A 98,313-nucleotide genomic window follows, 5' to 3' on the forward strand; every position below is an offset into this window, starting at 1 on the left:
CCATGATTTTCGCGCATGCCCCCATCATCATTACCTCCGTCATCCGCCGCCACTTGCCCTACCACCCGGTGCTTTTCCTTCCCGTGGCGGTCTTGCACGGCGGGCTGGCGCTGCGCATGCTTGCCGATGTCGCCCGCCACACCGTCGCCTACCAGGTAGGTGGGCTGACGACCCTCGCCGCCGTCTTGGTTTTCCTCGCCTGCGGCATTACTTTGACGGTGAAGGAGGCCCGCCGTGCACATTAATGACATCTCCCTGGCCGCCCGCAGCCGCTGGCACATCGTGACCGCCGCGCTTATCGGCGCGTGGGTGCTCATCGGCATCGGCATCAACGTGGCGGGCTACTTGGGCGCGCCCGTGGTGTGGTGGGATCTCATCCACCCGCTGACCATCGGCGCGCTGACCACCGCCATCATCGTATTTTCCACCCATTTCACCGAGGCGCTTACCCGCACCGCCAATAACGGTTACCGGGGCGTGGGCGCGCGCGTGGCGCTCATCCAGGTGGGCCTTATCCTGCTCATTATCGATCGCGCGGGGTATGACTGGGGCCTGCTTGCCGATGCCGCCTCCCTCCTCATCATCGCCGCCCTTGTCTGGCAGCTCGTCTTTATCTACACGCGTTTGCGCGGATCGCTTTCTGGATCGTTTGCGGTGACGGTGCCGTTTTATGCGGCCGCATCCATCTTCATGATTTCCTCTGTAATCCTCGTGATTTTAAGCGGCAATGGCGTGGGCGACTATTCCTTCCTCGTGGCCGCCCACTCGCGCGGCATGGTCTGGGGGTTCGCGTGGCTGACCATTGTGGGCACCATTGTGACGCTGCTTCCCACTTTGTCTAATACCGCTATTTCGCCTATCGCGCGGGCGCGGTGCACGCGCGGGCTCATTGTCTACTGCGCCGGGCTGGCACTGACCATGGTTTGCGGCGCGGTGGGGTGGACGCGCGCGGCGGGCATCGCCCAGCTGCTCGTCGTTCTAGCCGCCATCATGATCATCCAACCGGTACTGGCCACCGTGCTGGGGTGCAACCCCCGGCTCACCACAGCATCGGTATCCGTTATCGCAGGACTGCTGTGGATGGTGGCCCTGTGCGCCGGCGATGCCGTCGCCGCAGCGCTCGGCGCTTACCCGCGCGTCATCACGCTGTTTGTGGTTCCGGCCTTCATCGGCGGCGGCATTTTGCAGCTGGTCACCGGCGTCTTGCACCATCTCTTGCCCACGCTGGTGGGAGGCGGTCCTGCCAAGGTGCACCACGGCCGGGATACCGCGGACCGCGCCGGTTTTGCCCGACTCGTCCTCATCAACCTCGGCGCCCTGCTGAGCCTTGTCAACGCCCTTTCTGCTGGGCTTATCCTCATGGGGATAGGCTTAGCATTAAACGTGCTTGCCGTGGGACGCGCCGTCTACCAACAACAGAATCTGGAGAATTAAATGCTTAGTGTTTCTTCCCCACAGCCACAGGATAAGCCGCCGGAGTCCGGTAACTCCCAATGGGCCTCGTGGTTACTTATCGGTATCGCGCTGGCCGCGGTGATCGCGCTCGCCCTAGTCAATACCACCTCTAAGGACTCTCAACCGGCGGGCTCTGTTGCCGAAGGTGAAACCCACACCATTGACGTAGAAGTCGATGGTATGGCCTTCGTCCCCAACCACGTTGATATCGATCCCGGCACCCACTTGGTGGTTAACTTCACCAATACCGGGGACCAAGTCCACGATCTAAAGATTGGTGATGCCGAAACCGGCCGCGTCGATCCCGGCGATACCGTGCAGCTCGATGCCGGTGTCATCGAATCCAGCATCGAAGGCTACTGCACCATTGCCGGTCACCGCCTGCAAGGTATGACCTTTGACGTCAACGTGGACGATTCCGCGCCAAGCACCGGCGGGCACGATCACCACCACGCCGTGGCAGGGGCATCCAACCCGCACGTTGATGTTCCGAGCGCCGCCGAACTCGGTGCCTCCCGCGAAGGTTTTAGCGCCTATGACGCCTCCCTGGCGCCGGCGGCTAATACCACCACGCACGAAGAAACCTGGTCGATGACCGAGGAAATCGTTGAGGTAGCCCCAGGAGTTAAGCAGATGCAATGGCTTTTTAATGGCCAGGCGCCAGGGCCGACGCTGCGCGGCAAGGTGGGCGATAAGTTCAAGATCACCATCAAGAACGAGGGCAGCATGGCCCATTCCATCGACTTCCATGCCGGTGAAGTCAACCCGGATGAAAACATGAAGTCCATCCAGCCTGGGGAAGAACTGACCTACGAATTCACCGCGAATCGCTCCGGCATTTGGATGTATCACTGCTCAACCGCCCCGATGTCCCTGCACATCGCGAACGGCATGGCCGGCAATGTCATCATCGATCCACCAGATCTCAAGGACGTGGATGCCGAATATAACTTCATTGCCAACGATGTATTCCTCGGTGAGGAAAAGACCGGCGCCGATGCCCAGCGCGTGGCCGATGGCGACTTCGACCTCATGGCCTTCAATTACTACCCCAGCCAATACGATGTCGACCCCATTAAGGCCAAGGTGGGCGATACCGTGCGGTTGTGGATCATGAACGTAGGCCCCGATCAACCGCTTAGCTTCCACGTGGTGGGCGAACAATTCGATACCGCCTACAAGGAAGGTGCTTATCTCATCAAGGACGAGGATAAGACCGGCTCGCAGGCCCTCGATCTGCTCCCCGCACAAGGCGGGTTCGTGGAGCTGACCTTCAACGAGCCCGGAACGTATTCCTTTGTCAACCACATCATGACTAACGCGGAAAAGGGACAGCACGGCAAGTTCGTCGTTACCGAATAAAGCGTTACCAACCCAACCCCGCCGTTCGTTCCCGCGCACTTCGTTCCCCCGCCCTTCGCGCTCACCAGGGCACTGTAGAGAGGTGAATCCACCTCTCCTCGTGAGCGCAAAGGGCGGGGGTCCTTTGATCGCAGCCTCCCCCTTGGCGCTCACTGGGCGGAAGTATCTACGGCCGCGCCGCTTTGCCGGTGAGCGCGAAGGGCGAGTGGGGGCGCGGGGTGGGCGCATGGGTAGCGTCGGAGTAGATGCAGCCAGAAGGAAACCGCCGCGGGCCATCCATCTACTGGACGACGCGCGGCGGTGGAAAGGGCCTAGGAAACTACCTAGGCACCGTGGCCCGGGGTTTCTCCCTCCAATTGCTTCCGGTTGGAGCGGATAGGCTCCCACGCGGTATTGGAGCGCATCGGGGTGGTGCGTTCATCGCGGGAGCGGTACACCACGTAGGGGCGGGTGACGTAGCCAACCGGTGCCGAGAATGCGTGGACGAGGCGGGTAAAGGGCCACACGGCGATGATGGTGAAACCGCAGAGGACGTGGACCTTAAATTGCCATGGGGCACTGGCCATGAGGTCGGGCTGGATGTTGAAGATCAACAGCTGGCGCAGCCACGGGGAGATGGTTTCGCGGTAGTCGTACCCACCGGTGCCGGCGAGGTCAAAAAGCTGCAGGGTAAAGGTGGCAAAGGAACCCGATACCAGCGCGAGGCCGAGCAGCGCGTACATGACCTTGTCCGAGGTGGATGTGGACAAGAACACGGAGCGGTTCTTTAGCCTGCGGTACAGCAAACCGGCAAAGCCCAGCAGAACCGCCAGCGCGGCAATGGAGCCTGGAATGGTGGCCAGGAGGTGGTAGGCGTGATCGCTGATGCCAACGGCCTGGGTCCAAGACTTGGGGAATGCCAAGCCCATCAGGTGGCCGATGACGACGAAGACCATGCCCCAGTGGAAGAGCGGCGAGGATAAACGCAGCAGCTTGGATTCATAGATTTGGGAGGAGTGGGTGGTCCAACCGAATTGGTCGGAACGCCACCGCCAGAAGATGCCCACGAAGAACGCCGCGATGGCTAACCACGGGAAGGCACCCCAGAGGAAGTTATCAAACATAATGTGGCTCCTAGACGAGGTCTGGTTGGGTAGTGGGGAAGGGAAGGTCTGCAATGCCGACCATCTCGGCGGGTGGGCCGGTGCGGATGAGATCGACGTACTTTTGCGCGGTATCAGAATCGACTTCTGGAAGGGCCTTGCACAGCGCGACGATCAAGCTGACATACGGCGAACGCTCGCGAGCGAGGGCCGCGCGCAGCACCTCGATTCCTTCGCGGTAGCTGGCCACCAATTCAACGGCGCGCTCGTGGGTTTCCCCCTCGCTCATGGCGAGGGCTTCGAGGACCACGCAGAGGTGATCGGGTAGTTCTTCATCCGAAATCTCGAAGCCGAGCGACTCCAATTGCTGGCGGAAGGACAAAATGGCCATTCCGCGCTGGCGGGTATCGCCGACGGCGAAGTAGGACAGGTACAGCGCGCAGCGTCGGCGCTGGTCAAAGGTCTCGACGTAGTGTTCTTCCAAGCCGCGGGGGCCGATGCTGCGGGCCCATTCGGCGAAGTTGATGAAGTCGGTGGCGATGGCCAGCGGTAGGTCATCTACTTGGTCTTCGACCGCGGAGAGGCGGTCAAAGATATCTTCGCCGGGGTAATTCAGCAGCACGGACACGGCCATGGCGACGATTCGCCGCTGGTCTTCGGTGACTTCGACCGGCGTGACAAATTCATTGGGGACTTGACCTGTGTGGGTGCGCAGCGTCTTTTCGACGTCCTTGGCACCGCCCATGGAACCGATGCCAGCGGGTGTTCCGAATCCAGCCACGGGGGCATCGCCACCCTGCGGGGCCGATTGCCGCTGCAGGGATTCCTGGCGCTTGCGGAGTTTATCGAAGATATTCACGGCTTAACCTACTTCCGCGGCGGGAACATGGCATCGGGCCGGTCACCGCTCCAGGAGAGTAGCGAGACCTTGCCCTGTGGTTCGGCGCCGTGGGTGCAGGCTTCGGGTGCGCCCATGCCCAGGTCGTGGAAGACGTCTTCGGAGGCCTTGGCCGGGTCCACATCGCCGAACGGGTCCAAGTCGGTAATGCCGCGCGGGGATTCGGGCGAGGCGGTGGGGATGACGTAGCGGTCATCGTATTTAGCGATGGACAACAGGCGGTACATGCCTTCCATCTCCCTGCCTGTCATGCCTACTGCCTGGGCGATTTCCTCCTGCGGCTCATTGCCCAGGTTGATATCGCGCATATACGAGCGCATGGCGACGAGCCTGCGCAACGACTTTTCCACTGGGACGGTATCGCCGGCGGTAAACAGGCCAGCCAGGTATTCCAGCGGAATGCGCATATTCGATAGCGCCGAGAAGAGGATCTTGTGGTCCTCGCCGTCGTTGCCGGTCGCGGTCACCTTGTCAACGATGGGGGACAGCGGCGGGATGTACCAGACCATCGGCAGCGTGCGGTACTCCGGGTGCAGCGGCAATGCGACGCCGTACTTGAAGATGAGGTCGTAGATCGGGGACTGCTGTGCTGCATCGATCCAGGAGTGCGGGATGCCCTCGGCCTGGGCCGCGCGGACTACCTCCGGATCGCGGGGGTCGAGCATGATCGACTTTTGGGCCTCGAAAAGGTCCTGTTCATTTTCGGTAGAGGCGGCCTCGGCGACGCGGTCGGCATCGTAGAGGATGACGCCCAAGTAGCGCAGGCGGCCTACACAGGTCTCGGAGCACACAGTGGGTTGGCCAACCTCGAGGCGCGGGTAGCACAGCGTGCACTTTTCGGCCTTGCCGGTCTTGTGGTTGAAGTAGACCTTCTTATACGGGCAGCCGGATACGCACATGCGCCAGCCGCGGCAGCGGTCCTGGTCCACTAGGACGATGCCGTCTTCGGTGCGCTTGTACATCGCGCCAGAGGGGCAGGAGGAAACGCAGGTCGGGTTCATGCAGTGCTCGCAAATACGCGGCAGGTAGAACATGAACGAGTCCTCGATTTCCTTCTTGACCTCGAGGTTCATGTTGTGGAGCACGGGGTCATCGTCAAGCGTGGCAGTAGAGCCACCCAGGTTATCGTCCCAGTTGGAGGACCATTCGATCTTGCCGATGTCCCGGCCGTCGATCTGAGAGACCGGTTTGGCGGTGGGCTGGGTCTTCTGTCCCGCCTCGGCGCCCATGAGGTCCTCGTACTGGTAGGTCCAGGGCTCGTAGTAATCCTGGATGGTGGGCAGGTTGGGGTTGTGGAAGAGGGTGGCTAGCTTTTTGAGGCGCCCGCCGGCCTTGGGCTTGATCTTGCCAGACGCCGTGCGCTCCCAGCCGCCCTTCCACTTTTCCTGGTCCTCCCAGGTGCGCGGGTAGCCGAGGCCGGGGCGGGTTTCGACGTTATTGAACCAGATGTACTCGGTGCCTTCGCGGTTGGTCCATGCCTGCTTACAGGTAACTGAACAGGTGTGGCAGCCAATGCACTTGTCCAAGTTCATGATCATGGAGATTTGGGCCATGACTTTCATTAGTAGGATACCTCCTGGGAACGGCGGCGAACGCGGGTGACTTCATCGCGGTTATTGCCGGTAGGGCCGATGTAGTTGAAGTGGTAGGTTAGCTGGCCATAGCCGCCAGCGATGTGCACCGGTTTGATGGAAATGCGGGTCAGCGAGTTGTGCGTGCCGCCGCGGCGGCCGGTGTGCTCGTTGATCGGCGTGCCCACGGTGCGCTCCTGTGCGTGGTTGCACAGCATGGTTCCCTCTGGGATGCGGTGGGAAACGATGGCGCGGGCGGAAACAACGCCGTTGCGGTTATATACCTCAACCCAGTCATTGTCCGTGACGCCGATTTTCTCGGCGTCCTTATTGGACATCCAGACCACCTGGCCACCGCGCGAGATGGAAAGCACGTGCAGGTTGTCAAAGTACTGCGAGTGGATGGACCACTTATTGTGCGTGGTGAGGTAACGCAGGGTGACCTCGGCCTCGCCCCGGTCATTGGTCAATTCCGTGCCCGGCGCGAATTCACCGTGCATGTGGACGTGATCTAGCGGTGGGCGGAAGATCGGCAGCGATTCGCCGTAGTCCATAAACCAGTCGTGGTCGATGTAGTATTGCATGCGGCCGGTCAGCGTGTGCCAGGGCTTTTCAAACTCGACGTTGATGGAAAAGGCGGTGTAGCGGCGCTTATTGCGCTTATCGGCGGTCCACTCGGGGGAGGTGATGACCTCCTTCGGGCGTTCTTTGATGTCGTCCCACGTGATGCGTACGTCTTCATCGGGAGTGCCCAGTGGGGTGAGATCCTTGCCGGTGCGCGAGGACAGGAATTCAAAGCCCTGCTTGGCTAGCTCACCGTTGGAGACACCAGACAGGTGCAAGATGGCGTCGATGACCTTGGTGTCCTTGGATAGATCCACCAGCTCGCCCATCGAGGTCTCCGTGGTGCCACAGATGAGCTCGAGCTCTTTGACCTGCTTTTCCACATTGAACTTGGTGCCGTGCACGCCGGTGCCGGCCTTGGCGGGAAGCGGGCCCAAGTGTGCCCACTTTTCGTAGACCTTGGTGTAATCGCGCTCGACCACATGCAGCTTCGGCATCGTGACCCCAGGGATAAGGCCCTGTTCTTCGGGGTCGGGGACGATGCCATTGGGCATGCCGAGCTCGTCCGGGCTGTCGTGGTGGCTCGGCTGGGTAATGACATCGCGTTGCACGCCAAGCCACTTGGTGGCTTTATCGGAGAGTGCCGCGGCCAGGTCCCGGAAGACCTCATAGTCCGAGCGCGCCTCCCACGGCGGGTTAATCGCCGCGTTAAATGAGTGCAGGTACGGGTGCATGTCGGTAGAGGACATGTCGTGCTTTTCGTACCAGGTTGCGGCCGGGAAGATGAGATCCGAGACCAGCGTGGTGGAGGTATTGCGGAAGTCCGTGGTCATCATCAGATCCAACTTGCCCTCCGGTGCCTCATCCACCCACTTGATGCTGCGCGGGCGGTCTTCGGGGGCGAGTTCTTCCGCGGTAGCATCCGAGTCGATGCCCAAGAGGTGGCGCAGGAAGAACTCGGTGCCCTTGGCGGACGAGCCGAGCAGGTTGGTGCGCCAGTTGAGCAGGATGCGCGGCCAGTTCTCCTCGGCAGACGGGTTGTCATAGGAGAATTCCAGGCGGCCGCTTTCTAGCTCTTGGACCACGTAGTCGTTGATGTCCATGCCGGCCTCATCGGCTTCATCGGCGAGGAAGAGCGAGTTGCGGTTGAACTGCGGGTAGGCCGGCATCCAGCCGCGGCGCATGGATTCTGCCATGGTATCGGAGACCATCTTGTCCCCAATGGAACCGTGGCTAGCAAGCGGCGAGCCCAAGTGGGAGGCGCGCGAATTATCGTAGCGATACTGCTCGGTGGCGAAGTAATAGAAGCCGGTGGAAATCATGTGGCGCGGCGGGCGCTGCCAGTCGGCGGCCATGGCCCATTGGGTCCAGCCGTTGATGGGGCGCAGCTTTTCCTGGCCCACGTAGTGCGCCCAACCTCCGCCATTGACGCCCTGGGTACCGCACATGGAGGTCAGCGCCAAGAAGGTGCGGTAGATATTATCGGCGTGGAAGTAGTGGTTAACGCCAGCGCCCATGATGATCTGCGAACGGCCCTTAGAATCCGCGGCGTTTTGCGCGAATTCGCGGCCGATGCGGATGGCGGTATCGGCGGCCACGCCCGTGAGCTCTTCCTGCCAAGCGGGGGTGCCGACTTCGCTGGAATCGTGGAAGTCCTTCGGCCAGCTACCCGGCAGGTGGAGATCCTCGCGGTTGACGCCGTAGTGGGCGAGCATGATGTCGAAGACGGTGGTAACCAGCTTGCCGTCGACCTCGCGGACGGGCACGCCGCGGTGGACGATGCCCGCGCCAATGGGCTTATCGGTTCCCACGTCCTCTGGGTTGGTATCGAGGTCAAAGCGGGGGAAGAGCACCTCGGCGGTGTCAAAGCTATCGGTTTCTGCGATGGACATGACCGGATCGGCGTTATCTAGCGCCAGGTTCCACTTGGCGCTTTCGTTATCCCAGCGGTCTGCCACGGTGCCGCCTGGGTCAACGATGCGCCCGTCTTCTTCCATCACCAGGCCACGGTGGGTGGCGTTGGGGGAGGAATTCAAGGTGGCATCGGCAAGCTGCGAGGCGGTGAGGAACTTGCCTGGGGTATAGGTGCCGTCGCCGCGGTCTTCCAGGGACACAAGGAAGGGCGAGTCGGTGTATTTGCGCATGTAGTTCAGGAAGTACGGTTCCTGGCGGTCCACGTGGAAGGTCTTCAAGATGACGTGGCCCATGGCAAAGGCGAGCGCGGCGTCCGTGCCCGGCTCGATGCGGGCCCATTCATCGGCGAACTTGGTGTTATCGGCAAAGTCGGGCGAGACCACGACGACCTTGGTGCCCTTATAGCGCGATTCCACCATGAAGTGGGCGTCCGGGGTACGGGTGACCGGGATATTTGAGCCCCACATCATGAGGTAGGAAGAGTTATACCAGTCGCCGGATTCGGGGACGTCGGTCTGGTCGCCGAAGGTCTGCGGCGATGCCGGGGGCAGGTCGGCGTACCAGTCGTAGAAGGAGAGCGCGACGCCGCCGATGGTCTGCAGGAAGCGCATGCCCGCGCCATAGGAGATCTGGGACATGGCCGGGATCACGGTAAAGCCGTTGATGCGGTCCGGCCCGTACTTGCGGATGGTGTAGACGTGCGCGGCCGAGGCGATATCGATGGCCTCTTCATAGGAGATGCGGATAAGCCCGCCCTTGCCGCGCTGGGAGATATACGCCTTGCGCTTTTCTGGGTCCTCCTGGATGGCGCGCCATGCCAGGACGGAATCGCCGTGCTTTGCCTTTTCCTCGCGGAACATATCCACCAGCACGCCGCGGGCATACGGGTAGCGCACGCGGGTAGGAGAGTAGGTGTACCAGGAAAAGGAGGCACCGCGCGGGCAGCCGCGGGGCTCGTACTCCGGCATGTCATTGCCGGTGGTGGGGTAATCCACCGCCTGGGACTCCCAGGTGATGACGCCGTCTTTGACGTAAACCTTCCACGAGCATGAACCGGTGCAGTTCACGCCGTGGGTGGAGCGCACCATCTTGTCGAAGGCCCAGCGGTTGCGGTAAAAGACGTCTGCCTGGCGGCCGCCCTTTAAGAAAAGCTGCTGGCCGGAATCGGTAGCTTCGCCTTTGCGCAGGTAGGCGCCGAGCTTAAAGAGTGGATTTGAGTTGCCTTGTTCGGGCGCGAAGTATGCAGTCATGGGGAATGAAAGCTCCTAATTATCCGGGGAATGGGGCGTTGGGGCGGGCGTAGTAGATCCACACCAACACCGTGGTGATGGCAAAGTACACGGCGCAGCCCCAGAAGAACGTCGGTGCAGACATCATGGAGAGCAAGACACCTGCGACAAACGGGCCGAAGGCGCCGATGGCACCGGTCCAACCGATAACGCCGCCTGCTTGGCGCTTGGGCAAAATCATGGGCATCTGCTTAAACGTGCCGGCATTGCCCAGGCCAGTGAAGAAGAAGAAAATGAGCATGGTGCCCAGGAACCACCAGACCTCATCCGGCTCGTCCGGGGTGAGGAAGAAGGTGGCCACGACGGTAAAGATGGTCATGCCCAGGCAGCCAATGAAGGTCCAGATGGCGCCGCCGAACTTGTCGCACAGCGGGCCCCACAGCGCGCGGACGAGCGCGCCGATGAGTGGTCCCAGGAAGGCGTAGCTCGCGCCGGCAGGTAGGTTGTCGTAGGTGCCGGCAAATTCGGAACCTTCGCCGAAGATCTGGTTAATAAGCAGCGCGGTTTGCGCCGCGAAGCCGGAAAATGCGCCAAAGGTCATGAAGTAGACGACGGTAAGAATCCAGGTGTTCTTATTGCCAAAGATGTCCATCTGCTGGCGGAAATTCGCCTTCACGGGAACGTCCTTGAGCAGGGTCCACGCGAGGAATGCGCCGACGATGGCCCACGGCACCAGGAAGATGGCGGGGTTGTGGACAAAGATTTCGCCGTCATCGGTGCGCTGCGGGGCGACAAAGCCCACGCCCAGCAGGGTAAAGCCCATGAGCCATGGGGCGACCAGCTGGATAAAGGAGATGCCGAAGTTACCGATGCCAGCCTGGATGCCCAGCGCGGTACCGGACAGGCGCTTGGGGAAGAAGTAGCCGGTCGAGGGCATGAATCCGGAGAACACGCCGCCACCGATGCCGGAGAGGAAGGCGAGGGTCAGCAGCCACCAGTATGGGGTGGAGGAGTCTTGCACCGCGAAGAACCAACCCAGCATGGGGATGATAAATAGCAGCGACGAGCTGAAGACGAGCTTGCGCGTGCCCAGGATAGGCGGCAGGAACATGAAGATGAGGCGGAAGATACCGCAGGCCAATCCGGGGATGGCGGTCAGCCAGTAGAGCTGGCTGCGGGTTAAGTCGAAACCAATCTGGTTCAACTGCGGGGCAATTGCCGATACGAGGTACCAAGTGGCAAAGCCAATGATAAGGACAAATGCGGAGATCCACAGTGTGCGCCAGGCAATTTTGGAATCCCAGTGGTCGGAATCTTCTGGATCCCAACCTTGGATGACTTTGCCTGAGGTATCAAGAGCAGTCATGATTTCCTCACAGGTAGTAGGTCGTTCAACTCCTCAATTTACCGGCGACTATGCTCGAACAGGTAAATAAAAACGGTAAAATCCGTATCTAATTACGGCATACAAATGTTGCGTAATTCTTGATCGATTCCGATACCGCAGGTTAGCCCCATGTCCCAAGTGTGTTGGTATCGAAAACTGAATAATGTGATATTAACCACACTCCACAATGGGAAAGGAATGAGACTTATGCCCCAAAGGAAGGCACAGATAATCGTCAGCTCGGACCGCATTTTGTCCGGGGAAAAACCGAACCGCGCCGGGGAGAAAGCGGTAGAAATCCTGCGCACCCACGACATCGATGTCGCGCCACCGAGCATCGTGCCGGAGGGCTATACGCCAGTCGACGACGCGCTGCGCACCGCCGTGGATACCGGCACCGATATCGTCGTGGTCATCGGCGGCACCGGCATCGGGGCGGCGAACCTGACCCCAGAGGTCACCGAGCGCTATATCAAGGCCCGCCTCTACGGCCTGGAGACCCAGGTGCTCCTGCGCGGGCTCGAGTCCTCGCCCAAGGCGGGCCTCTCCCGCGGGATCATTGGCATGACCGACCACGGCGGCGGCAGCCTCATCATCAATTGCGCCTCGTCTACCGGCGCCGTCGCAGATGCCCTTGGGGTTATTGCGCCGCTGCTTGCCGATGTCTTCCGCTCCCGCGGCGAATAATCTCTCTCACCCCTCCCCGTAACCCGCCCTTCGCGCTCACGGGGTGGGTGGAGTGTGGTTAGATTAGCCGCGCCGGTGAGCGCGAAGGGCGGGGTGTGGCGGAATGGCCTGCAATTCGGCAGGGGTATCGTAATCGCGCTCGGCGCCGGTGCCAGCCACCTCGACGAAATCGGCGCCGCGGATAAGCCTTTTTACGGAGACATTGCGGGTCGACTCCAGCGCGCCCAAGCGTTCAAAGATCGCATCGGTATGCCACAGCGAACACAGGGGCTGTAAGTACCCATCCGCGGCGCGGGTAATCGCGGCATCGGCGCTGGGCGCGGCCTGCAACGCGTGGTTAAGGTGCGGGAGGAGCTGCGGGGAATCGGGAGCATCCACAGCGAAGAGCGCCAGGCGGTTGCAATGCGACAAAGCGCAGGCACCTGCCTCGATGCCGGCGACGGGGCCGCCGAAAAGCGGTGACTCGCAGACCTGCGGCAGGCCGAGGTAGTGCGGGGAAATAACGATAGACGGCATGCCATAGGGAAGCTGGCGCAGCAGGCGGTCCACCAAGCGCAGGCCATAGGCGCGGACCTGGGCCTTATCCGCCCCGCCCATGCGGCGCGATTGCCCGCCGGCCAGAATGATCGCGCCGTCCATTAAGCCTCCGGGAGGGTCCTGGACCAATCGCCGGAGCGCCCGCCCGATTTCGCCACGATGCCACAGCGGCGAATAAAAGCAGAGCGGTCGACGCCCTTGACCATGTCAATGAGCGCCAAGGCGGCAACGTTGACCGCGGTCAGAGCCTCCATCTCCACGCCGGTGCGGTCGGCGGTGCGAACGGTGGCGGTGATCTTCACGTGGGCATCGGCAAGCTCGAGATCCACCGCGCAGCCATGCACGCCGATGGTGTGCGCGAGCGGCAGGAGCTCTGGGACCTTCTTCGCCGCGGAAATGCCGGCAATGCGCGCGACCGCCAGCACGTCACCCTTGGGCACGGTGCCCTCGCGCAGCGCGGTCATGACCTCCGGGGAACAGGCGACCTCGCCCTCGGCGGTGGCGGTGCGCACGGTCGGCTGCTTCTCGGTCACATCGACCATGTAGGCGGTGCCGGCGGAATTGAGGTGGGTAAACTCCATGAAAAATTCTCCTCGTTAGTACAGATAGACGGTGGTCTCTTCGCCCGCGGCGGGGGCAGGTCCATCAATGATGCAATACCCATTCGTACCGGCCAGCGAGACCACCCGGTGGCTGCCACGGCTTAACGCGCCAGTAATCCTGGGCTTTCCCGCAAAGCTGACGGTCACAGGAACGATGACGGGGCGTGCGCTTGCCGATGGCAGCGAAACCTCCACCTTCGCACTCAGCTGCACGGTCTCCCGCGGGTGCGGCTGGCCCGATAAGGCGGCGATAAGCGGGCGTGCATAGAGCTGGAAACCGACGAAAGCCGCCACCGGATTGCCCGGCAGCGCAAGCACCGGAACACCCCGCCACCTGCCGATGCCCTGCGGCGCACCGGGCCGCTGGTGAACGTGCCCGAACCACGAATCGTCGCCCGTGCCCAGCACCCCGTGCACCACGTCGAAGGCGCCGGCCGATACCCCGCCGGAGGTAATAATGAGGTCGTGGGATTCGCTGAGCTCATCGAGCAGCCGGGATAACTCCGCGGGGTCGTCGCCCACGTGGGAGTAGGACTCCGTGTGGGCGAGGGAGGCGAGCATCGGCCCATTGGAATCCGGCAGGCGCCCTGGGGAAAGCTCGTCCGGATAGGGAGATAGCTCATTGCCGGAAGAAATCACCGCGATGCGCGGGCGCTGGTAAGCCTGCACCGAATAGATACCGGTGGAGATAAGCGCTGCGATAACGGCCGCATTCGCGGTGGTCCCAGCCGTAGCAACGACGGTGCCGGGCTGGATGTCTTCGCCGGCGGGGCGGATATGCGATTTCGCCGGCGCGGCGGTGATGGTGACCTCGCGCGGCAACTCCGTGGGCCCAGGCGGGACAGAGGTGTTTTCTACTGGGACGACTAGAAGGCCAGTGGCATTGCCTACGGGCGCGCCGGTCATGATGCGCACCGCATGACCGACGGGAACTGCCTGGGCGGTAGCCCCGGCAGGAACATCGCCTGCTACCGGCAGCGTCCACGGGCCCGCGCCCGAAATATCTGCGGCGCGGACGAGGAAGCCATCCATCGCGGAATTGGCAAATGGCGGGACGGGAAAGCGCGCGGTCGCATCCTCCGCTAATATCCGTCCGCGCAGCGCTGGGCCAACGGGAACGGACTCTGCGCGCGGCGCCGGCGCCAGTGCCAGAACCGCGGAAAGGTGCTCAGAAATGGAACGCGATGCGGACATAAATATTTAGACTAGCCGCCAATGGCAGACATGGGGCGATCCGGCTGCAAGAAGCCCTCATCATCAATGCCGTGGCCCGGTTTCTTCGTCCACATTTCCCCGGCCCATGCCTCCATTAATTCCTCGTCGCTGGCTCCGGAGCGAATGAGATCCCGCAACTGGGTTTCGGAATTACCAAAGAGGCAGTTGCGCACGGCACCATCGGTAGTAAGCCGCGTGCGGTCGCAGTCGCCACAAAAGGGATGGGTCACCGAGGCGATGATGCCAAGCTTGCCGGCGGTGCCATCGGGGGCGATAGCATCCCACAACGCGGCCGGGGCCGATCCGCGCGGCTCGCGCGCCGGGCGCATGGAAAAGTGGCTTTGTAGCCGGTGCAAGATGTCATCGGCGGTGACCATGTCCTCGCGGCGCCATTTTTCCCGCGGGCCGAGCGGCATTTGCTCAATAAAGCGCAGCTGGGCGCCCTGGTGCAGGGCATAGTCCGCCAGCGGGACGATATCTTCCTCATTGACGCCGGGCATGACCACGGCATTGATCTTGACGGGATTTAATCCGGCATCTGCCGCGGCGGCGATGGCCTCGAGCACGTGGGATAGGCGGTCGCGGCGGGTGAGTGCGGCATAGCGTTGAGGATCGATGGTATCCAGCGAGATATTGATGCGGTCGAGCCCCGCGGTAGCGAGTTGTGCCGCGCGCTTTTCCAAGCCCAATCCGTTGGTAGTTAGCGCCGTGGACGGCGCGATGCCTTCATCCGTGGTGAGTTCCTTGGTGGCGGCGATGATTTTTCCCAAGGATTTGCGCAGCAGCGGTTCGCCGCCGGTAAAGCGCACCTGGCGGATGCCGAGCTTTTCTACGCCGAGGCGGATAAGCCGGATGGTTTCTTCATCGGACAGCGTTTGCTGCTTGGGCATCCACTCTAAGCCTTCGGCCGGCATGCAGTACGTGCAGCGCAGGTTGCAGCGATCCGTAAGCGACACGCGTAAGTCGCGGGCCCTGCGGCCATAGCGGTCAACCAAGGCGCGCGTGCCGTCGCTTGCCGCAGCAGGTAAATCCTCCGGCGGCTGCGACCGGCCCACGGTGGGCAGGGGCAGGGAGACCGCTGAAGAAGACGTTGGTGAAGTCATTGCTGCCAGTCTAAGAGTGGGGAACAAGGTACACCAAGCTACAACGCAACCTGGCCGGGGATTATTCCTCGTTTTCCCGGTTAAAATCGCTTTCGTCGATATCGTCAAGGCGCTGCGCTTCACCCGGGCCCTTGAGGCGGATGATGTTGTATTCGCCTTCGGCCAAGTGGGTACGCAAATCCTTTTTATCGAACTTGCCCACTGAGGTCTTATCGATCGACTTTACAAAGGTCCAGTACTCCGGCAGCATCCAGCTGGGCAATTCCTTGTGCAGGCTCTGGCGCAATTTTTCGGCCGTTTCGATGGTGGGAGAGGCTTTCTCATCTAAGACGGTCACGGCGAGGGGGCGTTCCACCCACTGCTTGTCCGGGTAGCCAATCACCGCGGCTTCCACCACATCGGAATTGGCCATGATGAGGTTTTCCAACTGCACCGAATAGATCCACTCGCCGCCCGAGCGGATGACATCGCGGGCGCGGTCCTCAACGGTGAGGAAGCCGTCCTTCGTCACAGATCCGACATCGCCGGTGCGCAACCAGCCATCCGCGGTGAACTTGGACTCCGCGGCCTCGACCGGCTTGCCGCGGAACTCGGAGGCCACCTCGCCCGGCTCGGCGGTGGGGGAATGATAATAAGAACCGGTCACGAGGTTGCCACGCACCTGGAGCTCACCGGCATTGCGGTCGGTCTTGGATACCACTTGGCCGTCATTTACCACGCGGTACTGCAGCGAAGCTGCAATCTTGCCCTGGGAGATGCGATAAGCCCAGCGGGTATCGCCGGAGGCACCCTGCGGCGGGCGGGCGACGCTGCCAACCGTCGAGGTTTCCACCATGCCCCAGACGTGGACCACGTCGACACCGTAATGCTCCTCCCACATCTTAATAAGCTGCGGCGGCACAGGTGAGCCGCCGGCGAAGATCTCCGTCAGAGTCATGCGCTCTGGCGGATTGTGCATGTAGTGCACGAAGAGCTGGATCCAGATGGTAGGCACGCCGTGGGCCACGCGCGGCGACGTGGCCGCGATGACCTTGGCGAGTGTGGGGGCGGAGACGTCGGCATCGGGAAGCACGAGTGGGGTGCCCGTCATGAAACACGTAAAGGGAACGCCCCAGCTCAGCACGTGATAGATGGGAATGCAGCACAGGAAGGTTTCGCCGTGGGTAATGCACAGCGAATCCGAGGAACGCAGCTGCATGGCCTCGAGGTAGAGCGAGCGGTGGGAATATAACACGCCCTTCGGTGCGCCAGTGGTGCCGGTGGAATAGCACAGTGCGGCGGCGGTGCGCTCATCGAGCTCGGGCCAATCGTAGATGGTAGAGCGGCCATCCAACAGGGCCTCATAGGAATAAAACTCGATGCCGCGCGGAAAGTGGTGGGCAAAGCGCTGCGGCGATTGGGAACCGGTAAAAATCACCGAATGCACGGAAGGCGCGCCGTTTAAAACCGTGCCCAACTGCGGGGCAAGCCGGGGATCGCAGACGATGACGGAGACCTCGGCATGGCTGATGATGTGCCGAATCTGGTCATTCATCAGCTGCTTATTCAGCGGGGTAAAAACTGCGCCCTTGCAGGCGGAACCAAACATGACCTCGAGGTGTTCGGCGCAATTCCACATGAAGCTACCCACGCGCTGATCACCGGTAATGCCGAGGTCATCGTGTAAAACATGGGCAAAGGCTGCCGCGCGGGCAGCGATATCGCGGAAGGTAACCTTTTCTGCGGGGCCAAACTCGGACCCGGTTCCCTCGCCGTGCCAGGTGGTCACAGTGGTATTGCCGTGCACTGACGCGCCGTATTCCAAAATACGGGTTAAAGACAGGGGAATATCCATCATCGTGGAAAGCATGCTTCCACTGTAGCGGTGTCCAAGTACTCACCGCGAAGCGAATGCGCTATAATTGCCTTCGACTGATAGGAAAGCGGGAAAATCTTCCCAATCCTATGCAATCGGGCCCAGTGACAGGTCCCATCGTTATACATTGCCCACAGTCGTTTCTTGAATTCTTCCGCCCCCGCGTACTGGCTACAAGGGGGATTTCCCTTAAGGTAACCGGAAGAGGCCTCATACTTATTGCCCGGCAGGGTGCGCTAGCGCCTTGGCACGAGGGCGAAAAGATAAGAAAAATACACATCGGCTTCCAGTGCACCCGCCCAAGCTTCCCTGAAGTGGGGGAGGGCGGATCCCAACTATGGACCTGGTCAAGCAACGAAAGGATATCCGTGAGCGATACGGACAACACCGCGGCACAGGATCTCGCATCCCTGAAGCTGCCGGAATTGCGCAAAATGGCCGCTGAGCGCGGCCTTCGCGGCGTCTCTGCCCTGCGCAAAGGGGATCTCATCACCGCCATTAAAACCGGTCAGGTTCCCGCAAAGGCGAAGGCAAAAATAGAGCAGGCAGAAAAGGCCGAAAAGGCCGAGAAACCCGCTGAGGATGCGGCACCTGCCAAGCAGAAAGATAAACCGTCCAAGAAGGATGACCGCGGCGAGAGCGATAACGGCAAATCCGGCGAACAGCAGGACAACCGCGGCAAAGACCGCAAGGACAACGGCGACGACCAGCGCTATGAGTCGCGGTCGCAGGCCCGCCGTGCCCGCCGCAACCGCGCCCGCCGCCAGGAGCGCCAAGAGCAAGGCGATAATAACCGCGGCGAGAATAACCGGGGTGACAACAATCGGGGCGAGGGGCAGAACCAGAATCGCCACCAGGATCGCCGCGATGACTCCCAGGATGGCTCCGATAACCAGGGAGACAAGCAGGGCGAGAAGAACGGCGATAATAATCACCGCAATAATCGCAATGACGATAATAATTTTGACCGCGGCAACCGACGCGGCCGTCGCAACCGCCGGAATCGGCGGGGTGGCAGGGGCAATAATGATAACCACGGCGGCGGCAATGACCTGCAGGTACGCGAGGGCGATGAGCTGCAGGCAGTTGGCGGCATCTTGGATGTCGTAGACAATAACGTCTCCTTCCTGCGCACCACCGGGTACCGCGCGGGCGATGCGGACGTCTTTGTTAATAAAAACATCGTGCGCCGGCTGGGCCTGCGCTCTGGCGATGCCATTACCGGTCAGGTGAAGGTGGCTGGTCCTACCCACACCCACGGCAATGGCCGCAACCGCCGCAAGTACAACCAGTTGGTGCAGGTCGATACCGTCAATGGAATCGATCCGGAAGAGGCCAAGCAGCGCCCGCACTTTAATAAGCTCACGCCGCTGTATCCCAACCAGCGCCTGCGCTTGGAAACGGATCCAAAGATCCTGACCACCCGCGTTATCGACCTGATCATGCCGATTGGTAAGGGCCAGCGCGCGCTCATCGTCTCGCCGCCGAAGGCCGGTAAGACCACCATCTTGCAAAATATCGCGAATGCGATTGCTACCAATAACCCCGAGTGCTACCTCATGGTGGTGCTGGTGGACGAGCGCCCTGAAGAGGTCACGGACATGCAGCGCTCCGTGAAGGGTGAGGTCATTTCTTCGACCTTTGACCGCCCGCCATCAGAGCACACCTCCGTCTCCGAGCTGGCCATCGAGCGCGCAAAGCGCCTGGTGGAGCAGGGCAAGGATGTCGTGGTGTTGCTGGATTCCATCACCCGCTTGGGCCGCGCCTACAACAACTCCTCCCCGGCATCGGGCCGCATCCTGTCCGGTGGTGTGGATTCCAATGCGCTCTACCCACCAAAGCGCTTCTTGGGCGCTGCCCGCAATATTGAAGAGGGCGGTTCGCTGACCATCATCGCCACCGCGATGGTGGAGACCGGTTCTACCGGCGATACCGTCATCTTCGAGGAATTCAAGGGCACGGGCAACGCAGAGCTGAAGCTGGACCGCGGGATCTCGGAACGCCGCGTATTCCCAGCTGTGGATGTCAACCCCTCCGGTACCCGCAAGGACGAGCTCCTGCTGGTGCCTGAAGAGGCGCGCATCATGACGAAACTGCGCCGCATCCTGTCGGCTCTGGACTCCCACCAGGCAATTGACCTGTTGATCAAGCAGCTTAAGAAGACCCGCTCGAATGGCGAGTTCCTCATGCAGGTGGCTTCTTCGGCACCGATGGCTGCGGATAAGGACGAGGAAGACTATGTCTAATCAAGTTTCCATGGTTGATGACATTGTGTCGGAATACCAGGGCATTGAAATGCAGATGGGCGATCCAGAAATCGCCGGCGATCAGCAGGCTTTTCGCAAGCTGTCCAAGCGGTACGCGGAGTTGCGCCCCATCATCATGGTTAACGATGAACTGACCCAGGCGCGCGAGGATCTCGCGGACGCCAAGGAGATGGCTTACGAAGACCACGACTTCCAGGAAGAAGCAGACCGCCTAGCAGAGTCTGTGGAAGAGCTGGAAGAAAAGCTGGCTGACCTGCTCGCGCCGCGCGATGAGCAGGACTCGGAAGACATCATCATGGAGATCAAGGCCGGTGCCGGCGGCGAAGAGGCCGCGCTCTTTGCCGGCGACTTGGCCCGCATGTACGAGCGTTTTGCCGATAAGATTGACTTTAAGTGGGAGGTCTTGGGCCTTAACGAATCCGACTTGGGCGGCGTAAAGGATATGACTATCTCCTTCCGCGCTAAATCCCCGACGCGCGATGGCGCATGGTCCGTCTTCAAATTCGAAGGCGGCGTGCACCGCGTGCAGCGCGTGCCGGTTACGGAATCGCAGGGACGCATCCAGACTTCTGCTGCTGGCGTTCTGGTGTACCCAGAGCCCGAAGAAGTGGAATCGGTCAATATCGATGACAAGGATATTCGCGTCGATGTGTACCGCTCCTCCGGTAAGGGTGGTCAGGGTGTGAACACCACCGACTCCGCGGTGCGCATTACCCACCTGCCCACGGGCTTGATTGTTACCTGCCAGAAGGAACGTTCGCAGATCCAGAACAAGGCCCGCGCCCTGCAGGTGCTGCAGGCCCGCCTGGATCAGATGGAACGCGAGGCCCGCGAGGCCGAGGCTGGCGAGCAGCGCGCCTCCCAGGTGCGCACCATGGACCGCTCCGAGCGCGTGCGCACCTATAACTGGCCCGAAAACCGCATTACGGATCACCGCATTGGTTATAAGGCCAATAACCTGGATTCCGTGTTGAACGGCGATATGCAGGATCTCATCAAGGCCCTGCAGGACCAGGAACGCGCCGAGCGCCTTGAGGCCGAGGGATAATAGCGGTCGATGGAATCGTACGGTGAGGCGCTGCGCTATGGGGTGCAGCGCCTTCGCGTTGCTGGGGTAGGAAGCCCCGAGTGGGATACGCGCATCCTCATCTCCCACCTCATTCACTGCGGGCATTTGGATATTCCGCTGCATGAGCTACCTATGCCCGGCTTTGACGTGGCCTTTGAGGCGCTTTTGCGCAGACGGGAACAGCGCGAGCCACTGCAATACGTGCTGGGTACGGCGTGGTTTGGCCCCCTGGATTTGAAGGTGGGTCCGGGCGTGTTCATTCCGCGCCCGGAAACGGAGGTGATGGCGGATTGGGCGGTCCACCACGCACCAGGCTCGCGCATGGTGGATTTGTGCTCGGGTTCGGGCGCGCTGGCGCTCTACCTGCAGCATTACGTACCGCAGGCGGAGGTTAAGGCAGTAGAGCTTTCCGATGCCGCCCTCGAGTTCACCCGCGCCAATACCCACCGCACCGGGGTAGAGGTGGTGCAGGCGGATGCGACCGACATCCAGACTCTGGCGGACTGGAATGGCACGGTCGATCTCGTAGTGAGCAACCCGCCTTATGTACCGGAAGATCCGAATTTGCAGCCGGAGGTGTATCACGATCCGCACGTGGCCGTCTTCGGCGGCGATGACGGCATGGGAGTAATCCGCGGGTTGATTCCCACGATCGCCAGGCTTCTGCGGCCTGGTGGGATCATGGCGATTGAACACGACGATACGACTGGCGATGCAGTGCGTGATGCGGTGCGTGACCACGGTGGCTTTTCCCATATCGCTCCGCTTAAGGACTTAACTGGCACGCCGCGCTTTATTACCGCGCAGCGCGCGGTAAACTAAGGCATCACCGTCGGGCAAGAAGGGGACTATTGATGCAAGGAAAAATTTATAATTGCGCCGATGACACTGAGCGTGAGGAAGGCGTGAGCATCGCCACCAAGGCCGCCAAGTCTGGGCGGCTTGTGGTCATGCCCACCGATACGCTTTATGGCTTGGGCTGCGATGCCTTCGATAATGACGCGGTAGCCAATCTGCTTGCCACCAAGCAGCGTGGGCCGGATATGCCGGTTCCCGTGCTCGTCGGATCCTGGAACACCGTGCGCGGCCTCGTCGCCTCGTATCCCGATTCCACCCGTGACCTCGTTGAAGCCTTTTGGCCAGGCGGACTATCCATCGTCGTGCCACAGGCCCCGTCCCTGCCGTGGAACTTAGGTGATACCCGCGGTACCGTCATGCTGCGGATGCCCCTTCACCCGATTGCCATCGAGCTTTTGCGCGAGGTAGGGCCGATGGCGGTTTCTTCTGCCAATATTTCTGGACACCAACCGCCGACGACCGCGCAAATGGCCAAGGCTCAATTGGGCAAGGCCGTCACCGTGTATTTGGATGGGGGAGAAACGGACATTGGCAAGCCCTCGACCATCATTGACCTCTCTGGTGACCATCCATTCCTACTGCGCGAGGGTGCATTATCCGCGGAAGAGATTGGTGAGGTCCTCGGCGTCTCGGCTGACTCGTTGCGCACACGGCCCCAAGGATAGAAGGAGCATTTCGCGTGAGCGGCACTGGCGTACCGCTGCGCGAGTTGGCCTTGGTCATCCTCGTTGCAGCGACATTTACCTACCTGACCACCGGCGTAGTGCGATCCTTTTTGGTCCGCACGGGCCGGGTGGCAGAAATTCGCCTGCGCGATTCCCACTCCCAGCCCACACCCCGCATGGGCGGGCTCGCCATGTTTACCGGCTTTGGCGCGGCGATATTCCTCGCAGCCCAGCTTCCAGCCTTGACTCGCGGGTTTATGCCCGTCACCCCCGAGATGAGTGCGGTGTTGTGGGCGGCGCTGGCCATCGTGCTTTTGGGGATTGCCGATGACTACCTGGAACTCGGGGCCCTCATCAAGCTTTTTGGGCAGCTCTTTGCCGCCGCCCTTATGAGTGGCTTGGGACTCACGTGGACGCTGCTCTTTATCCCCTTCGGTGGCGGCACCACGGTAGTGCTCGACCAGATTCAAAGCACCCTCCTTACCGCTTTCTTCACGGTCCTTCTCATCAACGCCATCAACTTCGTTGACGGCCTCGATGGCCTAGCCGCAGGCCTTGGGCTCATCGCGGGCGGCGCTATTCTAATATTCTCGCTGACCGTCCTGCATGACCAAGGCGGAGCGGTATCGGCGTATCCACCTGCTATTATCAGCGCCGCTTTGGTGGGAATGTGTGCAGGCTTTTTGCCCCATAACTTTGAACCCTCCCGAATTTTCATGGGCGATTCCGGCTCTATGCTTATTGGACTCTTGCTCGCTGCGGCCTCCACCTCCGCGTCCGGCAAGATCAACATGTCCCTCTACGGCACCGTGGACATGGTGGCGCTTATGTCACCTATCCTCGTGGTGATCGCTGCGGTGTTTATTCCAGTCTTAGACCTTGTCTGGGCGGTAATTCGCCGTCTATCCCAGGGGCGCTCGCCGTTTTCAGCGGATAAGGCGCATATTCACCACCGCCTTTTGTCTCTGGGGCATACGCACCGGCGCACCGTGCTGGTGTTGTACCTCTGGGTTTCCGCGGTGGCCTTTGGAGCGGTGTCGTTTTCCATCGTGCCAGCCCCGGTGGCGATCGGCCTGTCCATCATGGCGTTATTAGTTGCCTTTGGCGCGACGCTGATTCCACTGCGGCAGGGCAAGATTGGTCTCAGGTCGTCGGATGATTGCGTAGTGCGTGACTCACCGAGCGCGTGAGGTAGGGTGAATGTCCGTGAGTGACACAACGGAAAATGCTAATTTCGATGACCCACGCCTGCCGTTGCAGCGTGCCGTAAAGAAAGGGTCTACCGCCCTCGGCATCTTTACCATCATTTCTCTCGCCGTCTGGGGTGGGGCACAGGGTGTCGCCGGGCTCTGGGGCGTTATCGTCGGCGCTGCCCTCGGCGGTGGCTTTGTCTTGTTTACCGCGCTCTCAGTGCTTTTTACCGCCCACTCGACGCCCTCAACCACCATCGCGGTGGTATTGGGTGGTTGGCTTATTAAGTTGATCGTGCTTATCGGAGTTCTGGCCATTATCCGGGACATGGATTTCTATGACACGTGGGCGCTATTTCTTACCGTCGTCGTAGCGCTCATCGTTACCTTAGGCTCTGAGGTCTGGGCCGTGGTCACCTCCAGGATTACCTACGTGTCCTGAGTAGGGCAAAAAGAGTTAAGCCGTCGCGCATTGGGATTGCTCGGCGGCCTTTTTATGCCTGCATGCTGGTATTAATGGAAGTTGGTCACCCCCGAGGAGGTGTGTTGGCCTGAGTGTGTGATCAAATGCACGTTTGTGAATTAAGCAGGAATAGCGCGGTTTTGTATGGCAAAAGGTGGAAATGGCGCTATCGGGTGTGGCCTATGGGGCCCCCACGTGCAAAAACTGTTGATCCAGCTGATACGATTTGCAACGGGTTACCGCGGGGTTAAGTGTTGCGCTTGAATCCTGCACGGTAAATCCCTGTCTTGTTCACGCTGATGTGCGACGGAGTCCGTGTTCAAGGCAGAGAGTTTGAGACGTCCATCGCACCACAGAGGCCAGCTATTGGCTGTGTGGCCCGAACACGGGAGAGAACGCTGAGCGTTACAACATTGGCTATGAAAGGGCACTTCCATACGCCCGATCTAGGTGAAGAATTCTTCCCGGGGCAAATTGATGCCGACCATCTGTTTTTCGGTGACTTCGCCGACGGATGGTTCGCGCTTGATCGCCTGATGCTGATTCGCATTTTGATGACGCTAATTGTGGTGATCCTTTTCTGGGCTGCCTTTAAGAACCCTAAGTTGGTTCCTTCTGGCATTCAGAATGTGGGCGAGAACGCGGTCGACTTCGTCCGCGTCCATATCGCCGAGGACATTTTGGGTAAGAAGGAGGGAAAGCGATTCCTGCCAATTATCGCTAGCATCTTCTTCGCGGTTCTGTTTATGAACGTCGCGACCGTTATCCCGGGACTTAATGTCTCGCCCAACGGTCGTATTGGTATGCCAATTGTGTTGGCAGCCGTTTCGTACATCGTCATGATTTACGCCGGCGCCAAGCGCTACGGCTTGGGCAAGTTCATTCGCTCCTCCGTAGTGATTCCGAACTTGCCACCGGCATTGCACCTTTTGGTGGTACCGATTGAGTTCTTCTCTACGTTCATTCTGCGACCGGTTACCCTTGCAATTCGTCTCATGGCGAACTTCCTTGCTGGACACATCATCCTGGTTCTTCTCTTCTCTGCTACGAACTTCTTCTTCTGGCAGCTAAATGGTTGGACCGTCCTGTCTGGGCTGACCGTGGTCTTGGGCTTGGCTATGAGCTTGTTCGAGATTCTGGTTATCTTCTTGCAGGCGTACATCTTCGCTTTGTTGACGGCGGTGTACATCGAGTTGTCCTTGCACGCTGATTCGCACTAAGGACGAGGTCGACGAGCGCGACCGAGTAATCCACCTAATTACACAACACTGACATTCGGTCCGGTTCGGACTGAAGATTTTTACGAAAGGGAACGACTTTCACCATGAACGAAATCATTCTGGCACAGGATGCTGCTACGACGTTCGAAGGCTTCGGCACCATCGGCTACGGCCTGGCTGCTATCGGCCCTGGTATCGGTATCGGCATCGTTGCCGGCAAGACCGTTGAGGCTATGGCTCGCCAGCCGGAGATGGCCGGCCAGCTGCGTACCACCATGTTCCTGGGTATCGCCTTCACCGAGGCCCTGGCCCTTATCGGCCTGGTTGCCGGCTTCCTGTTCTAAAAGTACGAGTTTTCCAAACCGAAACTTTTAAGACGGGAGACCTATGAATAACGTCGTTTATTTGCTTGCAGCAGAGGGCGAGGAGAACCCAGGTTCGGGTAGCTTCTCCGTTCTTCTGCCCAAGAACTATGACATTTTCTGGTCTTTGCTGTGCTTCATCGTAATTCTCTGGTTGTTCTGGAAGTTCGTGCTTCCTCGTTACACCAAGTTGCTCGAAGAGCGTGAAGACCGGATTGAGGGCGGCATGAAGCGCGCTGAGGCCCAGCAGGCCGAGGCCAAAGCTGCTCTAGAAAAGTACAATGCTCAGCTGGCTGATGCCCGCGCAGAGGCAGCCGAGATCCGCGAGCAGGCGCGCGAGCGCGGCAAGCAGATCGAGGCTGATGCGAAGAGCCAAGCGGAAGAGGAATCCCGCCGCATCGTCGCCAATGGCGAAAAGCAGTTGGAAGCTTCTCGTGCGCAGGTTGTTACTGAGCTGCGTTCCGAAATGGGGCAGAACTCCATCAACTTGGCAGAGAAGATTCTGGGCGGCGAGCTTTCTGACGCCTCCAAGAAGTCCTCTACCATCGATGGCTTTTTGTCCGAGCTCGACTCTGTGGCACCGGCCGGAAAGTAGGCAACTATGAAGGCAGCTAGCCGCGAAGCACTCGCGAACTCACAATCCCGTGTGGATGAAATCCTCGCTGGCGATAAGAACGTCGCTAGTGCAGTCCAAGCGGGCCTGGACATTTTTGAGGTCGTCGACGTTCTCGATGGGGACCGCGAATTGCGTGTGTCCTTCATTGACGTTGCGGCCCCGGCCGAAGCACGCAAGTCCTTGGCCGAGAATCTCTTTGGCTCCAAGGTTTCTGCCGGTGCTTTGAGCATCTTGCAGGAAGCTGCGGCGAACCAGTGGTCTTCGCCAAAGGACTTCGTCAACGGGCTTGTATCCTTGGGTCGCCGCGCATTGCTGCGCGCCGCCGAGGCGCAGGGCCAATTGGGCCAGGTCGAAGACGAGCTTTTCCGCTTGGCGCAGATTCTGGACCGCGAGGGCGAGCTTACCCAGCTGCTTTCCGATCGAACTGCTGAATCCGCACGCAAGCGCGGATTGCTGGCAAACGTGCTCTACGGCAAGGTGACGATGTTTACTGAAGCGCTCGCGCTGCAGGCCATTAGCCGCCCAGAGCAGAACCCCATTGATGACGTAGCGGGATTGGCCGATACTGCAGCAGCCCTGCAGGATCGCACCATCGCGCGCGTGGTCGCTGCGGGTGAATTGAATGAAGGCCAGCAGGCAGTACTCGCTGAGAAGCTGGGCAAAATTTATGGTCGTGCGATGTCCATTCACTCTGAGGTTGACACCAGCCTCCTCGGTGGCATGCGCATCCGCGTCGGCGATGAAATCATCGACGGTTCGACGGCAGGCAAGATTGCCCGCTTCCGCGCCCAGATGGTGTAGCCGAAACGACAGAAACGAATTAAGTAAGTGCTGGAAGATACTACCGAGAGCAGGAAGAACATGGCGGAGCTGACGATCTCCTCCGACGAGATCCGTAGTGCGATTGCGAACTACACCTCGAGCTACTCCGCGGAGGCCTCCCGTGAGGAGGTCGGCGTGGTCATTTCGGCAGCTGACGGTATTGCGCAGGTTTCTGGCCTGCCGTCCGTTATGGCGAATGAGCTGCTCGAGTTCCCCGGCGGCGTAATTGGCGTCGCACAGAACCTTGACACCAATTCCATTGGTGTCGTGGTGCTGGGTAACTACGAGTCCCTCAAGGAGGGCGACGAGGTTAAGAGGACCGGCGAGGTCCTTTCCATCCCTGTGGGCGAGGACTTCCTCGGCCGCGTTATTAACCCACTGGGCCAGCCCATCGACGGCTTGGGCCCAATCGAAAGCGAAGAGGAGCGCGTCCTCGAGTTGCAGGCACCTTCCGTGCTGCAGCGTCAGCCGGTTGAAGAGCCAATGCAGACCGGCATCAAGGCTATCGATGCGATGACCCCGATCGGCCGTGGTCAGCGTCAGCTGATCATTGGTGACCGTAAGACCGGAAAGACCGCGGTGACCATCGATACCATTTTGAACCAGAAGGCTAACTGGGAGTCTGGCGACAAGGACAAGCAGGTCCGTTGTATTTACGTCGCCATCGGTCAGAAGGGCTCGACCATCGCCAGCGTGCGCCGTACCCTTGAGGAGCACGGCGCGCTGGATTACACCACCATCGTGGCGGCCCCAGCTTCTGATTCCGCCGGCTACAAGTGGCTGGCACCGTTCTCCGGTGCTGCATTGGGCCAGCAGTGGATGTACCAGGGCAACCACGTCCTGGTTATCTACGATGACCTGACCAAGCAGGCTGAGGCGTACCGCGCAATTTCGCTGTTGCTGCGCCGCCCGCCGGGACGCGAGGCCTACCCAGGCGACGTCTTCTACCTGCACTCCCGCTTGCTGGAGCGCGCTGCCAAGCTTTCCGATGACATGGGTGCCGGTTCTATGACCGCACTGCCCATCATCGAAACCAAGGCTAATGACGTCAGTGCCTTTATTCCGACCAACGTCATTTCCATTACTGACGGTCAGGTCTTCTTGGAGTCCGACCTCTTCAACCAGGGTGTTCGCCCGGCTATTAACGTCGGTGTGTCCGTCTCCCGTGTTGGTGGTGCGGCCCAGACCAAGGGTATGAAGAAGGTTGCGGGTAACCTCCGTCTCGACCTGGCTGCATACCGTGACCTGCAGGCATTCGCAGCTTTCGCCTCCGACCTTGACTCTGCGTCCAAGGCGCAGCTGGAGCGCGGCTCCCGCCTGGTCGAGCTGCTGAAGCAGTCCGAATCCTCGCCGCAGCCGGTGGAATACCAGATGGTATCCATTTACCTCGCCGAGGCAGGCATCTTCGACGTCGTTCCCGTCGAAGACGTTCGCCGCTTCGAGGCCGAGGTGCACGAGTACCTCAACGCCAATACTCCAGAGGTCTTTGAGCAGATTGCCGGCGGCAAGGCGCTGAGCGATGAGTCCAAGGAAGCACTCGAGGCTGCGGCCAAGGAGTTCGCTCCTACGTTCCGTACCTCTGAGGGCCACAACTTGGGCACCGAAGCGCCTGTGGATCCTTTGGATGAAAATGACGTGAAAAGCACCGAGCTCAACGTCTCCCGGAAGACGGCTAAGTAGAGTTCAGCTCTCGTAATTAACCGTCTATATGAAAGAAGGGAGGAGAAACGATGGCTAATCTTCGCGAATTACGCGACCGCATTCGGTCCGTGAACTCGACTAAGAAGATCACTAAAGCCCAGGAGCTCATTGCTACCTCGCGCATTACCAAAGCGCAGGCTCGGGTGGAAGCCTCTCAGCCGTATGCGACTGAGCTGACCAATGTCATGAACAGGTTGGCTGCAGCGTCGACGCTAGAGCACCCTATGCTGCGCGAGCGTGAAGACGGCAACGTCGCCGCGATTCTCGTAATCACCTCTGACCGAGGCATGTGCGGTGGCTACAACAACAACGTCTTCAAAAAGGCAGCCCAGCTCAAGGCCCTCCTCGAAAGCAAGGGCTACGAGGTAGTTCGCTACGTCACCGGCAGCAAGGGCATCGGCCACTACAACTTCCGCGAGGAAGCGGTAGCGGGCAGCTGGGATGGTTTCTCTCAGGATCCAACCTGGGAGGGCACCCACGATGTGCGTCGCCACATGATCGATGGCTTCGTTGCTGGTTCTAAGGGCACTACCAAGGGCCGCGAGGGCCTGCATGCGGAAGGTGAAGGCGCAGGTGTTACCGGCTTTGACCAGGTGCATGTGGTCTACACCGAGTTTGAGTCCATGCTGACTCAAACCGCGCGTGCGCAGCAGCTATTGCCTGTTGAGCCGGTAGTGCAGGGCGAGGAGTACGAGATGGGTGACTCCGCACTGGAGGATCCGGAGCCGACGGAAAACATTTCCGCGGACTTCGAATTCGAGCCGGACGCGGATACCCTGATGGAAGCGCTGCTTCCGCAGTACGTCTCGCGTATCCTGTTTGCTATGTTCTTGGAGGCTTCGGCTTCCGAGTCCGCTGCACGCCGTACAGCTATGAAATCTGCTACTGACAACGCAACCGAGATTGCCAATGACCTATCTCGTGTGGCCAACCAGGCCCGTCAGGCACAGATTACCCAGGAAATTTCAGAGATCGTCGGTGGCGCTGGCGCGCTATCTGACAGCGCAGAAAGTGACTAGATTATGACTACAGCTCTGCAAGAGCAGAATGCACAGTCTTCGGCAGTCGCCGGTCGTGTCGTGCGCGTCATCGGTCCGGTGGTGGACGTAGAATTCCCACGCGAGGCACTTCCGGCCCTGTACAACGCACTCCACGTCGAGATTAAGCTCGAAGCTGTGGCAAAGACCGTCACCCTTGAGGTCGCTCAGCACCTCGGTGACAACCTCGTTCGTACCGTGTCCATGGCACCTACCGATGGCCTTGTCCGTGGCGCCGAGGTAGTCGACTCCGGAGAGCCTATCTCCGTTCCCGTCGGCGACGTCGTCAAGGGCCACGTCTTTAACGCCCTCGGTGACTGCCTCGACGAGCCGGGCCTCGGCCGCGATGGTGAGCAGTGGGGCATCCACCGCGAGCCACCAGCGTTCGACCAGCTCGAGGGCAAGACCGAGATCCTCGAAACCGGTATTAAGGTCATTGACCTGCTGACCCCTTACGTTAAGGGCGGCAAGATTGGCCTCTTCGGTGGTGCAGGTGTGGGTAAGACCGTCCTGATTCAGGAAATGATTACCCGTATTGCCCGCGAGTTCTCCGGTACGTCGGTTTTCGCCGGCGTCGGCGAGCGCACCCGTGAGGGCACCGACCTCTTCCTGGAAATGGAAGAGATGGGCGTTCTGCAAGATACCGCACTTGTCTTCGGCCAGATGGACGAGCCACCAGGAGTTCGTATGCGCGTGGCGCTGTCCGGCCTGACCATGGCGGAGTACTTCCGCGATGTGCAGAACCAGGACGTGCTGCTGTTCATTGACAACATCTTCCGTTTCACCCAGGCCGGCTCCGAGGTTTCGACCCTGTTGGGTCGTATGCCTTCCGCAGTGGGTTACCAGCCAACCTTGGCTGATGAGATGGGTGTGTTGCAGGAGCGCATTACCTCCACCAAGGGTCGTTCCATTACCTCTCTGCAGGCCGTTTACGTGCCTGCCGATGACTACACCGACCCGGCCCCAGCCACGACCTTCGCCCACTTGGATGCGACGACCGAGCTGGACCGTGCCATTGCTTCCAAGGGTATTTACCCAGCAGTGAACCCGCTGACCTCTACCTCTCGTATCCTCGAGCCAGGCATCGTGGGCGAGAAGCACTACGAGGTAGCGCAGCGCGTCATCGGTATTCTGCAGAAGAACAAGGAACTGCAGGACATCATCGCCATCCTTGGTATGGACGAGCTGTCTGAAGAAGACAAGGTGACCGTGCAGCGTGCCCGCCGTATCGAGCGCTTCTTGGGTCAGAACTTCTTCGTCGCGCAGAAGTTCACCGGTCTGGAGGGCTCCTACGTGCCGCTGCAGGATACCATCGATGCCTTCGAGCGCATCTGCAACGGTGAGTTTGACCACTACCCAGAGCAGGCCTTCAACGGCTTGGGTGGCTTGGACGACGTCGAAGCTGCATACAAGAAGTTGAACGAGAAGTAGGGAGAGGCACATGGCTGACATCACCGCCGAATTGGTTTCCGTCGAGCGCTCATTGTGGTCTGGTCAGGCCTCCATAGTGACGGCTGAGACCACCGAGGGTGAGATCGGCGTGCTTCCCGGTCACGAGCCTGTGATCGGTCAATTGATCGACAATGGCGTAGTGACCATCCACCCAGTCGATGGCGCGCGGCGCGTTGCCGCCGTCCAGGGTGGCTTCCTCTCCGTTACCCAGGACAAGATTACCGTCCTCGCTGATTGGGCCATCTGGTCCGATGAGGTGGATGAGGCCAAGGCGGAAGAGGATTCCTCTTCGGCTCATGAGCTCACCAAGTCCCGCGGTGAGGCTGCATTGCGTGCACTTCGCCGCGCAGCAAAGGCTGAATAAACCTTGGATTGGTAGGAGAGGGCAGCAATAGCCGCCCTTCCTGCTCTCAGAAAAGCGCACTGGATTTATCCGGTGCGCTTTTTCACGTTTTCTTTGCCTTTTCTTATTGGCGCAGAGGAGGAATCAGGCGCTACAATCCAAATAGTTGTTCTTTCACTAACCAAGGATGGCGTGTGGAGCCCATGAATTCGACGGTTATCTCGGTGGTCCTGTGGGCCTTAGCGTTGGTGGTATTGCTAGTTGTTCTGCTGGCGGCCCTGCGATTTTTTACTCTGCGCTCGCGCGGAACCGCAGTGTTGTTGCGCTCAATGCCGGCGAAGGATAGCTTTTCCTGGCGCCATGGCGTGCTGCGTTATACCGGCGAAGTCGTGGAATACTTCAAACTGCGCTCTGTATTTCCGCGCTATAACCTGTGGTTTAATCGCCTCGACATCACCATTTTGAACTCCCGTTCTTTGGATGATGACGAGGCTTCTTTCATGTCTGATGCCACCGAGGTGGTGCACTTTAGCACCGGGGATGCGGAATACGAGCTGGCTTCCGATTCCCGCGGGATCATGGCTTTCGAAGCTTGGGTCGAGGCTGCGCCGTCCAAGCGGCAACAGCGCTTTGATTACAAGCAGTTGCGGGAGCGAGCCACCCGGCAGTCCAAGCGCCAATAGCAACAGGCTAGGGTAGTAGCCATGCGCTTAGTAATCGCCCGTTGTTCAGTTGATTACGTGGGACGGCTCGACGCCCACCTTCCCTTGGCGGACCGCCTGCTCATCGTCAAGGCAGACGGCTCGGTATCGGTGCATGCCGATGACCGCGCGTATAAGCCCCTGAATTGGATGACCCCGCCGTGCACGGTGCAGGAATCCGTCATCGAGGACGTCGATGGCAATGACACCGGTGAAGTTTTATGGCTTGTGGAAAACCCGAAGGGCGAGCAATTGCGCATCACCATTGCGGAAATCCACGAGGACATCTCCTATGACATGGGCGAAGATCCAGGCCTAGTAAAAGACGGTGTGGAGGCGCACCTACAGGAACTTTTGGCCGAAAAGATCGACACATTGGGCTCCGATTTCACCCTCGTGCGACGCGAGTATCCCACGGCCATTGGCCCGGTAGACATCATGGCAAAAGATGCCGATAACCGGAATGTTGCTGTGGAGGTCAAGCGCCGCGGTGGTATCGACGGGGTCGAGCAGCTAACCCGCTACCTGGAACTGCTCAATCGTGACGAGTTAATTGCCCCAGTATCTGGCATCTTTGCGGCGCAAGAAATCAAGCCACAGGCCCGGACGCTGGCCGAAGACCGCGGGATCCGGTGCGTGGTCTTGGATTACCAAGAGTTGCGCGGACTCGAATCTAAAGAATTGCGGTTGTTTTAATGCCACGGCGAAATAGGCGAAAACCACAGGAATTTCGGCCGTTGCCCAGGGACGGCTCTACCTTCTTCGGATCGCAGACGGTCGAGGGCCCGAGCTGGACGCACGGAGAGCCCTATATCATGCGGCATATTGGCTCCGCGCGGGCGCAGAAATTCTATATCTGCCCGGGGTGTAACCAAAATATTCCGCCTGGGGTAGCCCACATCGTCGCCTGGCCGCGCGATACCGGCAGGCAGGGCGATGACCGCCGCCATTGGCACCGGCACTGCTGGGAGCGAAGGTAGACTTGCGGGCATGATTGTTGCATTTTCAGTAGCACCCGCAGTGGTGGATAATGACTCCGGCGAGATGGCCGATGCCGTGGCGGAGGCGGTCCGCGTGGTGCGAGAATCTGGCCTACCTAATGAAACCAACGCCATGTTCACCCTTTTAGAAGGCGAGTGGGACGAGGTTTTTGGCACTATCAAGAAGGCCACCGATGCGGTGCGTGCGGTATCGCCGCGCACCTCGTTAGTTATTAAGGCCGACATCCGCGAAGGCGTGACGAATCAACTGACAGATAAAGTAGACGCCGTGAATCGGCGTTTAGCTAAGGAGGATTAATGACTTCTGCGAATAATGCTTATGTAGGCGGTGCCCTGGATCTCAGCCAGGTCAAGGCGCGTGCCGAAGCCCGCCAGCAGGCGCAAGAGCAGCCAGCGGCTGGGCAGGCTAGCGGAGTCCAGCCGTTTTTTACGGTCACCGAGGCGAATTTTGAGACCGAGGTGGTGCGCCGCTCCACTGAGGTGCCGGTCGTCGTCCTTATCGGCACCCCGCGCTCTACCCAGTCTGACCAGTTGAAGAAGGACCTGCAGGAATTAGCAACTGCAGGCAACCTTAGCTTCCTCGTCGGCTACGTGGACGCGGATGCCACTCCACAGGTCGCGCAGGCCTTCGGCGTGAAGAACCTGCCCACCGTGGTAGCCATTGGCGCCGGTCAACCCTTGACTAATTTCGAGGGAGCCCAGCCAAAGGAGGCCCTTAAGCAGTGGTTGGATAGCTTGGTAGAAAACGTCGGACCGCAGCTTAAGGGTCTGGAGTCTGCACCGGCCGCAGCGGAGGAGGAAGAAGAGGATGATCCTCGCTTGCAGGAGGCAGAATCCTTCTTGAATTCCGGCGATTTCGATGGCGCGATTAAGGTCTATGAGTCCATCTTGGAAGCGGAACCGGATAATACGCAGATTAAGCAGGCGCGAGACACAACCAAGCTTCTCAAGCGCCTGGATCCGGCACACCAAACCGAGGACCCGATTGCTGCTGCGGATGGGGATAAGGGGGACATCGACAAGCAGATGCGTGCCGCTGACGCCGAAGTCGTGGCAGGTGCCCCAGAAAAGGCCTTCGACCGCCTCATCGAGACCATGAAGGTTTCGGCCGGCGATGAGAAGGCCCAGCTACGGGAACGCCTGCTCGAGCTCTTCGGCCTGTTTGCTGGCAATGATCCGCGTGTCCTTGAGGCGCGCACGAAGCTGGCGAGCGCGCTGTATTAAAGTCGGCGGAGCTGTGTCAATTACTGCGGGCGGTGAATAGATCAGTCACAATGGAAGGCGTGAACGACGTAACCCCAACTGATCAAGACTGGCTCATCGACTTCCGTGGCGTGGAGCTTCGCCGCGACGGCAAGAACTTGGTAGGCCCCGTGGACTGGCAGGTCGAGCTCGATGAACGCTGGGTCATCATCGGGCCGAACGGTGCCGGAAAGACCTCCTTGGTGCGCATGGCGGCAGCGGAGGAATTTCCCTCCAAGGGCACGGCCTTTTTGATGGGCGAGCAAATTGGCAAGACCGATATGCGTGACCTGCGAGCATTGATAGGTCTGTCCTCTGCCGCCGTGCAATCGCGCATCCCCGCGGATGAGCGGGTTTATGACCTTGTTATTTCCGCCGGTTATGCGGTTTTGGGTCGGTGGCGCGAAGAGTACCAGGACATGGACTTTTCCCGTGCCGATGACATCTTGGCCCAGGTCGGTGCCACCCACTTAAAGGATCGGACGTGGACCACGCTTTCAGAAGGCGAGAAGAAGCGCGTTGTCCTCGCCCGCGCTTTGATGTCCAACCCGGAGCTGCTCATCCTTGATGAGCCTTCTGCCGGCATGGACCTCGGCGGGCGCGAGGACCTCGTGGGGTACTTGGGCGATCTCGCGATGGATCCGGATGCCCCTGCCATCGTGATGATAACCCACCACGTGGAAGAAATCCCGTACGGTTTTACCCACGCAATGCTCTTGGATGAAGGGAAAGTGGTAGCGAAGGGGCTCATAAACTCCGTGCTGACCTCGGAGAACCTGTCCCAGGCCTTCCACCAGCCCATCCAAGTAGATCGCATTGGACAGCGGTACTTTGCCCGCCGGATATCTTAATGACCAATCAGATTCATGACCGGCTCGATGCGATCGACGCCAGCGATACCACCGGGTTTAACGGTGGGCGCATGGCGGCGACTGTGCTCCTGCTTCGCGATGGCCCCGAAGGGCTCGAGGTCTGGGTGCAAGAACGCGTGAGCACGATGCGAAACTACCCGGGCCATGCCGTATTTCCTGGCGGTGGGGTAGACCCGCGCGATTTCCCACCGCGTTCGTGGGACTCCGGCGATTTGTGGGCCGGAAAGTCCGTCGTGTCTATGGCTCGGCGGATGGGCGTGACCAAGTACAAGGCGCACGCCTTGGTCTTTGCCGCGGCACGCGAGCTCTTTGAGGAATCCGGTACCTTATTCGCGATTCGGGATGACGGCACGATTTCTAATGCGCGCCGGTATCACCGCGAGCGACGGCTCTTGGAAGACCACACCATCTCGTTTACCGAGTTCCTTAGCAATAACGGTATGCGCGTCGATGCCGATATGCTCCTTCCATGGGCCCGGTGGGTGGGGCAAAGCAAAAACCATTGGTTTGATACTTTTTTCTTCGTCGGCCTGCTACCTAGCGGGCAAGAACCGGACGGGGACACGCATGAGGCCGATGACGCTGGGTGGTTTTCGCCGCAGCTCATCCTGGAAGGCTGGCGTGCCGGACTCGTTCGCCTCGTAGTTCCCACCTGGGCGCAGATGCAACGGTTATGCAAGTACTCCACCGTCCAGGAGGTGCTTGATGATGCCTCCTCGTCCGACCTTCGCCCCGTCATTGGCGACCTCCGCGACGACCCGCAATACGCGGAATATTTCGCCACCACCCCTACAGAGCGCATATGAGTTTCAACCTCGATGAAGTCCGTTTCTTAAGCGAGCACAATGCCGAACTTGCCAGCTGGGACCTAGAGTTGAGCAAGGCTTCGCAGCTGAAGGATTTAGAAAAGCTGAAAGCAGCCTACGGCGACTATGCGCGCTGCGCCATGGAGCTACTTACTGCCCGGCGGGGCGGAAAGCTCCCCGAGACCTGGCTTATGGATGCCGATTCCGCCCAGCAAGCCACCCCGCTGCCTGTCGCACACTATCGCTCAGAATTCCTGCAGCAGCGAGGGATGCGCACCGTCCACGATGTCACGTGTTCTATCGGCACCGAAGGCTATGCATCGCCACTCGACTACTTCGGCTCCGATATTGATGCCTCGCGCCTCGCCATGGCCCGGCATAATTTGGCATCTGACTCGTTCTTTCAAGCAGATGCACTCACTACGACCACCACGGCGGACGTCATTATCGCCGATCCTGCTCGCAGAAAGGCGGGGCGGCGGATTTCCCGCCCGGAGGATTTGCTGCCGCCGCTGCCGGATTTAATCTCCGCGCACAGGAACGCACACCTAGCCATCAAGTGTGCACCCGGTCTTGATTTCAGTGACTGGGACGGATTGGTCACCGTAAGCAGCGTCAATGGAGCGGTTAAGGAGGCGTGCCTTTACACACCTGGCCTCGGAACGGGCAGGCACGCGGTGATGATTCAGGGCAAGTCAATTGATGTTCTCACGGATGAAGAGCACAACCTGCCAGAGGCTGGCGAGATCGGCACGTATCTCATTGACCCCGACGGGGCAGTAGTGCGCGCGGGCCTCGTGCAGCATTATGCGGCGCGCGAGGGATTGTGGCAGATCGATCCGCGGATTGCGTACCTGACGGGGGAGCGCATTCCGCAGGGGATGTCTGGATTTCCATTCATAGAAAAGATCCCCCTAAAGCGCCTAAAATCGGTACTAAAATCTTATGATGCAGGCAGCTTAGAAATCCTTGTGCGCGGCGTAGATGTGGACCCTGACCAGCTAAGAAAGAAGATGAAATTGAAGGGAACGCGGCCTTTCGCGGTCATCATTACGCGAATTGGCTCACAGGGTATCGCGTTGCTTTGCCAACCCCGAGTATTATCGTCCGAAGAGAATTACGCAACATAAATCTATCGGAAAGGTGAGTGCCCCCAATGCCAACGATTGTGGCTCTGGTCAAGCATGTACCGGATACGTGGTCCACCAAATCTCTGGAGGATGACCACACCCTGGATCGCACCTCCGTGGACAACATCATTGATGAGATTAATGAATACTCCGTGGAACAGGCGCTACGCCTGCGCGATGATAATCCGGATGAAAATTACCGTGTTGTCGCTTTAACGATGGGCCCCGCTCAAGCAGATGAAGCCCTCCGCAAGGCCCTTGCGATGGGTGCAGATGATGCGGTCCTCGTATCCGACGACGCACTGGCCGGCGCCGATGCACTGTCTACCGCGTGGACCCTGAACGCAGCGATTAACACGCTAGAGGATGTCCAACTGATCACATTGGGCAATGAGGCTTCCGATGCCTCGACCGGAACGATTGCCGGACTGCTCGCTGAATACCGCCAATTGCCCGCATTGACTGAGCTGCACAAGGTGGAGCTTCAGGGCAGCGCGGTAAAAGGCAGCCGCGAAGACGCCCGCGGAACCTGGGAGCTCGAGGCGGCCCTTCCTGCGATTATTTCCGTCACCGATAAGGCTGATAAACCGCGCTTCCCTAACTTTAAGGGGCTTATGGCCGCAAAGAAGGCAGAGATTACCACTCTGAGCGTGGCGGACTTGGGTATTGATGCCATTGCGCCGACCACGACGGTCACTTCTTCTTCCAAGCGCCCGCCGCGCACGGCAGGCGAGGTTATCTCGGAGCCGCAGCCACAGGATGCTGCGAAGAAGATTGCTGACTTCCTAGCTGCAAAGAACTTGATTTAGGAGTAGAAATGTCTCACGTTTACGTACTTGTTGAACACGATGCAGACAGCATTCTCCCCGTTACCGGTGAGCTCATTACCGCCGCACGCGAATTGGGTACGGTGTCTGCGGTGGTCGTCGGCAAGCAGGCAGATGCCTTCGATGCCGAGCTAGCCGCCCTCGGTGCCGCCCAGGTGGTGCAGGCAACGGCGGAGGATTATGACCAGCGCCTGGTGATTCCTGAGGTTGATGCTTTGCATGCCCTGGGCGCAGCCAATCCAGCGCCCATTGTCCTGGCCGCCAGCCCGACGAATAACGAGATTGCGGGCCGCTTGTCCGCTCGTCTGGCTTCCGGGGCGCTCGTCAATGTGGATTCCATTGAGGCGGATGGCTCTGCAACCATGACCATTTTCGGTGGCACCTACGAGACCACCTCGCAGGCCTCTGGTAGCTGCCCGATATATACCCTGCAGCCCGGTTCCGTTGTGGCGGAGCCCCAGCAGGTGGAAACTCAAGCGGCCCCCATGCCACTGCCTGCGGCAACCGAAAAGGATGTCAAGGTTAATTCCTTTACTTCCGCCGAAAAGTCCGCCCGTCCCGAGCTCACCGCAGCCAAGGTCGTGGTTTCCGGCGGCCGCGGCGTCGGCGATAAGTTCGGCGAGGTCGTAGAGCCGCTTGCCGATGCCCTCGGTGGCGCCGTCGGTGCCACCCGCGACGCCGTCGATGAAGGCTTCTACGATGCCACCCACCAGGTGGGCCAGACAGGCGTGACTGTGTCGCCAGATCTCTACATTGGCTTGGGCATCTCCGGTGCCATTCAGCACACCTCGGGCATGCAGACCTCCGGCACCATCGTGGTGATTAACCAGGACCAGGATGAGCCGTTTTTCCAGATCGCGGATCTCGGCGTCGTCGGTGACCTGCACGAAATCGCCCCAGCTTTGACCGAGGAATTGAAGGCGCGCCAGTAATGCCGCACTATTTCGACTACGCAGCAACCCAGCCGATGCGCCAATCCGCCATCGACGCATGGGTTGCCGCCTCCGGATCGCTCAACTCTAGTGCGCAGTACGCCTCTGGCCGCAGGGCCCGCTCCGTGCTTGACGATGCCCGCGAGAAAGTCGCCTCCCTCCTTGGATGTGAACCCATCGAGGTTGTCTTTACCTCCTCTGGCACCGAGGCAGACAATATCGCTATCCAAGGTCTTTATGCGGCGGGAGATACCAACCGCATCATCTCGACGGATATTGAGCACCCAGCGGTGCGCGATACTGTGAGCAAGCTTGCCCAAGCCGGCGCCACCGTGGATCTGCTCCCCGTGGACCGCAGCGGGCACATCAGCGCTGGGGGCGCTTTCGCGAAACCTGCAGATCTTGCCACCTGCATGTGGGCCAATAACGAAACCGGCGCGGTCCAGCCCATCGAGGATCTCGCATCCCTCGCGCAACAATCCGGTATTCCCCTTCATGTGGATGCGGTGCAGGTAGCGGGCAAGCTGCCCATCAATTTTGCGGAATTGGGCATCACAACGCTTGCCGCCAGCGCCCACAAATTTGGTGGCCCGCGCGGCATCGGCGTGCTATTAGCCAAGCGCACCCCAGCGCCGCAGCCGATTTCCTATGGCGGCGGCCAAGAGCGCGGACTACGCCCAGGCACGGTGGACGTAGCCAGCGCCTCGGCGCTCGCCGCTGCCTTGGAGGAGTCGATCGCCGAAAGCGCTGCCGAGGGCGAGCGCATCGCTGGACTCCGGAACAAGCTGCGGGATGGGATCCTTTCTTCCATTGACAACGTCGTGGTGAATTCCACCGAGCCATGCTTGCCGTCGCACCTACATGTTTCTTTCCCCGGCACCGATGGCGACAGCCTCATTATGCTGCTGGATTCGCTGCAGATTGAGGCATCGACTGGCAGCGCCTGCAGCGCAGGCGTCAACCGCATGTCCCATGTGCTTTCTGCAATGGGTGTCAGCGAGGAAGAAGGAATCGGGTCCCTCCGGTTCACCTTGGGGCGCCTTACTTCCGAAGACGATGTGGATTACGTGCTCGCGCACTTGCCGGACGTCATCGCCCGGGCCCGCACGGTTTAAGTATCAGCCCTTTCTTTGGCAGCACTCCGCCGCGCGGCGATTGCCTGGGCCACGGTTAGCGCCCAGTTCTTATTCTTCGCCGCTAGCGGGCCCTGCGGTTCATCGTATTCCCACCGCCCGTCCTGGAAGAGCCAGACAATGTCCCCGCTGTGCGGATCCATGATGTAAAAGGCGCTTTTATCCGTCTTTACATTGTGGTGGTGCTGGCACAGCGAGGCCAAATTTCCAGCCGCCGTCTTTCCTCCGTCTGAGAAATCGATCCGGTGGTCTTTTTGGCACCTGAAGGCCGGGCGGTTGCACCCGGGCCAGCGGCACACACCATCGCGACCCTCCACATAAGCACCGATGAGTGGCGGCGTGGAGTAGGACGGGCTGACCCTTGTTGCCGCCTGGTCCATATCGCGAGTAGTGGACGGGGTTAGACGGTCTGCAGTATCTGGGTGAATCCACCCATAGCCCTGGATAAAACCTGGAGCCGCATTTACGTCGCTGGCGCGGTACATATATAGATGTACCTGAGTTTTATCTTCGATGTTTCCGAGGATCAGCTGGGCCAGGGCATCGGCCTTACTGATTCCGTGTTCTTCCGCCGTACGCTGAACAACCTCGTCAATGAGGATGAGCGCATCTTCATCGAACTCTACGTTTAACCCTGCTCTTCCGCCCGCGGTGGGATAGATGAAATAGGAGTCATTTCGTGCGTCCCCTTCCTCGGAGTCTTTGTCTCCGCCGGTGTCCGAAGATTCCATTGTGATAAGCCCATTGAGCTTTCGGCGAAGGGCAGCATTCGATGGAAAGCTTTGGCCCGGCTTTGTGGGGGTTAAGTACTTTTCCAATTCGGCGTCTATACGCTGGAGGACGCCGCTGTCTACCTCACCAAGTTTGCTTAAGACCGCATCAATGGTGATAAGCCGAGAGAAATCGAGGAAGTAGTAGGTTTCCTGTAGCAGTTTGGTGCGCGGCAATTCCTCCAAACGGTAGAGGGCCATGGTGATATCCCTCGTTCGCCGTTCGCTTAAGCCGGTGCGAGCCGCCAAAGTATGGCACGAAATATCGAAATCGTCTTCTAGGGTTGGTCTAATTTCTTTCCAGAGTAGGTAGTCGGATTTTCTATTACAGGTGGCACTGACCGCGAGATCATCATGTGGATCAGTGATGAGGTAGTAGGGTTCCATGGCGATTATCCCCCGAATTTCGCACTAAGTTTCTAATTTTCATACGTTCACCATAAGTTACCCGCTAGACCCGTGCAAGCCGAAAAGTGAAAATATGTTCTAAATAGTACATTTTCAACGGAACTAGACAAAGAAGTGAAAAAATCACTCGCATGGTGCGCGTGTTGTAAATGTGGTTAGTGTGAATAGTTGTTAGACTCTCGCGCATGACAACTAAGAGGGCACTCCGCAAGAGCATCATCGCGGTTATCGCTGCAGTTGCAGTCACGGTGAGCGGGACCGCTGCCGCGCAGGCAGCATTGGTAACGAGCGCACCAAAAGGTGTCGATATTGCTGCCCACCAGCACCCCGGTGGCATGCCTATTGACTGGAATAAGGTGAAATCTGACGGCCAGTCCTTCGCCTTTGTTAAGGCAACCGAAGGTGGGGACTGGATTAACCCGCACTACGTTAAAGATATTCAGGCGGCCAATGCGCACGGCCTAAAGACTGGCGCATACCACTATGCGCGCCCGGCTGGCGATGCCAAGACGCAGGCTGCTAACTTCGCAGCGCAGATCGCGTTGGCGCCGAATCAGACGTTGCCGCCGGTGCTTGATATCGAGGTCTCCGAGGGCAAGTCTGCCTCCCAGCTGGAGAGCTGGATCGAGGAATTTACCTCCGAGCTCAAGCGCCTGACCGACCGCACTCCAATGATTTATACCTACAAGTACTTCTGGATGGGCGAGATGAATAACTCCCAGAAGTTCTCCAATATGCCACTGTGGTTGGCGGCATACCAGGATGAGGCGCCGGATCCAGTGGGTGGGTGGAAGGACCTGTCCTTCTGGCAGCGCTCTGGATCAGGCAAGGTCGCTGGTATTCCTACCGATGTGGATTTGAACCTATTTAATGGTTCAAAGCAGCAGCTGGAGTCCTTTAGCGGCGGCAATTACGTCGATATCGGCGGGGCGCTCGATAGCCTTGTACTTGATGACAGCCTGGATTTGAGCTCCGATAGCACGCCGTTGATTGGTGCAATATTCGCTCTTGTGGCTGGCCTCATTGCAACGCCCCAGTTTGCCGATGCCGCCAAAGACGCCGGCCTTGATTCCCAAGCTGCTGAGGGCTTGGCGGCCTTTGTGAAGACCTTGGAAGACGAGGACGCTCTACCTCTCAAGCAATTGGGCAAGATGGCGGTCGGTGACTTCAGCGTCGGCGACTTGGCGCTACTGCTAGACAACGCGGGCCATGTCAATGGCGTCGACAAGGGCGAGGTCTCCGGATCTCAGGTCGAAGAAGCTAAGGATGCGGCGAAGAAGGCCGGTGCCGATGTGCCGGACTTCGATGCCGATCAAGTAGCTGACTTGCTCAATCGTGTGCTGAAGTAGCTCCCGCAAAGAATTTCCGGGTCCAGCTTTCATCCTTAAAGTGTGCGGGAACGGCTCCGCCTAAGAGTGCCTTTGCCAGTTGAGCGGCTTGTACCGAGCCCTCAGCTGGCAGTTGCGTATCTGAGGCCAGCAAGATGATGTTTCCATACCGGCGCCCCTTGAGCATTGGCGGGTCAGCGATTACGGCGAGGTGATCGAAGACTTCAGAAAGCCCGGCCAATTCTTCCTTCGCCAACTGAAGGTCCGAGTGATCGCCGCAGTTCGCCACGTAGAGGCCGCCGGCAGAAAGGGATGATTTGGCCGCTTGGAAAAACTCCACCGTCGTTAGATTTTTCGGTGTGGTGTCCCCAGCGAAGACATCGCGGATAATGATATCGCGGCTAGCGGGCAGAAAACCTTCGGTTTCCTTTCGGGCATCGCCGGGGCGGATTTTGACGGTGGGGGAACGGGGGACATCGAAAAGCTCGCGGACTAATTCGCCCAGCTTGGCATCGAGCTCAACCACCGTATGGCGGCTGTCCGGCCAAAGGTCGGCGAAGTAGCGCGGCAGTGAGCAGCCGGCCCCGCCGAGGTGGGTAACGCGCAGCTTATTAGGGGAGACCGTATTAAGCTGCTCCACCGCCGCTGCGATCCAGCGCATGTACTCGAAATCGAGTTCCTGAGGCTCGCCCAGCACGATATGGCTGCTAGGAACGCCATTGACGTTAAGGATATAGGCTCCGTCACGGAATTCATCTGGCACAACCTCGGCGGTGCCGGTGGATATCTCGTAGGTCCCGGTGATGTCTGACCTGTTCGCAGCTCGCTTTCTACCCATGGGATTCAAGCTTAGGGAATGGAATCGATTTAAGCTGCGTTGGGGCAAGGGAGTACACTTTCGGGCCTGTAGTCGAGGTATTTAAAGGGGAATGCAATGCGAGTATTGGTAGCAATGTCTGGCGGCGTGGACTCATCTGTCGCCGCCGCCCGTGCGGTGGAGGCTGGCCACGATGTCGTCGGCGTGCACCTGGCCCTGCATAAGGACGCGCAGCAAACGCGCGAAAAGGCCCGCGGCTGCTGTTCGTTGGAGGATTCCGCCGATGCCCGCCGCATTTGCGATAAGTTGGGCATTCCGTTTTACGTGTGGGACTTTTCGGAGGAATTCAAGGAAGAGGTCATCACGGACTTCGTGGATTCCTATGCCCGCGGTGAAACCCCGAATCCCTGCTTGCGCTGCAATGAGAAGATTAAGTTCCGCGCGCTGCTGCAAAAGGGCATGGCTCTAGGCTTCGATGCCATTGCGACCGGCCACTACGCCACCCTTGATGATGACGGCTATATGCGCCGCTCCAAGGATGAGAATAAGGACCAGTCTTATGTGCTCGGCGTCATTTCCGCCGAGGAGTTGGAGCACTGCTTTTTCCCCATCGGTGATACCCCCAAGCCGCAGATCCGCGAAGAGGCCGCAGCGCACGGTTTTTCCACCGCGAAAAAGCCGGATTCTTATGACATCTGCTTCATCCCGGACGGCAATACCCAGCAGTTCCTTGGATCGCGCATCGGCCTTCGCCCCGGCATGATTGTGGACCAAGAGGGCACGGAGCTTAAGGAACATGATGGCGCGTGGAACTACACCATCGGCCAGCGCAAGGGCCTGGACATCAAGGCCCCGGCTGCCGATGGCCGCCCGCGCTACGTCACCGATATCGATGCTGCAACGGGCACGGTGACCGTCGGCGCGCGCGAGGACCTGGCGGTTACCGCCATTCGGGCCGATCGCCTGAAGTACCTGCACCCTGGCATGGATGGCGACTTCGAGTGCGAGGTGCAGGTCCGCGCGCACGGTTCCGTCGTGCCGTGCATCGCCCACGTGGACCGCGCCGCGGATTCGATGCGCCTAGAGCTCAAGGAGCCACTGTCTGGCGTTGCCCGTGGACAGGCGGCGGTGCTGTACCTGCCGTCCCCAGATGACCTCGGCGATATCGTCATTGGTTCCGGCACCATTTGCGAGACCGTGTAAATGACCGGATTCGCACTCGGGCCCATGCCCGGCACGTCCATGTCGGAGGCAGCGGACATCATCATGGGCGAGACCGAGCTTCCCGCCATCCCGCAGCTGCCGGAACGCGGCTTGGGCTCCGATTCGGTAGGGCGCACCGCCAGTATGCTCGAGGCCATCACCATCGACCGCGGGCCTCGTTCGTGGCGCATGACGGCGCGGCCGCAGCTATTGACTCGTCGCACGTGGGATCGCCTCGAGCGTGACCTCGACGAGGTACAGCAGGTGTGGGGAGAAAGCGTGCCCTGCGTTAAAGTCCAGGCGCTAGGGCCGTGGTCGCTGGCAGCCAGCATTGAGCTTGCCGATGGCCACCGAGTTCTTAGTGACCGCGGTGCCTTCGCCGAGCTTTCTGAAGCCCTTCTTCATGGGCTGCGGGCGCATGCAGATGATGTGGCACGCCGCTTCCACGGCGAAGTTGTGGTGCAGCTTGATGAACCTTTGCTTGCGGATATCGTGGCTGGACGCATCCCAGGTACCACGGATTTTGATTCTATCCCCGCCGTGGCTGACGAAGTAGCGCTAGAAACTCTGCTCGGCTTTGACGCGGACTACCTGCATGCCCCGCCGCTGTGGTCCATTGCTGGTGCCGCAACGACCTTCCTCGTCGATTTCCATAGCCCTCGTTATCGCCTCGATACCCCTGAGCATTTCGATGGCTTGGGAGAGCACTTGAGCGAAGGCCATCGCATTGGTGTGGGGATTTCCGGATCGGATGCCCGTGCCGAGGCCATCGCGCTGGCCAAGCATCTCGACCGCATTGGCATGCCACGCAAACTTTTGGTCGATCGCTTTGATGTGTATCCCGTGCAGGCCTCTGCCCGAACCCTGCGTTCGGTGACGGAGACCTCGTCCATTCTTGCCCGAGACGCCGGTGACCTTTAATCCACTCGACCCAAGCTGTCGGTGGCTGTGAAATAGGCCTCCATATAGGGAATGACGAATCTAAGCTGGCCGTGGCCGGTGGGTTCGATGAGATCGGCATCGATAAGCCGCTGGCGCGTGGCCGATAGGGACCGCACCGTGCGGTCGTGGTGTGCGGCGATAGCTTGAATTTCTGCAGTGTCGCTGTCCATGACAGCACTCATGGCTTCAAGGAAGCGGCGCTGTGCGGGCGGGAGCGTGAGGGTTGCGGGCTGGTGCACTTGTGTGCCTAGGACGGATATCGCCTTGGCCGAGATGGCTTGGACAGTGTTTTCTTCTATGTGGGTCGCGCCAGAGCGCTGTGCGTGGGCCCACGCTAGTGATCCGACGAGCTGAACCAGGTAGGGATAACCTCGAGATAGCTCCACGGCGGCGGAGACTGCATCTGCACTGAAGTCGAGGCCCGAGTGTGCGGCGGTTTCCTTAAATGCAACGGTAGCGTTGGCAGGTGACAGCGGGCCCAGCACAAACTTTTGCGCGCGGCGCAGAAAGGTTACTCCGGGCAGCTCCAGCAGCCGGTTAATGCCCTGTGGCAGGCCGGCTACGACGATGGCAACATCGAGTTCATCGCGCAATAAGTCTTGGTAAGTAACGGCCAAGGAGGCCAATTCTTGGGCATCGGCATCTTGGACTTCATCGATGGTAAGGAGCACACCTGCACCCTTGAGCTGGGCTAGTAATTCGCGTAGCCGGGTATTTAAAGTGGGCTTATAGGCTTCATCCGTGTTGTGTTCGATTCCTATGGAACCAAGGCCGCCGATTCCGATGCGGTTAACTTTGTGCTTATCTGCCGGCGCAAGCGTGTCCATAATGCGGGGGATGGTGGTCTCGACGAGTTCTTCCACCATGGCGCTGCGGCCGGAGGCGCGCAGCGTAATCCATCCGCGGGCGGCGGCGATGTCCTCCAACTCGTTGAGGAGGACCGTCTTGCCAATACCGCGGGCGCCGCTAATGACGAGTGAGCGACCGGGGTGCCCAGGCTGGGCATCGAGCGCTGCGCGAAACGTATCGAGGACCGCGGTGCGGCCGACCCAAAACAGCGGTGGGACGCCAAATGTGGGGCGGAAGGGGTTCTCGTGAAAGGACATAGTCTCCATCGTAGTCCATCCGGAGATTTGGGAGACTTTTTAACAACCGGAGATTTGGGAGACTTTTCACTCTTGTGTGGGCGCCTCGTTTGTTGCCTGCAAGGTTAGGTGCGGTCTGCAGCAGGGCTGGTGGCACTCCACGTCATGGCTCCCACATGGAGGGCGAAGGAGCCAACCAGTGCATACCACCAGTAAAAATGCACGGAGGTGTACCAGGGCAAGGCGTGGCCTAAGAAGATGATGATGACGGCGGTCAGTGGCGCCGAAAAGACGCGGGATGCCGTCGAGCCGGGTTTCTTTAAAGCTTTCCATGCGGCCCAGAGTTCGGAGGCGATGAAAACGGCGCGGATAATGGTCGTAGGCATTGTGTTTCCTTAAAGCTCAGCGAAGAGTGTGTGGCCAAGTTCTTCGGTACCGGCGAGCGAATCGTTGTTTGCAAATGCGGCTCGCTTTGTCTTTGGGTCGATGATGAGCATGGTGGAGTAGCCGTAGGTTCCGCCGTTATGCCAAAAGCCGGTGCCGTTATCGTTCTTTTGCCATCCGTATGCGGGATCGCCGTGTGCCATGAACCACTCTGCGAACTTAGCCATATCGCTCGCGGTTGAGCGGATCGCCCCTGCAGGCGCAGAACCGTCCATCTCCCAAGGCTGGGCCCGCCGCCCAGTGGCGGTGCGGCCGCGCGGGGCGTCGGCAGGCACGGCACCGGGGGTCATAAGGTAGGTCTCCGTTAATCCGGCTGGCTCGAATATTCGCTTTTTCAGCAACCCCTCATAAGGCGTGTCTGCCGCTGTTTCTATTACGTGCCCGAGCAGGGCGTATCCGAGGTTGGAATAGGATTCCTCCCCGCGGTTGCTGAGCTCTGCTGCGGCGGCAGCATCGACGATATCTTGAGTGCTTTCGCCTGCATATGGGTTCGTACCGGCCACTGCGGACCACAGGAAACCGAAGAAATTCCCGTCTGCTGTGGGAGGTAGGCCAGAGGTGTGATCGAGTAGTTCCTTAATCGTTATATCCGCTACGGGCGCGTTGTCTACGTCTAGAAACTCGCCCACGGTGCTATCGAGTCGCAGTGTGCCTTCTTCTACAAGCTGGTGGGTGAGTTCGCCGGTGAACATTTTGGTGACAGAACCAATCTCGACTTCTGTGTGCTCGTTGCTGCCTACACCCGCAAAGGCGGCGTTTCCGTCGCGGAGTGTGAAAGCCGTGAGGTGATGAAAACCCGGCTTCGCGTGTTCTCGCAGTGTGGAGGCAAGGGCTGCATCTCCTGTATCTGTTAGGGCGAGTGTAAGGCGCCGAGGGCCAGCCAGTAGGAGGACGGAAGCAAAAGCAATGGCGGTGCCGATACTGAGGGCGAGTCTGCGCATTAGTGGTCCTCGCTAGCGGTAATAATGGCGAGCAAAGGAATAACGCGGGCGGGACGAATTGAGTACTCGCCACTTGTCTTTGTAGTCCAACCTGCACTAGTTAGAGCGCTGAGGTGGTGATAGGCCGTGCCGGTGGAAGAGATAATATCCTCGTCCACGAGCTCCGCGGCGGTAGCAGGTGCCGCGAGAAGGCGTCGAAGAATCTCGCCACGTACGGGATGGGCAAGTGCGGCGAGGCGTTCGAGATTTTCTGACCACTCCTCGTCAGTTATTGCAGTAGTGGGACGCTGCCACTGATAGGCGTAGGTACGCTTGCCGAGCGCAATGTTGCCGCCGAAAATTACCGATCCATCGGGTAGTTGAGTGGAGGGAGCAAGGGCATCGACAAGCCAGTAGGTCGACTCCTCCGAGGGAGGCTGCGGTGGGGCGCTCGATTGGCCTTCGAGTTTGGCGACGCGTGCCTCGAGATCGCTAAGGCGAGATTCAACGATATTCATATTTCTAGAATTCCAAAACTCTAGAAATATGGCAAGGGGATTAGGAAATGAGCGGCCACGCCGTCGAGACATCGGAGGCATCGCGGCCCTTGCCTTCTAGGTACTTCTTGAAGGCGACGCGGTCCTCGTACCACTTGACCGCCTGGAACTCCATGAGCTCGTTTTCGTCCATCTGCGCGAGGTTAGGGTAGTGCTGGCGCACCTGCTTCCAGGCCACGCGGGCGGCAGCGAGGGCATCGGCAGTAGCCTCGTGCGCATTGCCCAATTCCACGCCGTAGTGCTCGCACGCCGCGCCGAGGGTGCGCTTGCCCTTGCGCCACTTATCGCTCACGCGGTCAATGACGTACGGATCAAAGACAGGGCCTGTGACCGTGAAATCGCCGGTGAGACTGCGCAGCACGGTGAGGTCGAAGGCCGCATTATACACGATGAGCGTCAGGCCGTCGTCCCACGCTGCCTTGATGGCATCAACCGTGTCCTTGAGGACCTCCTCGTGCGGGCGGCCTTCTGCCTGGGCCCTTTCCGTTGTGATCCCATGCACGTCGGTGGCGGCTTGGGGGATCTCGATGCCAGGATCCGCAAGGTGCTCCACCTTCTGGACATCGCGACCGTCAATTCGGACTAGGGCAGAGGTAACGATGCGGGCGTCTTTGGGGTTGGCTGAGGTGGTCTCAAGGTCGAAGGCGAGCATGCGGGAGGCGTCGAAGTTCATGGTCCATACCTTAGTAGCTAGCCCGGACATGGGGGACCGCTAGACTTGGATACCGTGACTAATCCAGCTGATGTGCAACGTGAATGGAACGACCTGGCGCAGGAAGTGCGCCGCCACCGCAACCTGTATTACAACGGTGAACCGGCAATTCCCGATGCCGACTTTGATGCGCTTTTCCAGCGCCTGATGGACCTAGAAAAGCAGCATCCGGAGCTGGCGGTTCCGGATTCGCCCACCCAGCAAGTAGGTGCAACGCCGAACGCTGGCGAGGATATCGAGCACCTCGAGCGCATGATGAGCCTAGACAATGTCTTTAGCGCCGGTGAGATGCAGGACTGGCTGGATAGGACGCCCGCCAAGACTTACCTGACGGAGCTGAAGATCGATGGCCTCTCCATCGACTTGGTCTACCGCAATGGGCGCTTGGACACGGCCGCTACCCGAGGCGATGGCACCGTGGGCGAGGAGATTACCGCCAATGCGCGTGTTATTTCTGATATCCCGCACGAGCTTACGGGCACCGATGAGTACCCAGTCCCGGAACTTATTGAAATCCGCGGCGAGGTCTATATGCGCCCGGAGGACTTCGAAGAGATCAATGAGGAGCGCGCGTCAGACGGCAAGGCGCGGTTTGCCAACCCCCGCAATGCTGCGGCCGGCGGATTGCGCATGAAGGATCCCGCCGAGGTAAAAAAGCGCCGCCTACGCATGGTGTGTCACGGTCTAGGCGCGCGCGAGGGATTTTCCCCCTCCTCCCAGCACGATGCCTATAAGGCCATCGCCGCGTGGGGCTTGCCCGTCTCGCCCTATACCAAGCAGGTCCACTCCGCCGCAGAAGTACAAGAGGAAGTATCTTACTGGGCCGAACACCGCCACGATGCGATTTTCGAAATGGATGGGCTCGTGGTCAAGGTGGACGACTTGGGCTCACAGCGCCAGCTCGGGGCGACCTCCCGCGCACCCCGCTGGGCCATTGCCTATAAGTACCCGCCGGAAGAGGTAACAACAAAGCTGAAGAACATCGAGGTCGGCGTGGGGCGTACGGGGCGCGTTACCCCCTTTGCCATCATGGAACCGGTCTTTGTCTCCGGCTCCACGGTATCCATGGCCACCCTGCACAACCAGTCCGAGGTCAAGCGCAAGGGCGTGCTTATCGGGGATACCATTATTATCCGCAAGGCTGGGGAAATCATTCCTGAGGTACTAGGCCCCGTGCGCGAACAGCGCGATGGCAGCGAATACGAATGGAGCTTTCCCACGCAGTGCCCAGCCTGCGGCACGACGCTCGCCCCACAAAAGGATGGCGATGCTGACTGGCGATGCCCCAATACCCAATCCTGCCCAGCCCAACTTTCCGCACGCCTGGAATACCTCGCCTCCCGCAAGGGCCTCGATATCGAGGCACTGGGGGAGAAGGGAGCCATGGACCTCATTGAGAACGGCATCCTCACCGATGAATCCGAGCTCTTTGAGCTAACGGAAGAAAAGCTGCTTGCTTCCGATGTCTATACGGCCAAGCGCGATACGAAGGATAAGCGCAGCAAAAAAGAGGGCAACGTCAAGGTCAATACCGCGGGCAAGAACCTGCTGCAGAACTTAGAAGAGGTCAAAGACCGCGACTTCTGGCGCGTGCTGGTCTCGCTATCCATTCGCCACGTCGGCCCCATTGCCGCCCGCGCCTTGGCAGCGCGTTACGGCTCCATGGAAAAGCTGCGTGCCGCTAAGACCGAGGATCTTGCAGAGGTAGACGGCGTGGGCGCGGTCATCGCGGAATCCTTCCACGCCTGGTTTGAGGTGGACTGGCACCGCACCATCGTTGAGAAATGGGCGGAGGCTGGCCTAGCCATGGAGGTAGCCGCCGAGGACAGGAAAGAACAGACCCTAGAGGGCCTGACCATCGTTGTCACCGGCAGCCTCGAAGACTTCACACGCGATTCCGCCAAGGAAGCCATCATAAGCCGCGGCGGAAAGGCAACTGGGTCCGTATCGAAGAAAACCTCCTACCTCGTCGCCGGGGCGAATGCCGGCTCAAAGGAGGATAAGGCCCGCGACCTTGGCGTGCCTATCTTGAACGAAGAGCAGTTCCACACGCTCTTGGATACCGGGGAGGTATAGGCGCGCCGGGCCGGGGCTTATTTGAGGAAGGCACCCAAAATCGTGCCGATGTGGCCGAGGTGCTCGACCTCGGAGGCCAGGTATTCCGGCCCGCCGGTGCGACCCATGGCGATGACCATCCCGGTATCTCCCAGGGGAGCGGCGGCCAGGGCGGAATCGAGCAGCGCCCAGCTGTCTGGCACCCATTCGTCCTTATCGGGGTGCAAGGTGCGCGCGCTATCGATGTTGAGATCGACCGGAATCGTATCGTCATCGGCAGGGGCCGCGTTTGAGGAGGCCACGCGGTGAATGGGCTCATTATTGTCAATGACGATGGCCCACGTGGAGGTCGCCGCCTTCGGGATGGCCGCGACGACTTCCTCCATCGCTGCCGTGACATTGGAGGCATTGGCGGCAACGCGCGCTAATAACTCGATCTGCCCGCGCCGGTCCACGCGGCCGCTGAAGGGTCGAATGGAATCTACTTCCACGCCATGGACGGAGGCGGCGGCGGTAATCAGGGCATCGGCCATAGCGTCTGCGGGGAGCTCAATGACAATGTCATCCATGACGGTGCCATCCGGGAAGGATTCTACGATGTCAACCGATTGGATATTTCCGTCAACCAGACCGAAGGCCTCCGAAAGCTGGCCCAAACTACCAGGGGTATCGGGAAGCAGGACACGGATTAGGTAAGACATTAAGTCGCACGCTTTCAGTAGCTTGTAGTCCCATTTACGATACCTGGGTCACAGTGCGGCGTTCAAGGGGCAATAATTCGGGGTGACTCGGCAACCGCGCGGGTTGGTGCAGTATTATGGAGCCTTAGCAATTTACATAGTACGCGCGGGAAAATAATTTTGACCTGCGCGTCGATTATGGAAAAAGGATGGAGTTCGCGTGTCTGAGATTTCGCGTGATGAGGTAGCCCACCTTGCCAAGCTTTCCCGCCTGGCATTAAGCGATGAAGAGCTAGCCCAATTCGCAAGCCAGATTGATGAAATTGTTGATTCCGTTTCCGCAGTACGGAACGTGGACACTGAAGGCGTGGAACCGATGAGCCACCCGCACTCCGTGGATGCACCGATGCGCGAAGACGTTATCGTGCGCACCCTTACCGCCGAGCAGGCCTTGGACCAAGCGCCGGCCGTGGAAGATGAGCGATTCGTCGTGCCGCAGATTTTGGGAGGAGAGTAAATGACCAACGTTGTTGTACCTGCGGAGGGACTGACCTCTTTGACCGCCGCCGAACTGGCGGAAAAAATTCACGCGCGCGAGGTGACCTCCCGCGAGGTTACCCAGGCCTTTTTGGACCGCATTGCGGAAACCAATCCCGAACTTAACTCCTTCCTGCACGTGGGGCAGGAGGAAGCATTGGCGGCTGCCGATGCCGTGGATAAGGCCCTCGACGCCGGCGAAAAGCCCGCATCGGCATTGGCCGGCGTGCCGCTGGCCCTAAAAGACCTGCTGGTTACTACCGATGCCCCCACCACCGCCGCATCCAAGATGCTCGAGGGCTACATGTCTCCGTATGACGCGACGGTGACCAAGCGTCTGCGCGAGGCCGGCATCCCCATCCTTGGCAAGACGAACCTGGATGAGTTTGCGATGGGTTCGTCCAATGAGAACTCCGCCTTTGGCCCGGTTCACAACCCGTATGACACCGAGCGCACCCCGGGCGGTTCCGGCGGCGGTACCGCAGCGGCGCTGGCTTCGGGGCAGGCTCCTTTAGGTATTGGTACCGATACCGGCGGATCCATCCGCCAGCCGGCGGCACTGACCAATACCGTGGGCGTAAAGCCCACCTACGGCACGGTGTCTCGCTACGGCCTGATCGCGGCCGCGTCCTCTCTGGACCAGGCGGGTCCCTGTGGTCGTACCGTCCTGGATACCGCGCTCTTGCACGAGGTTATTGCCGGTCACGATGCCTTCGACGCCACATCTGTGGACAAGCCGGTTGCCCCCGTGGTGGAGGCCGCCCGTGAAGGCGCGAATGGGGACCTGAGCGGCGTCAAGGTAGGCCTTATCAAGCAATTCGAGCGCGATGGCTGGCAGGACGGCGTGATGGAGAACTACCACGCCGCCGTGGAACAGCTGCGCGAGCAGGGCGCGGAAATCGTCGAGGTGGACTGCCCGCACTTCGATGAGGCCTTGGCCGCCTACTACCTGATCATGCCGTGTGAGGTCTCGTCCAACCTGGCCCGCTTCGATGGCATGCGCTATGGCCTGCGTGCTGGCGATGACGGATCCCACTCCGCGGAGCAGGTCATGTCCCAGTCGCGCGCAGAGGGCTTCGGCCCCGAGGTCAAGCGCCGCATCATGCTGGGCACGTATGCGCTGTCCGTGGGCTACTACGATGCCTACTACCTGCAGGCGCAGCGCGTGCGCACCCTCGTGGCCCAGGACTTTGCCCGCGCCTTCGAGCAGGTTGACGTGCTGGTCTCGCCGACCACCCCGACCACCGCGTTCAAGCTGGGGGAGAAGGCCGAAGACCCCATGGCGATGTACAACTTCGACCTGTGCACCTTGCCGCTCAACCTCGCCGGCCTGTGCGGCATGTCCGTGCCTTCCGGCATGGCAGCCGATACCAACCTGCCTACCGGTTTGCAGATCATGGCACCGGCTTTCCAGGATGATCGCCTGTACAAGGTGGGTGCGGCCTACGAAGCGAAGCGCCAAAACTAGCCGCGCTATTTAAAATAGTTGTCACTGTGAAATAGCTGCGAACTAGATAACGATTCGTTTACACCCCTGTCGGATGCCCATCCGGCAGGGGTAAATTACTGGGTATGACTTTGAAAAAGATTGCAACCGCAACAATGTCCGTTTCCGCTGCTGCGCTCATGGGCATGGGCGTAGCAAACGCTGAGGAGCCCGCAGCAACCCCCGAACCAGCAGCTCATCCTGCACCGGTTGAGCCCGGTACCGAGGTGGCGGACTCCACGGCCAAGAGCGAATTGGTGGAATCCCTGCCGGCAGACGCTGACAAGCTCGTGCCGAATATCGAGGGCCAGACCATCACCGGTGAGCTGCACTCCGTCAAGGAAGACGGCAAGTTCACCGTGCAGTTCGACAAGGATCAGTCCTTGGTTCTCAATGATGGCTGCAATACCTACACCACCTCCTACGATGTAGACAAGGATGGCACCATCCACGTAGGTGACTTCGCCTCCACTATGGCGGCATGCGATGACCACACGCAGGCGCTTTCTGATTCCCTGCGGGACGTCCTCGAATCCCAGCCTGCCTTCTATGCCTTGCCTGACGGCCAGGCCGCACTGGGCACTGAGGACAACGCCGTTGTCTTCAACGTTGTTGAGTAAATACTCACAAAACCACTCAGCACCATGATCCTCCTTGGCGGGGGACCATGGTGCTGTTGTGTATGTGGCGGGGTGGACTACTTGGCATCGGAAAGCGCGTAGGCGGCGCCCGCAGAGGCGGCCGTCACGGCGAGGACTGCTGGCCAGGAACCAATCTTCTTTGCCAATGGGTGGGAAGCGCCGAACGCGCCGACGTACAGGGCGGACAGGCCAGCGGTCGTGGCTGGGTTGGTCTTCTTTGCCCAGGAACGGCCGGCCCACAGGCCCGCAGCGCCGAGGATGACGCCGCCGAGCGGGCGAATGCCGGTCTCGCGGGCGGTGACCCAACCACCGATGAGGCCGAGGGTAACGGTGGTGGCGGTGGATACGTCTTGTGGTTTTTTGATATCAATCATGGACATGGTGGCCAGTCTAGGCCTGATTTGTGCGCCCCGCTAGAATTCCTGCCATGACTGTGGAGACTAATCTGCCACCTGAGCGCCAAGCATGGCGCGCCATGTTCGCGCTATCCCTCGGCTTCTTCGTGTCCCTGTTGGATCAGTCGATGGTGGCCATCGCCCTGCCGGAGATTCAGGTGGATTTAGGCGCCACGGTCAATGAAATCTTGTGGGTCTCGGCCGCCTATTTGCTTGCCGTGGTGGTGCCGCTGCTCTTTACGGGGCGGCTTGGCGATGTCCTCGGCCAGCGCGCCCTATTTTGCATCGGCGTGGCGCTGTTTGGGATCGGCGCAGTAGCGTGCGCGCTGGCGCCGTCGATAGAAGTGCTCATCGTCGCGCGCATCGTGCAGGGCTTGGGAGCATCCCTGGAAATGCCACAGACGATGTCCGTTATTAACCGGGTCTTCGCCCGCGAGCGCCGTGGGCGTGCGCTGGGGGTGTGGGGGATTATCGGTTCGGTGGCATCCTTGGCCGGGCCGCTCCTCGGCGGATTCCTTGTGGCTTATTTTGGCTGGCAGGCGGCCTTTTGGGTGCACGTACCATTTGTCATTGCTGCCATCGTGCTGGCTCTGCTGTGGATACCGAAGCTGCCGACCACAGCCCAGGACATCGATAAGCCCTCGGCCATAGTCTCGCTCATCGCGCTCGGCTCGATCGTCTTTGGCATCCAACAAGGCCCAGAGTTGGACTGGGATTGGCGGGTATTGGTGGTGCTTGCCATCGGCATTGCCGCAAGCATTGCCTTCGTGCGCCTGCAGGCTAGCGCGCAGGATCGCGGTTCCACGCCGCTGTTTCCGGTGGAGCTCTTCCACAACCGCAACTATGCGGCCGGCTCCGTGGGCATTTTGACCATGGGCTTTATGGCGGCTTCGGTCATGTTGCCGGTGATGTTGTGGCTGCAATCGGTCAAGGGGCTATCCGCCGGTGAGGCCGGCATCATCGTGGCTCCCATGGCGCTGGTCTCAATGCTGATGTCGCCCATCGCAGGCATCCTCACGGACGCGGTGAATCCGCGCCTGATGGGGCTAGTGGGTTTTAGCCTGATGATCGCCTCGCTGTGTTTGGCCTGGTGGGTCATGCATGCCGATGCCAACCCGTGGTGGCTGGCCCCGCCCATCGCCGTTCTAGGAATTGGCCAGTCCTTTATCTGGGGCTCTAATGCGGCAACGACGCTGCGCGATATTTCACCTCATCACATGGGCGCGGCGTCGGGGGCGTATAACACCTCCCGCCAGGTGGGATCCGTGGTGGGCGTGGCCCTAGTTTCGGCCGTGATGCAAACGGGTAATCCGACCACGGCGATCATCAATTCGCTCCTCGTGATTGTCATCGCGCTGGTAGTGGGACTTATCTCCTCGCTGCGCTACGTGGACACGCTGCATGGATGAAAATCCTGCGCTAAATTGGGGGATATGCGTCTTGCTGTACTGACTTCCGGTGGCGATTGCCCCGGCTTGAATGCTGTAATCCGTGCGGTTGTGCGAACCGCATCCAACGAATTCGGCGATACCGTCGTGGGTTACGAAGACGGGTGGGTTGGCCTCTTAGAAGACCGCCGGCGCGATCTTTACGATGATGCCGGTATCGACCGGATTCTCTTGCGCGGCGGCACCATTTTGGGCACCGGTCGGCTGCACCCCGATAAATTTAAGGCCGGCCTGGAGCAGATCAAGACGAATATGCGCGAGGCCGAGGTCGATGCCCTCGTTGCCATCGGCGGCGAAGGCACGCTCAAGGGTGCTAAGTGGCTCAACGATAATGGCATCCCCGTTGTAGGCGTGCCGAAGACCATTGACAATGACGTCAACGCCACGGACTATACCTTCGGCTTCGATACCGCGGTATCGGTGGCAACGGATGCGATCGACCGCCTGCACACGACGGCGGAGTCCCACAACCGCATCCTCATCGTGGAGGTCATGGGCCGCCACGTGGGCTGGATTGCTTTGCACGCAGGTATGGCCGGCGGCGCACACTACACCGTGATTCCAGAAGAGCCCTTCGATATCGCGGAGATTACCAAGGCGATGGAACGCCGCTTCCAGATGGGCGAGAAGTACGGCATCATTTGCGTGGCCGAAGGTGCCCTGCCAAAGGAGGGCACCATGGAGTTTGAAGCCGGTGGCGTCGACCAGTTTGGCCACCAAACCTTCAATGGGATTGGCCAGGTCATTGGCGATGAAATCAATAAACGCACCGGCTATGACGTGCGTACCACCGTGTTGGGCCACATCCAGCGCGGCGGCACGCCCACCGCGTATGACCGCGTCCTGGCGACCCGCTACGGCGTGCACGCTGCCCGCGCGGCGCACAATGGGGACTCGGGAATGTGCGTTGCCCTGCACGGCGAAGATATCGACCTCGTGCCATTGGAAGAGGCCGTGGGTACGCTGAAGACGGTGCCCGATGCCCGCTACCGCAATGCGCAGGCCCTCTTCGGTTAAGGCCCGTTAAACCTCCGCCGTCTCGAATATTAAGATCGCCCTCTCACATGGTGGGAGGGTATTCTTTTGTCTATGAGTACCAATAGCGCTACAGAAAAACAGGAAGAACGGCAGGCGCTCATCGCGGCGCTGGGGTTTCCCATACTCGTTATCATCGGTGGCATTATTGGCTACATCGCCCCGAATACCGCGGCATCCTTTGCCCCGCAGGTAACCCCGCTGCTGGGCATCGTCATGTTCGGCATGGGGCTTACCCTCAAGCCTGTCGATTTTGCGCTCGTGGTGCGACGGCCGCTGCCGGTGGTGCTTGGCGTGGTGGCACAGTTCGTCATTATGCCGCTGATCGCGCTCGCCGTGGCGGCAGTCATGGACCTGCCAGAGGCGGTGGCAGCCGGAGTGATTTTGGTCGGCTGCGCCCCAGGCGGCACGAGCTCTAACGTGGTGTCCTACTTAGCGCGCGGCGATGTCGCGCTTTCGGTGACCATGACCTCCATCTCCACGCTCTTGGCGCCCATCCTCACCCCGCTTTTGACCTTGTGGTTGGCGGGCGAATACATGCCGGTCTCCGCGGCGTCGATGGCGTGGTCCATCGTCAAGGTGGTGCTCGTTCCGGTCATCGCGGGCATCGTCATCGGCATGCTGCTTCCACGGCTCGTGGCAAAGATTCAGGCGGCATTGCCGTGGATCTCCGTTACCGCGATTGCCTTGATCGTGTGCATTGTTGTTGGTGGCGCGCATGACAATATAGCCACCGCCGGTGCGCTGGTCTTTGCCGCTGTGGTCATTCACAATGCGTGCGGCTATGGCTTGGGCTACCTCGCAGGCCTTGTTACCCGCCAGCCGGTTCCGGTCCGCCGCACCATGGCTGTGGAGGTAGGAATGCAGAATTCCGGGTTAGCCACCAGCCTTGCCTCTTCCTACATGAGCCCACTGGCCGCCTTGCCCGGCGCCGTGTTTTCTGTATGGCACAACCTTTCCGGCGCGATCCTGGCTGCGCTGTGCCGCTTGAGCGATGCCCGCACGGGAAAGCCAGCTAAAAATTAATGGTGATAGCGGGGAAGTCCTGGTCAACGAACCAGGGCTCTTCCGTAATGGTGAGCGGGGGTTGGCCTTCCTCGAAGGCTAAGGTATCGCCGCCTTTTACGGTGGCGCCTTGCAGGATGTGGTCGGCGATATTTGCCAGCTTGTAATAGAGGTCCGTGGGATCCATCGAGCTGGTGCGCGCCTGAATTTCCGGGTGACCCGCTTGGACTAGGCCCATGGAGTAGCCGCGGAGCTCGCCACCCGATTGCGTAATCCACACCGGCGCGATGTGCATGGGGGCGAGGTTATTGCGCACGGCATCATTAAACATCGCGGGGGAGATGGAGACGTTGCCGCGTGGGTTGTGGATGATAAGGCAGTTGGGGTGCTGGGCTACCGCGGTCGTCGCCTGGGACAGCAGCTCTAGGTGCTCGCGGCGCGGCTCGCGGAATTGGTGAGAGAGGTCGTGTTCCTGATTATCCGGAAGGACCGAGACCAGCACCTGGGTTCCCGCGGTGTTGAGGTCGCCGGCATCGGCGCTCAAGATGGGGTGGAGGCCGTAACTATCTGGGGTGGGTGCGGAATCGATGGTCTGGTAGTGCAGGACAAACGCGCCATCGATAGGAACGACGAGGCTGCCCGGGTTCTTGCCGGGAGTAATCTCGCCGGCACGCCCCGAAAACGTGCCGGTAATGGCCTCTTTGATCTCTTCGGTAGAGGGGGCGGTGGAAAAGACGGCGATGTTGATGAGTGGGGCATCGACAAGCGAAGTGTCTACTGTATGTGGAGTCGTCATGACAGTCACCCTAGGGGCTAGCGCACGAGAGTGCACGGACGTATTAAGATGGCACGCATGACTGCTGCGATGTATGACCTGATGGACTTCGACGAGGTCCTCGACAAGTATGAACCGGTAATGGGCATGGAAGTCCACGTGGAGCTGGATACGGAAACCAAGATGTTTTCCACTTCTGCCACGAACTTCAGCGCAGCCCCTAACTCCAATACCGATCCGGTATCGCTGGGCCTTCCCGGGGCTCTTCCCGTGGTTAATTCCAAGGGCGTGGAGGGCGCAATCAAAATCGGCCTGGCGCTCAATTGCTCCATCGCGGAATCCTCGCGCTTTGCCCGCAAGAATTACTTCTACCCGGACCAGCCAAAGAACTACCAGATCTCCCAGTACGATGAGCCGATTGCTTATGACGGCTACCTCGACGTCGTGCTGGAAGACGGCACGGAATGGCGCGTGGAAATCGAGCGCGCCCACATGGAAGAAGACACCGGTAAGCTGACCCACCTGGGTGGCGCCGATGGCCGCATCCACGGCGCTACCGCATCCCTGGTGGACTGCAACCGCGCGGGCATCCCGCTCATTGAGATCGTTACCAAGCCCATCATCGGTGCCGGCGAGCGCGCCCCCGAGGTGGCGAAGGCCTATGTATCGGCGCTGCGCGAGCTCGTCGCGGCATTGGGCGTGTCCGATGCCCGCATGGACCAAGGTTCCATGCGCGTGGACTCCAACCTTTCCTTGCGCCCTATCGGCCAAGAAGAATTCGGTACCCGCACCGAGACGAAGAACATCAATTCCATGCGCTCGGTGGAACAGGCGGTGCGCTTTGAGATGCAGCGCCAGGCCCAGGTACTAGAAGATGGCGGCAGCATCGACCAAGAGACCCGTCACTACCAAGAAACCGATGGCTCTACCTCTAAAGGCCGCCCGAAGGAGACCGCGGAAGATTACCGCTACTTCAATGACCCGGATTTGCCGCCGGTCATCGCCCCGCGCGAGTGGGTAGAAGAGCTGCGCGCAACCCTTCCGGAGCTGCCGTGGGTCCGCCGCGCCCGCATCCAAAAGGAGTGGGGCATTAAGGACGAGGAGATGCGCGACCTGGTCAACGCGGGCGCGCTGGATCTCATCGTGGAGACGGTTGAAGCCGGCGCGAAGCCGGACGAGGCTCGTTCCTGGTGGGTGTCTTATCTTGCAGGTAAGGCCAATGAGCAGGATAAGACCCTGGCCGAGCTGGATATCACCCCAGCCCACATCGCACGCGTTATCGCCCTAGTCAAGGAAGGCAAGTTGACCACCAAGCTGGCGCGCCAAGCTGTCGATGGCGTGCTGGCGGGCGAGGGCGACGTTGACGAGGTCGTCGCCAAGCGCGGCCTCGAGGTCGTGCGCGATGATGGTGCCATCGAAAAGGCCGTGGATGATGCCTTGGCCGCCAACCCGGACATCGTGGAGAAGTACCGCGCCGGTAATAAGAAGGTCACCGGTGCGATCGTCGGTGCCGTGATGAAGGCGACGCAGGGCAAGGCGGATCCGGGTCAGGTTAATAAGCTGATCGCGGAAAAGCTGAGCTAATACGCCACTAATCCAGCCAGTCTTCGTCCCTGGTTCTAAAGGGGGTCGGAGGCTGGCTTTCGTGGTTTTAAATTGAGCATAGTTTTCATTTGGGCAGGTCAGGGCGGTAAAGCGTAGACTATGTGACATGCCAATTAAATCTAAAGTTCTGCAAAAAACGAGTCCGGATGCACCATTTCGCACCGTAGAAATCGAACGGCGCGATCCCCGCGAAGATGACGTCGTCATCGATATCAAGGCGGCAGGCATTTGCCACTCGGATATCCACACTATTCGCAATGAGTGGGGCGAGGCCCATTTCCCGCTGACGGTGGGCCACGAGATCGCTGGCGTGGTCGAAGCAGTAGGGGACAAGGTCACCAAGTTTAAGGTGGGCGACCGCGTGGGGGTCGGCTGTTTGGTCAACTCCTGTGGGGTGTGCGAGCAGTGCCGCAATGGGCAGGAGCAAAACTGCCTGAACGGCTCGGTGGGAACCTATAACTCTGAAGACGTTGATGGAACCATTACCCAGGGCGGCTATGCGCAAAAAGTTGTAGTCAATGAGAATTTCGTGTTGACGATTCCAGAAGGCCTCGACTTTGACGTTGCTGCTCCGTTGTTGTGTGCCGGAATTACCACCTACTCGCCCTTGGCCCGGTGGCAGGTCAAGGAAGGCGATAAGGTAGCCGTCGTTGGCCTTGGCGGTCTGGGCCACATGGGCGTGCAGATCGCCGCCGCCAAGGGCGCTGAGGTCACCGTCATTTCCCGCTCCTTGCGCAAGGAACAAGAAGCCTACGAGCTCGGCGCGCAGCGGGTGCTGGCAACGGGTGAGGACCCCGATTTCTTTGCCAACCACAGGGGCGAGTTTGACTTGATTTTGTCTACCATTTCCGCCTCCTATTCCCTCAATGACTACCTGCAGCTGTTGAAGCCGCGGGGGATCATGTCTGTGGTCGGCCTGCCGCCGGAGGAACTGGGAATCACGATGGGCAACCTCGTTGGTGGCGGTAAAGTATTGACCGGAAACAATATTGGCGGCATTGCCGAAACCCAAGAGATGCTGGACTTTTGTGCAGAACATGGCATCGGCGCGGTCATCGAAAAGGTGGGCGTTGATGACGTTGACGCAGCCTATGAGCGGGTTGTTGCCGGTGATGTGAAGTTCCGTTTTGTCATCGATACGGAAACTTTCGCGGATTAAGTATGTAAGCTACTTCATCGACAAAAGATGATGTATTGTATTTCACGCACGTGCAAGTAGGATTTCGTTATTGGCTTACGTACCATGTGCACAGGAGCACACTCCTGCGCCGCGCCTCCCCGCACGCGTCGGGGGATAAGGAGGGGGCCTAGGACGCGCGCACTGGTGTGTGAAAATTATCCGCTACAAAAGTTAGGCAACTGTGTCTTATAAAAATATTCTCGCCATGGCTATGTCCTTCGTGGGCCTGCTGGTAGGCGCGGGCTTTGCTACGGGCCAAGAGGTCGTGCAATATTTCACCGCCTTCGGCACCTGGGGTATTGCCGGCATTGTGGTCGCAGCGGCCATTATGACGCTGGCGGGCACCGTGTTCTTGCAATTGGGCAGCTATTTCCACGCCACTGAGCACAATACGGTATTCCGCAAGGTCACCCACCCTATCGTGTCTAAGCTATTGGACGTCGCCGTTATCATCACGCTCTTTGCCATCGGCTTCGTGATGCTGGCCGGTGCCGGTTCCAATATGGAGCAGCAATTTGGCTGGCAGGCTTGGATCGGCTCGACGCTGATGTTGGGGCTCGTGATTGCCGTCGGCATGATGGACGTCGATAAGGTGTCCAAGGTCATCGGTATGCTCACGCCGTCCATCATTATTGCCGTCATTGGTGTGGCCATCTACACCATGTTCAATATGCCGGACGATATCGGTGCGGCAATGGAAGCCTCCAGCCAAATCGATACCCCGATTGGCAACTGGCTGGTCTCCGCACTGAACTACAACGGTCTAGCTTTGATGCTGGCGGTATCCATGTCGCTGGTTATCGGCGGCGATAACATTAGCCCCCGTGAGGCCGGTTGGGGCGGCGTCGTAGGCGGCATCGTCTACTCCGTCATGATGGGCCTGGCAGGTTTTGCGCTGTTGATGAACGCCGAGGAGATCGAGGGCTCCGATATCCCGATGCTCTCCTTGGTCGATAGCGTCAACCCAGTCTTGGGCGGGATCATGGCCATCATTATTTACCTGATGATTTTCAATACCGCCATCGGTATGTTCTACGCATTGGGTAAGCGCCTCTCCGCCGGCAACGAGGCCAAGTTCCGCGTTATCTTCATCGCAGGCTGTCTCGCAGGTTTCGGCGTCTCCTTCTTCGGCTTCAAGACTTTGATGCAGTACGTCTACCCGGTCATCGGCTACATGGGCATCGCGATGGTGGCCGTCTTGGTCTTCGCATGGTTCCGCAGCCAGTCCAAGATTCAGGATGAGGCGCTGCGCCGCGAGCGAGTGCGTTCGCTGATGCACCTCAAGCTGAATCCGAATAAGGACTACGACGCAGAGCGCTACGACGATGAGATTGGTCAGCACCTCGAGGATTCTAATATGGATAGCGAATCGCTCTATGAAGAGCTCGTGACCGAGGTGACGGAGAAGCTCGACGGTGATGATGACGTGGACTTTGATAAGGAAAAATTTGAGAAGGAAAACCAGGACGATCACACCTACTACGTCGAGCGCGAGGGCGTAGAGCACGACCGCTCGCCGGAAGAGATTGAACAGTGGATCGAAGAAACCGGTGCTATCGGTGACCCAGAGGAAGACGATGAGTCTTCCGATGCGGAAAGTTCCAAGAAGTAATCTCGCCTTCAGGCAATAATTTTCCCTCCCCAGGATTTCCTGAGGAGGGATTTTTTATGCCGTGTGCTTGCCGATGCCGCCTTTAAACGCTTAGCGCTGGAGCTGGGCTAGGGGATCACAGCAGGAGGAGCTTGAGGGTCAGGCCAATCATGATGATGCCGATGCCAACGTTAATCCAGCGCCAGACTTCGGGGCGGGAGAGGACGTGGGAGAAGCGGGCTGCGCCGAAGCCAATGACGGGAAACCACGTAAAGCTGGCGGCGATGGCACCGCCGGCGAATAACCACCGGCCGGGATTGCCATACTGGTTGGCGATGCCGCCGAGCATGACCAATACATCGACATAGGCGCCTGGATTGAGCCAGGTTAGCGCCAGCGCGGTAAGTAGTGGCTTAACCCAGGAGGGAGAGCGCTTAATTTCCTGGCGCTGGGTGGCGGTAGCTGTGGCGACAGAACCGTGCCCGGTGCCGGCCCCACCCGTGGAGTCGCTGTCGCCGTCGAAGGTCGCGACTTCCTCGGTGGAATTGGGGGAAGTGGATTCCACGTCGATGGCCTCGCCCTTGGTTTTGAAGGCATCGCGGAAGCAGGTGAAGGTGAAGAAGGCGAGGTACGCCGCGCCGATGTACTTGAGCGCTTCAAGCGCCGTCGGAAAGCGCTCCACCAGGTAGCCGACACCGGCGGTGCCGGAGGTAATCAGGATGACATCGGAGAGCGCGCATACAACGATGATGAGTCCGATATGATCGCGGCGGATGCCGTATTTCAACAGCATCGCATTTTGGGGGCCGACGGCCACGATGAGGGATAAACCAAGCACAAAACCAGCAAGCACGATGGACATGCCTCTAGTGTGAATCCAAGCGGTAAATAAGTCCAGTTAATCTATCTTCATATGGTTTAGAATAGCTTCATGAACCCGGTACATTTGGAAACCTTGCTGGCCATCGTGGAAGAAGGAAGCTTTGAGGTCGCCGCCTCGGTCCTGGGGATTTCCCCGTCTGCGGTAAGCCAGCGCATTAAGGCGTTGGAGGCGAGCACCGGCCGCGTGCTGGTGCGGCGGGCGAATCCGGTGGGGGCGACGGAAGCCGGCGAGATCTTGGTGCAGGCGGCCCGGCGCATGGCGTTGGTGCAGGCAGAAACCGATGCCCGGTTGGGCCAGCGCCTAGCGCGCGTGCCCCTGTCGGTGGCCATCAACTCCGACTCGCTCGCCACCTGGTTTACGCAGGTATTAAGCGATACCGCGCAGCGGGGAGACGTTGCCCTGCGCATCCGCATTGAGGATGAGGCCCGCACGCTCGCGATGCTGCGGCGCGGCGATGTCTTGGGTGCGGTAACAAGGGAGCATTCGCCGGTATCCGGGTGCGATTCCACGTTCTTGGGGACCATGCGCTATTTCGCCGTTGCCGCCCCACACATCGCGGAAGGCTTTCATTCAGGGCGGTTTACCTGGGAGACGATGCCGCTGGTGGGCTATGGCCCCAATGACCAAGTGCTCGATGATGCCATGCGCGAGCGCTTTATTGACTCCCACGTCGTGCGCGCACGGGTCTCGCAAATTCCCTCTTCGGAAGGCTACCTGGAGGCCGTGCGCGTGGGCCTGGGGTGGGGGCTTTTGCCGCAGGCCCAGGCCCAGCCACTGGTGGAATCGAAAGAGCTGCTGCTTCTCGATGACCACCAGCTCGACATCGACCTCTACTGGCAGCGCTGGCGCCTAGAATCCGAGGTCTTAAGCGATCTGACGAGGTCCGTAATTAACGCGGCTGCGGGGCTGGGAAGAGCTTAAGCTGAAAGTCTTCCGGATTCTTTACTTCCTCGCCGGAGGGAATGGGGCCCGGGAGTCGCACGCCAGGGGCAAAGGGCTGCCCGCCAAAGCGATCGCGGTCGTGCGGCTCTGCTAGCCAGGACATATCCGGTCCCACCGGAACGATGCGGGTGGGGTTGATTTCGGTGTGCGTGGCAAAGTAGTGCTGTTTGATTTCGGTGAAATCGGTGGTATCGCCAAAACCTGGTAGCTGGAATAGTTCTTGCAGGTAGCCGCGCAGGTTGGGCAGTTCCTGGATCTTGTGGCGCGAGCACTTGAAGTGTGAGTAATACACCGGATCGAAGCGCACGAGGGTGGCAAACAGGCGGATATCGGTTTCGGTAATGTGATCGCCAACCATATAGCGCTGGGTGCCCAGGCGCTCCTCGGCCCAATCGAGTGCCTCCCACAGTTGGTCATAAGCCTCTTCGTAGGCTTCTTGCGAGCCGGCGAAACCGCAGCGGTAGACGCCATTATTGATGCCGTGGAAGATGTACTCGTTGAGCTCGTCCATCTCCTCGCGGTGCTGTTCAGGGAAGAGATCGGGAGCACCTTCTGCCTGGAAGTCCGTCCACTGCTCAATAAAATCACGCACCATAGAGGGGTAATCATTGGTGACCACCCGGCCGGTGGATTCTTCTACCAAGGCTGGCACGGTAATTCCGCGGGGATAGTCCGGAAAGCGCTCAAAGTAGGCTTCCTGCAGGCGCTTGTAGCCCAAAACCGGGTCCACTTCGCCCTCATCTAGATCGAATGTCCAGGACCGCGCATCGTGCACGGGCCCGGCGAGGGCTAGGGAAATGGAATCTTCTAAACCTAATAAGCGGCGGGCGATGACCGCGCGGTGCGCCCACGGGCACGCGCGGGCGGCGACTAAGCGGTAGCGGCCAGCCTCCATCGGCCAATAAAAAGTGCCATCGTCTTGTGAGGTTACCTCGGATACCGCAGGTGAAATGCGGTCTTCGATATAGGTGGTATCGCGAATAATCTCGCCGTCTGGTGAAGCATTGCGGGCATCTCCTGCCCAATCGGAGTCGTGTGAAGTCATCGATTCACTCCCAATTTTGGTGGATTAATAAGGCGGGGAAGTTTCCCGCTGGCAATTAATGTTTATATGTCAACTACATGACAATGTTGATGTTACAACAAGTTGCAAGTCAGGGGAAGGGAGGTGCGGGGAACAATTGCGGCGCGCCGTTAACGGTACCGCAAAACTGCAGGCAAGTGTCTTAAATTGGTCGTATGAGCGATAAGCAGCAACCGGATAAAGCTAATCCCTTAGACGAGGATCTCAACGTCCCTGCCTACGATTCTGTGCAACGGGATAACCCCGATGTCTTTGCGCGCGCAGGGCGCGCCGAACCGCAAGAAATTCGGCCGCGCAAGAAAGAGGCAGCGGAAACGGAAGTTATGCCCAATCCTGATGCCAATGGGGCTGCACAGCAGGGGAGCCAACAATCCACGGGTGAGGATACCGCGGTATTGGATCCCGCAGCACCGGCGCAGACCGAAGGCTTCGCGGATGAAGATGCTGCCCTGACCCCAGAGGAGCAGGCGGAACAAGAGCGTCAGCTGCAGCAGGAACAGGAGGATAAGGAAGGCTATAAGCGCTATGGGCGCCGCGGCACCATCGACTTCGGCCTCTTCTTCGTCCGCTTGGCTATGAGTGCTTACCTTATTATTGCCGGAATATCCACCTTCTTCTCGCTGGGCAATGACACAGGTGTCTCCGGGCTGGAAAGCGATTACTCCCAGTATGCTTGGGCTGATTCGTTTGCCCTTGCTGTACCAACCGTTCAGCTCATCGCGGGCGCGTTCCTCCTTTTGGGCCTGATTAGCCCGCTGGCGGCAATGCTTGGCTTGGTCGTTACAGGTTTCACCGCATTGCACGAGCTGGCGGAATCGGGTGCCGGTCTCCAGGTCTTTGACTGGCCGGACTCGGTATGGCTGTCCCTGGTACTTTTCGTTATCGCGATTGGCCTGCAATTTACCGGTCCCGGTTTCATTTCCTTGGACTTTGGCCGCTCTTGGGTACGGCGCCCGCTGGGTACGTCGTGGGTCTTTGTGGTGGTTGGCATCGCCATCTTGGTTGCCGTGTGGTTCTTTGGTGCGGCAGTAAACCCCATTGCTTAGCCTGTTATTCGCTACCGCTTGAGTGGATCCCCGCCGCAGTCAATGCGGTGGGGATTTTCTTTCCACCCTTGCTTTTCACTTTGGAAAGTGAAAGAATTGCCATAAAGGAAAGTATGGAATCCTGGATTTTGGAGATGGTGGTAGAAGATGGAAGATGAGCTAAAGAAGTCGCTCGAGTTTAATGACAGCCTGCAGGATAAAGGCGCTGAGCGTAAGCGGCTGGTGCAAAATATCCTTATAGTGATCGCTTTGGCAGCGTTCTACGTGGGAATGACTGTATTCGCGGAGGTCATGCACCCCGTCGCGTTTCTCATTTTCTACTTTGTCCTTATAGGATTCATTGTGTGGGCGCTGCTTCATTACCAAAATAAGGTGCGGACCAGCTATCGCCAGGATCCGTATACCCAGCCCAAGGCCGATAAGAAATACTATGCGGGGATGGCAATAATCCTTATCCCGATGTTTATTACGAACATGCTGCGTGAGCACACGTGGGCCCTGGTAATCTTCGTGGTCTTGTGGGCAGCGGCAATGGTGTGGGTGCTGCAATCTCGTGCCTTGGACCTTGCAGCGCGGCAAGGAGAGGGCCGTAGTGCTCAGTGATATTGACCCCGTTATCTATCCGCTCAATCGCTTCAAAATCTGCGCAGTTTTGAACGCGCGGGGTGCGGTTGAAGGGACGGTGCGCCGCGAAATGCGCTTCGCGGCGCTGCGGGAAGAGGTAGGGCAATCGGCCGCCACCTTATCCAAACAATTAACCGCCTTGGAAAAGGAAGGCTATGTCAGCCGATTCCGTGAGTACGGATCTTCCCGCGATAAGGACACCGTGTGGGTGATGCTCACTGCTACCGGCAAGTCCGCATTCGATGCCCACCTCGCCGCGCTTAAGTCGCTAGCGGAGCAGGAGTAGCGTTGCTTGTGGCGTGAGGACACTGGGCCGCACAGAACGCGGTCGCGTACAGCGCGACGGTAAGCACGGTAAGCCAGACAAAGTCATCCACCCAGAACTTTTGGACGTGGTTCATGGCATGGACATTGACTTGATCGCCCCACCACCACTTCGGTGGAACGGTCAATAGTAGGCCTGACCAGGCGATGAGGACGGCCACGAGGCTGCGGGCAGCCCATCCGGTAGAAAGCCAGCTCCACGCGCGGTAGATGAACACCGGAATAACGAGCGTGAGCCAGACCCAGTGATGGGACCAAGATACAGGGGAGATGAGCAGGACGGTGAGGGCGGTGACCAATTGGGCATCGACAAGCAAATGCTCCCTGCACAAGCGCTTAATGAGCCAAGCCGCAAGGACGACGACGATAACGGAGGCCGCGAGCCACGCGAGGCCGATCGTCAGGCCATTCGCTTCCATGGATTCAGCGGATGGGTACACGCGCTGAATGGCGCCTTTGATGGAGCTATTTGACTGATACTCGGTTCCCACGCCGAAGTCGCTGCCGGAGCCCATTTCGAGGAGTTTGAAGCTAAAAAACTCAACGAACGGGTCCCAGCGGAAGGCTGCAGCAAGAAGCGTGGCCACTACGGCGGAGAGCAGCGCGGTGGCAATCTGCTTCCATTCCCTGCGCACGAGGAAGTAAAGCAGCATCGCCAGAGGGGTTATCTTGATGGCGGCCGCCACGCCGATGAGGATTCCCTGCGGCAGGAATCGCTTGCGCGGTACGAGGTCAAGGATTACCAGCGCCATGATCACGATATTGATCTGGGCAAAGCTGTTATTGAGGTCAACCGGCTCAAAGTGCAAGACAATCGCCCAGGTAATGCCGGTAGCGGGCAAGAGGAACTCCGTATTCTTGAGCACCGCTTTGAAAACGAAGTAGAGGCTAACGAGCACCAGGAGATCCGAAAGGATAACCATGATGTTGCCGGCCATGTTGTGGTCGATGGCGTCGAAGGCCGTGAGCGGGACCATCGCTAAGGCGCCAAAGGGCGGATAAATGAACGGCAGCTGAATATCGCCGGCAAGCATCGGCTCGCTGTAAACGGATCGGTGCTCGAGGAAGGCCTTGACTCCCTCGCGGTAGATCACCATATCGATGGGGAAGTCTGTGATGCGGGTGTCTTCAACGACCTGCCAGGCGCCGAAAAGGAGCCCCAGCAGGGCCACGGTATATCGGAATAACGGGGTATGAGCGAATTTCATCGCAGTACAAGGTATAGGAACTTCTGATACTGAGGTCGCACCCCACCGGGGTCCCAGCGATTTAGCAGCTAATTATGTTAATTTACAAAGCCATCTACCACGCGCACCGCGCCGCGATCTGCTGAGGTGGCCATTGCGGCATAGGCACGCAGTGCCTTGGTAATGGGGCGGTTGCGGGCCACCGGGGTCCACGGCTTTTCGCGCTGCTCTTGCGCGGCGCGGCGGCGCTCCAGAACATCCTCGTCCACGTCGAGCGTGAGCTCGCGCTCGTGGATATTGATGGAAATGGTATCGCCATTTTCAATGAGCCCGATGAGTCCCTGGTGGGCGGCCTCGGGAGAAATGTGGCCAATGGAGAGGCCGGAGGTGCCGCCGGAGAAGCGGCCGTCGGTAATCAAGGCGCAGGCCTTGCCCAGTCCGGCGCCCTTGAGGAAGGACGTCGGGTGGAGCATTTCCTGCATGCCGGGTCCGCCGGACGGGCCCTCGTAACGAATGACGACGACATCGCCGGGCTGGACCTCTTTATTCAAGATGATGGACACGGCCTGCTCCTGGGACTCCACCACGCGGGCAGGGCCAGAAAAGGTCCATAGCTCTTCCTCTACGCCGGCTGCCTTGACGATGGCCCCGTCCGGCGCCAAGTTGCCGCGCAGGACCACAAGTCCGCCGTCGGAAGAAAAGGCGTGGTCAGCATCGTGAATGCAGCCATTGACCGCGTCGGTATCCAGTTCATCCCACCGGTTGGACTGGGAGAATGGCTCCGTGGTGCGCACGCCGCCGGGAGCCGCGTAGTAGAGCTCGCGGGCCTGGTCGGTGACGCGTGGGTTGCGGATATCCCAATCATCGAGCCACTGCTCCGCATTGTCATAGAGGGCGGTGTGGACCTTGAGGTTGAGGTGGCCTGCGCGGCGCAGCTCGCCCAAGATGGCGGGAATGCCGCCGGCGCGGTGCACGTCCTCGATGTGGTAGGTGCCGTTGGGTGCGACCTTGGACAGGCAAGGCACGCGGTAGGAGATGTCATTAATATCATCCAGCGTGAAGTCCACTTCGCCCTCTTGCGCTGCGGCAAGGGTGTGCAGGATAGTGTTGGTGGATCCGCCCATGGCCATATCGAGGGCCATGGCATTGCTAAAGGCTTCCTTGGTGGCGATATTGCGCGGCAGGACGGACTCGTCTTCTTCGCCGTAGTAGCGGCGGCACATATCCACGATGGTAGAGCCGGCCTTTTCAAAGAGGTCACGGCGCGCGCTGTGGGTGGCTAGGGTGGTGCCATTGCCCGGAAGCGCTAAACCGAGCGCTTCGGTCAAGCAGTTCATGGAGTTGGCGGTAAACATGCCGGAGCAGGAACCGCAGGTGGGGCAGGCGGATTCTTCGACCTGGGCCAAACCGGCATCGCTAACGCTGTCGTTCGCGGATGCGGTGATTGCGGTAATCAGGTCGGTTGGCGCATGGGCAACGCCATCGACCACGACGGCCTTGCCGGCCTCCATCGGCCCGCCCGAGACAAAGATCGTGGGGATATTCAACCGCATTGCGGCATTGAGCATGCCCGGGGTGATCTTATCGCAGTTGGAGATGCAGACGAGGGCATCGGCAGTATGCGCATTGGCCATGTATTCGATGGAATCGGAGATGATTTCGCGCGAGGGCAAAGAGTACAGCATGCCGCTGTGGCCCATGGCAATGCCGTCATCGACGGCAATGGTATTGAACTCCTTGGGTACGCCACCGGCTTCGCGGACGGCGTCGGCGACGATATCCCCGACGTTTTTCAGGTGCACGTGGCCGGGGACGAACTGCGTATAAGAGTTGGCGATGGCGACAATCGGCTTGCCAAAGTCATTTTCCTTGGTGCCAGTCGCGCGCCACAAGGCACGCGCACCGGAGGCTTGGCGTCCGACGGTAGTTACTTTAGAGCGCAGTGGGAACATGGATTAAGTCACTATTCCTTATAGATTGGTCAAATAGGGGAGAAAGTAGATTTAGTTTTCTGCCGAATCTTTAAGCTCGGGGTGCTTTTCTAGGTATGCAGCGTATTCCTCTTTACTTAAGAGGATCTGCTGCCCGTCGCGGTGTACGATGACGACCTTGTCGTCGGCTGCCTCGCGGCCCTGGGTGAGGGCATCGGGAATGCGCCCGCGGGATGCTTGTGCCAAGCGGGGCAGTGAGTTGAAGGTTACGCCAGGCAGGTTATGTTTCGCACCATTTTTAGTCTGCGCGAAGGCCCGGGCGCGCTGGAAGCCAATTCCGGCGAAATCATCCCATGCGATGGAAACGTTCTTCCGGAACGCATACGAAATGGAAATGCCCTTCTCAGAGACCCGTGTGCGGGCCTTGAGGACCCACCAGAGGCCGATAACGGGGATAATCAGCAGCCACCCCAGGTATTTGGGCGCCCAGCCAATGCTTAATAAGGCGATCGTGGACAGAATTAAAATGCCCAAGATGTGGTCGCGGGAAGGGGTGAAGACCTCTGCCTGGGTGGTGGACTGACGAGGTTGTTTGTCCTGTGCTGGTGGGGTCATAGTCAGCCAGCCTAATTGACCATGTGGTGGGGAAGCGAACCATTTTTTCGCGGAGTTTCATCATGTGAGAAACTTTTCCCAAAAGGGGGTAAAGGCTTCCAGATATAATTCTATCGGTATATAGTTGGAAATATGATCATTATTCGACTTCAGGTGGTACGAGCGCGGCGGTGACCGCGACGTTTCCTGAACGTCGACGCTTTCGCCCCCGCAGACCACCGGCCCGCGGGGGCTTTAGTTGTAACTAGGGCGTTTTCGATGATCAGTTTCCCTGACAGACCAAACCAAGGAGCACATACACCGTGGTAACGACATCCTCGCCCACGCCTGCTTCCGCGGCCGCTGCAACTTCTGCTGCGTCTGCGGAGCGAATGAGTGGGGCTCATGCTATTGTCCGCACGCTGGAAGATCTGGGCACCGATCTCGTATTCGGTATTCCCGGCGGTGCCGTGCTTCCGCTCTACGATGCACTGCATGGTTCAACGAAGCTTCGCCATGTGCTAACCCGCCATGAACAAGGCGCCGGCCACGCCGCCGAGGGCTATGCGCAGGCTTCCGGAAAGGTGGGCGTGTGCATCGCTACCTCCGGTCCTGGTGCGACCAACCTGGTTACCGCGCTTGCCGATGCCAACCTGGACTCCGTTCCCATCGTTGCCATCACCGGCCAGGTGGGCAGCAACCTTTTGGGCACCGATGCCTTCCAAGAGGCCGATATCCGCGGTGTCACCATGCCCATTACCAAGCACAACTACATCGTGACGGATCCCGCCGAGATTCCTTCTGCAATTTCGGCTGCCTTCCACTTGGCTTCCACCGGCCGCCCCGGTCCGGTGCTCGTGGATATCCCGAAGGACGTGCAAAACGGCTTTGTGGATTATCGCTTCCCGGAAACGCTTGACCTGCAGGGATACAAGCCAGTCACCAAGCCACACCACCGGCAGGTGGCCCAGGCCGTGGAATTGATGTCGCAAGCGGAAAAGCCCGTGCTCTACGTCGGCGGCGGAGTCGTTAAAGCTAATGCCTCCCAAGAGTTGCTGGAGTTTGCGGAACTCACGAATATCCCTGTGGTTACCACCTTGATGGCGCTGGGGACCTTTCCGGACTCCCACCCGCTGCACCTGGGAATGCCGGGCATGCACGGCACGGTCCCAGCCGTCGCGGCGATGCAGCGCGCCGATCTCATCATTGCCATCGGTGCCCGCTTCGATGATCGCGTGACCGGCGATACCTCAACATTCGCACCCAATGCGAAGGTCGTCCACGCCGATATTGACCCAGCTGAGATTGGCAAGATCCGGGAAGTTACGGTCCCCATCGTCGGCGATGCCAAAAAGTGCTTGACCGCGTTGAGTAAGGAGTACCGCAAGAAGGATGTACAGCCGGCCGCCGAGGTGAAACAGTGGCATGATTACCTGCGCGGCATGCAGCAGCGTTTCCCGCGCGGTTATGAGCCCACCGATGATGGCCTGCTGAACCCGCAATTCGTCTTGGAAAAGCTCAGTGAGACCGTGGGGCCGGAAGCTATCTACTGTGCGGGCGTGGGCCAGCACCAGATGTGGTCCGCGCAGTTCTTGGACTTTGAACACCCGCGTTCGTGGATCAACTCCGGTGGTGCTGGAACCATGGGCTATGCCGTTCCCGCTGCCTTGGGTGCAAAGGCAGCGCGTCCAGAAAAGGAAGTCTGGGCCATCGATGGTGATGGCTGCTTCCAAATGACCAACCAGGAACTTACCACCGCCGCCGTGGAAGGCTTCCCGTTTAAGGTTGCCGTCATTAATAACGGAAACCTTGGAATGGTCCGGCAATGGCAGACGCTGTTTTATGACCAGCACTATTCGCACACCAAGCTGCGCGAAGAAAACGCCTTCACCCCGGACTTCGTCCGTTTGGCCGAGGCACTCGGTTGTGAAGCCATCCGGGTCACGAGCGAAGAAGAAGTCGTTCCGGCCATTAAGCGCGCGCAGGCAATTAACGATAAGCCAGTTGTCATTGACTTCATCGTCGGCCAAGATGCGCAGGTGTGGCCGATGATCGGTGGAGGTGCCTCCAATGAGGAAATCCAATACGCCCGCGGCCTGCGCCCGCTTTTTGATGAAGCTGAATCCGCCGCGGAAACCCCGGCTGAGATTGACGAAACCATCCAGGAGGCATAAACCATGACGCAAAACGAGGTAACTCGGCATACCTTATCGGTATTAGTTGAGGATGTAGAAAGCATCATCGCCCGCGTGGTGGGAATGTTTAGCCGCCGTGGCTACAGCCTGGTGTCCTTGGTCTCCGCGCACACGGAAACCCCCGGAATTAACCGGCTGACCATCGTTGTGGATGCCTCTGAGGTGATCATTGAGCAGGTAACGAAGCAGCTCAATAAGCTCATTCCGGTTATCAAGGTCGTGGAACTTAAAGAAGATTCCACCGTTGCTCGCGCCATCATGCTGGTGAAGGTATCGGCCGATAATTCCAACCGCGCGCAGGTGGTGGATGCGGTAAATATCTTCCGCGCCCGCGTGGTGGACGTGGCAAAGGAATCGGTTGTCGTGGAGGCTACCGGTACGCCGGGCAAGCTCGCGGCGCTGCTTGAAGTTCTCGAGCCCTTCGGGATTCGTGAACTCGTGCAATCGGGCCACGTAGCCTTGGGGCGCGGCCCGAAGGCGACAGCTCCCAAAAAGTAAATAAAATCTCACGATGTGAACACATTGTCCCGCGCAGTGGTATATACTCTGCGTTAGGACGCTTCATTACAGCTTCTCCTACCAAAGAATTGAGGATTTGAAATGGCTATTGATACCTACTACGACGACGATGCTGACCTGTCGATCATCCAGGGCCGCAAGGTAGCTGTTATCGGCTACGGCTCCCAGGGTCACGCCCACTCCCAGAACCTGCGCGATTCCGGCGCTGAGGTTGTTATCGGTCTGCGCGAGGGCTCTAAGTCCGCAGCCAAGGCGGAAGAGGCTGGCTTCGAAGTCAAGTCCGTCGCGGAGGCATCCAAGTGGGCCGACGTCGTTATGCTCTTGGCGCCGGATACCTCCCAGAAGGAGATCTTCGAAGAGCACATTGCCCCGAACCTGGAAGACGGCAATGCACTGCTATTCGGTCACGGCCTGAATATCCACTTCAAGCTGATTGAGCCGGCTGCGTCCGTCACCGTCGGTATGGTCGCGCCAAAGGGTCCGGGCCACTTGGTCCGCCGCCAGTTCGTTGACGGCAAGGGCGTTCCTTGCTTGATTGCTACCGAGCAGGATCCAAAGAACGAGGGCCATGACCTGACCCTGTCTTATGCCGCAGCAATCGGTGGCGCCCGCGCCGGCGTTATCCCCACCACCTTCGAGGCAGAAACTGTTACCGACCTCTTTGGTGAGCAGGCCGTCCTGTGCGGTGGTGTCGAGTTCCTCATCCGCAACGGCTTTGAGGTCCTGACCGAGGCTGGCTACGAGCCAGAGATGGCTTATTTCGAGGTCCTGCACGAGATGAAGCTCATCGTGGACCTGATGTTCGAGGGCGGCATTGCCAACATGAACTACTCGGTCTCTGATACCGCCGAGTTCGGTGGCTACATCTCCGGCCCGCGCATCATCAACGCCGATACCAAGCAGCGCATGAAGGATGTCCTGTCCGATATTCAGGACGGCACCTTCACCAAGCGCCTGCTCGCTAACGTTGAGGGCGGCAATAAGGAGCTGGAAGACCTGCGCGAGGAATTTGCGCAGCACGAGATCGAAAAGACCGGCACCAAGCTGCGCGATCTCATGAGCTGGGTAAAGAATCCTTTGGACGCTACTGCCTAGGCAATAGCTGAAGCCAGTGCGGCCCGCGGGAAGTTCCCGGCGGGCCGCTTTTGCGTTTTGGCTACGTGCTATCCCAGCACTTAAGTCCGTGAGGTACCGCAGAGGTGTTGCGGGTAGTATTGGCCCTATGGGTTTTACGACGCCAAGCTATGATCTCAAGGATCTTTTTTCGCGGATTGACCGGGGCGATATCCAGCTTCCAGATTTCCAGCGCAGCTATGCCTGGGATGAAGACCGCATCCGCTCACTTATCGTTACGGTCCTGCGTGGTTATCCCATCGGCGCACTGATGGCCCTGGATACCCGCAATGAAAAGATGCGTTTCCGCCCCCGAGTGTTGGCGGGTGCGCCCGAGGCTGGCGTCGAGCCTGGGCTGCTCCTTTTGGACGGCCAACAGCGCCTTACCTCCCTTTATCACTGCTTTAACGGCGAGGGTTTTGTCAAGACCACCGACTTCCGGAAAAAGAAGGTTCACCGCCGCTTTTTCATTGACGTCCGGGCCGCGGTAAGCGGGGACTTGCTTGCCGATGACGCCATTTTCGCCGTCGACCAGAACGGCGAGATCTGCTCGCACTTCGGCCCCGATATTGATGGGGCTATCACCTGCCGCCAGGATGGCCTGGATAATATGTGCATCCCTGTGGCCTCGCTACTCAGCGAGGAAGGCACCAGCATGCTTTTCGAGCTCGCCGCCACACACGAGCGGTACAGCGCCGAGCTCGCTGCGTTCAATAACCGCATCGTGCGTCCCTTGGCGGGCTATGACATCCCGATGATCCGGCTATCCCGCGAAACGGAGCAGGCCGGAATCGGTTCCATCTTTGCCCAGGCGAATTCCGCCGGCCTGCAGATGGATGTCTTCGATCTCTTAACCGCCGTCTTTGCTTCTGAAGATCCCACCTTCCACCTTGCTAACGATTGGCAGCAGGTGGAAAAGGACCTGCGGGATTCTCCCGCGCTCGATGGCATCGGACGCAATGAATTCCTCTCCGCAGTATCCCTCTTGGTCACAGGGGAGAAGGGCAATGCCGGCGGCCAGCGCGAAGATATTTTGAAGCTGTCCCTATCCGAGTACAAGGCGGCCGCGCACGACCTGCGCATCACCTTCCACGAGGTCGCCGAATTCTTGGCGCAGCGCCGCATTTTAAGCCTCGATCAGGTTCCTTATACCGAACAGATCGTGCCGCTAGCAGTCATCATCGCGCGCCTAGCAAAGCGGTCCGGGGCGCTTTCTAGCCAGCAGGCATGGGATCGCATCGACCAGTGGTTCTGGTGTGGCGTCTTTGGTGAGCTCTATGGCTCTTCCGCGGTGCCGCTGCGCGCCGCCCGCGACGTGGATGAGGTGACCGAGTGGGTGGCCGGGGCCACCGATGACGTTCCCAAAACGGTCGCAGATGCAGGATTCCGGGAATCCCGCCTGCTCTCGGTCGATGAAAACGATGGCGTTTGGCACGGAATCTACGTCTTACTCATGGCTCGTGGCGCGAAGGACTGGCGGACGGGCAGCGAGTTTACTCGCCATACCTTTGAAGAGCTCAAGCCTGGATTTTTCCCAGTATTCCCACTGAATTGGTGCCAGCGCCACGGGGTGGATTCGGTCTTGGCGCAGTCGGTCATGAACTTTACCCCGATGGGCAAACGCACAGAGGTCGTCCTCGATGGATTCGCACCGAATCGCTACCTGCCACGCGTGCAATCCAAGTCCATCATGGAAGACGAGGAATTTGATGCCGTCTTGGCGTCGCACGACCTCGATGTCGCTAACTTAAGGGAATCGAAGATTCAGGAATTCTTGGCGGATCGGCGCCATCGTTTTGTGAACCTGGTGGAAGAAACCTTGGGCATTCCCGTCATTCGAGATGTCGATGAAGCAAACCTGGCCGGCGGTGAAGAGGGGCCACATGCATTTGGCCGCTAAGAGGTTCCGGGCGGCTGCAGCGGTTATCGCAGCCTCCCTTGTACTTGTCGGCTGCGGCGATGCCTTGCAGGAGCCCAAACTGGTAAAGCGTGGGCTGTCGGATCTCTCCGAGTCCGACGTTGAGCTTGAGCGCGCCAAGTCAGAGAATCAAAACCGCCTTATCGATCCCAAATTCGCTGGCAAGTTTGAAATCATCGATGATCCTAGCGGCATTGACGCTGCGCGGACTTTTTTCGAGGATTCTGACTCGATGGTGCTCTTTGCACCCGATGCTAAATCCGAACTGCGCGCGGCGACGTTGGCTATTAACCAGCACCTGCCGGCCGTGGAATACGATCGCTCGCGCCGCGGTGACATCCTCAACCTGGTAGGTGACTTGGAAGTAAAACGACTCGTCATCATTGGCGATATTCCATGGACACAATCCAGCGGTGATTTCACTGTCATCAAGGACCCGGGAACGCACGAAGCGTTGGGAGATTTCACGGCATTCCAATATGAGTCCAAGGTGGTCGCCTCGCCGAAACAAATGGTCAAGGACATCGCGCGGCTGGATAAAACACCTTACGTTGAGTTGCGCCCTGCCTGGATTCCTTATGAGGGTGAGCCCGACGACGATGGTAAAAAGTTATCGCCCGTTCCGGCACAGTCGCGGCGCGATGGCCAGATGGCGCCCAATATTGTGGCCACGGCGGATAGCCCGGTAGCCAATGTCATTACGGCCGCGGCCTATGGTGGCTCGGTATTGGTGATGCCGACGGCAGATCCGCTGGAAGATAAGCGGAGTATGGCCATGGTGGCGGGGCTGGACGAGGGTTCACTGATTGCTTTGGGCCCGGAATTCGGTCAAGTGAAAGAATTTAAGGAAAAAATAAGGCAGGGCACCCCAAACTGAACTACACTTCCTTCACACGCGGTGATTTTCGCGTAATGCACAACGAATTGAAACGAAGGATGATATGTCGAAGCCGGTAGTTCTTATCGCCGATAAATTGGCCCAATCCACAGTGACGGCTTTGGGGGATTCTGTCGAGGTGCGCTGGGTAGATGGCCCGAACCGCGAGGAATTGCTTGCTGCGGTTCCAGAAGCAGATGCGCTGCTCGTGCGCTCTGCCACCACGGTCGACGCTGAAGTTCTAGAAGCCGCGCCCAAGCTTAAGATTGTGGGTCGCGCGGGCGTGGGACTCGATAACGTGGATATTGACACCGCCACCAACAAAGGCGTCATGGTGGTCAACGCTCCTACCTCCAATATCCACTCTGCGTGCGAGCAGGCGATTGCCTTGCTTTTGGCCACTGCCCGCCAGATTCCAGCGGCGGATCAGTCCTTGCGCGAGGGCGAGTGGAAGCGCTCTTCCTTCAAGGGCGTGGAGGTCTACGGCAAGACTATTGGTATCGTCGGCTTCGGCCACATCGGTCAGCTTTTTGCACAGCGGTTGAGCGCCTTTGAAACGAAGATTATTGCCTACGATCCTTATGCCAATCCGGCGCGTGCGGCAGCGCTTGGCGTGGAATTGGTCGAGCTTGAAGAGCTGATGGCGCAGGCAGACTTTGTCACCATTCACCTGCCCAAGACGCCCGAGACTGCCGGAATGTTCGATGCGGAGCTTTTGGCCAAGGCAAAGGAAGGCCAGATTCTGATCAACGCCGCCCGCGGCGGCCTCGTAGATGAGCAGGCCTTGGCGGATTCTATTACTTCCGGCCACCACCGCGGTGCGGGCTTTGACGTCTACTCCACGGAGCCGTGCACGGATTCCCCGTTGTTTAAGCTGCCGCAGGTCACGGTGTCGCCGCACCTGGGCGCGTCCACCGTGGAGGCACAGGATCGCGCGGGTACCGATGTCGCCGCATCTGTGCTCAAGGCTCTGGCCGGCGAGTTTGTTCCCGATGCGGTCAACGTCTCCGGCGGCACGGTGGGCGAAGAGGTTGCCGGTTGGCTCGACCTCGCCCGCAAGCTGGGCCTTACCGCCGGGCGCCTGCTTGATCAGGCTCCCGTCGCCGTGGAGATCGAAGCCTGCGGCGAGCTGTCCACTGAGGATGTGGACGTGCTGGGCCTTTCCGCCGTCCGCGGCCTGTTTAGCGGTGTGACCTCGGAGCCGGTTACCTTCGTCAACGCGATGCAGATTGCTGAGAGCCGTGGGGTCGAAGTTTCGGTATCCACCAACCCAGAATCCAGGGGGCACCGTTCTTCCTTGCAGGTCAAGGTCATTAGCGCGGAAGGCGTGACCTCTTCGCTCACCGGTGCTCTCATTGGCATCGATGGCACCGAAAAGTTTGTGCGCATCAATGGCCGCGGCGTGGATATGCGGGCTGAGGGCCGCAACCTGTTCTTCCGCTATGCCGATGCCCCAGGCGCGCTGGGTACCGTGGGCACCAAGCTGGGTGCGGCGGGCATCAACATCATCGCTGCAGCCTTGACGCAGGGCAAGCAGGAAACGGATGCCGTGCTCATCTTGCGCGTGGAGTCCGAGGTGCCAGATTCTCTGATCGAGGAGATCAACTCCGCTCTTGGCGCTACGTGCCAGCAATTCGACATGGATGAATAATCTCAGCGCAGGTTAGGGCGATTGGCCTAACCGCGCACTCGTGCCCGCCCATCGCGCAGATTTATGCTGCGATGGGCGGGTTTTCTTTGGTAGGCTAATTCTTAATCCACTATGTGAGAAAGGAATCCTACCTGATGAAATTAGCGGTTATTGGTGGCGACGGCATTGGGCCAGAAGTAACGGCGGAAGCCCTGAAGGTGCTGCGCGCGGTGCGCAGCGATATTGAGACCACCGATTATGACCTGGGTGCGCGGCGCTACCTGCGCAATGGTGAGCTCTTAACGGACGCGGACCTGGCCAGCCTGCGCGAGCACGATGCCATTTTGCTGGGCGCCATCGGTGCGCCGGGTGAGGTTCCCCCAGGCGTGTTGGAACGCGGCTTGTTGTTGAAGATGCGGTTCGCGCTCGACCACCACGTGAACCTGCGCCCTTCCATTTTGTATCCCACGGCTCACTCGCCGCTGGCTAATCCGGGCGAGATCGACTTCGTTGTAGTACGTGAAGGTACCGAGGGCCTGTACTGCGGCAATGGCGGCACGCTGCGGGAAGGAACGCCGCACGAGGTAGCCAGCGAGGTTTCGCAAAATACCCGCTTCGGGGTAGAGCGCGTGGTGCGCGATGCCTTTGAGCGAGCATCGCAGCGCCGCAACCGCTTGACCCTGGTACACAAGACCAATGTCCTCGTTAACGCCGGCAATCTGTGGCACCGCACGGTAGAAGAAGTCGGGGCGGAATATCCGCAGGTGGAGGTGGACTACAACCACATCGATGCCGCTACCATCTACATGGTGACGGATCCGTCCCGCTTTGATGTCATCGTGACCGATAACCTCTTTGGGGACATCTTAACGGACTTAGCAGGCGCTATTACTGGCGGAATTGGGTTGGCTGCATCGGGTAATATTGATGCCTCGGGTAAGAACCCCTCCATGTTTGAGCCGGTACACGGTTCGGCGCCCGATATTGCCGGACAAGGCATCGCGGATCCGACCGCGGCCATCTTGTCAGCGGCGATGCTCTTGCGGCAGCTGGGCGATGAAGACAATGCGCAGAAGATTGAAAAGGCGGTGGCGGGGGACATCCCCAAGCGCGGCGATACCCCAATCAAGACCGTCGAGGTGGGGTACCGCATCGCGGGGAGCCTGCAGGCTTAAGCGTAAGAAGTCCTTCGCATGAATGCGGTGTTGTCAGGGAACTGAATAATCTTTGCAAATTAACACCGCAAACTTTGCACACATGTAAAGGCTACCTTTTAGTAGGATGGCCGTTATGCGTTTAGGACGAATTGCACACCCAGAAGGAATTTGCTTTGCCATCATTGACGGGCCACAAGACGCCCCGATGGAGGAGCTTGTAGCTAAAGAGATCTCCGGCACCCCGTTTACCCCGCCGGAGCCCACCGGCCGAGAATGGAAGCTGGGCGAGGTGCGGCTCTTGGCGCCGACCCTGCCCACCAAGGTAGTGGCGCTCGGCCGCAACTATGCCGACCACGTGGCGGAGGTATTTAAGAAGTCCTCCGATAAACTGCCTCCAACCATCTTCTTGAAGCCCTCGACTGCGGTCATCGGCCCTAATGAGGCCATCAAGATTCCGGATTATGCCACCAACGTGGAATTTGAGGGCGAGCTGGCCGTGGTTATTTCCAAGCCATCGAAGAGTATCAAGGCTGAGAACTGGAAAGACCACGTGCTCGGCTATACCATCTGCAACGACGTCTCCTCCCGTGACCTGCAGTTCAAGGACGGCCAGTGGGCGCGCGCCAAGGGCATTGATACCTTCTGCCCCTTGGGTCCGTGGATTGAAACGGACCTGGATAGCTTGGATCTTGATGATCAGAAGATCAATGCGTACCTGACCCACGATGGTTCCCGTGAGCAGAAGCAGGATTCCAATACGGATCAGATGATCGTCAAGATGGGCGGCATCTTGGAAGAGATTTCTGCCGCATATACTTTGCTGCCTGGCGATGTCATCACTACCGGCTCGCCCGCCGGAACCGCCCCGATGGTGCCAGGCGATACCATTGAAATTGAGATTCCAGGGGTTGGCACTTTGCGCAATACCATCTCTAGGGCGCAGTAGGTTCACCCAAAAGCAGCTGCCGCTGGCGAGGTACTGGTAGAAGGAGGACGGCGTGCCGGAGCATTCGCATCAAGGCAACCACGGGTCTGCGCCCAGCGCACAGGAAATGGAGGAGCGCTATCGGTCTGCTGCGCAGGTGTGGTCGGGGAGTCCGAATGCCACGCTGGTGGACTATGCCAGCGACCTTCCAGTCGGTACCGCGCTCGATATCGGCTGCGGGGAAGGCGCCGATGCCCAGTGGCTGCACGAGCGTGGCTGGCAGGTGCTCGGCATCGACTTTGCCCCGACGGCCGTGGCTCGGACCAAGGCGCGGGGAGTGCCCGCCGAGGTTGCCACCTTTGATGAATTCAGCCACGCCCCATTTGATTTAGTCACCGTGCATTACGGCAGTGTCCGTGCCACCGCACGGGAAGTAGCACTGCTGGAAAAGCTCGTCGCCAAGGGCGGAACCTTACTCTATGTTCACCATGACATGCAGTCAAAAGAGATTGCCATGCCGGAATGGCTGGCGGAAAACCTGACCGAATTGACGGTGCAGACCTTTCGGCGATCGCCGCGCCGTGTTTCTGGCGGCGCGGGAGCCCACCACACCAGCGATGTAATCCTCGTGGCGAAGCGGCTCTAAGTCGCACCGCTTAAAGGCTCAGCGCCCGTAAGATCGTCTGGAGCTTGGCGGTGGTTTCTTCCAGCTCCGCTTGGGCATTGGAGGCACCCACTACGCCGCCGCCGGCCCAGGCGCGGGCGGAGAGGCCATCGCCGGCAACTTCCGCGCAACGGATAGCTACCATGTACTCACCGTCGCCGGAGTTATCGCACCAGCCGACGGTGCCAGCATAGAAGCCGCGGTCGGTCTCTGCGGTCTCAATAAGCGCCTGCGCCGCTTCCGTCGGCGTGCCACAGATTGCGGGGGTGGGGTGGACAACTTCTGCCAATTCCAGGGCGGTGAGGTCTTTATCCCGCAAGGTACCGGTAACCGGCGTGCCCAAGTGCCACATTTCATTGGTGTGTATGAGCTGCGGGGTATCGGGGATATCGAGGCTGCTGCACAGTGGTTCTAGCACCTTGCGCAGGTGATCTACCACAAAGGAATGCTCGAGCAGATCCTTGGCTGAGTGCAAGAGGTCTTGGCTGGCAATGTGGTCCGCCGCTTTATTGGCCCGGCGCGGGGTAGAGCCGGCGAGCGGGAATGCAGACACGGTCGAGCCTTGGCGCTTGATCAGCACCTCTGGCGAAGAACCGACCAGCATGGCCCCTGGGCGGCCCGCAGGGGAGAGATCCGCAATGAAGCCATCGCGGTTGACGGAGAGATCGATAAGGCGCGCGGCCACCAGCCGCGGATCGATGGGGGAGGTAAATTCGATATCGACCGCGCGGGCTAAAACCACCTTTTCTAGCTTCGAGGTTTCGATGGTGCCGATGGCCGCCTCCACGCGGCGTAGGTGCTCTTCGGGTTCTGGATCAAAGCCCACGACGCGGGACTTGAGCGTTTGATTGCGGTAGAACGCATGTGGCTCTAGCGGGCCGTCTTCCCGGATGATTGATTCTGGCACGGTCAGGGCGGCGGGGGTATCGGAATCAAAGGGGATGGCGCCAACGACCATCTCGGCCTCGCCTCGGTGCAGGGCGTCAACCGCAGCCTCGGCATTGGTAAAGGTGTCCCGCGCACCTTGGGTACGGACAGACCCCGTTGCCCGGGAGAGCAAAAAATCGGGGGCGGTGCTTGGTCTGTCTTCGTGCATGGGGATCTAGCTTAGTGCCTCATTAAAAGTTGGTAGAAATTGCCCTCCGCCAAGCGTGTGGGCACCCGCGGGCACAACCGATGTAACTATTGTTACTTAAGTGGCTAATGTGACTAAAGTTTTTCTTCGATTTACCTATCTCTTGTCCGCGCTCCTAGTGGCAGGCGCAGCCTTAAGCGTGCCGGCAATGGCGCAGGAACAAGAAGGTGCCGGATCACCGGTAGAACCGACGCACCCGGCGCCTGTGCCAGAACAAGACCACCACTCCGGCGAGCCCGGGATTCCAGAACCAGACGGCTCGCATCTGCTCCCTGAAGGTGTCACTGAATCGACGCCTCGTGATGCTGAGGCGCACCCGTCTACTGACGGTGAGCCTCCGCTTCCGGGTAATTCGGAGCCGGCTCCACCTGCACCTTCTGCTGATCACAGTATTAATCCTGATCCGGCTATTGCACCGGGAACTATGGAATCGCTCGAGATGGAACACGAAGGAAAACAGCGCCGCTACCTGGTGCGTATCCCCGATAATTATTCGCCCGAGAAACCATCCCCGGTGCTTTTTGGATTTGGCGGTTGGGGAGATTCCCCGGAAAACTTCTCCAGTTACGCCCGAATGGGAAATACGTCAGCCACCGATGAGGCCATCATCATTTACCCGGAGGGCTACGAACGCGCGTGGGAAGCAGCTCCATATGCCAAAACCCATGACGGCGAAGATATCCGCTTCATCAAGCGCATCCTGGATGCGGTGGATGCGGACTATCACGTGGATCGCAACCGCGTCTACGCCATGGGAATGTCCAATGGCGGAGGTTTTACCTCCGTTTTGGGCTGTCACGCGCAAGATACGTTTGCTGCGGTTGCCATGGTCTCTGGAGCTTTTTATACCCCCGTTGAAACCAATTGCGGGGATGCGCCAATGCATACACTTATCATGCACGGCACCCGCGACCAGATGATGACCTATGAAGGCGGCGACCGGCACGAAGCTGGCTATCTTCCCGTGCGCACAGTCTTGGGAGGCTATCTTAACCGCAATCGCTGCGATATGACCTTCCAATCCCAGGCGGATATTGGAGGAGCCGAGCGCCTGAACTTCAACGGTTGCCAGAAGGACGTGGAATTGGTCAAGGTGCCTGCCGAACACACGTGGTTTTGGCAGCCGGATACCCCAAATGTTGTGTGGGACTTCCTATCTACCAAGACACGCGTGTAGCCCTAGGCGGTACTTTTCAGGCTTCTAGTCGATGCGCGGGATCTGCGTCGTGGCATCATCGGCCTGCGGCGGCATTGGCTGTTCTGGCTCCTCAGGCTGTTCGCCGGCTAGCTTTTTCTTGCGGAAGAATTGGACATAGACCAAAAGGCCAATCCCTAGCACCAGTGCGAATGCACCGAGGCCCGCCAAAATGCCCGCCCAAAAGCTGCTCTTGGTCAGTGAGGCGGTGTAAGCGGCACCGGAAAGCGCCTCATTGTTGTGGTCCTTGCCACCCGCGGACGCGTTTGGCACCGGCGCCGTGCTGCGGTTCTCAGACTTAGCGCCCTTAGATTTGCTGTCCTTAGCTTTGCTGCTCTTGGACTTCGGGGTGGACTTGCCCGCGGATTTCTGGCCAGAACTACCGCCGGATTTGGATTGTGCAGCCTTAGAACCGGAGCGAGAGCCGCTGCTTGCCGATGCTCCCTTCGACGAGCCCCCACCCGATTTGCGCGACGCAGCACCAGAGCCGGCCCCAGAACCGCGAGCAGTGCCCTTGGTGGATCCGGACTTCGACCCAGACTTGGAGCCTTGGTTAGATCCCTGCTTCGAACCAGATTTCTTGGCTTCTTTCGAGCCTCCGGACTGGCCCTGCTTAGACGGCTTATCGCCGGATTTATCCTTGGCGTCTTTGTCCTTCTTGTTATCGCCCTCGAGGAATTTTTGGCCTTCCTTCAGGGTATTTTCCAGCTCCTTATCCAGGCCCGCGATGGCCTTATCTACGCCTTTAATATCCTTGGCCAGCTGTTCTGGGCGGGAGGTTCCGCCCGAAGGGGCACTGGCCTCGGCATCGTCGGATTCTTCGTAGTCGACACCGCACAGCTCTGCTGCATCTGCGTCATCGCCGACGAGGAATCCCGCGTGCAGGTGGTGGCGGGAGCCATCGGGAAGCTCAAAGGTAAAGCTGACGGCGTAGGTGCCCGGCTTGGTAAAAGCGAAGGCGGGGTGAGCGTGGGATCTGCCGGGATAATCCCAGGCGGTTCCGTCCTCGGTATCCATACGGACCTTGAGGTCGCCGATGCCCTCGTTTTGGAAGGCCACAATGCGGCCATCCTCGGGGCCAGACGCGATGGCCATGCTGAGAGTCGCGGTCTGCTTGGATCCGAGGTAGTCCTCGGAGAGTTCTTGGGTATTAAAACCGAGCCACGGAACATCCTCAATCTGGGTTTGCGGCAGCACCCATCCTTCCTCGGGCAAGGATGGGATATCGAGAGCAGAAATACGCTGCTTGTTCTTATCCGCTACCTCGACAGCGAATTCTTCCGACTGGTATTCCTTGCGTGCGTGGTCATCTTTGACCACAAAGTTGATGTCCCCGCCATCATCTTTCAACGCCATGTCTTGGTGGCCTTCGGTAATGCGGATAAAGTCCTCAGCGCTGCAGGTCTCTGCGGCATGCGCGGTGGTTAGAACGGAAGAGGGCAGGCCCACACCGGTGAGGGTTCCCACGCTGAGGAATCCGGCGGTGCCTAGGGCAAGAGCGGTACGGCACAAGGGTTTCATGATTCGATGGTTTCCTTTCGTGGGGAGTTCTCGGAAGCGTTGGCTGGCACGCGAGGAGAAGAGTGGCCTGGCTTGCGGCGAGAGCGTAGGAAGGGATGCAGGGCCCAGACAATGAGAAAGAGGACCGTGAGCGTGAGCACGATGGTTGCGCCCGCGGGAAGATCGATGGCCCACGCCAAATAGATGCCAAAGAAGCTGCACACTGTGCCGATGATGGCGGAGAGGAACATCATCGTGGTCAGGTTGGCCGTGAGCAGGCGCGCCGTGGCGGCCGGGGTAATCAGCAGGGCGAGGACCAAGATATTGCCGATGGTGCTTACGGAAATGACCACCGCGGCGGTCACGCACAGGTAGAGGATGATATCCAGGGCGAAGACCGGCAGGCCCATGGCCCGGGCGGTCTCCCGGTCCAAGCAGGTGGCGTTCAGCTGCGGACCAAAGGCCACGACCACTGCCAGGACCACCAGGCAGACGCTTGCGGCGACGGTGATATCTGTGCGCGAAACGCCGGTGAGCGATCCGAAGAGGAAGCTGGTCAGTGAGGCACTATAGCCATCCGTGCGCGAGATGATCACCATGCCCAAGGCAAAGGCGGCGGCGAAAAAGATGCCGATGATGGAATCCGCGCGCACGTGGTTGCGTTGCGAAAACGCAGCGATGAGCACCGCGACGACCGCGCCGGCAACCGCCCCGCCCAGCAACACCGAAGTCTGCAGCGCAAAGGCGATGGCCAGGCCTGGGAACACGGCGTGCGAGACGGCATCGCCAATAAAGGCCATGCCACGTAGCACCACGTAGCAGCCGATGACCCCGCACACGATGGCGGCGATGAGCGAAATGCCCACCGCCCGGGCGAGGAAATCGAGGTGGGGATTGGTCAAATCCCGCAAGAAATCGATAAATGAGATATCAATCATGCAGCTACTCCAATCGCAGCGAGCAACGGGGAAGAGGCACTGACGCCAAACGCGCGGGTCCACGGATCCTTCTTGGCCAAAAGCTCATCGGCGGGGCCATCTGCAATAACCGTGCGATTAAAAAGCACCAGGCGCTTGCACGTGTGCGCCGCCTCCGACAGGTTATGGGTAGACATCACGATGGATTTTCCTTGCGCCGCAAGCTCGGCGAAAAGCTCTAATAAGGCCTCGGTATTTGGGGCATCGAGCCCGGTAAAAGGTTCATCGAGTAGTAAGACCTCCGGCTGAATAGCCAGGGCGCGGGCAATCAATACGCGCTGGCGCTGGCCACCGGAAAGCTCCTCGATGGGACGGGAGGAAAATTCCTCCATATGCACCAAGCGCAGCGCCTCCGCGGCGGCCGCATGGTCCTTTTTCCCAGGGCGCTTAAACCATCCGATGAGCCCGGTGCGCCCGCTGAGTACGGTGCGGTACACGTTGATGGGAAAGCCCCATTCCACCTCGTGGCGTTGCGGAACATAGCCCACAGATCCGGTGACGGTGCATGTGCCAGAGGAGGGTATAAGACCCAAAATGGCGCGCATCAGTGTGGTTTTGCCGGCACCATTGGGGCCTAAGAGCCCAATGAATTCACCGGTGCCTACTTCGAGGTTGGCATCTTCAATAACGGTGCGGCCAGATAGTGCTACCTGCAGTCCGCGCACCTGAATGCACGGCTTAGGCATGGCCATCGCCCCGCTTGCGGGATTTCACGAGCACGGTAACACCAGCGATCAGCACGATTATTCCGCCGCTGACCAAAACATAAACCCATACCGGGAGGGAAGAATCCTCGGTCGTGGCCTCTGCTGGGTTCCACTCCGCATCCTGGGCTGCCTGGATATCTGCGCCGTCGCCCACAGCGAAGGTCAGCACGCCGTCGGTACTAAACTCCTCGCCGTTTGTGGTTTCACCCTTAATCCGGATGCCCACCTGGTGGGTGCCCGGCTCAGTAAAAGTCCAGTTGGCGTGGGTGTGCGTATTGAGATCTACCCAGAACTCAGACTCGCTTTTTTCTGCCGTAGACCACAGCAGCTGGGGTGCCTCAAAGCCGCCGTTTTGCAAAAAGAGCGAAAAATCTCCTGGTCCGGAGTGGCCGAGGAATTCCATGGTGACGCCGCGATCGGCGTTATCGACAAGCGAAGGCGCCTGGGTATTCCACCCCAGCCACGGAACGCCGACCTGCTCAGTTTGCGGGACAACCCACACATCCTCACCGGATTGTGCGCCGACGAAGCTGAAGTCCTCGGTATCCGGCAGCGTTTGCTGGGCCGCATCGCCTACCGAAAATACCAGGTCATCGAGGTGGCGCCACACCGGGGATTCGCCCGCATCATCCCGGGCCAATAGCTCGGCGTCAGAGCCGTTGAGCAGAGTGCCGATATCAACGTGGCCGGCATCGATGACCTTTTCTTCGCCCTCTGGCGCAACGGTCTCATTCGCGCCAACCACCTGCGCGAGGTCGCCGGCCCAGGCAGGCGTTGCGGATACGGCGAGGCCCGCAGTGACGATGCAGGCCGCCGTGCGAGTGGCCGCGCGGGCAACGGTACGAGAGGCAAGGTTAAGCATGGTTATCTCCATTCGAAGGATGTAGGCAACGCTGCAGAGAGTCAGCATTGAATTTCATGAGGTCGATATAAGTAGGCACGGCATCATCAAGCGTGTCGCCGTAAATGGGGCACAGCTCCACGTTTTGTTGTGCGGCGGCTTCCTTCAGCGTGCTGGCGCTGGCTTGCTCCACCGGTTCCACAAAGACCGCAGGAAGGTGCAGGTTCTCCAGCGTTCGGCGCAGGGCAATGACCTCTCGTGGTGAAGGCTCAATGGCGGGATTGGGGGTTACGAACCCGGCCACGGAAAGGCCGTAGCCCTGCTCTAAGTAGGCGTAGCCGTGGTGGGTGGTGACCAAGTGCCGATTGCTCTGCGGAATAGAGGAAATCGCGCGGTCTATGTACTCGTCCAGCTCGCGCAATTCCGCGATATAAGACTCGGCGCGGGCGCGGTAATCGGCGCCGTGCGACGGATCCGCATTCGCCATTTCTTCAGCGATGACATCGACATAGGCAATGGCATTGTCCACGTTGTGCCATAAGTGTGGGTCCACCTCGCCGTGGATATGTTTGCCCAAGACCGCCTGGGGGAGCAGGTACGTATCCGCGCCGGGCGTGCCCAAAAAGCGATAAGCAGGATCCGGTGGAATGGGCTGCAGGACCGAGGAGGGGACCGCCACCGCGGTATGCGCGGGGTCAAAATGCTGGTCTTGATCGCGCAGATCAATAGATCTCTCTGCTACATCAGCGGCGATATCCACGTGGCCGGAATCAATGACATCCATATCTTCCGGCGGGTTCACGCCAACCGCGACAGTTAGGTGCTCTACCTCCGTGCCATCTGCCTGAAAGCCGAGCTTATAGATGCCCGGTTCCGAAAAGCCCCACGAGACGTGCGTGTGCGCATTAGCAGGGAGGGTGACCGCGTCATCGCCAGCTTCGATGCCATCGGCGCTATTAAATAGCACTTCCGGCGTACCGAAGGTGGAGACCACGTAGGCAGCGACATCGCCAGGGCCCTCGGCAGAGACCATGCGGAAGTCGACGCCGGAGTTGCGCTGTTCGGCGCCGCTGATGCGCAGGCCCAACCAGATGGCATCCAGGGAGACATCTTCTACCAGCGGCACGAGGGTCGCTCCCCGGGTGGAGGCCGAATCTGCGACCTCTACCACGGGTGCATCCGTGGACTCGTGCAAGGTATCTATCAGGGACTGCGGTTCCAGGAGGTACCCATTGCTCAAGGCAAGATCCGCATTGGCCACATTGCGCACCGTGCGCAGCGTCGGCTCAAAGGTGTGCGGGTCCTTTCCACTGGGGATGAGTCCGGTGACCGAGGCATCCTCGCCAGCGACGTGGCGCGCCATATCCGCCAAAATCGGCGTTGTCGCCACCACGCTGAAGCGATCCGAGGTATCCACCGCTGCCGAGGTCGTGCATCCTGTCGCAAGGAGGGAGACGCTAAAGAGCGCCCCGACGGCCTGCAGCCCGCGCGGTACGAAACGGTAGTGGGGCACTGGCATTAATTCTTTGCCCTCGCGACAGCGAGCCGTGCGATGCCCAGGCCAAGGAACAGCATGCCCAGACCGAGCACGCCGATACCGAGCGGCATGGTGGGGGTCCCAGTATTGGCGAGAGCCGCGTTGCCGCCCTTTCCGGATGCGTTCGCACCGGAACCGCTAGCGGCATCCTGGCCAGCGCCGGAGCCATTAGAGCCCGCGCCGGCTGCGGCGCCAACACCGCAGTCGCCGCCCTCCGGGTTTACTTCCGCGCCCAGGTCAAAGTGCCCATTATCGAAGGCACCGTCTGGCTTGCCACCGCCGACGACAAAGTGCAGCGTTGCCTGGCCGGCTACCTGCTTGCCGGCGGAGGTTTGGGCCACTTGGCGGATGGTGACGTCGTAGGTGCCCTGCTTTTCGAAGACCCAGTTAGGGTGCACGTGGGTATTGGGCGCGATATTGTAGCTGCCTTCAACGGCGCCGTTTGCGCCGCGGAACCATTCATCACCGACGATCTTGCCCAGGCCACCCTGGCTGTAGACCATCATGGCGCCAGGGCCCTTCATATCAACGAGCTCCCAGGTGACGTCACCCGGAATGTGCTCGCGCATGGAAGGGCTCTGGGTATTTGCACCGAGCCATGGCACGCCATCGACCTGCGTAGAACCGATCATCCACGCTTGGCCGGCCGATACGGGACCAACATCTTCTGGCAGTTCGACGCTGGAATTATCGGAGAGGTAAAAAGTCGCGCCATCGGCATCGCGCCACTGCGGCGGCGAAACCGTATCGTCTTTAATCTGCGGGATAATACCCGGCCGGCACTCTGGATCCGAGGACTGACCATCGCTTGCGGCGCTGCCGCCCTGTCCACTCTCGGAATTGCCATGTCCGGCTTCATTACCGGAGTTGTCTGCAGCGCCGTTGCCGCCCGCGGAGCGGTGAGTGGAGGTGGCATCGCCGCCTTCGCCCACCTGCCAGGTATAGGTCACCGCGTTACTGGTTTGGCCGTTGGAGGAGGCTTGGACGGTCATCTCATACGTACCGGCCTCGCTGAAAGCCCAGTTGACGTGGCGGTGTGCAGGCTGTGGCTGGTTAATCACCTCGCCGCTGGTGAGCTCCATCGAACCGGAATTGGTCACGGCGCCGACGTTGCCGAACCCTGAGGTTTCAAAGACATAGACCGAGCCCGGCCCAGAGATATTAGTGAATTCGAAGTCAACACTGGTAAAGCCACCATCGCGCGCCGGCTGAGTATCCCAGCCTGGCCAGATGATATTCGGGTCCTGGGCTTGGGGCAGGAAGTAGGTCGATTCGCCAATCTCGGGAACGCCCTCGGTGGCATCGGACCATGCGGATTCCACTACTTGGAGCAGCACGTCATCGCCAGGGCGCTGGACGTGCGAACCGGTGACATCTTCCTGCATGGATAGGTGCAGCTGGCCGTCCGGCGCAGTGACGTAGAACGCATCGATATGGCCGGAATCAAAGACATCCTCGAAGGCAAAGGCCGGTGAGGCCGGAACGAAAAACGCGATAAGGGCGGTAATCACCGCCGCGATGATGCGGCTGCCAGGCCGGTGGGCTCTGGTGCGCGAAATGGTGTTGGTATCCATGGTTGAGGCTCCTTTAAAGCGCCTGGGGTGGGTTCCCATTTGCTGCGGATTAGTAGTTAGATGCGCCAGCCAAAGCGCTCACGAATGAGGTCTTGGTTGTCGCGGAAGAAGTTGTAGAAGGCCTTGAAAGTGATGCCAAGGACCGCGGGCAAGACCAGGGCCCAAGGATTAAACGAGGACCCTGCTGGAGCCGACGGCTTAGATGGCTCGGATGGCTTGGAAGGCTTAGACGGTTTCGATGGCTTGGACGGCTTTGCCGAGTCCGAAGGTTTCTCGGATGGCTTCTCGGAAGGCTTTTCCGATGGGGCATCGGATGGCGCTGGCGTAGAACAGGACTTCACCGCCTCATCACCAATGGCAAAGGTCAACGTCTGTGGTTTGGATGCAAGTTCTTTGCCATCGGTGGTAGTTGCCGTATAGGTTGCCTCAAACGTGTAGATGCCCGGCTTGGTAAAAGCCCAATGGGTATGCTTGTGCGATGCGAAAGTGGTCTCGATCGTGTGATCGTTTTCGGCGGAATTGGCAAGGACGTCATAGCCGACACCCCTGGCCTTATCGATGTATGCGCCCCACTCAGCGCCCTCTGGCGTGTGCGTGGGCTTGAGGTTCAAATTGACCGTGCCATCTTTCATCTTGGAATAATCCAATTTTTCGGTGTTATACCCCGGCCAGATGATGGCTTGGTTCTGCGTCTGCGGTAGGTGGTAGAAGCGGTCTCCGATATTGCCAAGGAAATCGAACTTTTTATCACCCAGCTGCTGGCCGCGGGGAGTAAGCGCGTTTTTGTGCACGCCGAGCACCACGTCATCCAGCGAGCGGTCTACCGACTCCTTATCTACTTGGCCTGTGTCATCGCGCAGGACAGTGCGGAAACCGTCGTCAGTAGGCAGCGCCTTGATATCGACGTGCCCGCGGTCAAGTACCTGCTTTTCGCTGCAGCGCTGAGCTTCCTCGTCCTTTGGTGGTTGAGATGGTGCCGGCGTATCGCTGGGCGCGGGTGAATCGCCGGACCCAGGCTTTTCACCTGGGGTAGCGGCATTGCCATCGGTGCTGGTAGAAAGCTCGTCTTTCGCTTCGTAGTTTTCACCGAATTCGAAGGGCTCGGCAAGCACCGTGCTGCCGTGGCCGGCCTTGACAGTGGAATGCGGGAAGACGTTTACTTTGGCAATCGTGTCCTTAAAGAGCTCGCCATTGGTAAAAGTAGCCTCTCCGTGCCCGTTGGTAATTGGGGCTTCCACTGGTGCCGTGGGGTCCGCGTCGTTTTTGTCGGCATAGAGACCACCAGTCATCACGCCGCTGAAGTTTTTATCATCCATATCGATGATAATTTTGGTTCCGCCTTTGCCCTGCTGGCGTATCCGCACCTTATAGCCGGTTTCTTGCAGCGTTACCTCTTCGGTAGGGGCCAGCTGGCGCGGATTCTCGGCTTCTTCCCACTTCTCTTCGGAAGAGGAGGAGTCGGTGTGGGCGGAAGAGCCGGGGGTAAATTTCACCTGTTGCGAAATCCAGCGCGGCGCATCGCCTTCTGGGGTAAAGACGGCCTGGATATTGGACGATGTTGGGCCCATGTACTCATCCCACTCGGCGTGGCCGTCGGCGACGGGCAGATCGGTGAGGAAGTAGCCATCGATAAGCAGCGTAAGCGTACCGGATGCCTTATTTTCCGCATCAAAGGAAATGGTGGTGAGCTTATCGTCACCGTCTTTTTCCGGATTCTGCTTTTTGTCCATGCTCAGGCTGTATCCGGCGGCGGCATCGCCGGAGGAGGCGCTATCGAAGCGCTCCTTGAGACTGGGGGTCTTTTCATCCTTTGGCTTTTGCCCGCCCACTTGATAGCTGGTGGTCTGCGGCTTACTGGCCACGAGCTGCCCATCCGCCGTGCGCGCGGTGGTGCGATAGGTCAAGCGATAACGGCCGGGCTTGGTAAAGAGAGTGGCGTTATGAGTGTGGGTACCGGCATTGAGGTATGTGGAGTGCGGTGAGTCTTGGAAGGAGCCCAGCATGCGATGGAGCTCGGCGCCGTCTTCATCGTCCTTGTTGGTAAAAAGCTCCACGTCGCCCGGGCCATCCACGCTTAAAAGGTCGAGGAAGGCGATGTTATCGCGGAAATCTTTCACGGGAAGCCCAGTGTCTGCGCCGAAACCGATCCAGATGGGTTCTTGGTTGGCGGAGGCCTGGTAGGGAGCCGTGTAGTAGGTGGTGCCTGGGTCACCGATGTAGTCCTGCGTGCCGTTTTCAGGCAGGGAATACATAAAGTTCTGGTGGCGCTTACCGTCCTCGTCTTCGCGGGTATAGCCTTTGCCTATCCAAGCAACGGTGTCATCGATAAGCGGAGTTTGGCCGGAAAATTCGGATTTCAGCAGGAAGTTGTCTTCTTCCCAAAAGCTCTTTGGGGAATCGACGTGGGTTTGGGTTGCGATGTGTTTGCCATCGTCTGGGCCGGCGTAGGCGGTAGCCGGGGTGATCAGCGCGATCGTGCTGAGCGCGGCTATGAAGCGGATACGAGGAGATGCCACCAGCGCGTTACCTTTCTGCAGTTGTCAGTAGTTCACCTCGCAACTATAGAAAATGATTCCCAATACTGAATAATCGATTGAAAACCATTCCCGTTTACCTGTGGGTTTATAATGAAACTCGTTATCATCTACCCCTTTTTGTGTGTGAGGAGCTAAATGAAGACGCACTTTTGGGTAGTAGAGTGAGGCGCTGGTTTGGGCTGGTGCGGACTGTGTCCCGCGGCTCCACTACGATGGTGGCCATGACTGAAGTTCGCGTTAGATTTTGCCCTTCTCCCACTGGTACCCCGCACGTTGGCATGGTGCGCACCGCCCTATTTAACTGGGCCTACGCCCGCCACACCGGCGGAAAGTTGATTTTCCGAATCGAAGATACTGATGCTGCCCGCGACTCGGAAGAGTCCTACCAGGCCATCATTGATTCCTTGACCTGGCTCGGATTGGGCTGGGATGAGGGCGTCAATGTGGGCGGCCCGCATGAACCGTACCGGCAGTCCCAGCGCATGGACATTTATAAAGATGTGCTCAATAAGCTTATCGATGCCGGGCACGTCTACCCCGCCTACTCCACCGCGGAAGAGGTAGAAGAACGGCACAAGGCAGCCGGGCGCGATCCTAAATTGGGCTATGACAACTACGACCGTGACCTGACGCAGGAACAGATCGAGGCCTTTGAGGCTGAAGGACGCAAGCCCGTCTGGCGCCTGCGCATGCCGGACAAGGATTGGGCCTGGACTGACCTTGTGCGCGGCGAGATGTCCTTCAAATCCGAAACGCAGCCTGACTACGTGGTGGCGCGCTCCAACGGTGCGCCGCTGTACACCTTGGTCAATCCGGTAGATGACGCTCTGATGCGCATTACACACGTGCTGCGCGGCGAGGATTTGCTCTCGTCCACCCCGCGCCAGTTGGCCATGTATGACGTGTTGAAGGAAATCGGTATCGCGGAATTTACTCCGCAGTTTGGCCACCTTCCCTTCGTGATGGGCGAGGGGAAGAAGAAGCTTTCCAAGCGTGACCCGCAGTCCAACCTCTTCAATCACCGCGATAACGGCATTATCCCGGAGGGCATGCTCAACTACCTGTCGCTGTTGGGCTGGTCCCTGTCCGCGGATAAGGACATCTTCAGTATGGATGAGCTCATTGAGAACTTCGACGTCAACGACGTTCTGGGTAACCCGGCCCGCTTTGACCAGAAGAAACTCGAAGCAATCAATGCCGACCACATTCGACTTCTCGATCCTGAGGAATTTGCCTTCCGCCTGCGCAATTACCTGACGGAGTACACCGACTTCCCGGCCGATTATGATGGCGAGAAATTCGCCTTCGCTGCGGACCTGGTGCAAACGCGCATTAAGACGCTTGCCGATTCCTATGGGCTACTCAGCTTCCTTATCACGCCCGATGCAGAGCTCACCTTGGACGAAAAGGCGGCCAAGAAGAACCTGAAGGAAGATGCCGTCCAACCCCTCGAGGTGGGCATTGACACCCTTGAAGCGGTAGAGGAGTGGAAGACCGATGCTATTGAAGCCGCGCTATCCAAGGCGCTCATTGAGGACCTAGAGCTAAAGCCGCGCAAGGCCTACGGTGCGCTGCGCGTAGCCATTTCTGGTGCCCAGGTTTCGCCACCGCTGTTTGAGTCCATGGAGCTTTTGGGCAAGGAGTCCACCTTGGCGCGCCTGCGTGCTGCCCGCGAGGTAACTCCGTACGTTCCTGCGGCCGAGTAAGGCTGGCACCACCAGAAGCATGGTGGGCGCAGCCCGCTAAAGCGGCGGATGAACATCGAACTACACAGATGTCATCTGCCGCTTTAGTTTAGCTCAAGAAAAACGCCTAAAAATGCCGGTTGCGCTGGCGATTTGGCGCATTGGATAACGATCATTATAGTTATAACACGTTGCAGCGAGCAAGGGAGCGCAGCCGATAAGGATGCGATTCCAAGCGAGTGAGCAAATGGCCTATGGTGTAATTGGCAACACAGCGGTTTCTGGTACCGCCATTCTAGGTTCGAGTCCTGGTAGGCCAGCAGTGAAAATGCTTTTAAAGCAGGCTCACTAGTTCTATGCCCCGTTCGTCTAGAGGCCTAGGACGCCGGCCTCTCACGCCGGTAACACGGGTTCGAATCCCGTACGGGGTACAAGTAAAATGATTCCTCCAGCCACCACGGTTGGAGGAATTTTTCATATGCGCCCGCGGCTCAATCGGGGGTTAAACGACAAAATGTGTTGTTTTCCGGCGTGTCGGGTTAAACGACATTTTGTGTTGGTGGACTGCGTGGTTTAGGGCATGTGGCCTTTGCGTATTCCCATAGAGTGGTTATAGGCACTGTCGAAAGTTGCTGGTCGGCCGTATTCACGGCCGCTGGGGGTTAAACGACAAAACGTGTTGTTTTTCGGCGTGTCGAGTTAAACGACATTTTGTGTTGGTGGGGGTAGGGGTTTAGCGTATGTGGCCTTTACGTATTCCCATAGAGTGGTTGTAGGCAGTGTCGATGGCGCTGTCGAAAGTTGCTGGTCGGCCATCTTCATGGCCGCTGGTGGCTTGTGTTTCCTGGTCGGCTAGGGTGTGTGCTTTGGCGAGTGCGTCCTGGCCCCAGTTGTGCTGCCTGGCGATCTCTACGGGGTCGTCAGGCAGTTGCGTGTGTAGGTACAGCCACCAGTCGCAGGCGAGGCGTTGTTGCTCGTCACGCAGTCCTCGGTGGTCGTGCATCAGTTTCTTGATTTGCGAGTTCACGCCACCTTCCAAACTGTTTGTCGTGCGCTCTAGACGCTGGCCTTGTTCTGCTTGAATGAGGGACCTGACCCCTGTTTGGTGGACACCTGATATCCGGCCCAGGGAGAGTGTCTAATGGTTTGTGTGTGGGAACCTAACCCGCATAAGGAGATGAACCAGAATGACTACTATGGCGAGACGAGATCCGGCTGATAAG

At 59.2% G+C, this 98,313-nt stretch carries 90 protein-coding genes, 2 tRNA genes and 1 pseudogene (1 of these 93 cut by a window edge); 59 read left to right on the forward strand and 34 right to left on the reverse strand.

The features are described 5' to 3' along the window. The 3 genes in view from HMPREF1257_RS05315 to HMPREF1257_RS05325 are tightly spaced (each overlapping or abutting the next) and all read left to right on the forward strand, a layout consistent with a single transcriptional unit that may run on beyond the window. Window positions 1–245: the end of a hypothetical protein gene (locus tag HMPREF1257_RS05315; RefSeq protein ID WP_034659369.1), read on the forward strand. 832 nt of this gene lie to the left of the window's left edge; only the last 245 of its 1,077 coding nucleotides appear in the window; the start codon falls outside the window, past its left edge; it ends in the stop codon at window positions 243–245. Next, window positions 235–1,434, forward strand: coding sequence for a hypothetical protein (locus HMPREF1257_RS05320; RefSeq protein WP_023026338.1), 1,200 nt, complete (start codon window positions 235–237; stop codon window positions 1,432–1,434). The genes HMPREF1257_RS05315 and HMPREF1257_RS05320 overlap by 11 nt, the downstream gene beginning before the upstream one ends. Then, the gene (locus HMPREF1257_RS05325) at window positions 1,435–2,817 is read left to right on the forward strand and encodes a multicopper oxidase domain-containing protein (protein ID WP_023026339.1); all 1,383 of its coding nucleotides are present in this window, start codon (window positions 1,435–1,437) and stop codon (window positions 2,815–2,817) included. It abuts the gene before it with no gap. A 323-nt stretch (window positions 2,818–3,140) separates the two neighbouring features. On the opposite strand, the gene narI is transcribed toward HMPREF1257_RS05325, so the two are convergent. The 5 genes from narI to HMPREF1257_RS05350 are packed head-to-tail and all read right to left on the reverse strand — an operon-like array spanning window position 3,141 to window position 11,441. Further along, complete coding sequence (gene narI / locus HMPREF1257_RS05330; RefSeq protein ID WP_005280178.1) at window positions 3,141–3,920, reverse strand: respiratory nitrate reductase subunit gamma; 780 nt, start codon at window positions 3,918–3,920, stop codon at window positions 3,141–3,143. 10 nt (window positions 3,921–3,930) lie between these two features. Continuing rightward, the gene (gene narJ / locus HMPREF1257_RS05335; protein ID WP_023026340.1) at window positions 3,931–4,758 is read right to left on the reverse strand and encodes a nitrate reductase molybdenum cofactor assembly chaperone; all 828 of its coding nucleotides are present in this window, start codon (window positions 4,756–4,758) and stop codon (window positions 3,931–3,933) included. An 8-nt stretch (window positions 4,759–4,766) separates the two neighbouring features. Then, window positions 4,767–6,359, reverse strand: coding sequence for a nitrate reductase subunit beta (gene narH / locus HMPREF1257_RS05340; protein ID WP_023026341.1), 1,593 nt, complete (start codon window positions 6,357–6,359; stop codon window positions 4,767–4,769). Further along, a complete protein-coding gene (locus HMPREF1257_RS05345) occupies window positions 6,359–10,096 on the reverse strand; it encodes a nitrate reductase subunit alpha (RefSeq protein ID WP_023026342.1) in 3,738 nt (1,245 codons plus the stop codon). Before HMPREF1257_RS05345 ends, narH begins: the two co-directional genes overlap by 1 nt. Before the next feature lie 19 nt (window positions 10,097–10,115). Continuing rightward, window positions 10,116–11,441: a NarK/NasA family nitrate transporter gene (locus tag HMPREF1257_RS05350; RefSeq protein ID WP_023026343.1), complete on the reverse strand. Its 1,326-nt coding sequence runs from the start codon at window positions 11,439–11,441 to the stop codon at window positions 10,116–10,118. 228 nt (window positions 11,442–11,669) lie between these two features. On the opposite strand from HMPREF1257_RS05350, the gene HMPREF1257_RS05355 reads away from it, so the two are divergent. Further along, a complete protein-coding gene (locus tag HMPREF1257_RS05355) occupies window positions 11,670–12,149 on the forward strand; it encodes a molybdopterin-binding protein (RefSeq protein ID WP_023026344.1) in 480 nt (159 codons plus the stop codon). A gap of 63 nt (window positions 12,150–12,212) precedes the next feature. Here HMPREF1257_RS05355 and HMPREF1257_RS05360 read toward each other — a convergent pair whose 3' ends face one another. From HMPREF1257_RS05360 to HMPREF1257_RS05380, 5 genes are all read right to left on the reverse strand, one after another. Continuing rightward, window positions 12,213–12,788, reverse strand: a complete 576-nt coding sequence (locus tag HMPREF1257_RS05360) for a molybdenum cofactor guanylyltransferase (RefSeq protein ID WP_023026345.1) — start codon at window positions 12,786–12,788, stop codon at window positions 12,213–12,215. Next, window positions 12,788–13,267, reverse strand: a complete 480-nt coding sequence (moaC, locus tag HMPREF1257_RS05365; protein ID WP_023026346.1) for a cyclic pyranopterin monophosphate synthase MoaC — start codon at window positions 13,265–13,267, stop codon at window positions 12,788–12,790. Before moaC ends, HMPREF1257_RS05360 begins: the two co-directional genes overlap by 1 nt. A gap of 15 nt (window positions 13,268–13,282) precedes the next feature. Further along, window positions 13,283–14,482 carry a molybdopterin molybdotransferase MoeA gene (locus tag HMPREF1257_RS05370; RefSeq protein ID WP_023026347.1) on the reverse strand — a complete coding sequence of 400 codons (1,200 nt, stop codon included), beginning with the start codon at window positions 14,480–14,482 and terminating at the stop codon, window positions 13,283–13,285. Between the two features lie 11 nt (window positions 14,483–14,493). After that, complete coding sequence (gene moaA / locus HMPREF1257_RS05375) at window positions 14,494–15,606, reverse strand: GTP 3',8-cyclase MoaA (RefSeq protein WP_023026348.1); 1,113 nt, start codon at window positions 15,604–15,606, stop codon at window positions 14,494–14,496. Between the two features lie 61 nt (window positions 15,607–15,667). Beyond that, window positions 15,668–17,455, reverse strand: a complete 1,788-nt coding sequence (locus HMPREF1257_RS05380; protein WP_034659269.1) for a long-chain fatty-acid--CoA ligase — start codon at window positions 17,453–17,455, stop codon at window positions 15,668–15,670. Between the two features lie 374 nt (window positions 17,456–17,829). Here HMPREF1257_RS05380 and rho point away from each other — a divergent pair, with 374 nt between their 5' ends. The 25 genes from rho to HMPREF1257_RS05500 all read left to right on the forward strand — a co-directional run bounded on the left by rho (window position 17,830) and on the right by HMPREF1257_RS05500 (window position 40,152). Continuing rightward, on the forward strand, window positions 17,830–19,707 hold the full coding sequence (gene rho / locus HMPREF1257_RS05385) for a transcription termination factor Rho (protein ID WP_023026350.1): 1,878 nt from the start codon (window positions 17,830–17,832) through the stop codon (window positions 19,705–19,707). After that, window positions 19,700–20,776 carry a peptide chain release factor 1 gene (gene prfA, locus HMPREF1257_RS05390; protein ID WP_023026351.1) on the forward strand — a complete coding sequence of 359 codons (1,077 nt, stop codon included), beginning with the start codon at window positions 19,700–19,702 and terminating at the stop codon, window positions 20,774–20,776. Before rho ends, prfA begins: the two co-directional genes overlap by 8 nt. Window positions 20,777–20,785: 9 nt before the next feature. Further along, complete coding sequence (gene prmC, locus HMPREF1257_RS05395) at window positions 20,786–21,619, forward strand: peptide chain release factor N(5)-glutamine methyltransferase (protein WP_023026352.1); 834 nt, start codon at window positions 20,786–20,788, stop codon at window positions 21,617–21,619. Between the two features lie 32 nt (window positions 21,620–21,651). After that, entirely contained in the window at window positions 21,652–22,320 is a 669-nt protein-coding gene (locus HMPREF1257_RS05400) for an L-threonylcarbamoyladenylate synthase (RefSeq protein ID WP_023026353.1), read from the forward strand. Window positions 22,321–22,334: 14 nt separating this feature from the next. Next, window positions 22,335–23,510 carry an MraY family glycosyltransferase gene (locus HMPREF1257_RS05405; RefSeq protein WP_023026354.1) on the forward strand — a complete coding sequence of 392 codons (1,176 nt, stop codon included), beginning with the start codon at window positions 22,335–22,337 and terminating at the stop codon, window positions 23,508–23,510. A 10-nt stretch (window positions 23,511–23,520) separates the two neighbouring features. Continuing rightward, the gene (locus HMPREF1257_RS05410; protein ID WP_023026355.1) at window positions 23,521–23,952 is read left to right on the forward strand and encodes a hypothetical protein; all 432 of its coding nucleotides are present in this window, start codon (window positions 23,521–23,523) and stop codon (window positions 23,950–23,952) included. A gap of 440 nt (window positions 23,953–24,392) precedes the next feature. Then, window positions 24,393–25,193: a F0F1 ATP synthase subunit A gene (gene atpB, locus HMPREF1257_RS05415; protein ID WP_023026356.1), complete on the forward strand. Its 801-nt coding sequence runs from the start codon at window positions 24,393–24,395 to the stop codon at window positions 25,191–25,193. 104 nt (window positions 25,194–25,297) lie between these two features. Beyond that, window positions 25,298–25,537, forward strand: coding sequence for an ATP synthase F0 subunit C (locus HMPREF1257_RS05420; RefSeq protein WP_005280196.1), 240 nt, complete (start codon window positions 25,298–25,300; stop codon window positions 25,535–25,537). A gap of 43 nt (window positions 25,538–25,580) precedes the next feature. Next, entirely contained in the window at window positions 25,581–26,150 is a 570-nt protein-coding gene (locus HMPREF1257_RS05425; protein WP_023026357.1) for a F0F1 ATP synthase subunit B, read from the forward strand. A gap of 6 nt (window positions 26,151–26,156) precedes the next feature. Next, window positions 26,157–26,972 carry a F0F1 ATP synthase subunit delta gene (locus tag HMPREF1257_RS05430; protein WP_023026358.1) on the forward strand — a complete coding sequence of 272 codons (816 nt, stop codon included), beginning with the start codon at window positions 26,157–26,159 and terminating at the stop codon, window positions 26,970–26,972. Window positions 26,973–27,032: 60 nt separating this feature from the next. After that, window positions 27,033–28,673, forward strand: coding sequence for a F0F1 ATP synthase subunit alpha (atpA, locus tag HMPREF1257_RS05435; RefSeq protein WP_023026359.1), 1,641 nt, complete (start codon window positions 27,033–27,035; stop codon window positions 28,671–28,673). Between the two features lie 50 nt (window positions 28,674–28,723). After that, entirely contained in the window at window positions 28,724–29,713 is a 990-nt protein-coding gene (locus tag HMPREF1257_RS05440; RefSeq protein WP_023026360.1) for a F0F1 ATP synthase subunit gamma, read from the forward strand. Window positions 29,714–29,716: 3 nt separating this feature from the next. Then, the gene (gene atpD / locus HMPREF1257_RS05445) at window positions 29,717–31,162 is read left to right on the forward strand and encodes a F0F1 ATP synthase subunit beta (protein WP_005280201.1); all 1,446 of its coding nucleotides are present in this window, start codon (window positions 29,717–29,719) and stop codon (window positions 31,160–31,162) included. Window positions 31,163–31,172: 10 nt separating this feature from the next. Beyond that, window positions 31,173–31,547 (forward strand): F0F1 ATP synthase subunit epsilon, encoded by a 375-nt coding sequence (locus HMPREF1257_RS05450; RefSeq protein WP_023026361.1) that lies wholly within the window; start codon window positions 31,173–31,175, stop codon window positions 31,545–31,547. A gap of 182 nt (window positions 31,548–31,729) precedes the next feature. Further along, the gene (locus tag HMPREF1257_RS05455) at window positions 31,730–32,209 is read left to right on the forward strand and encodes a DUF2550 domain-containing protein (protein WP_034659266.1); all 480 of its coding nucleotides are present in this window, start codon (window positions 31,730–31,732) and stop codon (window positions 32,207–32,209) included. 21 nt (window positions 32,210–32,230) lie between these two features. Continuing rightward, a complete protein-coding gene (nucS, locus tag HMPREF1257_RS05460) occupies window positions 32,231–32,923 on the forward strand; it encodes an endonuclease NucS (RefSeq protein ID WP_023026363.1) in 693 nt (230 codons plus the stop codon). Continuing rightward, window positions 32,923–33,207 (forward strand): hypothetical protein, encoded by a 285-nt coding sequence (locus HMPREF1257_RS12485; RefSeq protein WP_084529612.1) that lies wholly within the window; start codon window positions 32,923–32,925, stop codon window positions 33,205–33,207. Before nucS ends, HMPREF1257_RS12485 begins: the two co-directional genes overlap by 1 nt. Window positions 33,208–33,217: 10 nt before the next feature. After that, window positions 33,218–33,526 carry a thiamine-binding protein gene (locus HMPREF1257_RS05465; protein WP_034659367.1) on the forward strand — a complete coding sequence of 103 codons (309 nt, stop codon included), beginning with the start codon at window positions 33,218–33,220 and terminating at the stop codon, window positions 33,524–33,526. After that, entirely contained in the window at window positions 33,526–34,452 is a 927-nt protein-coding gene (locus HMPREF1257_RS05470) for a tetratricopeptide repeat protein (protein ID WP_023026365.1), read from the forward strand. Before HMPREF1257_RS05465 ends, HMPREF1257_RS05470 begins: the two co-directional genes overlap by 1 nt. Before the next feature lie 50 nt (window positions 34,453–34,502). Then, window positions 34,503–35,321, forward strand: a complete 819-nt coding sequence (locus tag HMPREF1257_RS05475; RefSeq protein ID WP_023026366.1) for an ABC transporter ATP-binding protein — start codon at window positions 34,503–34,505, stop codon at window positions 35,319–35,321. Further along, entirely contained in the window at window positions 35,321–36,148 is an 828-nt protein-coding gene (locus HMPREF1257_RS05480) for an NUDIX domain-containing protein (RefSeq protein ID WP_023026367.1), read from the forward strand. The genes HMPREF1257_RS05475 and HMPREF1257_RS05480 overlap by 1 nt, the downstream gene beginning before the upstream one ends. After that, complete coding sequence (locus HMPREF1257_RS05485) at window positions 36,145–37,278, forward strand: hypothetical protein (protein ID WP_023026368.1); 1,134 nt, start codon at window positions 36,145–36,147, stop codon at window positions 37,276–37,278. The genes HMPREF1257_RS05480 and HMPREF1257_RS05485 overlap by 4 nt, the downstream gene beginning before the upstream one ends. Before the next feature lie 26 nt (window positions 37,279–37,304). Further along, window positions 37,305–38,087: an electron transfer flavoprotein subunit beta/FixA family protein gene (locus HMPREF1257_RS05490; protein ID WP_023026369.1), complete on the forward strand. Its 783-nt coding sequence runs from the start codon at window positions 37,305–37,307 to the stop codon at window positions 38,085–38,087. A gap of 8 nt (window positions 38,088–38,095) precedes the next feature. Further along, entirely contained in the window at window positions 38,096–39,037 is a 942-nt protein-coding gene (locus HMPREF1257_RS05495; RefSeq protein ID WP_023026370.1) for an electron transfer flavoprotein subunit alpha/FixB family protein, read from the forward strand. Continuing rightward, complete coding sequence (locus tag HMPREF1257_RS05500) at window positions 39,037–40,152, forward strand: cysteine desulfurase family protein (RefSeq protein ID WP_023026371.1); 1,116 nt, start codon at window positions 39,037–39,039, stop codon at window positions 40,150–40,152. Before HMPREF1257_RS05495 ends, HMPREF1257_RS05500 begins: the two co-directional genes overlap by 1 nt. On the opposite strand, the gene HMPREF1257_RS05505 is transcribed toward HMPREF1257_RS05500, so the two are convergent. Next, window positions 40,149–41,327 (reverse strand): HNH endonuclease signature motif containing protein, encoded by a 1,179-nt coding sequence (locus tag HMPREF1257_RS05505; RefSeq protein ID WP_023026372.1) that lies wholly within the window; start codon window positions 41,325–41,327, stop codon window positions 40,149–40,151. The two genes, HMPREF1257_RS05500 and HMPREF1257_RS05505, sit on opposite strands and share 4 nt — an antisense overlap. Before the next feature lie 206 nt (window positions 41,328–41,533). On the opposite strand from HMPREF1257_RS05505, the gene HMPREF1257_RS05510 reads away from it, so the two are divergent. Then, window positions 41,534–42,697, forward strand: coding sequence for a glycoside hydrolase family 25 protein (locus HMPREF1257_RS05510; RefSeq protein WP_023026373.1), 1,164 nt, complete (start codon window positions 41,534–41,536; stop codon window positions 42,695–42,697). Here HMPREF1257_RS05510 and HMPREF1257_RS05515 read toward each other — a convergent pair. After that, window positions 42,678–43,514: a spermidine synthase gene (locus HMPREF1257_RS05515; RefSeq protein WP_023026374.1), complete on the reverse strand. Its 837-nt coding sequence runs from the start codon at window positions 43,512–43,514 to the stop codon at window positions 42,678–42,680. The two genes, HMPREF1257_RS05510 and HMPREF1257_RS05515, sit on opposite strands and share 20 nt — an antisense overlap. A 96-nt stretch (window positions 43,515–43,610) precedes the next feature. On the opposite strand from HMPREF1257_RS05515, the gene mnmA reads away from it, so the two are divergent. After that, window positions 43,611–44,696 carry a tRNA 2-thiouridine(34) synthase MnmA gene (gene mnmA, locus HMPREF1257_RS05520; RefSeq protein ID WP_023026375.1) on the forward strand — a complete coding sequence of 362 codons (1,086 nt, stop codon included), beginning with the start codon at window positions 43,611–43,613 and terminating at the stop codon, window positions 44,694–44,696. After that, on the forward strand, window positions 44,697–45,617 hold the full coding sequence (locus HMPREF1257_RS05525) for a hypothetical protein (RefSeq protein WP_023026376.1): 921 nt from the start codon (window positions 44,697–44,699) through the stop codon (window positions 45,615–45,617). On the opposite strand, the gene HMPREF1257_RS05530 is transcribed toward HMPREF1257_RS05525, so the two are convergent. The 5 genes from HMPREF1257_RS05530 to HMPREF1257_RS05550 form a co-directional block, all read right to left on the reverse strand. Then, window positions 45,614–46,744: an ATP-binding protein gene (locus HMPREF1257_RS05530; RefSeq protein WP_034659260.1), complete on the reverse strand. Its 1,131-nt coding sequence runs from the start codon at window positions 46,742–46,744 to the stop codon at window positions 45,614–45,616. The two genes, HMPREF1257_RS05525 and HMPREF1257_RS05530, sit on opposite strands and share 4 nt — an antisense overlap. Window positions 46,745–46,848: 104 nt before the next feature. After that, window positions 46,849–47,109: a hypothetical protein gene (locus tag HMPREF1257_RS05535; RefSeq protein ID WP_023026378.1), complete on the reverse strand. Its 261-nt coding sequence runs from the start codon at window positions 47,107–47,109 to the stop codon at window positions 46,849–46,851. 9 nt (window positions 47,110–47,118) lie between these two features. Further along, a complete protein-coding gene (locus HMPREF1257_RS05540) occupies window positions 47,119–48,108 on the reverse strand; it encodes a serine hydrolase (RefSeq protein WP_023026379.1) in 990 nt (329 codons plus the stop codon). Next, window positions 48,108–48,605, reverse strand: coding sequence for a helix-turn-helix transcriptional regulator (locus tag HMPREF1257_RS05545; RefSeq protein WP_005280226.1), 498 nt, complete (start codon window positions 48,603–48,605; stop codon window positions 48,108–48,110). Before HMPREF1257_RS05545 ends, HMPREF1257_RS05540 begins: the two co-directional genes overlap by 1 nt. Window positions 48,606–48,645: 40 nt before the next feature. After that, a complete protein-coding gene (locus HMPREF1257_RS05550) occupies window positions 48,646–49,317 on the reverse strand; it encodes a 3'-5' exonuclease (RefSeq protein WP_034659259.1) in 672 nt (223 codons plus the stop codon). A 45-nt stretch (window positions 49,318–49,362) separates the two neighbouring features. On the opposite strand from HMPREF1257_RS05550, the gene ligA reads away from it, so the two are divergent. Next, a complete protein-coding gene (ligA, locus tag HMPREF1257_RS05555; protein WP_084529610.1) occupies window positions 49,363–51,432 on the forward strand; it encodes an NAD-dependent DNA ligase LigA in 2,070 nt (689 codons plus the stop codon). 17 nt (window positions 51,433–51,449) lie between these two features. Here the strand turns inward: ligA and HMPREF1257_RS05560 are convergent, their stop codons facing one another. After that, window positions 51,450–52,112 (reverse strand): hypothetical protein, encoded by a 663-nt coding sequence (locus HMPREF1257_RS05560; protein WP_023026382.1) that lies wholly within the window; start codon window positions 52,110–52,112, stop codon window positions 51,450–51,452. Window positions 52,113–52,311: 199 nt separating this feature from the next. Here HMPREF1257_RS05560 and gatC point away from each other — a divergent pair, with 199 nt between their 5' ends. The 3 genes from gatC (at window position 52,312) to HMPREF1257_RS05575 (ending at window position 54,734) form a co-directional block, all read left to right on the forward strand. After that, complete coding sequence (gatC, locus tag HMPREF1257_RS05565) at window positions 52,312–52,608, forward strand: Asp-tRNA(Asn)/Glu-tRNA(Gln) amidotransferase subunit GatC (RefSeq protein ID WP_005280231.1); 297 nt, start codon at window positions 52,312–52,314, stop codon at window positions 52,606–52,608. Further along, window positions 52,609–54,096 (forward strand): Asp-tRNA(Asn)/Glu-tRNA(Gln) amidotransferase subunit GatA, encoded by a 1,488-nt coding sequence (gene gatA / locus HMPREF1257_RS05570; protein WP_023017806.1) that lies wholly within the window; start codon window positions 52,609–52,611, stop codon window positions 54,094–54,096. Between the two features lie 104 nt (window positions 54,097–54,200). Beyond that, window positions 54,201–54,734 (forward strand): META domain-containing protein, encoded by a 534-nt coding sequence (locus HMPREF1257_RS05575; protein WP_023026383.1) that lies wholly within the window; start codon window positions 54,201–54,203, stop codon window positions 54,732–54,734. A 77-nt stretch (window positions 54,735–54,811) separates the two neighbouring features. Here the strand turns inward: HMPREF1257_RS05575 and HMPREF1257_RS05580 are convergent, their stop codons facing one another. Beyond that, complete coding sequence (locus HMPREF1257_RS05580; protein ID WP_005282483.1) at window positions 54,812–55,135, reverse strand: membrane protein; 324 nt, start codon at window positions 55,133–55,135, stop codon at window positions 54,812–54,814. A gap of 47 nt (window positions 55,136–55,182) precedes the next feature. On the opposite strand from HMPREF1257_RS05580, the gene HMPREF1257_RS05585 reads away from it, so the two are divergent. The 3 genes from HMPREF1257_RS05585 to HMPREF1257_RS05595 all read left to right on the forward strand — a co-directional run bounded on the left by HMPREF1257_RS05585 (window position 55,183) and on the right by HMPREF1257_RS05595 (window position 58,659). After that, window positions 55,183–56,559, forward strand: coding sequence for a DHA2 family efflux MFS transporter permease subunit (locus tag HMPREF1257_RS05585; protein ID WP_034659257.1), 1,377 nt, complete (start codon window positions 55,183–55,185; stop codon window positions 56,557–56,559). Between the two features lie 24 nt (window positions 56,560–56,583). Beyond that, window positions 56,584–57,615, forward strand: coding sequence for an ATP-dependent 6-phosphofructokinase (locus HMPREF1257_RS05590; RefSeq protein ID WP_005280236.1), 1,032 nt, complete (start codon window positions 56,584–56,586; stop codon window positions 57,613–57,615). 72 nt (window positions 57,616–57,687) lie between these two features. Further along, the gene (locus HMPREF1257_RS05595; protein WP_023026385.1) at window positions 57,688–58,659 is read left to right on the forward strand and encodes a bile acid:sodium symporter family protein; all 972 of its coding nucleotides are present in this window, start codon (window positions 57,688–57,690) and stop codon (window positions 58,657–58,659) included. On the opposite strand, the gene HMPREF1257_RS05600 is transcribed toward HMPREF1257_RS05595, so the two are convergent. Beyond that, the gene (locus HMPREF1257_RS05600; protein ID WP_023026386.1) at window positions 58,649–59,434 is read right to left on the reverse strand and encodes a DUF4261 domain-containing protein; all 786 of its coding nucleotides are present in this window, start codon (window positions 59,432–59,434) and stop codon (window positions 58,649–58,651) included. The genes HMPREF1257_RS05595 and HMPREF1257_RS05600 overlap by 11 nt on opposite strands. 57 nt (window positions 59,435–59,491) lie before the next feature. On the opposite strand from HMPREF1257_RS05600, the gene gatB reads away from it, so the two are divergent. The 3 genes from gatB to HMPREF1257_RS05615 all read left to right on the forward strand — a co-directional run bounded on the left by gatB (window position 59,492) and on the right by HMPREF1257_RS05615 (window position 63,810). Then, a complete protein-coding gene (gene gatB / locus HMPREF1257_RS05605; protein ID WP_034659256.1) occupies window positions 59,492–60,997 on the forward strand; it encodes an Asp-tRNA(Asn)/Glu-tRNA(Gln) amidotransferase subunit GatB in 1,506 nt (501 codons plus the stop codon). Window positions 60,998–61,124: 127 nt separating this feature from the next. Further along, window positions 61,125–62,177: an NAD(P)-dependent alcohol dehydrogenase gene (locus tag HMPREF1257_RS05610; protein ID WP_023026388.1), complete on the forward strand. Its 1,053-nt coding sequence runs from the start codon at window positions 61,125–61,127 to the stop codon at window positions 62,175–62,177. 202 nt (window positions 62,178–62,379) lie between these two features. After that, complete coding sequence (locus tag HMPREF1257_RS05615; protein WP_023026389.1) at window positions 62,380–63,810, forward strand: hypothetical protein; 1,431 nt, start codon at window positions 62,380–62,382, stop codon at window positions 63,808–63,810. Window positions 63,811–63,925: 115 nt separating this feature from the next. On the opposite strand, the gene HMPREF1257_RS05620 is transcribed toward HMPREF1257_RS05615, so the two are convergent. Beyond that, on the reverse strand, window positions 63,926–64,651 hold the full coding sequence (locus tag HMPREF1257_RS05620) for a LysE/ArgO family amino acid transporter (RefSeq protein WP_023026390.1): 726 nt from the start codon (window positions 64,649–64,651) through the stop codon (window positions 63,926–63,928). Window positions 64,652–64,720: 69 nt separating this feature from the next. On the opposite strand from HMPREF1257_RS05620, the gene HMPREF1257_RS05625 reads away from it, so the two are divergent. Then, on the forward strand, window positions 64,721–65,593 hold the full coding sequence (locus HMPREF1257_RS05625) for an ArgP/LysG family DNA-binding transcriptional regulator (protein WP_005280244.1): 873 nt from the start codon (window positions 64,721–64,723) through the stop codon (window positions 65,591–65,593). Here HMPREF1257_RS05625 and HMPREF1257_RS05630 read toward each other — a convergent pair. Continuing rightward, the gene (locus tag HMPREF1257_RS05630; protein ID WP_023026391.1) at window positions 65,562–66,659 is read right to left on the reverse strand and encodes a glutathione S-transferase family protein; all 1,098 of its coding nucleotides are present in this window, start codon (window positions 66,657–66,659) and stop codon (window positions 65,562–65,564) included. The genes HMPREF1257_RS05625 and HMPREF1257_RS05630 overlap by 32 nt on opposite strands. 194 nt (window positions 66,660–66,853) lie before the next feature. Between HMPREF1257_RS05630 and HMPREF1257_RS05635 the strand changes: the two genes are divergently transcribed. The 3 genes from HMPREF1257_RS05635 (at window position 66,854) to HMPREF1257_RS05645 (ending at window position 68,654) form a co-directional block, all read left to right on the forward strand. Continuing rightward, entirely contained in the window at window positions 66,854–67,744 is an 891-nt protein-coding gene (locus HMPREF1257_RS05635) for a DoxX family protein (protein WP_023026392.1), read from the forward strand. A gap of 147 nt (window positions 67,745–67,891) precedes the next feature. Further along, window positions 67,892–68,347, forward strand: a complete 456-nt coding sequence (locus HMPREF1257_RS05640; protein ID WP_023026393.1) for a hypothetical protein — start codon at window positions 67,892–67,894, stop codon at window positions 68,345–68,347. After that, on the forward strand, window positions 68,337–68,654 hold the full coding sequence (locus HMPREF1257_RS05645; protein ID WP_023026394.1) for a transcriptional regulator: 318 nt from the start codon (window positions 68,337–68,339) through the stop codon (window positions 68,652–68,654). The genes HMPREF1257_RS05640 and HMPREF1257_RS05645 overlap by 11 nt, the downstream gene beginning before the upstream one ends. On the opposite strand, the gene HMPREF1257_RS05650 is transcribed toward HMPREF1257_RS05645, so the two are convergent. From HMPREF1257_RS05650 to HMPREF1257_RS05660, 3 genes are all read right to left on the reverse strand, one after another. Then, window positions 68,629–69,900, reverse strand: a complete 1,272-nt coding sequence (locus HMPREF1257_RS05650) for a glycosyltransferase family 87 protein (RefSeq protein ID WP_023026395.1) — start codon at window positions 69,898–69,900, stop codon at window positions 68,629–68,631. The genes HMPREF1257_RS05645 and HMPREF1257_RS05650 overlap by 26 nt on opposite strands. Before the next feature lie 77 nt (window positions 69,901–69,977). Further along, a complete protein-coding gene (ilvD, locus tag HMPREF1257_RS05655) occupies window positions 69,978–71,831 on the reverse strand; it encodes a dihydroxy-acid dehydratase (RefSeq protein ID WP_023026396.1) in 1,854 nt (617 codons plus the stop codon). 51 nt (window positions 71,832–71,882) lie between these two features. Further along, on the reverse strand, window positions 71,883–72,425 hold the full coding sequence (locus HMPREF1257_RS05660; protein ID WP_023026397.1) for a PH domain-containing protein: 543 nt from the start codon (window positions 72,423–72,425) through the stop codon (window positions 71,883–71,885). 302 nt (window positions 72,426–72,727) lie between these two features. Here HMPREF1257_RS05660 and HMPREF1257_RS05665 point away from each other — a divergent pair, with 302 nt between their 5' ends. The 9 genes from HMPREF1257_RS05665 to HMPREF1257_RS05705 all read left to right on the forward strand — a co-directional run bounded on the left by HMPREF1257_RS05665 (window position 72,728) and on the right by HMPREF1257_RS05705 (window position 83,384). Then, complete coding sequence (locus HMPREF1257_RS05665) at window positions 72,728–74,578, forward strand: acetolactate synthase large subunit (protein ID WP_023026398.1); 1,851 nt, start codon at window positions 72,728–72,730, stop codon at window positions 74,576–74,578. A gap of 3 nt (window positions 74,579–74,581) precedes the next feature. Continuing rightward, on the forward strand, window positions 74,582–75,097 hold the full coding sequence (gene ilvN, locus HMPREF1257_RS05670; RefSeq protein WP_023026400.1) for an acetolactate synthase small subunit: 516 nt from the start codon (window positions 74,582–74,584) through the stop codon (window positions 75,095–75,097). 102 nt (window positions 75,098–75,199) lie between these two features. Then, entirely contained in the window at window positions 75,200–76,213 is a 1,014-nt protein-coding gene (gene ilvC / locus HMPREF1257_RS05675) for a ketol-acid reductoisomerase (RefSeq protein ID WP_023026402.1), read from the forward strand. A gap of 127 nt (window positions 76,214–76,340) precedes the next feature. Then, window positions 76,341–78,131 carry a DUF262 domain-containing protein gene (locus HMPREF1257_RS05680; protein WP_023031206.1) on the forward strand — a complete coding sequence of 597 codons (1,791 nt, stop codon included), beginning with the start codon at window positions 76,341–76,343 and terminating at the stop codon, window positions 78,129–78,131. Beyond that, window positions 78,115–79,026: a hypothetical protein gene (locus HMPREF1257_RS05685; protein WP_023026406.1), complete on the forward strand. Its 912-nt coding sequence runs from the start codon at window positions 78,115–78,117 to the stop codon at window positions 79,024–79,026. Before HMPREF1257_RS05680 ends, HMPREF1257_RS05685 begins: the two co-directional genes overlap by 17 nt. Window positions 79,027–79,090: 64 nt before the next feature. Beyond that, window positions 79,091–80,677 carry a phosphoglycerate dehydrogenase gene (serA, locus tag HMPREF1257_RS05690; RefSeq protein WP_023026408.1) on the forward strand — a complete coding sequence of 529 codons (1,587 nt, stop codon included), beginning with the start codon at window positions 79,091–79,093 and terminating at the stop codon, window positions 80,675–80,677. Between the two features lie 134 nt (window positions 80,678–80,811). Further along, window positions 80,812–81,831 (forward strand): 3-isopropylmalate dehydrogenase, encoded by a 1,020-nt coding sequence (locus tag HMPREF1257_RS05695; RefSeq protein ID WP_023026410.1) that lies wholly within the window; start codon window positions 80,812–80,814, stop codon window positions 81,829–81,831. Between the two features lie 115 nt (window positions 81,832–81,946). Beyond that, the gene (locus HMPREF1257_RS05700; protein ID WP_023026413.1) at window positions 81,947–82,759 is read left to right on the forward strand and encodes a fumarylacetoacetate hydrolase family protein; all 813 of its coding nucleotides are present in this window, start codon (window positions 81,947–81,949) and stop codon (window positions 82,757–82,759) included. Between the two features lie 52 nt (window positions 82,760–82,811). After that, entirely contained in the window at window positions 82,812–83,384 is a 573-nt protein-coding gene (locus HMPREF1257_RS05705) for a bifunctional 2-polyprenyl-6-hydroxyphenol methylase/3-demethylubiquinol 3-O-methyltransferase UbiG (protein WP_023026415.1), read from the forward strand. Between the two features lie 10 nt (window positions 83,385–83,394). Here HMPREF1257_RS05705 and HMPREF1257_RS05710 read toward each other — a convergent pair whose 3' ends face one another. Then, window positions 83,395–84,498 carry an isochorismate synthase MenF gene (locus tag HMPREF1257_RS05710; protein ID WP_023026417.1) on the reverse strand — a complete coding sequence of 368 codons (1,104 nt, stop codon included), beginning with the start codon at window positions 84,496–84,498 and terminating at the stop codon, window positions 83,395–83,397. Between the two features lie 109 nt (window positions 84,499–84,607). Here HMPREF1257_RS05710 and HMPREF1257_RS05715 point away from each other — a divergent pair, with 109 nt between their 5' ends. Next, window positions 84,608–85,714, forward strand: a complete 1,107-nt coding sequence (locus HMPREF1257_RS05715; RefSeq protein WP_232208518.1) for a PHB depolymerase family esterase — start codon at window positions 84,608–84,610, stop codon at window positions 85,712–85,714. 24 nt (window positions 85,715–85,738) lie between these two features. On the opposite strand, the gene HMPREF1257_RS05720 is transcribed toward HMPREF1257_RS05715, so the two are convergent. The 7 genes from HMPREF1257_RS05720 to HMPREF1257_RS05750 are packed head-to-tail and all read right to left on the reverse strand — an operon-like array spanning window position 85,739 to window position 95,384. Further along, window positions 85,739–87,253, reverse strand: a complete 1,515-nt coding sequence (locus tag HMPREF1257_RS05720) for a choice-of-anchor M domain-containing protein (protein ID WP_023026421.1) — start codon at window positions 87,251–87,253, stop codon at window positions 85,739–85,741. Then, window positions 87,250–88,170 (reverse strand): anchored repeat-type ABC transporter permease subunit, encoded by a 921-nt coding sequence (locus HMPREF1257_RS05725; protein ID WP_023026423.1) that lies wholly within the window; start codon window positions 88,168–88,170, stop codon window positions 87,250–87,252. The genes HMPREF1257_RS05720 and HMPREF1257_RS05725 overlap by 4 nt, the downstream gene beginning before the upstream one ends. Beyond that, window positions 88,167–88,901 (reverse strand): anchored repeat-type ABC transporter ATP-binding subunit, encoded by a 735-nt coding sequence (locus tag HMPREF1257_RS05730; protein WP_034659251.1) that lies wholly within the window; start codon window positions 88,899–88,901, stop codon window positions 88,167–88,169. Before HMPREF1257_RS05730 ends, HMPREF1257_RS05725 begins: the two co-directional genes overlap by 4 nt. Continuing rightward, a complete protein-coding gene (locus HMPREF1257_RS05735) occupies window positions 88,888–89,778 on the reverse strand; it encodes a choice-of-anchor M domain-containing protein (protein WP_023026428.1) in 891 nt (296 codons plus the stop codon). Before HMPREF1257_RS05735 ends, HMPREF1257_RS05730 begins: the two co-directional genes overlap by 14 nt. After that, the gene (locus tag HMPREF1257_RS05740) at window positions 89,771–91,276 is read right to left on the reverse strand and encodes an anchored repeat ABC transporter, substrate-binding protein (protein ID WP_023026430.1); all 1,506 of its coding nucleotides are present in this window, start codon (window positions 91,274–91,276) and stop codon (window positions 89,771–89,773) included. The genes HMPREF1257_RS05735 and HMPREF1257_RS05740 overlap by 8 nt, the downstream gene beginning before the upstream one ends. Next, window positions 91,276–92,868 (reverse strand): choice-of-anchor M domain-containing protein, encoded by a 1,593-nt coding sequence (locus tag HMPREF1257_RS05745; protein ID WP_023026432.1) that lies wholly within the window; start codon window positions 92,866–92,868, stop codon window positions 91,276–91,278. Before HMPREF1257_RS05745 ends, HMPREF1257_RS05740 begins: the two co-directional genes overlap by 1 nt. A 56-nt stretch (window positions 92,869–92,924) precedes the next feature. Further along, entirely contained in the window at window positions 92,925–95,384 is a 2,460-nt protein-coding gene (locus tag HMPREF1257_RS05750) for a choice-of-anchor M domain-containing protein (protein ID WP_023026434.1), read from the reverse strand. Between the two features lie 233 nt (window positions 95,385–95,617). On the opposite strand from HMPREF1257_RS05750, the gene gltX reads away from it, so the two are divergent. The 3 genes from gltX to HMPREF1257_RS05765 all read left to right on the forward strand — a co-directional run bounded on the left by gltX (window position 95,618) and on the right by HMPREF1257_RS05765 (window position 97,521). Beyond that, window positions 95,618–97,111, forward strand: a complete 1,494-nt coding sequence (gene gltX, locus HMPREF1257_RS05755) for a glutamate--tRNA ligase (protein WP_198010499.1) — start codon at window positions 95,618–95,620, stop codon at window positions 97,109–97,111. A gap of 227 nt (window positions 97,112–97,338) precedes the next feature. After that, a tRNA-Gln gene (locus tag HMPREF1257_RS05760) sits at window positions 97,339–97,410 on the forward strand. 38 nt (window positions 97,411–97,448) lie between these two features. Next, a tRNA-Glu gene (locus tag HMPREF1257_RS05765) sits at window positions 97,449–97,521 on the forward strand. Between the two features lie 302 nt (window positions 97,522–97,823). On the opposite strand, the pseudogene HMPREF1257_RS05770 reads toward HMPREF1257_RS05765, so the two are convergent. After that, window positions 97,824–98,153: pseudogene (locus HMPREF1257_RS05770) on the reverse strand (transposase); the annotation flags it as partial. Between the last annotated feature and the right edge of the window lie 160 nt (window positions 98,154–98,313).

Origin of the sequence: Corynebacterium sp. KPL1814 (assembly GCF_000478175.1) — a bacterium.
Taxonomy (GTDB): domain Bacteria; phylum Actinomycetota; class Actinomycetes; order Mycobacteriales; family Mycobacteriaceae; genus Corynebacterium.

What these genes read in the sequence shown, in the direction of transcription:
- HMPREF1257_RS05625 (WP_005280244.1), top strand. Translation starts at nt 64,721, where the DNA reads ATGAACCCGGTACATTTGGAAACCTTGCTGGCCATCGTGGAAGAAGGA.
- HMPREF1257_RS05490 (WP_023026369.1), top strand. Translation starts at nt 37,305, where the DNA reads ATGCCAACGATTGTGGCTCTGGTCAAGCATGTACCGGATACGTGGTCC.
- HMPREF1257_RS05680 (WP_023031206.1), top strand. Translation starts at nt 76,341, where the DNA reads ATGGGTTTTACGACGCCAAGCTATGATCTCAAGGATCTTTTTTCGCGG.
- moaA (WP_023026348.1), bottom strand. Translation starts at nt 15,606, where the DNA reads ATGACTTCACCAACGTCTTCTTCAGCGGTCTCCCTGCCCCTGCCCACC.
- ilvN (WP_023026400.1), top strand. Translation starts at nt 74,582, where the DNA reads ATGACGCAAAACGAGGTAACTCGGCATACCTTATCGGTATTAGTTGAG.
- HMPREF1257_RS05465 (WP_034659367.1), top strand. Translation starts at nt 33,218, where the DNA reads ATGATTGTTGCATTTTCAGTAGCACCCGCAGTGGTGGATAATGACTCC.
- HMPREF1257_RS05355 (WP_023026344.1), top strand. Translation starts at nt 11,670, where the DNA reads ATGCCCCAAAGGAAGGCACAGATAATCGTCAGCTCGGACCGCATTTTG.
- mnmA (WP_023026375.1), top strand. Translation starts at nt 43,611, where the DNA reads ATGCGAGTATTGGTAGCAATGTCTGGCGGCGTGGACTCATCTGTCGCC.
- HMPREF1257_RS05360 (WP_023026345.1), bottom strand. Translation starts at nt 12,788, where the DNA reads ATGGACGGCGCGATCATTCTGGCCGGCGGGCAATCGCGCCGCATGGGC.
- narI (WP_005280178.1), bottom strand. Translation starts at nt 3,920, where the DNA reads ATGTTTGATAACTTCCTCTGGGGTGCCTTCCCGTGGTTAGCCATCGCG.
- HMPREF1257_RS05510 (WP_023026373.1), top strand. Translation starts at nt 41,534, where the DNA reads ATGACAACTAAGAGGGCACTCCGCAAGAGCATCATCGCGGTTATCGCT.
- HMPREF1257_RS05585 (WP_034659257.1), top strand. Translation starts at nt 55,183, where the DNA reads ATGACTGTGGAGACTAATCTGCCACCTGAGCGCCAAGCATGGCGCGCC.
- gltX (WP_198010499.1), top strand. Translation starts at nt 95,618, where the DNA reads ATGGTGGCCATGACTGAAGTTCGCGTTAGATTTTGCCCTTCTCCCACT.
- nucS (WP_023026363.1), top strand. Translation starts at nt 32,231, where the DNA reads ATGCGCTTAGTAATCGCCCGTTGTTCAGTTGATTACGTGGGACGGCTC.
- HMPREF1257_RS05720 (WP_023026421.1), bottom strand. Translation starts at nt 87,253, where the DNA reads ATGAAACCCTTGTGCCGTACCGCTCTTGCCCTAGGCACCGCCGGATTC.
- HMPREF1257_RS05470 (WP_023026365.1), top strand. Translation starts at nt 33,526, where the DNA reads ATGACTTCTGCGAATAATGCTTATGTAGGCGGTGCCCTGGATCTCAGC.
- serA (WP_023026408.1), top strand. Translation starts at nt 79,091, where the DNA reads ATGTCGAAGCCGGTAGTTCTTATCGCCGATAAATTGGCCCAATCCACA.
- HMPREF1257_RS05525 (WP_023026376.1), top strand. Translation starts at nt 44,697, where the DNA reads ATGACCGGATTCGCACTCGGGCCCATGCCCGGCACGTCCATGTCGGAG.
- HMPREF1257_RS05420 (WP_005280196.1), top strand. Translation starts at nt 25,298, where the DNA reads ATGAACGAAATCATTCTGGCACAGGATGCTGCTACGACGTTCGAAGGC.
- HMPREF1257_RS05710 (WP_023026417.1), bottom strand. Translation starts at nt 84,498, where the DNA reads ATGCACGAAGACAGACCAAGCACCGCCCCCGATTTTTTGCTCTCCCGG.
- HMPREF1257_RS05595 (WP_023026385.1), top strand. Translation starts at nt 57,688, where the DNA reads ATGAGTACCAATAGCGCTACAGAAAAACAGGAAGAACGGCAGGCGCTC.
- HMPREF1257_RS05560 (WP_023026382.1), bottom strand. Translation starts at nt 52,112, where the DNA reads ATGTCTTACCTAATCCGTGTCCTGCTTCCCGATACCCCTGGTAGTTTG.
- HMPREF1257_RS05610 (WP_023026388.1), top strand. Translation starts at nt 61,125, where the DNA reads ATGCCAATTAAATCTAAAGTTCTGCAAAAAACGAGTCCGGATGCACCA.
- HMPREF1257_RS05505 (WP_023026372.1), bottom strand. Translation starts at nt 41,327, where the DNA reads ATGGAACCCTACTACCTCATCACTGATCCACATGATGATCTCGCGGTC.
- HMPREF1257_RS05410 (WP_023026355.1), top strand. Translation starts at nt 23,521, where the DNA reads ATGTCCGTGAGTGACACAACGGAAAATGCTAATTTCGATGACCCACGC.
- HMPREF1257_RS05540 (WP_023026379.1), bottom strand. Translation starts at nt 48,108, where the DNA reads ATGCGCAGACTCGCCCTCAGTATCGGCACCGCCATTGCTTTTGCTTCC.
- HMPREF1257_RS05745 (WP_023026432.1), bottom strand. Translation starts at nt 92,868, where the DNA reads ATGGATACCAACACCATTTCGCGCACCAGAGCCCACCGGCCTGGCAGC.
- HMPREF1257_RS05500 (WP_023026371.1), top strand. Translation starts at nt 39,037, where the DNA reads ATGCCGCACTATTTCGACTACGCAGCAACCCAGCCGATGCGCCAATCC.
- moaC (WP_023026346.1), bottom strand. Translation starts at nt 13,267, where the DNA reads ATGGAGTTTACCCACCTCAATTCCGCCGGCACCGCCTACATGGTCGAT.
- HMPREF1257_RS05325 (WP_023026339.1), top strand. Translation starts at nt 1,435, where the DNA reads ATGCTTAGTGTTTCTTCCCCACAGCCACAGGATAAGCCGCCGGAGTCC.
- HMPREF1257_RS05630 (WP_023026391.1), bottom strand. Translation starts at nt 66,659, where the DNA reads ATGACTTCACACGACTCCGATTGGGCAGGAGATGCCCGCAATGCTTCA.
- gatB (WP_034659256.1), top strand. Translation starts at nt 59,492, where the DNA reads ATGACTGCTGCGATGTATGACCTGATGGACTTCGACGAGGTCCTCGAC.
- HMPREF1257_RS05430 (WP_023026358.1), top strand. Translation starts at nt 26,157, where the DNA reads ATGAAGGCAGCTAGCCGCGAAGCACTCGCGAACTCACAATCCCGTGTG.
- HMPREF1257_RS05370 (WP_023026347.1), bottom strand. Translation starts at nt 14,482, where the DNA reads ATGTCCGCATCGCGTTCCATTTCTGAGCACCTTTCCGCGGTTCTGGCA.
- atpA (WP_023026359.1), top strand. Translation starts at nt 27,033, where the DNA reads ATGGCGGAGCTGACGATCTCCTCCGACGAGATCCGTAGTGCGATTGCG.
- HMPREF1257_RS05635 (WP_023026392.1), top strand. Translation starts at nt 66,854, where the DNA reads ATGAGCGATAAGCAGCAACCGGATAAAGCTAATCCCTTAGACGAGGAT.
- HMPREF1257_RS05575 (WP_023026383.1), top strand. Translation starts at nt 54,201, where the DNA reads ATGACTTTGAAAAAGATTGCAACCGCAACAATGTCCGTTTCCGCTGCT.
- ilvD (WP_023026396.1), bottom strand. Translation starts at nt 71,831, where the DNA reads ATGTTCCCACTGCGCTCTAAAGTAACTACCGTCGGACGCCAAGCCTCC.
- HMPREF1257_RS05640 (WP_023026393.1), top strand. Translation starts at nt 67,892, where the DNA reads ATGGAAGATGAGCTAAAGAAGTCGCTCGAGTTTAATGACAGCCTGCAG.
- HMPREF1257_RS05480 (WP_023026367.1), top strand. Translation starts at nt 35,321, where the DNA reads ATGACCAATCAGATTCATGACCGGCTCGATGCGATCGACGCCAGCGAT.
- atpB (WP_023026356.1), top strand. Translation starts at nt 24,393, where the DNA reads ATGAAAGGGCACTTCCATACGCCCGATCTAGGTGAAGAATTCTTCCCG.
- HMPREF1257_RS05695 (WP_023026410.1), top strand. Translation starts at nt 80,812, where the DNA reads ATGAAATTAGCGGTTATTGGTGGCGACGGCATTGGGCCAGAAGTAACG.
- HMPREF1257_RS05580 (WP_005282483.1), bottom strand. Translation starts at nt 55,135, where the DNA reads ATGTCCATGATTGATATCAAAAAACCACAAGACGTATCCACCGCCACC.
- narH (WP_023026341.1), bottom strand. Translation starts at nt 6,359, where the DNA reads ATGAAAGTCATGGCCCAAATCTCCATGATCATGAACTTGGACAAGTGC.
- gatA (WP_023017806.1), top strand. Translation starts at nt 52,609, where the DNA reads ATGACCAACGTTGTTGTACCTGCGGAGGGACTGACCTCTTTGACCGCC.
- HMPREF1257_RS05685 (WP_023026406.1), top strand. Translation starts at nt 78,115, where the DNA reads ATGCATTTGGCCGCTAAGAGGTTCCGGGCGGCTGCAGCGGTTATCGCA.
- HMPREF1257_RS05660 (WP_023026397.1), bottom strand. Translation starts at nt 72,425, where the DNA reads ATGACCCCACCAGCACAGGACAAACAACCTCGTCAGTCCACCACCCAG.
- HMPREF1257_RS05345 (WP_023026342.1), bottom strand. Translation starts at nt 10,096, where the DNA reads ATGACTGCATACTTCGCGCCCGAACAAGGCAACTCAAATCCACTCTTT.
- HMPREF1257_RS05530 (WP_034659260.1), bottom strand. Translation starts at nt 46,744, where the DNA reads ATGTCCTTTCACGAGAACCCCTTCCGCCCCACATTTGGCGTCCCACCG.
- HMPREF1257_RS05725 (WP_023026423.1), bottom strand. Translation starts at nt 88,170, where the DNA reads ATGATTGATATCTCATTTATCGATTTCTTGCGGGATTTGACCAATCCC.
- HMPREF1257_RS05400 (WP_023026353.1), top strand. Translation starts at nt 21,652, where the DNA reads ATGCAAGGAAAAATTTATAATTGCGCCGATGACACTGAGCGTGAGGAA.
- HMPREF1257_RS05475 (WP_023026366.1), top strand. Translation starts at nt 34,503, where the DNA reads ATGGAAGGCGTGAACGACGTAACCCCAACTGATCAAGACTGGCTCATC.
- HMPREF1257_RS05650 (WP_023026395.1), bottom strand. Translation starts at nt 69,900, where the DNA reads ATGAAATTCGCTCATACCCCGTTATTCCGATATACCGTGGCCCTGCTG.
- prmC (WP_023026352.1), top strand. Translation starts at nt 20,786, where the DNA reads ATGGAATCGTACGGTGAGGCGCTGCGCTATGGGGTGCAGCGCCTTCGC.
- HMPREF1257_RS05515 (WP_023026374.1), bottom strand. Translation starts at nt 43,514, where the DNA reads ATGGGTAGAAAGCGAGCTGCGAACAGGTCAGACATCACCGGGACCTAC.
- HMPREF1257_RS05590 (WP_005280236.1), top strand. Translation starts at nt 56,584, where the DNA reads ATGCGTCTTGCTGTACTGACTTCCGGTGGCGATTGCCCCGGCTTGAAT.
- HMPREF1257_RS05450 (WP_023026361.1), top strand. Translation starts at nt 31,173, where the DNA reads ATGGCTGACATCACCGCCGAATTGGTTTCCGTCGAGCGCTCATTGTGG.
- HMPREF1257_RS05730 (WP_034659251.1), bottom strand. Translation starts at nt 88,901, where the DNA reads ATGGCCATGCCTAAGCCGTGCATTCAGGTGCGCGGACTGCAGGTAGCA.
- HMPREF1257_RS05425 (WP_023026357.1), top strand. Translation starts at nt 25,581, where the DNA reads ATGAATAACGTCGTTTATTTGCTTGCAGCAGAGGGCGAGGAGAACCCA.
- HMPREF1257_RS05485 (WP_023026368.1), top strand. Translation starts at nt 36,145, where the DNA reads ATGAGTTTCAACCTCGATGAAGTCCGTTTCTTAAGCGAGCACAATGCC.
- ilvC (WP_023026402.1), top strand. Translation starts at nt 75,200, where the DNA reads ATGGCTATTGATACCTACTACGACGACGATGCTGACCTGTCGATCATC.
- HMPREF1257_RS05550 (WP_034659259.1), bottom strand. Translation starts at nt 49,317, where the DNA reads ATGAACTTCGACGCCTCCCGCATGCTCGCCTTCGACCTTGAGACCACC.
- HMPREF1257_RS05440 (WP_023026360.1), top strand. Translation starts at nt 28,724, where the DNA reads ATGGCTAATCTTCGCGAATTACGCGACCGCATTCGGTCCGTGAACTCG.
- HMPREF1257_RS05535 (WP_023026378.1), bottom strand. Translation starts at nt 47,109, where the DNA reads ATGCCTACGACCATTATCCGCGCCGTTTTCATCGCCTCCGAACTCTGG.
- HMPREF1257_RS05600 (WP_023026386.1), bottom strand. Translation starts at nt 59,434, where the DNA reads ATGACGACTCCACATACAGTAGACACTTCGCTTGTCGATGCCCCACTC.
- HMPREF1257_RS05700 (WP_023026413.1), top strand. Translation starts at nt 81,947, where the DNA reads ATGCGTTTAGGACGAATTGCACACCCAGAAGGAATTTGCTTTGCCATC.
- HMPREF1257_RS05735 (WP_023026428.1), bottom strand. Translation starts at nt 89,778, where the DNA reads ATGCTTAACCTTGCCTCTCGTACCGTTGCCCGCGCGGCCACTCGCACG.
- prfA (WP_023026351.1), top strand. Translation starts at nt 19,700, where the DNA reads ATGTCTAATCAAGTTTCCATGGTTGATGACATTGTGTCGGAATACCAG.
- HMPREF1257_RS05545 (WP_005280226.1), bottom strand. Translation starts at nt 48,605, where the DNA reads ATGAATATCGTTGAATCTCGCCTTAGCGATCTCGAGGCACGCGTCGCC.
- HMPREF1257_RS05455 (WP_034659266.1), top strand. Translation starts at nt 31,730, where the DNA reads ATGAATTCGACGGTTATCTCGGTGGTCCTGTGGGCCTTAGCGTTGGTG.
- HMPREF1257_RS05350 (WP_023026343.1), bottom strand. Translation starts at nt 11,441, where the DNA reads ATGACTGCTCTTGATACCTCAGGCAAAGTCATCCAAGGTTGGGATCCA.
- HMPREF1257_RS05380 (WP_034659269.1), bottom strand. Translation starts at nt 17,455, where the DNA reads ATGCTTTCCACGATGATGGATATTCCCCTGTCTTTAACCCGTATTTTG.
- HMPREF1257_RS05620 (WP_023026390.1), bottom strand. Translation starts at nt 64,651, where the DNA reads ATGTCCATCGTGCTTGCTGGTTTTGTGCTTGGTTTATCCCTCATCGTG.
- HMPREF1257_RS05740 (WP_023026430.1), bottom strand. Translation starts at nt 91,276, where the DNA reads ATGCCAGTGCCCCACTACCGTTTCGTACCGCGCGGGCTGCAGGCCGTC.
- atpD (WP_005280201.1), top strand. Translation starts at nt 29,717, where the DNA reads ATGACTACAGCTCTGCAAGAGCAGAATGCACAGTCTTCGGCAGTCGCC.
- HMPREF1257_RS05495 (WP_023026370.1), top strand. Translation starts at nt 38,096, where the DNA reads ATGTCTCACGTTTACGTACTTGTTGAACACGATGCAGACAGCATTCTC.
- HMPREF1257_RS12485 (WP_084529612.1), top strand. Translation starts at nt 32,923, where the DNA reads ATGCCACGGCGAAATAGGCGAAAACCACAGGAATTTCGGCCGTTGCCC.